The sequence below is a fragment of the Pseudoduganella plicata genome, from assembly GCF_004421005.1.
GTDB classification, from domain to species: Bacteria; Pseudomonadota; Gammaproteobacteria; order Burkholderiales; family Burkholderiaceae_D; genus Rugamonas; species Rugamonas plicata.
Map to the genome: position 1 here is coordinate 5,688,892 of NZ_CP038026.1, position 113,457 is coordinate 5,802,348.

Annotated in this window: 98 protein-coding genes, 2 tRNA genes and 3 pseudogenes (2 of these 103 cut by a window edge); 60 read left to right on the plus strand and 43 right to left on the minus strand. The window is 66.6% G+C overall.

Features of this window, described 5'->3' with window-relative positions; genetic code table 11:
* Positions 1–927, plus strand: the 3' portion of a protein-coding gene (locus E1742_RS25075; protein ID WP_134387747.1) for a glycoside hydrolase family 19 protein. Its footprint begins 471 nt before the window's first position; the window shows 927 of its 1,398 coding nt (coding positions 472–1,398); its start codon lies beyond the left edge, outside the window; the stop codon is at positions 925–927.
* A gap of 34 nt (positions 928–961) precedes the next feature.
* Here E1742_RS25075 and E1742_RS25080 read toward each other — a convergent pair whose 3' ends face one another.
* From E1742_RS25080 to E1742_RS25095, 4 genes are all read right to left on the minus strand, one after another.
* Positions 962–1,681: a hypothetical protein gene (locus tag E1742_RS25080; protein WP_229466340.1), complete on the minus strand. Its 720-nt coding sequence runs from the start codon at positions 1,679–1,681 to the stop codon at positions 962–964.
* Between the two features lie 74 nt (positions 1,682–1,755).
* A complete protein-coding gene (locus E1742_RS25085) occupies positions 1,756–5,370 on the minus strand; it encodes a two-partner secretion domain-containing protein (protein WP_134387748.1) in 3,615 nt (1,204 codons plus the stop codon).
* 33 nt (positions 5,371–5,403) lie between these two features.
* Positions 5,404–7,074 (minus strand): ShlB/FhaC/HecB family hemolysin secretion/activation protein, encoded by a 1,671-nt coding sequence (locus E1742_RS25090; protein WP_134387749.1) that lies wholly within the window; start codon positions 7,072–7,074, stop codon positions 5,404–5,406.
* A 511-nt stretch (positions 7,075–7,585) separates the two neighbouring features.
* Positions 7,586–8,740: a GNAT family N-acetyltransferase gene (locus tag E1742_RS25095; protein ID WP_134387750.1), complete on the minus strand. Its 1,155-nt coding sequence runs from the start codon at positions 8,738–8,740 to the stop codon at positions 7,586–7,588.
* A gap of 97 nt (positions 8,741–8,837) precedes the next feature.
* Between E1742_RS25095 and E1742_RS25100 the strand changes: the two genes are divergently transcribed.
* Together E1742_RS25100 and E1742_RS25105 are read left to right on the plus strand one after the other, a co-directional pair.
* Positions 8,838–10,892: an NAD(+) synthase gene (locus E1742_RS25100; RefSeq protein WP_134387751.1), complete on the plus strand. Its 2,055-nt coding sequence runs from the start codon at positions 8,838–8,840 to the stop codon at positions 10,890–10,892.
* Between the two features lie 34 nt (positions 10,893–10,926).
* The gene (locus tag E1742_RS25105) at positions 10,927–11,265 is read left to right on the plus strand and encodes a P-II family nitrogen regulator (protein ID WP_134387752.1); all 339 of its coding nucleotides are present in this window, start codon (positions 10,927–10,929) and stop codon (positions 11,263–11,265) included.
* 64 nt (positions 11,266–11,329) lie between these two features.
* Here E1742_RS25105 and E1742_RS25110 read toward each other — a convergent pair whose 3' ends face one another.
* From E1742_RS25110 to trxB, 3 genes are all read right to left on the minus strand, one after another.
* A complete protein-coding gene (locus tag E1742_RS25110) occupies positions 11,330–11,962 on the minus strand; it encodes a trimeric intracellular cation channel family protein (RefSeq protein ID WP_134387753.1) in 633 nt (210 codons plus the stop codon).
* A gap of 236 nt (positions 11,963–12,198) precedes the next feature.
* On the minus strand, positions 12,199–12,882 hold the full coding sequence (locus E1742_RS25115; RefSeq protein ID WP_134387754.1) for a Smr/MutS family protein: 684 nt from the start codon (positions 12,880–12,882) through the stop codon (positions 12,199–12,201).
* A gap of 21 nt (positions 12,883–12,903) precedes the next feature.
* Entirely contained in the window at positions 12,904–13,854 is a 951-nt protein-coding gene (gene trxB / locus E1742_RS25120; RefSeq protein WP_134387755.1) for a thioredoxin-disulfide reductase, read from the minus strand.
* A gap of 355 nt (positions 13,855–14,209) precedes the next feature.
* Here trxB and E1742_RS25125 point away from each other — a divergent pair, with 355 nt between their 5' ends.
* The 3 genes from E1742_RS25125 to E1742_RS25135 are packed head-to-tail and all read left to right on the plus strand — an operon-like array spanning position 14,210 to position 18,650.
* Positions 14,210–16,690, plus strand: coding sequence for a DNA translocase FtsK (locus tag E1742_RS25125; protein WP_134387756.1), 2,481 nt, complete (start codon positions 14,210–14,212; stop codon positions 16,688–16,690).
* 10 nt (positions 16,691–16,700) lie between these two features.
* A complete protein-coding gene (gene lolA / locus E1742_RS25130) occupies positions 16,701–17,324 on the plus strand; it encodes an outer membrane lipoprotein chaperone LolA (protein ID WP_134387757.1) in 624 nt (207 codons plus the stop codon).
* Positions 17,325–17,342: 18 nt separating this feature from the next.
* A complete protein-coding gene (locus E1742_RS25135) occupies positions 17,343–18,650 on the plus strand; it encodes a replication-associated recombination protein A (protein WP_134387758.1) in 1,308 nt (435 codons plus the stop codon).
* Positions 18,651–18,660: 10 nt separating this feature from the next.
* Here E1742_RS25135 and E1742_RS25140 read toward each other — a convergent pair whose 3' ends face one another.
* Positions 18,661–19,557, minus strand: coding sequence for a DUF6216 family protein (locus tag E1742_RS25140; RefSeq protein WP_134387759.1), 897 nt, complete (start codon positions 19,555–19,557; stop codon positions 18,661–18,663).
* Between the two features lie 144 nt (positions 19,558–19,701).
* Here E1742_RS25140 and E1742_RS25145 point away from each other — a divergent pair, with 144 nt between their 5' ends.
* The 22 genes from E1742_RS25145 (at position 19,702) to E1742_RS25250 (ending at position 37,598) form a co-directional block, all read left to right on the plus strand.
* Complete coding sequence (locus tag E1742_RS25145) at positions 19,702–20,523, plus strand: alpha/beta fold hydrolase (RefSeq protein WP_229466342.1); 822 nt, start codon at positions 19,702–19,704, stop codon at positions 20,521–20,523.
* The gene (locus E1742_RS25150) at positions 20,501–20,797 is read left to right on the plus strand and encodes a YciI-like protein (protein ID WP_134387760.1); all 297 of its coding nucleotides are present in this window, start codon (positions 20,501–20,503) and stop codon (positions 20,795–20,797) included. The genes E1742_RS25145 and E1742_RS25150 overlap by 23 nt, the downstream gene beginning before the upstream one ends.
* A gap of 166 nt (positions 20,798–20,963) precedes the next feature.
* Entirely contained in the window at positions 20,964–21,164 is a 201-nt protein-coding gene (locus E1742_RS25155) for a hypothetical protein (RefSeq protein WP_134387761.1), read from the plus strand.
* A 60-nt stretch (positions 21,165–21,224) separates the two neighbouring features.
* Positions 21,225–22,514, plus strand: a complete 1,290-nt coding sequence (serS, locus tag E1742_RS25160; RefSeq protein WP_134387762.1) for a serine--tRNA ligase — start codon at positions 21,225–21,227, stop codon at positions 22,512–22,514.
* A 67-nt stretch (positions 22,515–22,581) separates the two neighbouring features.
* A tRNA-Ser gene (locus tag E1742_RS25165) sits at positions 22,582–22,671 on the plus strand.
* Between the two features lie 513 nt (positions 22,672–23,184).
* Positions 23,185–23,274 (plus strand) — tRNA-Ser (locus E1742_RS25170).
* Between the two features lie 613 nt (positions 23,275–23,887).
* A complete protein-coding gene (locus E1742_RS25175; protein ID WP_134387763.1) occupies positions 23,888–24,853 on the plus strand; it encodes an ABC transporter substrate-binding protein in 966 nt (321 codons plus the stop codon).
* Positions 24,854–25,215: 362 nt separating this feature from the next.
* Entirely contained in the window at positions 25,216–26,619 is a 1,404-nt protein-coding gene (locus E1742_RS25180) for a cytochrome ubiquinol oxidase subunit I (RefSeq protein WP_134387764.1), read from the plus strand.
* 2 nt (positions 26,620–26,621) lie between these two features.
* The gene (gene cydB / locus E1742_RS25185) at positions 26,622–27,629 is read left to right on the plus strand and encodes a cytochrome d ubiquinol oxidase subunit II (RefSeq protein ID WP_134388351.1); all 1,008 of its coding nucleotides are present in this window, start codon (positions 26,622–26,624) and stop codon (positions 27,627–27,629) included.
* Positions 27,629–27,757: a DUF2474 domain-containing protein gene (locus E1742_RS25190; RefSeq protein ID WP_134387765.1), complete on the plus strand. Its 129-nt coding sequence runs from the start codon at positions 27,629–27,631 to the stop codon at positions 27,755–27,757. The genes cydB and E1742_RS25190 overlap by 1 nt, the downstream gene beginning before the upstream one ends.
* 139 nt (positions 27,758–27,896) lie before the next feature.
* On the plus strand, positions 27,897–28,577 hold the full coding sequence (locus E1742_RS25195) for a TorD/DmsD family molecular chaperone (protein ID WP_229466344.1): 681 nt from the start codon (positions 27,897–27,899) through the stop codon (positions 28,575–28,577).
* Between the two features lie 8 nt (positions 28,578–28,585).
* Positions 28,586–28,828 carry a formate dehydrogenase gene (locus E1742_RS25200; RefSeq protein WP_229466345.1) on the plus strand — a complete coding sequence of 81 codons (243 nt, stop codon included), beginning with the start codon at positions 28,586–28,588 and terminating at the stop codon, positions 28,826–28,828.
* A gap of 66 nt (positions 28,829–28,894) precedes the next feature.
* Complete coding sequence (locus E1742_RS25205) at positions 28,895–31,717, plus strand: formate dehydrogenase subunit alpha (protein WP_134387766.1); 2,823 nt, start codon at positions 28,895–28,897, stop codon at positions 31,715–31,717.
* A 17-nt stretch (positions 31,718–31,734) separates the two neighbouring features.
* On the plus strand, positions 31,735–32,415 hold the full coding sequence (gene fdh3B / locus E1742_RS25210; RefSeq protein WP_206076710.1) for a formate dehydrogenase FDH3 subunit beta: 681 nt from the start codon (positions 31,735–31,737) through the stop codon (positions 32,413–32,415).
* Positions 32,412–32,627 (plus strand): YceK/YidQ family lipoprotein, encoded by a 216-nt coding sequence (locus E1742_RS25215; RefSeq protein WP_134387767.1) that lies wholly within the window; start codon positions 32,412–32,414, stop codon positions 32,625–32,627. Before fdh3B ends, E1742_RS25215 begins: the two co-directional genes overlap by 4 nt.
* A 19-nt stretch (positions 32,628–32,646) precedes the next feature.
* On the plus strand, positions 32,647–33,765 hold the full coding sequence (locus E1742_RS25220; protein ID WP_134387768.1) for a formate dehydrogenase subunit gamma: 1,119 nt from the start codon (positions 32,647–32,649) through the stop codon (positions 33,763–33,765).
* Positions 33,765–34,205 carry a hypothetical protein gene (locus E1742_RS25225; protein ID WP_189568771.1) on the plus strand — a complete coding sequence of 147 codons (441 nt, stop codon included), beginning with the start codon at positions 33,765–33,767 and terminating at the stop codon, positions 34,203–34,205. The genes E1742_RS25220 and E1742_RS25225 overlap by 1 nt, the downstream gene beginning before the upstream one ends.
* On the plus strand, positions 34,202–34,654 hold the full coding sequence (locus E1742_RS25230; RefSeq protein ID WP_229466346.1) for a hypothetical protein: 453 nt from the start codon (positions 34,202–34,204) through the stop codon (positions 34,652–34,654). The genes E1742_RS25225 and E1742_RS25230 overlap by 4 nt, the downstream gene beginning before the upstream one ends.
* Positions 34,651–35,091 (plus strand): DUF3305 domain-containing protein, encoded by a 441-nt coding sequence (locus tag E1742_RS25235; protein ID WP_166793554.1) that lies wholly within the window; start codon positions 34,651–34,653, stop codon positions 35,089–35,091. Before E1742_RS25230 ends, E1742_RS25235 begins: the two co-directional genes overlap by 4 nt.
* A 10-nt stretch (positions 35,092–35,101) precedes the next feature.
* Positions 35,102–35,623: a DUF3306 domain-containing protein gene (locus E1742_RS25240; protein WP_134387769.1), complete on the plus strand. Its 522-nt coding sequence runs from the start codon at positions 35,102–35,104 to the stop codon at positions 35,621–35,623.
* Positions 35,620–37,230 carry a 4Fe-4S binding protein gene (locus tag E1742_RS25245; protein WP_134387770.1) on the plus strand — a complete coding sequence of 537 codons (1,611 nt, stop codon included), beginning with the start codon at positions 35,620–35,622 and terminating at the stop codon, positions 37,228–37,230. Before E1742_RS25240 ends, E1742_RS25245 begins: the two co-directional genes overlap by 4 nt.
* A 185-nt stretch (positions 37,231–37,415) precedes the next feature.
* Positions 37,416–37,598, plus strand: coding sequence for a hypothetical protein (locus E1742_RS25250; protein WP_134387771.1), 183 nt, complete (start codon positions 37,416–37,418; stop codon positions 37,596–37,598).
* Positions 37,599–37,625: 27 nt separating this feature from the next.
* On the opposite strand, the gene E1742_RS25255 is transcribed toward E1742_RS25250, so the two are convergent.
* The gene (locus E1742_RS25255; protein ID WP_134387772.1) at positions 37,626–38,480 is read right to left on the minus strand and encodes a prolyl hydroxylase family protein; all 855 of its coding nucleotides are present in this window, start codon (positions 38,478–38,480) and stop codon (positions 37,626–37,628) included.
* Positions 38,481–38,809: 329 nt separating this feature from the next.
* Between E1742_RS25255 and E1742_RS25260 the strand changes: the two genes are divergently transcribed.
* Genes E1742_RS25260 through E1742_RS25270 form a run of 3 tightly spaced genes read left to right on the plus strand, consistent with a single transcriptional unit; the run spans position 38,810 to position 43,311 of the window.
* Positions 38,810–40,777, plus strand: coding sequence for a TOL_0244 family TonB-dependent receptor (locus E1742_RS25260; protein WP_134387773.1), 1,968 nt, complete (start codon positions 38,810–38,812; stop codon positions 40,775–40,777).
* Between the two features lie 2 nt (positions 40,778–40,779).
* Positions 40,780–41,400, plus strand: a complete 621-nt coding sequence (locus tag E1742_RS25265; protein ID WP_166793555.1) for a TOL_0243 family YfiR-like periplasmic protein — start codon at positions 40,780–40,782, stop codon at positions 41,398–41,400.
* A gap of 9 nt (positions 41,401–41,409) precedes the next feature.
* A complete protein-coding gene (locus tag E1742_RS25270; RefSeq protein ID WP_134387775.1) occupies positions 41,410–43,311 on the plus strand; it encodes a sensor histidine kinase, YfiR-like protein-associated in 1,902 nt (633 codons plus the stop codon).
* A gap of 45 nt (positions 43,312–43,356) precedes the next feature.
* Here E1742_RS25270 and E1742_RS25275 read toward each other — a convergent pair whose 3' ends face one another.
* Entirely contained in the window at positions 43,357–44,064 is a 708-nt protein-coding gene (locus E1742_RS25275; protein ID WP_206076711.1) for an FAD-binding oxidoreductase, read from the minus strand.
* 14 nt (positions 44,065–44,078) lie between these two features.
* Positions 44,079–44,687 carry a sulfite oxidase-like oxidoreductase gene (locus E1742_RS25280; protein WP_134387776.1) on the minus strand — a complete coding sequence of 203 codons (609 nt, stop codon included), beginning with the start codon at positions 44,685–44,687 and terminating at the stop codon, positions 44,079–44,081.
* A 292-nt stretch (positions 44,688–44,979) separates the two neighbouring features.
* On the opposite strand from E1742_RS25280, the gene E1742_RS25285 reads away from it, so the two are divergent.
* Entirely contained in the window at positions 44,980–46,359 is a 1,380-nt protein-coding gene (locus E1742_RS25285) for a glycoside hydrolase family 30 protein (protein ID WP_166793556.1), read from the plus strand.
* 325 nt (positions 46,360–46,684) lie between these two features.
* Here the strand turns inward: E1742_RS25285 and E1742_RS25290 are convergent, their stop codons facing one another.
* Positions 46,685–46,870: a hypothetical protein gene (locus tag E1742_RS25290; protein WP_134387778.1), complete on the minus strand. Its 186-nt coding sequence runs from the start codon at positions 46,868–46,870 to the stop codon at positions 46,685–46,687.
* A gap of 186 nt (positions 46,871–47,056) precedes the next feature.
* Here E1742_RS25290 and E1742_RS27110 point away from each other — a divergent pair, with 186 nt between their 5' ends.
* Positions 47,057–47,188, plus strand: a complete 132-nt coding sequence (locus E1742_RS27110) for a hypothetical protein (RefSeq protein WP_259772416.1) — start codon at positions 47,057–47,059, stop codon at positions 47,186–47,188.
* A gap of 93 nt (positions 47,189–47,281) precedes the next feature.
* On the plus strand, positions 47,282–47,641 hold the full coding sequence (locus E1742_RS25295) for a hypothetical protein (protein ID WP_134387779.1): 360 nt from the start codon (positions 47,282–47,284) through the stop codon (positions 47,639–47,641).
* 108 nt (positions 47,642–47,749) lie between these two features.
* On the opposite strand, the gene E1742_RS25300 is transcribed toward E1742_RS25295, so the two are convergent.
* Both E1742_RS25300 and E1742_RS25305 read right to left on the minus strand, forming a co-directional pair.
* Complete coding sequence (locus tag E1742_RS25300) at positions 47,750–49,144, minus strand: M16 family metallopeptidase (RefSeq protein WP_229466347.1); 1,395 nt, start codon at positions 49,142–49,144, stop codon at positions 47,750–47,752.
* Positions 49,141–50,469: a M16 family metallopeptidase gene (locus E1742_RS25305; protein WP_134387780.1), complete on the minus strand. Its 1,329-nt coding sequence runs from the start codon at positions 50,467–50,469 to the stop codon at positions 49,141–49,143. The genes E1742_RS25300 and E1742_RS25305 overlap by 4 nt, the downstream gene beginning before the upstream one ends.
* A gap of 116 nt (positions 50,470–50,585) precedes the next feature.
* Between E1742_RS25305 and E1742_RS25310 the strand changes: the two genes are divergently transcribed.
* Positions 50,586–51,065: an acyl-CoA thioesterase gene (locus E1742_RS25310; protein WP_134388359.1), complete on the plus strand. Its 480-nt coding sequence runs from the start codon at positions 50,586–50,588 to the stop codon at positions 51,063–51,065.
* A 160-nt stretch (positions 51,066–51,225) separates the two neighbouring features.
* On the opposite strand, the gene E1742_RS25315 is transcribed toward E1742_RS25310, so the two are convergent.
* Together E1742_RS25315 and E1742_RS25320 are read right to left on the minus strand one after the other, a co-directional pair.
* Positions 51,226–54,066, minus strand: a complete 2,841-nt coding sequence (locus E1742_RS25315) for a bifunctional diguanylate cyclase/phosphodiesterase (RefSeq protein ID WP_134387781.1) — start codon at positions 54,064–54,066, stop codon at positions 51,226–51,228.
* Positions 54,067–54,183: 117 nt separating this feature from the next.
* Entirely contained in the window at positions 54,184–54,939 is a 756-nt protein-coding gene (locus E1742_RS25320) for a spermine/spermidine synthase domain-containing protein (protein WP_134387782.1), read from the minus strand.
* A gap of 157 nt (positions 54,940–55,096) precedes the next feature.
* On the opposite strand from E1742_RS25320, the gene E1742_RS25325 reads away from it, so the two are divergent.
* From E1742_RS25325 to E1742_RS25360, 8 genes are all read left to right on the plus strand, one after another.
* Positions 55,097–55,372 carry a hypothetical protein gene (locus E1742_RS25325; RefSeq protein ID WP_134387783.1) on the plus strand — a complete coding sequence of 92 codons (276 nt, stop codon included), beginning with the start codon at positions 55,097–55,099 and terminating at the stop codon, positions 55,370–55,372.
* 7 nt (positions 55,373–55,379) lie between these two features.
* A complete protein-coding gene (locus tag E1742_RS25330) occupies positions 55,380–56,597 on the plus strand; it encodes a GGDEF domain-containing protein (protein WP_134387784.1) in 1,218 nt (405 codons plus the stop codon).
* A gap of 73 nt (positions 56,598–56,670) precedes the next feature.
* The gene (locus tag E1742_RS25335) at positions 56,671–58,137 is read left to right on the plus strand and encodes a Ppx/GppA phosphatase family protein (protein ID WP_134388360.1); all 1,467 of its coding nucleotides are present in this window, start codon (positions 56,671–56,673) and stop codon (positions 58,135–58,137) included.
* Between the two features lie 204 nt (positions 58,138–58,341).
* Positions 58,342–59,112: a substrate-binding periplasmic protein gene (locus tag E1742_RS25340; RefSeq protein WP_229466348.1), complete on the plus strand. Its 771-nt coding sequence runs from the start codon at positions 58,342–58,344 to the stop codon at positions 59,110–59,112.
* Complete coding sequence (locus E1742_RS25345) at positions 59,112–62,576, plus strand: response regulator (RefSeq protein ID WP_134387786.1); 3,465 nt, start codon at positions 59,112–59,114, stop codon at positions 62,574–62,576. The genes E1742_RS25340 and E1742_RS25345 overlap by 1 nt, the downstream gene beginning before the upstream one ends.
* Positions 62,573–62,941, plus strand: a complete 369-nt coding sequence (locus E1742_RS25350) for a response regulator (RefSeq protein WP_134387787.1) — start codon at positions 62,573–62,575, stop codon at positions 62,939–62,941. The genes E1742_RS25345 and E1742_RS25350 overlap by 4 nt, the downstream gene beginning before the upstream one ends.
* Before the next feature lie 162 nt (positions 62,942–63,103).
* Positions 63,104–63,934 (plus strand): hypothetical protein, encoded by an 831-nt coding sequence (locus E1742_RS25355; protein ID WP_229466349.1) that lies wholly within the window; start codon positions 63,104–63,106, stop codon positions 63,932–63,934.
* An 84-nt stretch (positions 63,935–64,018) separates the two neighbouring features.
* Positions 64,019–64,807, plus strand: coding sequence for a GNAT family N-acetyltransferase (locus E1742_RS25360; protein ID WP_134387788.1), 789 nt, complete (start codon positions 64,019–64,021; stop codon positions 64,805–64,807).
* A 71-nt stretch (positions 64,808–64,878) separates the two neighbouring features.
* On the opposite strand, the pseudogene E1742_RS25365 reads toward E1742_RS25360, so the two are convergent.
* The 8 genes and pseudogenes from E1742_RS25365 to E1742_RS25400 form a co-directional block, all read right to left on the minus strand.
* Positions 64,879–68,072, minus strand: a pseudogene (locus E1742_RS25365) (efflux RND transporter permease subunit).
* Positions 68,073–68,084: 12 nt separating this feature from the next.
* The gene (locus E1742_RS25370; protein ID WP_134387789.1) at positions 68,085–69,275 is read right to left on the minus strand and encodes an efflux RND transporter periplasmic adaptor subunit; all 1,191 of its coding nucleotides are present in this window, start codon (positions 69,273–69,275) and stop codon (positions 68,085–68,087) included.
* Between the two features lie 266 nt (positions 69,276–69,541).
* Positions 69,542–69,829 carry a hypothetical protein gene (locus E1742_RS25375; protein WP_107141649.1) on the minus strand — a complete coding sequence of 96 codons (288 nt, stop codon included), beginning with the start codon at positions 69,827–69,829 and terminating at the stop codon, positions 69,542–69,544.
* Positions 69,830–70,087: 258 nt separating this feature from the next.
* Positions 70,088–70,768 (minus strand): ABC transporter ATP-binding protein, encoded by a 681-nt coding sequence (locus tag E1742_RS25380; protein WP_134387790.1) that lies wholly within the window; start codon positions 70,766–70,768, stop codon positions 70,088–70,090.
* Positions 70,769–70,839: 71 nt separating this feature from the next.
* The gene (gene phnE, locus E1742_RS25385) at positions 70,840–71,625 is read right to left on the minus strand and encodes a phosphonate ABC transporter, permease protein PhnE (RefSeq protein WP_134387791.1); all 786 of its coding nucleotides are present in this window, start codon (positions 71,623–71,625) and stop codon (positions 70,840–70,842) included.
* A complete protein-coding gene (locus tag E1742_RS25390; protein ID WP_134388362.1) occupies positions 71,622–72,467 on the minus strand; it encodes a PhnE/PtxC family ABC transporter permease in 846 nt (281 codons plus the stop codon). Before E1742_RS25390 ends, phnE begins: the two co-directional genes overlap by 4 nt.
* Positions 72,468–72,824: 357 nt before the next feature.
* Positions 72,825–73,334, minus strand: a pseudogene (locus E1742_RS25395) (ATP-binding cassette domain-containing protein); the annotation flags it as partial.
* Positions 73,334–74,181, minus strand: a pseudogene (locus E1742_RS25400) (putative selenate ABC transporter substrate-binding protein). The pseudogenes E1742_RS25395 and E1742_RS25400, both read right to left, overlap by 1 nt.
* 193 nt (positions 74,182–74,374) lie before the next feature.
* Here E1742_RS25400 and egtD point away from each other — a divergent pair.
* Together egtD and egtB are read left to right on the plus strand one after the other, a co-directional pair.
* The gene (gene egtD, locus E1742_RS25405; protein ID WP_134387792.1) at positions 74,375–75,370 is read left to right on the plus strand and encodes an L-histidine N(alpha)-methyltransferase; all 996 of its coding nucleotides are present in this window, start codon (positions 74,375–74,377) and stop codon (positions 75,368–75,370) included.
* A gap of 9 nt (positions 75,371–75,379) precedes the next feature.
* Positions 75,380–76,636: an ergothioneine biosynthesis protein EgtB gene (egtB, locus tag E1742_RS25410; protein WP_134387793.1), complete on the plus strand. Its 1,257-nt coding sequence runs from the start codon at positions 75,380–75,382 to the stop codon at positions 76,634–76,636.
* 9 nt (positions 76,637–76,645) lie between these two features.
* Here the strand turns inward: egtB and leuA are convergent, their stop codons facing one another.
* The 3 genes from leuA to senB form a co-directional block, all read right to left on the minus strand.
* Positions 76,646–78,340 carry a 2-isopropylmalate synthase gene (gene leuA / locus E1742_RS25415; protein ID WP_134387794.1) on the minus strand — a complete coding sequence of 565 codons (1,695 nt, stop codon included), beginning with the start codon at positions 78,338–78,340 and terminating at the stop codon, positions 76,646–76,648.
* A gap of 487 nt (positions 78,341–78,827) precedes the next feature.
* On the minus strand, positions 78,828–79,874 hold the full coding sequence (gene selD / locus E1742_RS25420) for a selenide, water dikinase SelD (protein ID WP_134387795.1): 1,047 nt from the start codon (positions 79,872–79,874) through the stop codon (positions 78,828–78,830).
* Between the two features lie 4 nt (positions 79,875–79,878).
* Positions 79,879–80,862, minus strand: coding sequence for a selenoneine biosynthesis selenosugar synthase SenB (gene senB / locus E1742_RS25425; RefSeq protein WP_134387796.1), 984 nt, complete (start codon positions 80,860–80,862; stop codon positions 79,879–79,881).
* A 48-nt stretch (positions 80,863–80,910) separates the two neighbouring features.
* Here senB and senA point away from each other — a divergent pair, with 48 nt between their 5' ends.
* Together senA and fdx are read left to right on the plus strand one after the other, a co-directional pair.
* The gene (gene senA, locus E1742_RS25430) at positions 80,911–82,113 is read left to right on the plus strand and encodes a selenoneine synthase SenA (protein WP_134387797.1); all 1,203 of its coding nucleotides are present in this window, start codon (positions 80,911–80,913) and stop codon (positions 82,111–82,113) included.
* Between the two features lie 436 nt (positions 82,114–82,549).
* Positions 82,550–82,888 (plus strand): ISC system 2Fe-2S type ferredoxin, encoded by a 339-nt coding sequence (gene fdx, locus E1742_RS25435; RefSeq protein WP_134387798.1) that lies wholly within the window; start codon positions 82,550–82,552, stop codon positions 82,886–82,888.
* 186 nt (positions 82,889–83,074) lie between these two features.
* On the opposite strand, the gene E1742_RS25440 is transcribed toward fdx, so the two are convergent.
* The 6 genes from E1742_RS25440 to E1742_RS25465 form a co-directional block, all read right to left on the minus strand.
* Complete coding sequence (locus tag E1742_RS25440; RefSeq protein ID WP_134387799.1) at positions 83,075–85,144, minus strand: S9 family peptidase; 2,070 nt, start codon at positions 85,142–85,144, stop codon at positions 83,075–83,077.
* A 95-nt stretch (positions 85,145–85,239) separates the two neighbouring features.
* Complete coding sequence (locus tag E1742_RS25445) at positions 85,240–86,337, minus strand: catalase family protein (protein WP_134387800.1); 1,098 nt, start codon at positions 86,335–86,337, stop codon at positions 85,240–85,242.
* A gap of 208 nt (positions 86,338–86,545) precedes the next feature.
* Positions 86,546–87,829, minus strand: a complete 1,284-nt coding sequence (locus E1742_RS25450; RefSeq protein ID WP_134387801.1) for a Glu/Leu/Phe/Val family dehydrogenase — start codon at positions 87,827–87,829, stop codon at positions 86,546–86,548.
* Between the two features lie 185 nt (positions 87,830–88,014).
* The gene (locus E1742_RS25455) at positions 88,015–88,974 is read right to left on the minus strand and encodes a LysR substrate-binding domain-containing protein (protein ID WP_134387802.1); all 960 of its coding nucleotides are present in this window, start codon (positions 88,972–88,974) and stop codon (positions 88,015–88,017) included.
* Between the two features lie 272 nt (positions 88,975–89,246).
* The gene (locus E1742_RS25460) at positions 89,247–90,527 is read right to left on the minus strand and encodes an MFS transporter (RefSeq protein WP_134387803.1); all 1,281 of its coding nucleotides are present in this window, start codon (positions 90,525–90,527) and stop codon (positions 89,247–89,249) included.
* Positions 90,524–90,982, minus strand: a complete 459-nt coding sequence (locus E1742_RS25465) for a MarR family winged helix-turn-helix transcriptional regulator (RefSeq protein WP_134387804.1) — start codon at positions 90,980–90,982, stop codon at positions 90,524–90,526. Before E1742_RS25465 ends, E1742_RS25460 begins: the two co-directional genes overlap by 4 nt.
* A 99-nt stretch (positions 90,983–91,081) precedes the next feature.
* Here E1742_RS25465 and mepK point away from each other — a divergent pair, with 99 nt between their 5' ends.
* A complete protein-coding gene (gene mepK / locus E1742_RS25470; protein ID WP_134387805.1) occupies positions 91,082–91,618 on the plus strand; it encodes a peptidoglycan L,D-endopeptidase MepK in 537 nt (178 codons plus the stop codon).
* A gap of 319 nt (positions 91,619–91,937) precedes the next feature.
* On the opposite strand, the gene E1742_RS25475 is transcribed toward mepK, so the two are convergent.
* The 5 genes from E1742_RS25475 to E1742_RS25495 form a co-directional block, all read right to left on the minus strand.
* Positions 91,938–92,651 (minus strand): M23 family metallopeptidase, encoded by a 714-nt coding sequence (locus E1742_RS25475; RefSeq protein WP_134387806.1) that lies wholly within the window; start codon positions 92,649–92,651, stop codon positions 91,938–91,940.
* Positions 92,652–92,673: 22 nt separating this feature from the next.
* Complete coding sequence (locus tag E1742_RS25480) at positions 92,674–93,645, minus strand: L,D-transpeptidase family protein (protein ID WP_134387807.1); 972 nt, start codon at positions 93,643–93,645, stop codon at positions 92,674–92,676.
* A 217-nt stretch (positions 93,646–93,862) separates the two neighbouring features.
* The gene (locus E1742_RS25485; protein ID WP_134387808.1) at positions 93,863–95,332 is read right to left on the minus strand and encodes a DEAD/DEAH box helicase; all 1,470 of its coding nucleotides are present in this window, start codon (positions 95,330–95,332) and stop codon (positions 93,863–93,865) included.
* Between the two features lie 368 nt (positions 95,333–95,700).
* Positions 95,701–96,492, minus strand: a complete 792-nt coding sequence (fabI, locus tag E1742_RS25490; RefSeq protein ID WP_134387809.1) for an enoyl-ACP reductase FabI — start codon at positions 96,490–96,492, stop codon at positions 95,701–95,703.
* A gap of 246 nt (positions 96,493–96,738) precedes the next feature.
* Entirely contained in the window at positions 96,739–98,118 is a 1,380-nt protein-coding gene (locus tag E1742_RS25495) for a transglycosylase SLT domain-containing protein (protein ID WP_134387810.1), read from the minus strand.
* Positions 98,119–98,419: 301 nt separating this feature from the next.
* On the opposite strand from E1742_RS25495, the gene E1742_RS25500 reads away from it, so the two are divergent.
* Both E1742_RS25500 and E1742_RS25505 read left to right on the plus strand, forming a co-directional pair.
* On the plus strand, positions 98,420–98,992 hold the full coding sequence (locus E1742_RS25500) for a DUF1415 domain-containing protein (protein WP_134387811.1): 573 nt from the start codon (positions 98,420–98,422) through the stop codon (positions 98,990–98,992).
* Positions 98,992–99,186 (plus strand): DUF1289 domain-containing protein, encoded by a 195-nt coding sequence (locus tag E1742_RS25505; RefSeq protein ID WP_134387812.1) that lies wholly within the window; start codon positions 98,992–98,994, stop codon positions 99,184–99,186. The genes E1742_RS25500 and E1742_RS25505 overlap by 1 nt, the downstream gene beginning before the upstream one ends.
* A gap of 85 nt (positions 99,187–99,271) precedes the next feature.
* On the opposite strand, the gene E1742_RS25510 is transcribed toward E1742_RS25505, so the two are convergent.
* Positions 99,272–99,562 carry a hypothetical protein gene (locus E1742_RS25510; protein ID WP_134387813.1) on the minus strand — a complete coding sequence of 97 codons (291 nt, stop codon included), beginning with the start codon at positions 99,560–99,562 and terminating at the stop codon, positions 99,272–99,274.
* A 24-nt stretch (positions 99,563–99,586) separates the two neighbouring features.
* A complete protein-coding gene (locus tag E1742_RS25515) occupies positions 99,587–100,105 on the minus strand; it encodes a DUF1993 domain-containing protein (protein ID WP_134387814.1) in 519 nt (172 codons plus the stop codon).
* Positions 100,106–100,320: 215 nt separating this feature from the next.
* Between E1742_RS25515 and E1742_RS25520 the strand changes: the two genes are divergently transcribed.
* Positions 100,321–103,071, plus strand: coding sequence for an EAL domain-containing protein (locus tag E1742_RS25520; protein ID WP_134387815.1), 2,751 nt, complete (start codon positions 100,321–100,323; stop codon positions 103,069–103,071).
* Entirely contained in the window at positions 103,064–105,373 is a 2,310-nt protein-coding gene (locus E1742_RS25525) for a xanthine dehydrogenase family protein molybdopterin-binding subunit (RefSeq protein WP_134387816.1), read from the plus strand. The genes E1742_RS25520 and E1742_RS25525 overlap by 8 nt, the downstream gene beginning before the upstream one ends.
* A 149-nt stretch (positions 105,374–105,522) precedes the next feature.
* On the opposite strand, the gene E1742_RS25530 is transcribed toward E1742_RS25525, so the two are convergent.
* On the minus strand, positions 105,523–105,957 hold the full coding sequence (locus E1742_RS25530) for a DUF4019 domain-containing protein (RefSeq protein WP_134387817.1): 435 nt from the start codon (positions 105,955–105,957) through the stop codon (positions 105,523–105,525).
* Between the two features lie 254 nt (positions 105,958–106,211).
* Between E1742_RS25530 and E1742_RS25535 the strand changes: the two genes are divergently transcribed.
* The 3 genes from E1742_RS25535 to E1742_RS25545 are packed head-to-tail and all read left to right on the plus strand — an operon-like array spanning position 106,212 to position 107,607.
* On the plus strand, positions 106,212–106,778 hold the full coding sequence (locus E1742_RS25535) for an MAPEG family protein (protein WP_206076712.1): 567 nt from the start codon (positions 106,212–106,214) through the stop codon (positions 106,776–106,778).
* Positions 106,779–106,837: 59 nt separating this feature from the next.
* Positions 106,838–107,233: a hypothetical protein gene (locus E1742_RS25540; RefSeq protein WP_166793557.1), complete on the plus strand. Its 396-nt coding sequence runs from the start codon at positions 106,838–106,840 to the stop codon at positions 107,231–107,233.
* Positions 107,234–107,262: 29 nt separating this feature from the next.
* Positions 107,263–107,607, plus strand: a complete 345-nt coding sequence (locus E1742_RS25545; RefSeq protein ID WP_134387818.1) for a hypothetical protein — start codon at positions 107,263–107,265, stop codon at positions 107,605–107,607.
* Here E1742_RS25545 and E1742_RS25550 read toward each other — a convergent pair.
* Positions 107,604–108,023, minus strand: coding sequence for a thioredoxin family protein (locus E1742_RS25550; protein WP_134387819.1), 420 nt, complete (start codon positions 108,021–108,023; stop codon positions 107,604–107,606). The two genes, E1742_RS25545 and E1742_RS25550, sit on opposite strands and share 4 nt — an antisense overlap.
* A 91-nt stretch (positions 108,024–108,114) precedes the next feature.
* Here E1742_RS25550 and tsaB point away from each other — a divergent pair, with 91 nt between their 5' ends.
* The 4 genes from tsaB to E1742_RS25570 are packed head-to-tail and all read left to right on the plus strand — an operon-like array spanning position 108,115 to position 111,287.
* The gene (gene tsaB / locus E1742_RS25555) at positions 108,115–108,861 is read left to right on the plus strand and encodes a tRNA (adenosine(37)-N6)-threonylcarbamoyltransferase complex dimerization subunit type 1 TsaB (RefSeq protein ID WP_134387820.1); all 747 of its coding nucleotides are present in this window, start codon (positions 108,115–108,117) and stop codon (positions 108,859–108,861) included.
* Entirely contained in the window at positions 108,858–109,346 is a 489-nt protein-coding gene (rimI, locus tag E1742_RS25560) for a ribosomal protein S18-alanine N-acetyltransferase (protein ID WP_229466351.1), read from the plus strand. The genes tsaB and rimI overlap by 4 nt, the downstream gene beginning before the upstream one ends.
* Complete coding sequence (locus tag E1742_RS25565) at positions 109,343–110,314, plus strand: uracil-DNA glycosylase (RefSeq protein WP_134387821.1); 972 nt, start codon at positions 109,343–109,345, stop codon at positions 110,312–110,314. Before rimI ends, E1742_RS25565 begins: the two co-directional genes overlap by 4 nt.
* Positions 110,298–111,287, plus strand: a complete 990-nt coding sequence (locus tag E1742_RS25570; protein WP_134387822.1) for a DUF1853 family protein — start codon at positions 110,298–110,300, stop codon at positions 111,285–111,287. Before E1742_RS25565 ends, E1742_RS25570 begins: the two co-directional genes overlap by 17 nt.
* 3 nt (positions 111,288–111,290) lie before the next feature.
* On the opposite strand, the gene lplT is transcribed toward E1742_RS25570, so the two are convergent.
* Complete coding sequence (lplT, locus tag E1742_RS25575; RefSeq protein WP_134387823.1) at positions 111,291–112,553, minus strand: lysophospholipid transporter LplT; 1,263 nt, start codon at positions 112,551–112,553, stop codon at positions 111,291–111,293.
* 151 nt (positions 112,554–112,704) lie between these two features.
* Here lplT and alr point away from each other — a divergent pair, with 151 nt between their 5' ends.
* Positions 112,705–113,457, plus strand: the 5' portion of a protein-coding gene (gene alr, locus E1742_RS25580) for an alanine racemase (RefSeq protein ID WP_134387824.1). The gene runs 354 nt beyond the window's last position; the window shows 753 of its 1,107 coding nt (coding positions 1–753); the start codon lies at positions 112,705–112,707; its stop codon lies beyond the right edge, outside the window.

Sequence of the window (113,457 nt, forward strand, 5' to 3'; positions counted from 1 at the left end):
CTGCCCGCGGCGAAGTGGGACTACTACTTCCCCGCGCGCGAATCGAGCTACACGTACACGCGTTTCTTGCAGGCGGTGGCGAAATTCCCGGCCGTGTGCGACGACTACGCGGACGGCCGCAACGCCGATGCCATTTGCCGCCATGCGCTGGCGACGATGTTCGCGCACTTCGCGCAGGAGACCGGCGACCATAACGCCAGCATCCCGCTGCCGCAGTGGCGCCAGGGCCTGAAGTACCTGCGCGAGTTGGGCTGCGACGAGACAGGCACGAGCTGCGGCTACAACGCCGAATGCGCCGACCCCGTCTTCAACACCGTCTGGGCCTGCGGCACGAATGCGGACGGCACGTATAAAAAATACTTCGGGCGCGGCGCCAAGCAGCTGTCGTACAACTATAACTACGGCCCGTTCTCGCAGGCGATGCACAACGGCGACCAGTCGGTGCTGCTGAAAAATCCCGACCTCGTCGCGTCGACGTGGCTCAACCTGGCCTCGGCCACGTTCTTCTTCGTCTATCCGCAGCCGCCCAAGCCTTCCATGCTGCACGTGATCGACGGCACGTGGGTGCCGAATGCGGCCGACACGGCGGCCGGCGCGGGCAACAACTTCGCCACGACGATCATGATCATCAACGCCGAATGCGGCACCGGCACGGAAAAGGCGGCTGCGCAGAACCGCATCGACTACTACAAGGAGTTCGCGCGGGACATGGGCTGGAACGTGGCCGGCGAACAGCTGTCGTGCGCGACGATGGGACGTTTCGGTCCATCCAGTTCGGCCGCCTATCCGATCTATTGGGAGAAGAACTGGAACGGCGGCGGCGACCACCAGTGCCAGCTGGTCAGCTACCAGACGCCGTACAGCGCGTTGATGCCGGGGAACTACGTCCGGTGCGTCGAGAAGAACTGGGGGGTGGTATTGCGATGATCAGGGCCTGGACGGCCGGCGCGGGCCCGGCATCTCAGTGCTGCCGGTCCACGTCGTATGAACCGAACACTTCCTGCGCCGAGCGGTTTTCCGGCAGTACGTAGACGATGCCGTTGGTGCCCTTGAATGCCGGGCCGACGACGCGGTCGAAGAAGTCCCTGGGCACATTGATGCAGCCGTAGGAGACCCGGTTGTCGAGCGGCGTCGGGCTGGCCAGGCGCTCGGCCCGGCGCTCTTTCGGCGCCGTCGTGACGACGCGATGCAGCGAGATCGCGGCATCGTAGTCGACCCACAGGATTTCTGTACCGTGCAGGTTGCGATCGAGCGCGGCGACGAAGCGGCCGGCAGGCGTCGTGCGTTCCTCGGGCCGGATCGCCGACAGCTTGCGCTCGCCGATGCCCGGGACGGAGTCGTCGCCAATGGCCAGTCCCAGCAGGACGGGCGCCGCGCCACGCAGCACGCCGTCGGCATGGAACGCATACGCCGTGGCGTACTGCTTGTCGACGATGATGAAGGGAAGGCGGCGATGGTTGTCGGAGTCGACGATCCAGTCCGCCAACTGCCGTGCTTCGGCCGATGGCGTGACGTTGCCGAAATCGGCCCGCGCCGGTGGCCCGACGTACGCGGGGATTGCCGGCGTGTCAGTCGCGATGGCCGGGGCGGCGGCGACTGCGCACGCCAGGGCGGCGGTACCGAGGGCAAAGCAACAGCGGCGGACGAGCTTCTCGAGGGAGGTCGTGGTCGTTTTTTTCATTTTTCCATATGCGTGGTCGGATGGTAACGCGATGTTCGCACCCGGCCGGAGCGTGCCGGCCGGGCATTCGCACGTCAGTTGCGGTCCTGCTTCCTGATGCGGTGCGCAGGCACGGTGGTTGCGGGTTCGGACGGCGGTTTCCCGGCTGGTGCGTCAGGTGACGCCGTAGGAACCTGCACGGGCACTGGCACGTCAGTTGACGCCGTGGGAACCTGCACGGGCACTGGCACGTCAGTTGACGCCGTGGGAACCTGCACGGGCACTGGCGCTGCAGGCACGTCCGGTCGCGGCTCGTCGAAGCGGGGAGGCAGCGAGAGTGTCTGCAGCCCGACTTCCGAAGGCGCCAGCACGATGACGGGCGCTGCGGTGTCCCGCGTCGCGACCGGCACGTTCGATATGGGCGTCTGCACCGGTGGATACGGCTGTGCGGCACCCGAAGAAGGCGTCGGCGGCGTTGCCGGCGCGGTTGGTGCCGGCGGCGCTGGCGGCAAGGCGGGCGTCGACGGCGGCGGCGTGACCGGTGCCGGTGGCGTCACCGGCGGAACCACTGCCGGCGGGACCACCACCGGCGGCACAATCACCGGCGGCTCTACAACCGGCGGCACTACAACCGGCGGCGCAACGGGCGGAGGCGCAACGGGCGGCGCAACGGCCGCTGCCTGCACGGTCAGCGTGCCGCGCGTGTAGGTAATCGCGTAGTTCCCGGGTGTAAAGGTGCCGCCGGTGGCGTCGCTGGGCGTGATCATGTAGGTACCCGGCGTGGCCGACGAAGCGACGGTGCCGGGACTGGTCTGGGTGACACTGCCGACGGTTTCGCCGTTGGCCAGGCCGCTGGTGGTGAAGCCGGTCAGGGCCACGCTCTCGTCATAGGCCCTGGTCACGCTGTCGGCCGTCACTGTCAAAGGAGCCTGCTGAATCACCAGCGTGCCGTTCAGATAGGTGATGGCATAATTGGACGGCGTGAACGTACCGCCGTCGGCGGCACCCGGAACGATGGCATACGGGCTGCCGGCCACGCTGGCGCTCGCCACCGTGCCGGCGCTGGCCGGATTCACGCTGCCGATGGTCTCGCCGTTGACCAGCCCGGTCTGGGTAAAGGCCGATGGCGACAGCACCAGGGTCTGGCCGTACGTCTTGGTCGCATCGTTTGCGCGCACGGTCAGCGGTGCCGGCGTGATGTTGGCGGTGGTAGCCGCGGTCGCGTTGGCAGTGTAGTTGGCCGCATCGGCGCCGCTGATGCCGATGCCGGTCACAGAGACCGCCTTGCCGTCGCCGACGTTGGGATCGACGAAGTTCGCCGCGGTGGCGGTGAGGTCGAGCAGGTCGCCGGCCACGCGGTTGTCCGCCAGTGCGACCACGTCGTTCCTGTTGCCGTCATAGGTCTTGTTGGTGCCCGTCGCGGTCACCATAAGGGGCCGAGGCGTGATGTCGGCCGCTGTCGTGCCGGAACCTGCCGTCGTGCCGAACGGCGCAAACAGCGCGAACTTCGCGGCGTCCGCGCCGCCCAGCGTATAGCCGGTAAAAGCGACCGGCTTGGCGGTGCCCACGTTCTTGTTGTCGAACGTCGCATTGCCTGCCACCAGCGCGACGCTGTTGCCGGTATGCGGATCGCCGCGCAACGACAGGGTGGCCGCGTTATTGCCATCGTAGACCTTGTTGTCGGCCTGCCCGAATACCCATGCCCTGGCATCGATGGTGCCGGAGGCAACCTTGTCCGTGTAAGCCGCGATCTCGGTGGTCGTGCCGGTGTAGGTGGCCGGATTGAAGCGGATCGTCGTCGCCATGGCGCTGACGGAGGCCGGCTCGATGAAGCGCACGGTGCCGCCGGCGATGCCCGGGCCGGTACCGTCGTTGTCGGCAATCAACGTCACGACGCCGTTGTCGGCGCTGATCTGGCCGTTTGCCACCACGTCGCCCCGGGCGACCAGGTCGGCCGAACCGCCGCCGTCGGCCGTGACGGCGGCCACGCTGAGGTTGCGGCCGGCACTCATCGCGATCTTCGCATTGGCGGCGCTGGCCGTCACGGCTGCCGTGCTGGTGACATCGCGCCCGCCCGTCAGCTCGATGCGCGAACCCATGGCGCTGGCCGTCAGTGCGGCGTTCACCAGCACATCGTTGCCGGCAATAAGGACCATGGCGGAGCCGGCGGTGCTGGCCGTCATGGCCGCGTTGATCCGCACGTCGTGACCTGCGTCCAGTTGCAGCTTCTGGCCCGTGGTCCAGACAACGGCGTCCGCTACGGTGATGTCGTTGGTCGCGGTGATCAGGCGATCCGAACTGGCCAGGCTGGCCGTCACGTCGTCCGGCGTCTCGTCGCCGCCGGCGGCGGCGATGGTCCAGTTGACCGGATCGAGCAGCCAGGCGCCGGTGCGGCCATGCGGTGCCAGCGTGTTGACGTGAGTGCCGCTACCGAGTACCACGTTCTTGCCTGACGTCTCGATAAAGCCGCCGTCGCCGCCCCGGGCGCCGCCGCGTGCTGTCAGCGTGGCGTTGACCGCCGTGTCGCCGGCGGACCAGACGGCGATCCGTCCGCCGTTGCCGCTGCCGATGGCGTCGGCGTGAACCGCGCCGCCGTCCACGACGGTGTCATGCGCTTGCGCGATGGCAGTGTCGCCGTGAAAGCCGCCGCCAATGTGCACCAGGCCGCCCCCGGCGTCGCCGGACGCGTCGACGATGGCGCCGGCCAGGTTGACGCTGTTGCCGAGCACCTGCACCGTGCCGCCGGTCTCGCCCGCGGCCAGGCCGGAGGCGTCGAGCGTGCCGCCGACCTGCACGGTGCCCGTCGCGGCATCGCCCGTCAGGCGGATCGTGCCGTTGCGCTGTTCCAGGCTGCGCGCCTCGATCGCGCCGCTGTTGTTGACGGCGCCCTGCAGCAGGCCGCCGGCGGCGCGTGCGCTCAGCAGCACCTGGCCGCCGTCCGCCTGGATCAGGCCGCCGTTTCGCACGAGGGCGTCCACTGCGCCCTGGCTGATGCCGACATTCAATAAGCCGTCGCCGGCAACGTCGAGCGTGATCGCACTCCCGGCGGCCAGCGCAACGCTGCCGAGCCTGGCGGCGATGATGCCGTCGTTACCGACCTGGGCGCCCAGCAGCGCGACATAGCCGCCCGGCGCGTTGATCGTCCCGAGATTGGTCACCGCGCCCGTACCGGTGCCGGCAAAATTGTAGCGGCCCGCCATGAAATCGGCGTCGCCAAGGGCCAGGCTGGAGGCGACCAGGCCGCCGACGTTGACGGTGGCGCCCTTGCCGAACAGGATGCCGTTGGGATTGATCAGGAACACCTTCCCGTTGGCCGACAGGGTGCCGAGGATGCTCGACGGGTCCGATCCCAGCACCCGGTTCAGCGCCACGGCATTGCTGCCAGGCTGGACGAAGCGCACGGATTCGCCGGCCGCCACGTTGAAGTTCTGCCAGTTGATCGCCGCGTTCGGCGTCGTCTGGGTGATCACCATGCTGCCCGGCGTGCCGCCGATGGTGGCGGTCCCTGCCATCACGACGCCGCCGGTCGGCGCCGCATGCGCGCCCGTGCCGATCATCATCAGCGACAGTGCGAGCGCCGTCATGGTCAGTGCCGTCATGGCAAGCCCGGTAGCGCCGGAGGATGGCTTGCCCGCGCCTTTGGCATGCTCGGAGACGGCAACAAAGGTGCCGGCGGCGTCGTTCCAGATCGATCGATAGATATTGTTCATTGGGTTACCTGTGATTGAGATTGCTCGACGAGATCAGAAATACTTGATGGCCTGGAGCCAGAAGCGGCCTGCCGAGTCCGGCGCGGACAGGGCCTTTCCGCCACCCAGCTTGTGGGCGTAGTAGCCTTTGACGACGAAATTGTTGGTGTCGCCCCAGATCAGCCCGACACCGGCGCCGGACAGCGACCGGTGGTTCGACCCGGTCGTCCACGGGTCCTTGCTGGTGCTGACGTCGCCGTGATCGACAAAGCCGACAAGCTGCATTCGCCCCGGCAGGCTGGCCGAGAACCGGGGCAGGGCCAGGCGTGCTTCCAGGTTCAGCACGTAGCCCTGGTCCGCGTAGGCCTCGCCTTCCGGATAGGCGCGCACGCCATACATGCCGCCCAGTTCCATTTTTTCCGACACATCCAGGTTCTTCGAGGCCAGCTGGCCATTGATGGCGGCATACAGCGATACCGACTCCGTCACGCTTTGCAGCCGCGCGGCGTTGAAAGCCAGCTTGTTGAAGCGCCCGTCGCTGCCGGCGGACGCGGCATCGACCGCGCGCAGCGCCGGCGTACGCAGGTCGATCTCGCCGGCCGACAGGGCCAGCCCGTAAGTGTTGAGACCGCCGCTGCCGAGCCGGTCGCGATGGTCGCCAAACAGGCTCGCGGTCAGCACGCGCGAGCGCTTGTTGGCGACGCTCGACGTGGCGCCGACCCGGTCCTCGAAGCGCTTCGTGTCAAAGCTCACCAGCGCGGTCAGGTTGGTGTCGCGCGAGCGCAGCAGCGGATAGGCGCCGTAGAGGCTGGCAATTTGCGCCGTGCCGCTGGCGTCCAGCGGTGCAAATTCGCGCTTCAAGCGGTAGCGCAGATGGCTGTAGGCGACGCCGGCGGTGGCTCGACCGATCTGCGCCTGATAGGAGAGGCGGGCGTAGTTCAGCCCGGAACCCGAGCTCAGCACGCGCAACGTGGCCACGTCGCCCTGTCCGGCCGGCTCGTTCAGGTTGAGGGTCGCGCCGACCCGCCAGGCGCCGGTGTAGCGGTTGCCGGCGTTGTCGGCGTCGACGCTGCCGGACACGCGCGGGCCCGGGATCAGATCCACGATCAGGTCGGAGGCACCGACCGATGCGCCGGGTACGAGCGTCGACTTGACGCCCACCCCGGGCAGGTCCGACAGCAGCAGCAGCCGTTCTTCCAGGGGTTCGATGGCGACGATGCCGCCCTCGTCCAGCCCGCCAAGCAGGCGGTTCGCCACGTTGTCGGCAACCCGGCTGCCGTTGCGCAGTGCGACCTTGCCGTAACGGCCTTCGATGACCGTGATCGTGACGGCGCCGTCGCGGATGTCCTGCTGCGGCACGAATGCCTGCGCCAGGAAGTAGCCGTTGCGGTGATAAAAGGCGGCGATTCTCGCGGCCATGGCGCGCAGGTCGGCGAGCGACAACCGGCTGCCGGCGTCAAAGCCGGTCAACGCCAGCAGTTCGGCTTCGGAATAGACCTGCGACCCGGTCACGCCCAGGCGCTTGACAACGATGCTGATGCCGGCCGGCTCGGACGCCGTGGCGGCGGGGCTGGTGGCGGGGGCGGGGAGGGCGGGCGAACGTTTTTCCGGTACCGGCGCTGGGGGGATCTGCTGCATCTGGCTGCCGGCGCTCGGGAGCTGCTGGGCGAACACGCCGTGGCTTATGGCCAGCAGCGCGCATGGGATCAATTTGGTTTTCATCATTCTTGGCTTTACGGGTTAGCTAACGGCGCACCCAACGGCTCGCGGTACTGCAGGCGAGCGGACGATTACGCCGACGCACCTGGCAGGTGCGTGCGGACGTCGTCGCGGATGAGGCGCAAGGAATATCTGGCAGACGGTGCGGGCGCGGATGACTGGTGGCGCCGGCGAGGGAGGCCGGATTCGTGCGCCGGAAGATTCGGCGGCAAGCCCGGGAGTGGCCACTCTTTTGCGAGTGACGCAACCGGCGCGTGCATGTCGCCGGAAAGAAGGCAGTACGTTAAATGTCGGCCGGCAGGGGTATCCGGATCAAGGCATGGCTTTATTGCGCAAGACCGGAGAGTAGCAGGATGGCGCGGGATTTACGCCGGTTCCCTGTATTAATGGAGCGATGTGCGGATATACGACAGAAGTGCCCCGCAAACGTGGTCGATAACTACACGTGTTGTCACAACGCTCCCTGCGGTCGGTGAGCACGGCGGCTGCGAGGTGCCGGCAGACGACGGCTCGGCGGTCACGCCCTGAATGGATTGCGTTCGTTCAGTTCATCCATGTAGGCCTCGATGCCGCCGCTTTCGCGCGCCAGGAAGCGCTCGACGGCGTCGGCAAAGGCGGGGTGGGCGAGCCAGTGGGCCGACCACGTCTTGGTGGGCAGGAAGCCTCGCGCCATCTTGTGTTCGCCCTGCGCGCCGCCTTCGAACGTGGCGATGCCTTGTTCGATGCAGAACTCCAGCGGCTGGTAATACGCCGTCTCGAAGTGCAGGCAGGGGACGTGTTCGATGGCGCCCCAGTAACGGCCGTACAGCGTGTCGGCCGTGTGGATGACGAGCGACGCCGCGATGGGCCGGCCATCACGTTCGGCGATGACGAGCAGGATATTTCCCGGCATCGCCCTGCCGATGCGCCGGAAGAAGTCCAGGTTCAGGTAGGGCGAGGAGTGGTGCTCGGCATACGTGTTCTTGTAGCAGCGGTGGAAGAAGCGCCAGTCGGCGTCCGTTGCATCGGCACCGCGCACGCGCCGCATCGTCACGCCGGCTTCGCGCACCTTGCGCCGCTCGGCGCGGATGTTCTTGCGCTTCTTGTGTTCCAGCGTGGCCAGGAACGCCTCGAAGTCCCCGTAACCCTGGTTCAGCCAGTGGAACTGAACGTTCGAGCGCAGCATGAAGCCCGCCTCGTGCAGTTGCGCGGCCTGTGCTTCCGGCGGATACAGCACGTGCGTGGACGACATGCCGGCCGCTCTCTGCTGCGCGATCAGATAGTCGATCAGCAGGGCGCGTGCGGCATCGTCCTTCGCCAGGAGGCGCGGCCCCGTCACGGGCGTGAACGGAATGGCCGACAGCAGCTTCGGGTAATACTCCACGCCGTTGCGGTGGTACGCATCGGCCCAGGCCCAGTCGAATACGTATTCGCCATAGGAGTGCGACTTGACGTACAGCGGCATGGCGGCCACCAGTTCGCTGCCCCCATCCGTATCATCCCAGATCGCCAGATACTGCGGCTGCCAGCCGGTATCGGCGCACGCGCTGCCCGATTCGTGCAGCGCGTGCAGGAAGGCATGCGACAGGAAGGGATTGGGATCGAGGCCGGACGCCTGGCGCGCCAGCAGCGCGGTCCATGCGGCTTCGCCGGCTTCGTCGAGGGAGGAAAGGACGCCAGTGCGATAGGTCATCGCCGGATTGTACGCAAATTCCGGGGCGGACGCCGGATGCACTGTATCGTTAGGTCAATGTTAAAATCTTCGCCATTCACGTCCCTTCACTGGTCCCATGCCGCAACCATTCCACAATCTGTATTCGCACGATTTCGTCCGCGTCGCCGTGGGCGTGCCGCGCTGCCGCGTCGCCGATCCGCTGTATAACGCCGAGCAGACCATCCTGCTGGCCGAGCAAGGCGCCGCCAAGGGCGCGCTGCTGGTGGCGTTCCCCGAGCTGGGCCTGTCGTCCTACACGTGCGACGACCTGTTCCATCAACGGGCGTTGCAGGAAGCGGTGCTGGAAGCGCTGGCGAAAGTGGTCGAGGCATCGATCCGGATTCCCGCCGCGCTGGTGGTCGGGCTGCCGCTGCGCGTCGATCACCGGCTCTTCAATTGCGCCGTCGTCGTTGCCGGCGGACGGGTGCAGGGCGTCGTGCCGAAGATCTACCTGCCCAACTATAACGAGTTCTACGAGGTGCGCCAGTTCAGCAGCGCGGACGACGCCATCTCGACGGAGATCGAACTGCTGGGCCAGCGCGTGCCGTTCGGCGCGCAGCAGCTGTTCCAGGTGGCGAACCTGCCACTGATGAAGTTCCATATCGAGACGTGCGAGGACCTGTGGGTGCCGATTCCGCCGTCGTCGTATGCGACGCTGGCCGGCGCCACGGTGCTGGTGAACCTGTCGGCATCGAACATCGTCGTCGGCAAATCCGATTACCGCCACCAGCTCGTCGGGCAGCAGTCGGGCCGCTGCATGGCCGCCTACCTGTATTCGTCGGCGGGGCGGGGCGAGTCGACCACGGACCTGGCGTGGGACGGCCAGGCCCTCATTTACGAAAACGGGGAGCTGCTGGCCGAGGCGGAGCGCTTCCAGGACGATTCGCACCTGATCTTCGCGGACGTCGACCTGGAGCGGCTGTCGCGCGACCGCATGCGCACCAACACGTTTGGCCAGTCGATGGCGCGCCACGCGGAGCAGATCGCCGCCTTCCGCACCGTCAGCTTCGCGCTGGAAGTGCCGGCGCGCGACGTGCTGCCGCTGCAGCGCAAGGTTGCGCGCTACCCATACGTGCCGGCCAACCCGCAGCTGCGCGACAAGCGCTGCATGGAGGTCTACAACATCCAGGTGGGCGCGCTGGTGCAGCGCATGTCCGCCAGTGGCGTGAAGAAGGCCGTCATCGGCATCTCCGGCGGCCTCGATTCGACGCATGCGCTGCTGGTCTGCGCCAAGGCGATGGATCACCTGAAGCTGCCACGCACGAACATCATGGCGTACACGATGCCCGGGTTCGCCACCAGTTCGCGCACGCTGGAGCAGGCGCGCCGGCTGATGGCCTTTGTCGGCTGCACGGCCGCCGAAATCGACATCCGCCCCAGCTGCATCCAGATGCTCAAGGATATCGGCCACCCGTATGCGCAAGGGCGCGAGGAGTACGACGTCACGTTCGAGAACGTGCAGGCGGGCGAACGCACCAGCCACCTGTTCCGGCTGGCGAACCACCACAACGGCATCGTCATCGGCACGGGCGACCTGTCCGAGCTGGCGCTGGGCTGGTGCACCTATGGCGTGGGCGACCATATGTCGCACTACAACGTCAACGCCAGCGTGCCCAAGACGCTGATCTCGCACCTGGTGCGCTGGGTGGCGGAAAGCCGCCAGTTTGGCGATGACGACTCACAGGTGCTGTTGGATGTGGTCAATACCGAGATCAGCCCCGAGCTGGTGCCGGGCAAGGCCAACGACGACAAGGCGCCGGCGCAAAGCACGCAAAGCGTCATCGGCCCTTACGAACTGCAGGACTTCAACCTGTACTACACGCTGCGCTTCGGCTTCACGCCGGCCAAGATCGCCTTCCTCGCGCACCATGCGTGGAAGGACCGCACGGCAGGCACGTGGCCGGACGAGGCGCACGTGGCGCGCAACGAATACGCGCTCAAGGACATCAAGCACAACTTGGGCATCTTCATGCGCCGCTTCTTCCAGAGCCAGTTCAAGCGCACTTGCGTGCCAAACGCGCCGAAGGTGGGTTCGGGCGGTTCGCTGTCGCCGCGCGGCGACTGGCGCGCGCCGAGCGATGCCGAATCGGTGGTCTGGCTGGAGAACCTGAAGACCGTGCCGGACGCTTGACCCTATCGCACCATTCATCAATAAGGAGAATGCAATGAAACAGATTACCGCCGTTATCAAGCCGTTCAAGCTGGACGAAGTGCGCGAGGCGCTGGCCGAGGTCAACGTCACCGGCCTGACCGTCACGGAAGTGAAGGGCTTCGGGCGCCAGAAGGGCCACACCGAGCTGTACCGCGGCGCGGAATATGTCGTCGATTTCCTGCCGAAGGTGAAGGTGGAAGTGGTGGTGGACGATGGCGTGGCCGAGCAGGTCGTCGACGCCATCATCAAGGCCGCCCGCACGGGCAAGATCGGCGACGGCAAGATCTTCGTGCAGAACGTCGAGCAGGTGGTGCGGATCCGTACCGGCGAGACGGGCGCGGAAGCCGTCTGATGGACCAGCCCGTGTCCCAATCGCGATGCCGGGCACCGCGATGGGACATGGGCTCAGCAGCTGATCACGAGGGCCGGCCGATGCGCATGTCGAACTTCCACGTCAGCAGGCGCAGCATGGAGATGGTGGCCGCGCTGAGCCACAGGGCGAAGTCGTTCGGTACGTTGTCGACCTGCTGCAACAGGATGTACAGCCAGCAGCCGACAAAGGCGCAGATGGCGTAGGGTTTGCCGTCGCGGAAGACCATCGGCACTTCGTTACAGACGATATCGCGCAGCACGCCGCCGAAGATCCCGGTGATGACGCCCATCATCGCCGCGATGAACACGGGCATGCCGGCTGTCTGCGCCTGCGATACGCCGGCCACGGCAAACAGCCCCAGGCCGACGGCATCGGCCACGACGATCAGGCGCTCGGAAACGATATGGCGCAGGTGTTTCATGAATGGCGCCACCGTCAGCGCCATCACGAACAGCAGAATCGTGTATTCCTGGTGCTCAACCCAGAACAGGGGCCGCTTGTCCAGCAGGATGTCGCGCAGCGTGCCGCCGCCAAACGCGGCGATAAAGGCAACGATGATGACGCCGACGATATCCATCCGCTTGCGTCGCGCCTCGACAAACCCCGAGAAAGCCCCGACCATGATGGCCACCACTTCGATGACGGTGATGAGCGAAACGTGGGGAACGAGTTGCATGCGGCGCGCTGTGAGTGGTTAGTTCCCACAGGTTAACATGCGTGGCGACAGCAGCAAAGAGCGAAAACCGGTGACAGGCTCCGATTTCGCGGGAAATATTGCCCGGTAATCGGAGCCTGTCACCGGTTTTCTGGTTTTCCGCGTTCGGTGGCGTAAAAAACCGGTGACAGGCTCCGATTTCCCAATCGTCTTGCCCGGAAACCGGAGCCCGTCACCGGTTTCCGGCTCTGCGATTTTTAGCGTTCGGGGCGCAGTGCCGCGCGCAGCAACACGATGAGAGCGCCTTCGCCGCCCTCGGAAGCACGCGCCTGGCTGAAGGCGATGACGCCGTCCGTCTGCACCAGCCAGCTGTGTACCATCGATTTGAGCACGGGCTCCTGGCCTTTCGAGCCGAAGCCGCGGCCGTGGATGACGCAGACGCAGCGGTGGCCGCGCCGGTTGGCGCGCATCAGGAACGTGCCGATCGCGTTGCGCGCATCGTCACGGCGCATGCCGTGCAGGTCGAGTTCGTCCTGCACGGGCCAGTAGCCCTTGCGCAGCCGCTTCATGACGTCGTTGCCGACACCGGGCGCCAGGTAGTTCAGCGCCGGGTCTTCTTCCATGTAGTGATCGACCTCGAACAGGTCGGACAGCATGGCTTCGCGCATCACGGCCGCGTCGTCTTCCTTCTGATCAAGCGCGTTCAGCTTGCGTTTCGGCGCCGACGCGACGGCAATCGGTTTCGGCGCCCGCGGCACGTAACGGTTCGATTCGGGCAGCTTCTTCACGCCGCCCAGGCTGCCCCGAAAGACGTTCGCCTCGGCCAGCCGCTGCTTTTCAAGCGCGATGCGCTCCGCTTCCGCGGCCGCTTTCGCCTCGCCGTCTTCCTTCAGCTGTTTGCTCAGGCCCTTCAGGTCGGCAAAGCTTTTCAGTCCTGCCATCGTGCCGGCTCCTTTGACGATTTACTCTTGCGCTTCGAGGTAGCGCTGGGCGTCCAGCGCGGCCATGCAGCCCGTGCCGGCGCTCGTGATGGCCTGGCGGTAGACGTGGTCCTGCACGTCACCGGCGGCGAACACGCCGGGGATCGATGTCGACGTCGCCATGCCTTCCGTGCCGGCACGCGTTTTCAGGTAGCCGTTGTGCATGTCCAGCTGGCCTTCGAAGATGCCCGTGTTCGGCTTGTGGCCGATTGCCACGAACAAGCCGTGCACGGAAATATTCGACAGTTCGCCGTCGTTCGACTTCAGCGTCAGGCCCGTCACGCCGCTCGTATCGCCCGTCACTTCATGCAGGCTGTTGTTCAGTTTCAGCTCGATCTTGCCCTCGGCAACCTTGGCCATCAGGCGGTCGACGAGGATCGGCTCGGCGCGGAACTTGTCGCGGCGGTGGATCAGCGTGACCTTGTTGGCGATGTTCGACAGGTACAGCGCTTCCTCGACCGCCGTGTTGCCGCCGCCGATGACGGCCACTTCCTGGCCGCGGTAGAAGAAGCCGTCGCAGGTGGCGCAGGCGGAAACGCCGCGACCCATGAATTCCTCTTCCGACGGCAGGCCCAGGTACTGTGCCGACGCGCCGGTGGCGATGATCAGCGCGTCGCAGGTGTATTCACCGGCGTCGCCGATCAGGCGGAATGGCTTCTCCGACAACCTGGCCGTGTGGATATGGTCGAACACGATCTCGGTATTGAAACGCTCGGCGTGCTGCAGCAGGCGCTGCATCAGCTCCGGCCCCTGCACGCCCAGCGGGTCGCCGGGCCAGTTCTCGACGTCCGTCGTGGTCATCAGCTGGCCGCCCTGTTCGACGCCGGTCACGAGCATCGGCTTCAGGTTGGCGCGCGCGGCGTAGACGGCGGCGCTGTAGCCGGCTGGGCCGGAGCCAAGAATCAGGACGCGGGCGTGTTTGGTAGTGGTCATGGAGCTTCTTCTCGCGAGATTGGGATACAACGAAAGTTGGGGCATTGCCGTGAAGAACAAGAGCGGAGTCTTGCACAAGAGCTGCGTCTTGCGCACCCGACGATTCACGGCAGCAAACAGCGATTATAAAGGGAATGACGCCAAACCGTTCCGGCCGCCCCCGCCGTTCCGGGAAAGAACGGCACCGAAGGCGCACATATATATGCAACCGGCTGCAACAGAAAGGCCGGCTGGCCCGTGGATGCCTTAAAATACGGGCATTAGAAGCAACTTTACCCTGCGACAAATTCCGTGCGCAACAAAACCGGGGTCAACAGAGCCCAGAGCCGCACCCCAGAGCCCCTAAGCAACAAACATGAGCAAAACGAGTCAACCGACCAGTAACAGCAGCAGTGGCAGCTACCGGCGTACGGCCATCGAACGTCAGCCGCTGCCGAACCGGCTGGTGCGGCTGCTGTCCGAAGCGCGCTGGTTCGCCCTGGCCGCGGTCTGCCTGTATTTCATCCTCATCATGGCCAGCTACCACAAGGTCGATCCCGGCTGGTCGCATGCGAGCCTCGTGCCGAAGGTGTCGAACCTGGGCGGCCGGGCCGGCGCGTGGGTGTCCGACCTGATGCTGTTCATCTTCGGTTTTTCCGCCTGGTGGTGGTGCCTGTATCTGGTGCGATACGTCTGGCGCGGCTACCGCCGCCTGACGCGCACCTTCCTGCTCGAGCAGCCGCCCGAGGAAGATCCGGAGCACAGCCACGAAGGCTTCATCCGCCTGATCGGTTTTGTCCTGCTGCTGATCGGCAGCATGGGCCTCGAGTACCTGCGCCTGCGCACCCTGCACGTGGAGCTGCCGCGCGCGGCCGGCGGCGTGCTGGGGCAGCTGATCGGTAACGCCGCCCACGTCGGGCTGGGCTCGACCGGCGGCACGCTGATGCTGCTGCTGCTGTTCGCCATCGGCTTCTCGCTGTTCTTCCACGTCTCGTGGATGGCCGTGGCCGAGCGCATCGGCGAAACGATCGAGCTGTCGATCGAATGGGTGATCATGCGCTACCAGGACCGCGAGGACCGGCGCCAGGGCATGGCCGCCACTGTCAAGCGCGAGGAGGTCGTCGTCAAGGAGCGCGAGAAGCAGGTCGAGCGTCATCCCGAGCTGCTGCAGAAGCTGGCCGCCAGGGCAGTCAAGGCAGTCAAGGGCGAAGACAAGGCGGAGCCGGCAGCCGCGCCGGCCGCTGCGGCGCCGGCCGCCGCAGCGCCAGCGGTCCCAACGATCATCCGCGTCGAACCGCAGATGGTGTCGATACCGAAATCGGAACGGGCCGAGAAAGAAAAGCAGGCGCCGCTGTTCAGCGACATCGAGAACACGGACATGCCGCCGCTGGCGCTGCTGGACGAGGCGCCGCCGGCGCAGGAGACGGTGGCCGTCGAGACGCTGGAATTCACCAGCCGCCTGATCGAGAAGAAGCTGTCGGACTTCGGCGTCGAAGCGAAAGTCGTCGCGGCGTACCCGGGGCCTGTCGTCACGCGCTACGAGATCGAGCCGGCGACGGGCGTCAAGGGCAGCCAGATCGTCAACCTGGCGCGCGACCTGGCGCGCTCGCTGTCGCTGACGTCGATCCGCGTCGTCGAGACGATCCCGGGCAAGAACTACATGGCGCTGGAGCTGCCGAACGCAAAGCGGCAGATCGTGCGCCTGTCCGAGATCGTCGGCTCGAAGGTGTATGCGGACAACGCCTCGTCGCTGACCGTCGCGCTGGGCAAGGACATCGCCGGCAAGCCCGTCGTGGCCGACCTGGCCAAGATGCCCCACCTGCTGGTGGCCGGTACCACGGGTTCCGGTAAGTCCGTCGGCATCAACGCGACGATCCTGTCGCTGCTGTACAAGTCCGACCCGCACGACGTCCGGATGATCCTGATCGATCCGAAGATGCTGGAGATGTCGGTGTACGAAGGCATTCCGCACCTGCTGGCGCCCGTCGTCACGGACATGCGCCAAGCCGGCCATGCGCTGAACTGGGCCGTCAACGAGATGGAGCGGCGCTACAAGCTGATGTCGAAACTGGGGGTGCGTAACCTGGCCGGCTACAACGCCAAGATCGCCGAAGCGAAGAAGCGCGAGGAGCACATCCCGAACCCGTTTTCCATCACGCCCGATTCGCCGGAGCCGCTGGAGAAGCTGCCGACGATCGTCATCATCATCGACGAACTGGCCGACCTGATGATGGTGGTCGGGAAGAAGGTCGAGGAACTGATCGCCCGTATCGCGCAAAAGGCGCGTGCGGCGGGCCTGCACTTGATTCTGGCCACGCAGCGCCCATCTGTGGACGTGATCACGGGCCTGATCAAGGCGAACATCCCGACGCGTATCGCGTTCCAGGTGTCGTCGAAGATCGACTCGCGCACGATTCTGGACCAGATGGGCGCCGAGACGCTGCTGGGCATGGGCGACATGCTGTACATGCCGCCCGGGACCGGCCTGCCGATCCGCGTGCACGGCGCGTTCGTGTCGGACGAGGAAGTGCACCGCGTCGTCGCCCACCTGAAGCTGCAGGGCGAACCGAACTACATCGACGGCATCCTCGAAGGCGGCACGCTGGAGGATGGCAGCGGTGGCGAAGGCGCCGCGGCGGGCGAGGGCGGCGGCGAGGCCGACCCGATGTACGACCAGGCCGTGCAGGTGGTACTGAAGAACCGCCGCGCCTCGATCTCGCTGGTGCAGCGTCACCTGCGCATCGGCTACAACCGCGCGGCGCGCCTGCTGGAACAAATGGAACAGAGCGGCGTCGTCTCCGCCATGCAATCGAACGGCAACCGGGACATTCTCGTCCCCGCCGCTTCCGCAGAATAAGGAAAACATTATGCATCGTTTTGGTTTCACCCTGGCCGCAGCCCTGCTGTGCGCATCCACCGTCCATGCGGCCGCGCTGGACCAGTTCAAGACATTCGTCGGCTCGACCAAGGCCGCGCGCGGCGAATTCACGCAGACGCTGACGAAAAACGTCGACGGCGCGAAAAAGACGTCGGCGCCGTCGACGGGCACGTTCCTGTTCGCCCGTCCCGGCAAATTCATCTGGCAGTACCAGAAGCCTTACGAGCAGCTGCTGCAGGCGGACGGCGAGCAGCTCTACATCTACGACAAGGACCTGAACCAGGTCACCGTGAAGAAGCTGGGCGACGCACTGGGTTCGTCGCCGGCCGCCATCCTGTTCGGCAGTAACGACCTGGAGAAGAACTTCACGCTGTCCGAAGCGGGCACGCGCGACGGGCTGGAATGGCTGAAGGCCGTACCGAAGGCGAAGGACACGAGCTTCGAGCAGATCGCCATCGGCCTGAAGAACGGCCAGCCGGAAGCGATGGAATTGCGCGACAACTTCGGCCAGACGTCGCTGCTGTCGTTCAGGAAGTTCGAGAAGAATCCCGCCCTGTCCGCGACGTCGTTCAAGTTTGCGATGCCGAAGGGCGCGGACGTCGTCAACCAGTAAGGGTTGGTAGATAAGCCCATGGCCGATCTGTTCTCCACCGAGCCGCGCCAGCCACTGGCCGAGGCGCTGCGCCCGAAAACGCTGGACGAGGTGATCGGCCAGGGCCACCTGCTGGCCGAAGGCAAGCCGCTGCGCCTCGCTTTCCAGTCCGGCACGCCGCATTCGATGATCCTTTGGGGCCCGCCCGGCGTCGGCAAGACGACCCTGGCGCGGCTGACCGCCAACGCGTTCGACGCCGCGTTCATCGCGCTGTCCGCCGTGTTCGCGGGCGTGAAGGACATCCGCGCCGCGATGGAACAGGCGCAGCAGAATCTCGACCAGTACGGCCGCCATACGATCCTGTTTGTCGATGAGATCCACCGCTTCAACAAGGCGCAGCAGGATGCGCTGCTGCCGTTTGTCGAATCGGGCCTCGTCACGTTCATCGGCGCGACGACGGAAAACCCCAGCTTCGAAGTCAATTCCGCGCTGCTGTCGCGCGCGCAGGTCTACGTGCTGAAGTCCCTGACGGACGCCGAGATGCGCCAGCTGCTAGCCAAGGCGCAGAAGACGACATTGCCGCATCTGTCCTTCGATGAAGTCGCCATCGACACGCTGGTCGGCTTCGCCGACGGCGATGCGCGCCGCTTCCTGAACCTGCTGGAGCAGGCCGATACGGCCGCGCGATCGTCCGGCGTGACGAAGATCGACGCCAGGTTCGTCGAGAACGCGATGACCTTGAACGCGCGCCGCTTCGACAAGGGCGGCGACAACTTCTACGACCAGATATCGGCGCTGCACAAGTCCGTGCGCGGCTCCCACCCGGACGCCGCGCTGTACTGGTTCTGCCGCATGATCGACGGCGGCGCCGACCCGCGTTATCTTGCCCGCCGCATCATCCGCATGGCGTGGGAAGACATCGGCCTGGCCGACCCCCGCGCGCTGACGATGGTCAACGATGCCGCGGAAACCTACGAGCGCCTCGGCTCGCCCGAGGGCGAGCTGGCGCTGGGGCAAGCCGTTATCTACCTGGCCATCGCCCCGAAGAGCAATGCCGGCTACAACGCCTTCAACGCCGCCATGGCGCACGTCAAGAAGGACAAGTCGCGCGAAGTTCCTGTCCACCTGCGCAACGCTCCCACCAAGCTGATGAAGGAGCTGGGGTATGGGCACGAGTACCGCTATGCGCATGACGAGCCGAATGCGTATGCGGCTGGCGAGCGCTATCTGCCCGACGATATGGCCGAGCCGCGGTGGTACCAGCCGGTGCCGCGGGGCATGGAGGCCAAGATTGCCGATAAGTTGGCGTGGCTTAGGGAGCTCGATCGGGCTGCCGGGGAGGATTAGGTTGGTGCGATTAGGGCGCCTCTGTCGTGGCGTCCCGCGTAGCAGCCTCGACAGTTCTTGGTCTGTCCGCAGAGGTATCAATACACACGCGCGCCTCTTCCATTGCATGATCGGCGAGCCTTTTGCGTATTGCGATTGCCGCAGTTGCCCTGCGCCGGAATCGCCAGAGGTCGAAGGAAATGTAAGCAGCGAACGGGAGTAACAGGCCGAAATAGCCACGCTGCACAAAGAGCGCTGCATTGACGGCTGACTGGCGTTCAAAACCATCGGCATTACATAAGCCCGCAATCTCTGCATCGCTGAACCCCGATATACGTGCCAATTTTTTGCGGTCTTCCGTGCAGTGTGACAGAGCGAAGCCTTCACCTACTGCCACTGGGCTAGCGCGCCTATCATCCAACGTGAACCACCGCCCCGTGCTCTTAAAAACGAAAATTCCCTTATCGTATACGGTCAGAGCAGTGCAACCCACAGCCACTGGTGCGGCAAGCCATAGCGCTAGCTTTGACAGTTTTACCACCCATGGATCGGGGATATTTTTTCGCGAGTTCAGACCAGGTAAATCAAGATCGAAATATTCTTTTGCCGCCCCGATCCATTGAAGAGGGACATCGTAGAGTAATCCCCATTTAGAGATTTTCTCAACATGCGCAACCGTTCGCGCCCTAATATTGGTGTGAACTTGGAATTGACAGACTGCGGTTTCTGCGTCGAGGATCTTGCGAATAGACGCTTCGGGGCAATCGGCTTTACCAAAGGTGATGCGCCACAGTCTGGACATGAGCATATGGGTTGAACCGGTCCGTGACCAGATCAGCATTGCCACTGCAACGGCGAGAAGCAGCACGAATACTACTCCCCATTCCTTCAGCTCCAATGCGTACGCTATCGGTTCAAAGGTCAGCATATCAAGTTCCTCCGCTAATCAATTTTCCTGGTCAGTGTGCATCCGCCATTGTTACCAAAATTAGACGCGTTGTCGCGTCTATAGTTTCCGATCCGGCTGCATGCTATAGTCGTTTTGACATAAATCAAACAAAGCGGAGGACGCGTGCAGGTCAAAACCATCCAAGGCACAGAAGTCCTAATAGAAGGCACAGGCGAGGAAACCATCCTGATGCTGCACGGCTGGCCCGACACCCGCGCGCTGTGGGAGCCGCAGGTAGCGGCGTTCAAGGCCAACTACCGCTGCGTGCGCTTCACGTGGCCCGGCTTCGAGCCCGGCGCGCCAAAGCAGGAGCATCCGCTGGATGCGCTGATCGCGCTGTGCGAAGCGGTCGTGCGCGAAGTCAGCCCGGGCAAGCCCGTGATCCTGATGGTGCACGACTGGGGCTGCCTGTTCGGCTACCAGTTCGCAACGCGGCATCCGGAACTGGTCTCCCGGGTGGTCGGTGTCGATATCGGCGACGCCAGCTCACGCGACTTCCGCAAGGCCACGACGGTGCCGGCGCTGCTGGGCATCGTGTCGTATCAGCTCTGGCTGGCCGGCGCGTGGCGCGTCGGCGGGGGCGTGGGCGAGAACATGTCGCGCTGGCTGGCGCGGCTGATGGGCGTGCCCACTCCCGTGGACTCGATCACCGTGGCGAAGAATTATCCGTACTTCTCCATGTGGACGGGCAAATACAAGGCCGCGAAAACGTTCCGTCCCACGTGCCCCATGCTGTTCATCTATGGCAAGCGCAAGCCGTTCATGTTCCACTCGCCCCAGTGGGAGGCGATGCTGAACGCGCGTCCCGGCAGCCAGGCCATCGGCATGGATGCGGACCATTGGCCGATGCTGCGCCGTCCCGACGAATTCAACGCCATCGTGCTGCGCTGGCTCGCTTCCCAACCATCGAATGAGGCGCCGAATGCATCATCTGCTGTGCTATGACTATTCCGATGATTACCTGGAGCGCCGCGAGCAGTTCCGCGCGGAACACCTGAAGCTGGCCTGGGCGGCCGTCGAGCGTGGCGAATTGCTGCTGGCCGGCGCCGTCGGTGAGCCGGTCGACAGCGCTATCCTCGTCTTTACCATCGAGACCCCGGCCGCTGCCGAAGCGTTTGCAAAAGCCGATCCTTACGTCCTCAATGGCCTCGTCAAGCACTGGGCCGTGCGCAAATGGCACACCGTTGTCGGCGAGCTGGCCAGCAATCCGATCCGGTAAGAACGGCACAGTAAACATCCCCCGGGCGCCGGCTCCGGCGCCGCTTTTTCGCAGTTCATCCCCCGTTTTGCGCGCTCCGTCGGAACCCGATGGAGACGCAGAACGCCTCTAGGTACAGTACAACCATCGCAGCACACGTTGTCACCAACACCTCAGGGAGAACATCATGAACGCACTCAAACACATGGAAGCCATCTTCGTTGTCGCCGCCGCCGTCGCGCTCTCCGTGACGTTCGTCACGACCGAGCCGCAGCCGCTGGCGGTGTCCGCCGACCGCACCGTGGTCACGCAGAGCGAAGCGCCGATGCCGGTCGTGACGATTGCGGCCAAGCGCCTGACCGCCGCCGAAAAAGCCGCGCTGATCTGAGGCGGGGCGGGTGGGCGTCGTCTTGGTACAATTGCGGTTTCGACATTCGCGGCAATTCCCATGATAGACATCCAACTTCTCCGTAAAGACATCGACACCGTCGCCGCCCGGCTGGCGACGCGCAAGTTCCAGCTGGACGTGGCGGCCTTCAATGCGCTGGAAGCGGAACGCAAGGCGATCCAGACGCGCACCGAGGAACTGCAGGGCAAGCGTAATTCGCTGTCCAAGCAGATCGGCATGCTCAAGGGTAAAGGGGAAGACACGTCGGCCGTCATGGCGGAGGTGGCGGGCCTGGGCGACGAGCTGAAGTCGAACGAAGCGGCGCTGGCCGCCGTGCAGGAAAAGATGAGCGCCTTCATGCAGGCGGTGCCGAACCTGCCGCACGACTCCGTGCCTGCCGGGACGGACGAATCGGGCAACGTCGAAGTGCGCAAGGTGGGCACGCCGCGCGCGTTCGAGTTCGAGGTGCGGGATCACGTCGACGTGGGCGCGGCGCTGGGCCTGGACTTCGACACGGCCACGAAGCTGACAGGCTCGCGCTTCTCCGTGATGAAAGGCGGCATCGCCCGCCTGCACCGCGCCCTGGCGCAGTTCATGCTGGACACGCACACGGACAAGCACGGCTACACGGAGTGCTACACGCCGTACATGGTCAACGCCGACTCGCTGCTGGGGACGGGCCAGCTGCCGAAGTTCGAAGCCGACCTGTTCTCGGTGAAGAAGGGCGGCGCCGAAGGCGAGGGCGAGACGTTCTACCTGATTCCGACGTCGGAAGTGACGCTGACGAATACCGTGCGCGACGAGATCGTCGCACTCGATGCGCTGCCGCTGAAGATGACGGCGCACACGCCATGCTTCCGCTCCGAAGCGGGCAGCTACGGCCGCGACACACGCGGCATGATCCGCCAGCACCAGTTCGACAAGGTCGAGCTGGTCCAGGTCGTTCATCCGGAAAAATCGTACGAAGCGCTGGAAGAGATGGTCGGCCACGCCGAAACCATCCTGCAGCAACTGGGCCTGCCGTACCGCGTGATGTCGCTGTGCACGGGAGACATGGGCTTCGGCGCCGCCAAGACATACGACCTGGAAGTCTGGCTGCCGGCGCAGAACACCTACCGCGAGATCTCGTCGCTGTCGAACTGCGAAGCCTTCCAGGCCCGCCGCATGCAGGCGCGCTTCCGCAACGCGCAGGGCAAGCCGGAACTGGTGCACACGCTGAACGGCTCCGGCCTGGCAGTAGGCCGCACGCTGGTTGCCGTGCTGGAGAACTACCAGCAGGCCGACGGCAGCGTCGAGATCCCGGCCGTGCTGCAGCCGTACATGGGCGGGCTGACGCAGTTGAAGGCGTGACGAAAAAAGCCCTTCACATTTGCTGAAGGGCTGCTATAATCTTGCCTTCTCGCAGCAATGTGAGAAAGGAGAGGTGGCAGAGTGGTCGAATGTACTTGACTCGAAATCAAGCGATGGGGCAACCCATCCGTGGGTTCGAATCCCACCCTCTCCGCCAGAACAAAAGAAAATGGCATCCCCTGCGGGATGCCATTTTTTTTGTCTGGACGGAAGAGGGTGGATTCGAAGACCACGCGCTTACCAGCGCGGGGGCTCTCCGAATCGCCCATCTGCCGCCGCTTCGCAGCGGCTCAGCGCGCCGAGGGCGCGCTTCTCAACCCACTTCAGAACGAGAGACGAGCGCGCAGCGCAAGGCTCTCGCTAATGCAGCGCGAAGCGCGCGCTGCGCGAACGCGCCAACCTGCGATCTGCTTAGCAGCGCCGGGAGGCGCTGCTAAGCAGATCGCTTCGCCAACGATTCCGACGATCCGGCAAACGGTGCGAGACCTCGGCATGATTTTGTGCACCGGCCATTCAACGCCAAGACTCCACAGTAAGAGTGAAAGAGCACCAGAATCCCACAGCCGAGATTTGACGCCATCAATATGGTGCTATAGAATAGTGCCTCTTGAGTTGAAAGCAACATTGTCAACGAAAGAAAGGCGCTTATCGAGTGCGCCCTGTAACACCAGGAGAGGTGGCAGAGTGGTCGAATGTACTTGACTCGAAATCAAGCGATGGGGCAACCCATCCGTGGGTTCGAATCCCACCCTCTCCGCCAGAACAAAAGAAAATGGCATCCCCTGCGGGATGCCATTTTTTTTGTCTGGACGGAAGAGGGGGATTCGAAGACGAGCGCTTGCCAGCGCGAGGCTATCCGAATCGCCCATCTGCTGGCCCCCCGCGCCAGCGTCGCGCGCCGAGGCGCGCGTCTCAAATCATTTCAGAAACTTCCCGCGCCGCTAAGAAGGAAGAGGGTGGAATTCGTAGACGAGCGCTTGCCAGCGCGAGGCTCTCCGAATCGCCCATCGGTTGGCGCCAGCGCCTTGTGCCAGGGGCGAGCGTCCCCACTCCATCCAACAAGAACCGTCCCGCCCGAACAAACGAGGCATCCCGTGGCGCAAGCCCCAGGGACCGATCGCAAAGCGCAAGCCACCGCCGAACGCGGCGCAACGCTGCCTGCACGCCTGATCCACTCCCGCGCCCCCCTTACAACGGCAACGCCAAAAAACCAAGCATCCCGGCGGAGATGTGAGCTAAAGTTAATCTCGCCGATAACCCTGCCGTGGCACCCGGAAAAGGGGAAGCCGGCAATAACGCCGTCCGGGCAATAATGCCGTCCGGGCGAAAACTCCAAGCACGTCCGAACCAAACCAACAAAAACGGAGACAAGCATGAACCTGAACCGCAGATCCCTCCTGCTGGCCGCCATCGCGGCGGGCTTCGGCAGCCTCCCGCTGGCAGCCATGGCCGCGCCATTGACCATCGGCTTCTCCCAGGTCGGCGCCGAAAGCGAATGGCGTACCGCCAATACCATGTCGATCAAGGACGCGGCGAAAAAAGCGCGCGTCAACCTGAAATTCGCCGACGCCCAGCAGCGGCAGGAAAACCAGATCAAGGCGATCCGCTCGTTCATCGCGCAGAAGGTGGACGTGATCGCCTTCTCGCCGGTCGTGGAAACCGGCTGGGATACCGTGCTGCGCGAAGCGAAGGCGGCGAAGATTCCCGTGATCCTGACCGACCGCACCGTCAACGTATCGGACGAGTCGCTGTACGTGACGTTCATCGGTTCCGACTTCGTCGAAGAAGGGCGGCGCGCGGGCCGCTGGCTGCTGGAGCATGTAAAGAAGAACTCGCCCGACAGCGCCGTCAATATCGTCGAGCTGCAAGGCACGGTCGGCTCGGGGCCTGCGATCGACCGCAAGAAGGGGTTCGAGGAAGTCATCGCGGCGAACAAGAAGCTGAAGATCATCCGCTCGCAGACCGCGGAATTCACGCGCAGCAAGGGCAAGGAGGTGATGGAAGCCTTCCTGAAGGCGGAAGGCAAGAAGATCAATGTGCTGTACGCACACAACGACGACATGGCCATCGGCGCCATACAGGCCATCGAGGAGGCGGGCCTGAAACCGGGCAAGGACATCGTCATCGTCTCGATCGACGGCGTCAAGGGCGCGTTCGAGGCGATGATCGCCGGGAAGCTCAACGTCACCGTCGAATGCAGCCCGCTGCTGGGACCCCAGCTGATGAAGGTGGCGGCCGACGTGGCGGCGGGCCGGCCGGTGCCGCGGCGCATCGTCACGCAGGAGGGCGTCTTCCCGGCGGAGGTGGCGGCAAAGGAACTGCCGAACCGTAAATATTAGGCGTCAGCCACCCAGCGGCATCGTCACGAACCACCACGGTGCCGCGCCGCCGATCCGGTATTCGCGCCCGTCGTAGCGCAGCATCACGTGTTCGACTTTGGCGGCGCCGGCGCCGTTGCGCCGGATCCTGATACTGACATCTAGGTCGGCGCAGCCGGCGTCGCTGTGGCAGCGCAGGCGAAGGCGCGTACGCCTGGGACCAGCCGCCAGGGCGTGGTGTCGAGCGGCACGCCGTCCGCGCCGCCGCACGGACCCGACCGGCAGGCGTTCAGGCTCAAGTCGGGCAGGTGGCCGTGTCGCGCTATCGTGCGCGCATGCAAGCCATGCTACATTCGGCCTCGTTCGCAACGACGAGGGCACCGATGCCGGACATTTCCGCTCTAGACCTGGCACGCATCCAGTTCGCATTCACGATGGCGTTCCACATCGTTTTCCCGGCACTGACGATCGGCATGTCCAGCTACCTGGCCGTGCTGGAAGCGTGCTGGCTACGCACGGGCCAGGCCGTGTATGTCGACCTGTATCACTTCTGGCTGCGCATCTTTGCCGTCACCTTCGGCATGGGCGTCGTGTCGGGCATCGTCATGGCCTACCAGTTCGGCACCAACTGGAGCTTCTTTTCCGAGTTCGCCGGCGGCATCACGGGGCCGCTGCTGGCCTATGAAGTGCTGACGGCATTCTTCCTCGAAGCGGGCTTTCTGGGCGTCATGCTGTTCGGCTGGACGCGCGTGGGACCGGGCCTGCATTTTCTCGCCACCTGCATGGTGGCCGTCGGCACGCTGATTTCGGCAACGTGGATCCTGGCGTCGAACAGCTGGATGCAGACGCCTCAGGGCCACGCGATCGTCAACGGCCGGGCGGTGCCGGTGGACTGGCTGGCCGTCATCTTCAATCCGTCGTTTCCGTACCGGCTGGCCCATATGGGCACGGCTGCCTACCTGGCGACGGCACTGTTTGTCGGTGCCGCCGGCGCATGGCACCTGCTCAAGGGGCACGACAATCCGGCGGTGCGCAAGATGCTGTCGATGGCAATGTGGATGGCGTTGCTGGTCGCGCCCATCCAGGCCGTCATCGGCGACTTGCACGGGCTGAACACGGCGAAGCACCAGCCGGCCAAGGTGGCGGCGATGGAAGGGCACTGGCAGAACGAGGGCGACGCGGCGCTGCCGCTGCTGCTGTTCGGCATACCGGACATGGCGGCGGAGCGCACCCGCTACGCCGTCGGCATCCCGCACCTGGGCAGCGTGATCCTGACGCACAGCTGGACCGGGCAGATTCCCGGCCTGAAGGAGTTCCCGGCGGACGAGCGGCCCAATGCGCTGATCGTGTTCTGGAGTTTCCGCATCATGGTCGGGCTCGGGCTGGCGATGATCGCCCTCGGGCTGTGGAGCCTGTGGCTGCGGCGCGGGGCGGCGCTGTACCGCCAGCGGCTGTTCCTGCGCTTTGCCGTCGTCATGGGCCCAAGCGGGCTGCTGGCCATCCTGGCTGGCTGGGTCACCACCGAGGTAGGCCGCCAGCCGTGGGTTGTCTACGGCCTGCTGCGCACGGCGGACGCGGTTTCGCCTCACAGTGCCGGCTCGCTGGCGCTAACTCTTGCGCTGTTCGTCGTCAGCTACCTGTTCGTGTTCGGCCTAGGCATCGCCTACGTGCTGCGCCTGGTGCGCAAGGGGCCGCAGGCGTTCGACCTGCAGGCGTCGCCGTCGGGCGGGCCGGGCGCGGCGCGCACGCCGGCGCGGCCGCTGTCCGCCGCGGAGGAAGGGCAATGAGCATGGACGTCGACGTTTCCGTGATCTGGGCCGGGATCGTTTTCTTCGGCGTCTTCATGTACGTCGTCATGGACGGCTTCGATCTCGGTATCGGCATGCTGTATCCGTTCGTGCCCGCGCGCGAGGACCGCGACACCATGATGAACACGGTGGCGCCGGTCTGGGACGGCAACGAGACGTGGCTGGTGCTGGGCGGCGCGGGCCTGCTGGCGGCGTTCCCCGTGGCCTACTCGATCATCCTGTCCGGCCTCTATCTGCCGCTGATTTTCATGCTGCTCGGGCTGCTGTTTCGCGGCGTCGCGTTCGAGTTCCGCTTCAGGGCACACGAGGGCGAGCGCCATATCTGGGACAAGGCGTTCATCGGCGGCTCGCTGGTCGCGGCGTTCTTCCAGGGCGTATCGCTGGGCGCCTTCCTGAGCGGCATCCGCGTCTCCGGCCGCAGCTATGCCGGCACCGTCGTCGACTGGCTGGCGCCGTTCCCGCTGGCGGCCGGCGTCGGCGTCATGATCGCCTATACGCTGCTGGGCTGTACCTGGCTGATCATGAAGACGGAAGGGCCGCTGCAGCAACGCATGATCGCCGTGGCGCGACCGTTCGCGTGGCTGATGCTGGCGGCCATCGCCGCTGTCAGCGTCTGGACGCCGCTGCGTCATGCACAGGTCGCCGAGCGCTGGTTCAGCTTCCCCAATCTCGCCTTCCTGTCGCCGGTGCCGCTGCTCGTGCTGGCTGCGGTGTTCTTCCTGTTGCGCTCACTGAGGCGTGACCCGCACCGGCTGCCGTTCCTGATGGCGCTGGCGGTGATTTTCCTTGCCTATGCCGGCATGGCGATCAGCATCTGGCCGCATATCGTGCCCCCCTACATCACGATCTGGGAAGCGGCGGCGCCGCCGTCGAGCCAGAAATTCACGCTGGTCGGCACCTTGCTGATCCTGCCGTTCATCCTGCTGTACACGGGCTGGTCGTACTACGTCTTCCGCGGCAAGGTGCGCGCGGGGCAGGGGTATCACTGATGGGTGGCGGACGCCTGTGGCTGCGCCGGCTGGGCTGGCTGGTCGTGCTGTGGGCGGTCGGCGTGGCCGCGCTGGGCGTTGTTGCGCTGGCATTGCGGCTGGCGATGCAGGCGGCGGGGCTGCGCTAGCCGCGGAGCAGCGCCTGACGGTGCAGTTTCGAGCGTATCCGGCCCCGCGCTGCCGGCGGCGACGTCAACCGTGCGACATGGGAGTGCTGCCAAGGCATAAACTTTCGCTGTGATTTTGTTAACCAGCGGAGAACTGCCAGTGCAGGGCCAGTCAGTACCTACGATTCAACCCGCGCCCACGGCGCCCGACACCGGGCGCAATGTCCCGCTGCCGCTGGCTTCCGAAGACCAGGCCAGGGCCGACCTGTACGCGTTGGCCGCGCGCCTGTTGCTGGCGCCGCCCGACGCGGCCCTGCTGGCCGACCTGGCCGCGGCCGATCCGATCCTGGGCAGCCAGGAAGAGCGTCCCCTGGAGGATGCCTGGGAAAAGCTCGTGCTGGCGGCCGGCATCACGGATGCCGACGCCGTCGCCGACGAGTTCAACGCGCTGTTCATCAGCCTGGGTACGCCGCCGCTCAATCCCTACGGTTCGCTGTACCTGTCCGGTTTCATGAACGATACGCCGCTGGCGCAGCTGCGCACCGACCTGGCCGCCCTGGGGCTGGCGCGCGTGGCCGGGGTGGCCGAGTTCGAGGATCACCTGGGCGCACTGTGCGAGACGATGCGCGTGCTGGTCATGCGCCGCACGCCTCTGGCGCGCCAGCAGCAGTTCTTTGAAGCGCATATCGGGCCGTGGCACGGCAAGTGCCTGGCCGATATGGAACAGGCGCCGGGCGCCGGCTTCTATCGCGTCGTGGCGGCGTTCGTCGCGGCATTCCTGACCATCGAAGCGCAGGCGTTCGCCGTCGACACCCCGTTCGACGAGGCCGCGCTGCCATAAGGACCATCATGAGCGACATTCCCTGTAACGACGACCAGCTGCGCGACGACCAACCGCGCGACGAACACCTGCGCACCCGCCGCGCCTTCCTGAAGGCGGCCCCGCTGGGCGCGCTGGCCCTGGTTGCCGGCGGGGCACCGGCCGCCGAGGTGGCGGCAGCCGCTCCCGTGCCCGCCGCGCCAACCACGTCGAAGGGCTATCACGAGACGGAACATATCCGCCGGTATTACCAGACCGCCGCCTACTGGTAAACACGCAACCGCACCACCGCCAGCCAGCCGCTCCGGCAAGCCAAGGATCAAAAGGTCACCACGAACATGTCCCTGCAAAAAATCACTCGCGACGACGGACGCCGTCGCCGCCGCTTCCTGATCGGTGCCGGCATCACGGCCGGTGCCGGCGCGCTGGCGCGCCACCTGCCGCTGAACGTCATGCAGCCGGCCGCCGCCGCGGACGCCGTGCCCGATGCACCCGTCAAAACGGAGATCAAGCACACGGTCTGCAGCCACTGCTCGGTCGGCTGCTCCGTCGAGGCGGTCGTCAGCAACGGGGTCTGGGTGCGGCAGGAACCGGCCTTCGATTCGCCGCTGAACATGGGGGCGCACTGTGCCAAGGGCGCATCCGTGCGCGAGCACGGCTTCGGCGAACACCGCCTGCGCTATCCGATGAAGCTGGTGAACGGCAAGTACACGCGCATCTCGTGGGACCAGGCCATCAACGAGATCGGCGACAAGCTGCTCACGCTGCGCCAGAAGTCGGGGCCGGACGCGCTGATGGTGATCGGCAGCTCGAAGCACAACAACGAACAGGCCTACCTGCTGCGCAAGTGGGTGTCGTTCTGGGGCTCCAACAACGTCGACCACCAGGCCCGCATCTGCCATTCGACCACCGTCGCAGGCGTCGCGCAGACGTTCGGCTACGGCGCGATGACGAACTCCTTCAACGACCTTCACTACAGCAAGGCCGTGCTGTTCATCGGCTCCAATCCCGCCGAGGCGCACCCGATCTCGATGCTGCACTTCCTGCACGCCAAGGAGCTGGGCGCGAAGATGATCGTCATCGACCCGCGCTTCACGCGCACGGCGCGCTTCGCCCACCACTATGTGCGCGTGCGGCCCGGCACGGATATCGCGCTGGTGTGGGGCATCGTCTGGCACATCTTCGCCAACGGCTGGGAGGACAAGAAATTCATCGAGGACCGCACCTACGGCATGGAAGAGGTGCGCAAGGAAGTGGCCAAGTGGACGCCCGAGAAGGTGTCGGACGTGACGGGGGTGCCGGAGGCGGCGGTGCGCACGGCGGCCGAGATGCTGGCGCTGAACCGCCCGTCGTCGGTGGTCTGGTGCATGGGCATCACGCAGCACCACGTGGGCACGGCCAATGTGCGGGCGCTGTCGATCCTGCAGCTCGTGCTGGGCAATATCGGCGTGCCGGGCGGCGGCGCCAACATCTACCGAGGCCACGACAACGTGCAGGGCGCCACCGACGTCGGCCCGAACGCCGATTCGCTGCCGGGCTACTACGGCCTGGCCGAAGGGGCGTGGAAGCACTTCGCCAACGCCTGGGGTGTCGACTACGAGTGGATCAAGAGCCGCTACGGCTCCAAGGAGCTGATGGAGAAGCCTGGGATTACCGTGTCGCGCTGGTACGACGCCGTCAACGAGGAAGTCCAGTACATGGACCAGCCCAGCACCCTGAAGGCGGTGTTCTACTGGGGGCACGCGCCCAACAGCCAGACCCGCCTGCCGGACATGAAGGCGGCCATGCAGAAGCTGGACATGCTGGTCGTGATCGATCCGTATCCAAGCCTGACGGCGGCGATGCACGGACGCCAGGACGGCGTCTACCTGCTGCCGGCAGCGTCGCAGTTCGAGACGCAGGGCTCGGTGACGGCATCGAACCGCAGCATCCAGTGGCGCGAACGCGTGATCCAGCCGCTGTTCGAGTGCAAGACCGACCACGAGATCATGTACCTGTTCGCCAGGAAGCTGGGCTTTGCCAATGAGCTGTGCAAGAACATCAAGGTGGTGCACAACGAGCCCGTGGTGGAGGACATCCTGCGCGAGATCAACCGTTCGTGCTGGACCATCGGCTACACCGGCTGCTCGCCCGAGCGCCTGAAGCTCCATATGGAGAACAAGCACACGTTCAACCCCACCACCTTGCGCGCCGATTACGGTCCGTGCAAGGGCGACTACTACGGGCTGCCGTGGCCATGCTGGGGCACGCCGGAAATGAAGCACCCGGGCACGCCGATCCTGTACGACCTGTCCAAGACCGTAGCCGAAGGCGGCTTGCCGTTCCGCGCCAACTGGGGCGTGGAACACGACGGCAAGTCGCTGCTGGCGGCGGACGGCTCCTTCAACAAGGGCAGCGAGCTCGATACGGGCTACCCGGAATTCGACCACGTGTTCCTGAAGAAGCTGGGCTGGTGGTCCGAACTGACCCCGCAGGAGCAGGCCCTGGCCGAAGGCAAGAACTGGAAGACGGACAATTCCGGCGGCATCATCCGCGTGGCGATCAAGCATGGCTGCGCACCATATGGCAATGCCCGCGCCCGCGCCCACGTGTGGAACTTCCCCGACCCCGTGCCGGTGCACCGCGAGCCGCTGCTGTCGTCGCGGCGCGACCTGGTGGCGAAGTACCCGACCTACGACGACAAGGCCAACTTCTGGCGCCTGCCCACGTTGTTCAAGTCCGTCCAGGCGGTCGACTTCTCGAAGGACTACCCGCTGATCATGACGTCCGGCCGCCTCGTCGAGTACGAAGGCGGCGGCGAGGAAACCCGCTCCAACCCATGGCTGGCCGAACTGCAGCAGAACATGTTCTGCGAAGTCAATCCGCAGGACGCGGCGCAGATCGGCGCCAGGGTAGGCGAATACATCTGGATCGAAACGCCGACGGGCGCGCGCCTGAAGATGATGGCGATGGTGACGCCGCGCGTCCCGCCGGGCATCGTCTGGATGCCGTTCCACTTCGGCGGCTGGTGGATGGGCGAGGACCTGGAAAAGCACTACCCGGAAGGCGGGGCGCCGGAAGTGCGCGGCGAGTCCGTCAACACGGGCTGGACGTACGGCTACGACGCCGTGACGATGATGCAGGAAACGAAGGTCTCGCTGTGCCGTCTGGCGCGCGCATAGGAATACTTGGAGAAATCATGGCAGCACGAATGAAATTCATCTGCGACACGGAGCGCTGCATCGACTGCAACGGCTGCGTCACGGCCTGCAAGAACGAGCACGAACTGCCGTGGGGGATCAACCGCCGCCGGGTCGTGACGATCAACGACGGCGTGCCCGGCGAGCGTTCCGTTTCCGTCGCCTGCATGCACTGCACGGACGCGCCGTGCCTCGCGGTCTGCCCCGTCAACTGCATCTACCACACGGAAGACGGCATCGTCCTGCACAGCAAGGACCAGTGCATCGGCTGCGGCTACTGTTATTACGCATGCCCGTTCGGCGCCCCGCAGTTCCCGGAAACGGGACTGTTCAACCATCGCGGCAAGATGGACAAGTGCACATTCTGCGCAGGCGGGCCCGAGGTGGATACCTCCGAAGCGGAGTTCAGGAAGTACGGCCGCAACCGCATCGCCGAAGGCAAGCTGCCGGCCTGCGCGGAAATGTGCGGCACCAAGGCCCTGCTGGGCGGCGATGCCGACACGGTCGCCAATATCTACCGCCAACGTGTGGAGACGCGGGGCTATGGCCCGGAGCTGTGGGGCTGGAAGATCGCCTACGGCCGGCCAAAGCGTGGCGGCGACATCAAGGCGCGGGGCGACCTGCCGCGCGAGAACCAGCAGGTCAGCGATGCCCAGAACGACCCGTGGAGGATCCCATGACGCGCCGCATCCTGACGGCGGTCCTGCTGCCGCTGGCGCTGTCCGGCTGCCTGGAAGTGAACCAGCATCCCGCCTGGAAGAAGGGCGAATATGCCGGCAAGACGGACAACCGCCATTTCCAGACGCGCTTTCACAATGACCGCCTGGCCTGGATGGCGACCATCATGAACCGCAACGCGAAACAGAACGAGTACAACCGCGCCAACCCGTAAGCGCAGCAGAGGAACCGTCATGGACCACATCACATCAGCGCTGCGGCGAAGCATCTCCTTCCTTGCGGTTGCCGGCCTGCTGCTGGCCGCCTTGCTGGCCGCGCCGGCGCACGCCGGGGTACCGAACAAGGACGCCGTGCCGGCCTATGCGGAAGAGCAGACGATGCTGCAGATCGAAGCCGATTCGCGCACGCCCGAACCCGGGCTGATGGCGCCCGCGTCGGGCCGCGTGCATATCGACCGCCATTATCTGGGGCAGTACGGTGCGACCGAGGGCAACGTCATCGTCCAGCGTGGCGGCAATACGTGGCGCGAGTGGCGCAACGGGCCCATCGCCACCGTGTCCGGCATGATCCTGGTGCTGGCGCTGCTGGCCATCTTCCTGCTGTACAGCGCGGTCGGGCCGGCCCGGCTGGACGCGCCCGAGTCGGGCCGCCGCATCCAGCGCTTCAGCCGGTGGGACCGGTGGGTGCACTGGGCCACGGCCATCGCCTTCCTGCTGCTGGCGGTGACGGGGCTGATTATCCTGTTCGGCAAGGTGGTGCTGCTGCCGCTGCTGGGGCACGACATCTTCGCCGCCGTCGCCTATGTATCGAAATACCTGCACAACTTCGCCGGTCCCCTGTTCGTTGTCTGCTCCGTCGTGATGTTCGTCACCTTCCTGCGCCGAAATTTCGTGCGCCGGACGGACTGGGAATGGGTCAAGCAGGGCGGCGGCGTGATCACGCACAAGCACGTGCCGGCCGGTTTCTTCAACGCGGGCGAGAAAGCCTGGTTCTGGCTGGGCGTCACGTTGCTGGGGCTTGTCATGTCCATCAGCGGGCTGATACTCGATTTCGCCGTGGGGCAGACCCGCTACGTGATGCAGATCGCGAACTACCTGCACCTGGCCGGCGCCACGTTCTATATGGCCGCGGCCATGGGCCACATCTACCTTGGTACGCTGGGCACGCCGGGCGCGTACCGGGCCATGCGCGAGGGGCACGTGGACGAGGAATGGGCCCGCGCCCACCATTCGCTGTGGTACGAGGAAGTCCAGGCGACCGGGCAGGGCGCCGCAGCGCCCGCGCCTGGAGGACATCGTCGTCCCGCCTCTGGCCCCGTCTCCGGTCCGGGCAACGCACCACGAGGACACTGATGAAAGCACTGACGTTATTCACCCTGGGGGCGCTGACGCTGGCCGGCTGCGATAGCGGCCACCAGGCCGCCTCGGGAGGCGTGATCCAGACAAAGTTCCCCGGCCAGGTCACGGCCGGAGGCGGCACCAGCGGCGCTGTCATCGCGCACACCAGCCGCCCCGTTACCGATGCCACCTATGCCGGCGGCACCCCGGGGATCGCCGGCGGTTCCGGCGGCACGACGTCCGGCGCCGCCACGGCCGGCACCGTGCAGGAGTCCGGCCAGGGACCGTCACAGGGCACCACGCAACCGGACAGCGCCGGTCGTCCCGGCACCACGCTGCCGCCCGGCGACATGGGCAAGGCTGCCGCCCCGGCCGCAAGTGACGCCGCGGCAGGTGGCGCCGCCGTGCACCGCGATCCGGGCGCCGGCGCGGCCGAACCGACGAGGAAGCCATGATGCCCGCACGCACACCTTCACGCGCACCGCTTCTCGCGCTCTCCCTGCTGCTGGCGGCGGGCCTGGCGCACGCCACATTGCCGCCGCCGAGCCCGCAGCAGGCCGCCGCCGCCGCGCAGAAGAAGGCGCAGGCCGATGCACAGGCGCAGCAGGACAAGGAAAAGCTGATCCAGTCGATGGACGGCATCGCGGCCCGCTATCGGGCACGCGCCGCCAGGGAAGGCTGGACCACGCACCCGCCAGTGGCCGTCGCCGCGCCGTCCGCGGCGCTCAGTGCGCCGGCCGTGGCAACGGGCATGGCACCATCGAAGCAGCCGGCTACGGGGCCCGTGCGCAGCGAGAAGCTGGGCACGGCGGCGCCCAGCGCGGACACCAAGGCCCGGCCCACGCAGGCCATGCCGCGCGGAGCGGACCCCACCGTCAACAAGTCCAGGCACGGGAAACAATGAAACTCGGAAGCATGCCGATCGCCGTCATCATGCAGCGGCGCACTCCCACGCACAGGTGGGCGGACGAATCCTGGGCCGCAGTCGGCATCGTGCGCGATGGCGGCGACCTGGCGCCTGTACAGACGCTGAGCGAAAGCCTTGATCGCGACCATTACCTGGTCTCCGGCCTGGAGCTGGAACTGTACCCGGACGAGAACGACGGCTACTTCGAGAATTTCATGGCGCCGGAGTCGAAGGTGTTCGTGCTGTGGCGCATGCAGGACGGGCGCGCGATGCCGGTGCGCGCGTCCGTCAGCTACGTCGAGGGCACGCGCATGTTCGACTCGGGCGAGAACGCCGACGGCGTCGCGATGCCGCCCGAAGTGCAGGCGTGGCTGCAGGCCTATCTGCAGGCCCATTACCAGCCGAAGCCGCGCCGCGGACGGCAGCACGGCTGAAGGGAGCGCGATGCCGGAAGGATTCCTGCGCCGCTGGTCGCGGCTGAAGGCGACGGGCGAGCCCGAGGCCGTTCCGGCGCGTCCGGCCGCACCTGCTTCCGCGCCGGTCGCCGTGGGCGAAGCGGCGCCCCTGCCGACCTTGGCGGACGTGGCGCAGCTGGGGGCGGATGCGGACTTCAGCCGCTTCGTCGCACCCGACGTCGACAGCGCGGTGCGCCGCCTGGCGCTGAAAAAAATGTTTGCCGATCCGCATTTCAACGCAATCGATGGGCTCGATATCTATATGGGCGACTTTACCAAGGCCGACCCCATCCCGGCTGCCATGATGGCCGCGCTGCAGCATGCGCGCAGCGTATTCGGTCCCGCAAGCGAGGATGAGGATGCCCGAGCGGTGCGCGATCCGGCCGAACCGCCCGCGTCCGACCCGGCCGAACCTTCCCAGGCCGATCCGGCGTCGCCCACCCATACCGATCCCGCCGAGCCGGCCGGGACGCCCGCCATTACACCTCACACAGACGAAACCACCGTATGAACGTACCGTTCGACCCCGCCGCAGTGGCCGCCCCGCGACCGCTGGCGGCCACGCTTGCCGCCATGGCTGCCCTCGACGCCTTGCCGCCTACCGAAGCGCAGGATGCCGTTACCTACCGCTCCGGCGGCAACACGCTGGTCATCGGCCCGGCCGCCGAGGCGCTGCCGCTGGCAGACTACCTGGCGCGCGGGCTGCGCGTCACCGTGCTGCTGCGCGGCGAAGTCCCCCCGACCGAGCCGCGCACCTATCCGGTCTTTCACGCCAACGCGGTCGCGCTGGTGGGCTGGCTGGGCGCGTTTGCCGTACGCTGGCAGGAGACTGGCGCCGCGGCGCAGCAGGCCAGCTTCGACCTCGTGCTGGACCTGGGCGACGTGCCGCTGATCGCCACCCACCAGCCGCCAAATGGTTATTACGCGCCGGGACCCGATCGGACAGCCCGCCAGGCGGCCGCCGATGCGTTGCTGGAGATGGTGGGCGACTTCGAGAAGCCCAGGTATTTCAGTTACCGCGAACGGCTGTGCGCCCACAGCCGCAACACGCTGGTGGGCTGCAACGCCTGCGTCGACATCTGCTCGGCAGGTGCCATCGCGGGCGCTGGCGACAACATCGCCGTCAATCCCTACCTGTGCGCGGGCTGCGGCGCGTGCACCACCGTCTGCCCGACCGGCGCGCTGACATACGCCTACCCAACCGCCACGCAGATGGGGCGCCGCCTGAAAACGGCGCTGCAGGCCTACCGCGCCGAAGGGGGCGTCGATGCCGTCGTCCTGTTCCATGCGGACGACCGGCCGGCGGACGTGCAGCCCGGAACGATTCCCGTGGCGCTGCATCACGTGGCAGCCACAGGCATCGACCTGTGGCTCGCTGCGCTGGCCTACGGCGCCGCCGGCGTGGCGGTGCGACTGACGGGTGCGGAGGCGCCGCAGTACGCGGCCGCGCTGGAGCAGCAGATGGCCATCGCGCAGGAGGTCATGGACGGCCTGGGTTATGCGGGGCCGCACTTCGCACTCGTGCGCGGCGACGGTGCGATGGACTGGCCCGGCGGGCAGGTCCCTGCGCCGGCGGCCACGTTCGACGTGGCCGCGACGAAACGCGACACGCTGGAGTACGCGCTGGACCACCTGCACCGGCATGCCCCGATGCAGCCGCAAACGGTATCATTGCCGGCGGGCGCGCCGTTCGGCGCGATCGCCCTCAATACCGCCGCGTGCACGCTGTGCATGTCCTGCGTGGGCGCCTGCCCCGCATCGGCCCTGCTGGGCGGCGACACGCTGCCGCAGCTGCGCTTCGTCGAGAAGAACTGCGTGCAGTGCGGCCTGTGCGCCACCACCTGCCCGGAAGACGCCATCCGGCTGGTGCCGCGCATGTCGTTCAAGCCGACCCGCAACCAGCCGTTCGTGCTGCACGGTTCGCAACCGTTCCACTGCATCCGCTGCGACAAGCCGTTCGGCACCCTGCAGATGATCGAGACCATGCTGGCGAAGCTGGGCCGGCACGGCGCCTTCGCGGGCAACCTCGACCGCATGAAGATGTGCGGCGACTGCCGCGTGATCGACATGATGGCGCCACAGGAGGAAATGAAGGTCATCCCGTTGCGCCGGATGTGATGCGGCGGCGCCCCGCCGCTGCTGTCCCGTTGTTGCCAGGGTCATATCGCGAATCCGGTGTCGCTCAGTGAAGCCGCGCACAGTTCACCGTTGTGGCGCGCGGCATACTCGGAACTGTAGGGCGCGACTATCAGACCGTCCGGGGCCCGCCCCGGCAAGGCAAAGACAACCAATGGGAGGCAATCGTGTGGGGAGCAGAACTGATGCAGAGCAGGGCGGTGGAATACAAGGGCTACGAAATCTGTCTTGGTTCCGTCTACAAGGACGGCGAGCCCTTGTTCCATTATTACGTGCCGCTGGGTGAGCGGGACGGCGGGGTGGAACAGGGCAAACGCATCATCGACCAGATGGGACGCGAGCGCGACTGAGCGCCTCGGCGGTTCGCGCCGTCCGCGTCAGCGGAACACGTCCTGCCGCACCCATTTCGTCAACACCCATTTTTCGCCTGCGCCCACCGGCGCGCCGCCGTGCAGCGTGGCTTCGTCCAGCTGGCCTTCTTCGTTCATGTATTCGAAATAGACCGCCGCGCCTTTCTTCGGCACGACGGACAGGCCAAGTTTCGGGAACACGGTGTCGCCCGCATCCTCGACGTCGTTCAGGTAGACGATCAAGGTGGCGATGCGCTGGCCGCCGCGCCGCAGCGTGGCCGCGAAACCGGGACTGTTCGGATCGAAGTAGTCCGGATGCGGCTTGTACTCGGCGCCCACGCCGTAGTGCAGCACGTGCAGCGCTTCGCCATGTTCGACCGGAGTGTTGGTGATCTGCGCGATGCGCCGGTTCAGTCGTCGCAGCAGCGCGTTGTCGCCCTCGGGCAGGAACGCGCCGCGGCTGGTGCGGGTGTCGCGCACCTGGTTCTCGCCCGTGGCGGGGCTGAGCGTGGCGGACGGAGCAAGGCGGTCGCGGGCCAGCGCAACGACGGCGTCGCACTCGTCATCGGACAGCACGTTGTCCAGCACCGCCACGACCGGCTGGTCCAGGCGCATCACGACGCGTACGTCGCGGTCGCCCGTACGGATCAGGTTGCCCTGGTGACGGATGCGCGGCGTGCCGTAGCGGTAAGGTGCCCGTTCGGCGGCCGGCAGGCCGGTGCGGCGGCGGGCAATGCGTTCGCCGATGACCTGCTCGGCATACGCCGGGTCGTAATTGGCCGCGACCATCGCCGCCAGGATGTCGGCCGGCCGGCAGTCCCTGTCGACGCTGGCGTCGAGCCACCGGTCCCATTCGTCCGGCATGTGCTTGTATTTTTCCATGGCCGCGCAGTATACCTGTGCTTTGCGGTCGCTGCAGGCGGGCTGTCCTGCGGAGCGGGCGCGGCGGGAACGATCGGTACCTTTGGGACCTGCCGCACCGTGACCTGCCGGCGCACGACCTGGGTGGTAAGGCCCGGCGCGGCGGTTCGGGACGTGGCGGCCTGGGAAACATGGAGCGGCTTTCGAATGAGGGCGAGTGTGGCGAAAATGCGGCTGACTGTCGTTTTTGCAAGGCTGTCAGCTCTACTATGTAGGGAAGGGGCGCGGAAGTGGCTATAATTCCCCGAGACAATCCGCAAAAGGACGGCCGGAGGCGTTCGCTGACCGCTATGCACATCACGAGACTACGTCCGCTGGCCCGTGCGGCTGCCATCGCAGCGGGTCTTGCCATGTCCGGCGCGTTCGCCGGCGAGCCGGCCGCGCCGTACCCGCAGGCGGACGGCCAGAGCTACGACATCGCCGATATGTCGCTGGAGCAGCTCAATAACGTCGTCATCACGTCCGTCTCGCGCCAGGAGGAGCGGCTGGCCAATGCCTCCGCCTCGATCTTCATCATCGGTGCCACCGACATCCGCCGCAGTGGGGCGCGCTCGCTGCCCGAAGCACTGCGTCTGGCGCCCAACCTGCAGGTGGCGCGCCAGAATGCGCGCGACTATGCCATCACGGCGCGCGGCTTCAACGGAACGTTTTCCAACAAGCTGCTGGTGCTGATCGACGGCCGCAGCGTCTATTCGCCGCTGTTCTCGGGCGTGTTCTGGGACACGCCCGACGTCGTCATGGAGGACATCGACCGGATCGAAGTCATCAGTGGCCCCGGCGCCACCATCTGGGGCGGCAACGCCGTCAATGGCGTCATCAATATCATCACGCGCTCGGCCAAGGATACACAGGGCGGACTGGCGACATTGGCCGCCGGCAGCCAGGACCGCGATGCCACGGTGCGCTACGGCGGCACGTTGCAGAGCGGTGGGCACTATCGCGCTTACGGCCGCGTGGTGGACGTGGACGACAGCGAACGGGCCGGCGGCATGGCCGACGGCAACGGCCTGCGCCGCCGCCAGGCGGGCTTTCGGGCCGACTGGGACCGGCCACTCGGCGGCCTGACGGTCTCCGGCGACTACTATGCGACGGACCTGGCGCAGCCGGGCCGCGCGGACGCCACGCTGTCGGGCGCCAACCTGATCGCGCGCGTGACGCGCAAGCTGTCGGACGACTCGGACCTGCGCGTGCAGCTGGTGCTCGATCACGTCGAGCGCAACCAGCCATTGGCGTTCATCGAGCGGCTCGACGTGGTGGACCTGGACGCGCAGCACAGCATGCGCGTCGGCGGGCGCCACAACGTCACCTGGGGTGGCGGCTACCGCTATGCGAACGACCGGATGACGCCCAGCCTCGTCTACGGCTTCGTGCCGGCGGACCGCTCGCTGCACTGGGCCAACCTGTTTGCCCAGGACGAGTGGGCGCTGCACGACGACCTGCGCCTGACGGTGGGCGCCAAGGTGGAGCACAACAACTACACGGGGGCGGAGTACCTGCCCAACGTGCGGCTGGCGTGGCAGCCGGCGCCCGGGCACCTGCTGTGGAGCAGCCTGTCGCGCACCGTGCGCGCGCCGTCGCGGATCGACCGGGACTATCACACGCCCGCCGTGCCCGTCATCGTCGCCAACGTGCCGCGCTACGGTATCGGTGGCGGTCCGGACTTCCAGTCCGAGACGGCACGGGTGGCGGAGCTGGGCTACCGCATCCAGCCGTCGGCCGACTGGTCGTATTCGGCCACGCTGTTCTATGCCGACTACGGCCGGCTGCGCACGCAGGAGCCGAACGTCAACGGTCCGGCCTACAGCGGCCTGCTGGAAGTGGCCAATGGGGCCGCGGGCACCAACCGCGGTATCGAGATGTGGGCACGCTGGCAGCCCATGCCGACTTGGCGCCTCAACGGCGGCCTGGTCCTGCAGCGGCTGCGCACGCACCTGAACGAGGGCAGCGGCGACAGCGGCGGCGCGCTGGGCGTGGCCACCAGCGACCCGAATCACCAGTGGCAGCTGCGGTCGTCGCACGACCTGCCGCGCGACATGCAGCTGGACTGGACCTTGCGCTACACGGGCGCGCTGGCACGGCCGGCGGTGCCGTCGTACTACGAGCTGGACACCCAATGGCTGTGGAAGGCGCGCCGCAATCTCGACGTGGCGTTGATCGGCCAGAACCTGCTGCACCGTTACCACGCCGAGTTCGGCGCGGCGCCGAACCGCAGCGTGGTCCAGCGCAGCGTCGTCCTCAAGCTGACGGTGCGATTCTGATCATGATCGCGGACCGCAAAGAATCCGTACCCAAGCGCCGGTCGCCATTGCGGGCGCCCTGGTTGCCGGCGTCGGTGCCGCTGCTTGCGGCGTTGCTGGTGGGGACCGCCTGCGGCCCCGCCACCGCCGCGCAGCAGGCGCCCGCCGCCGGATCGGCGCCGTCCGGACCGAATCTGGAGCGCAGCGTCAAGGCGGCCTATCTGTTCAAGTTCCTCGGGTACGTCGAGTTCCCCGCCGACCCGGGCGCCGCGCTCGTGGTAGGCGTGATGGCGGCGGACGACGTGGCCGCCGAAGTGACGCGGCTGACGGCCGGGCGCAACGTCAACGGCCGTCCCGTTGCCGTGCGTACGCTGCGCGATGGCGATCCCACGACAGGCCTGCAGATGCTGTTTGTCGGCGCCGGCACCGAGCGGCCCGTGCAGACGCTGCGCGCCGCGGCGCAGAACGGCGTGCTGACGGTGACGGACGACGAGAACGGCCTGCAGCAGGGCGCCATCATCAATTTCCGGCTGGTGGAAGACCGGCTCCGCTTCGAGGTGTCGCTGCCGGCGGCCGAGCGCAGCAACCTGAAGCTCAGTTCGCGCCTGTTGTCCGTCGCCTATCACGTCCAGAAGGGGAACTGAGTGTTCGGCATGCGCAAGCCCGATACGGTGCGAGCCAAGCTGATCGTCATGGCGCTGGCAACGACGTTCGCGGCGCTCGTGACGACGTCCGTCAGCATGCTCGTGTACGACCTGACGACGTTCCAGCAGAACTGGGTGGAGGACCTGACGACGCAGGCGGAATTCGTCGCCACCGTTTCGGCGCCTGCCGTCAGTTTCAACGACCCCGTCGTCGCCCGCCAGAACCTCGCGCTGCTGCGCGTGCGGCCGCAGATCCAGGCCGGCGCCATTTATGGCGTCAACGGCGTGATGTTCGCATCGTATGCGCTGTCGGCACGCAATTCAGCCGTCTTTCCGGCCCGGCCCGGCGCCATCGGCCATGCGGTCGAAGGCGGGCGCATGGTCGTGTTCCACCCCATTATCGAGAATGGCGAACGGGTAGGCACCGTCTACCTCAGCGCCAGCTACCGGCTGCTGGACCGCCTGGTCAGCTACGCCATCATCCTGGGCGCCGTGATGGTGGCCAGCCTGCTGCTGGCGGCGATGGTGGCCAGCCGTCTGCAGCTGGGCATCACGCGGCCGCTGGAAGCCGTGACCGACGTCGCGCGCGCCGTCATGCAGAAACGCGATTTCTCGCTGCGCGTGCGCGAGCGCGCCAGCGGCGAGATCGGCACGCTGGTCGATGCGTTCAACAATATGCTTGCCGAGGTGGAGCGCCGCGCCCACGCGCTGCAGGAAGCCAACCGCACGCTGGAGCACGAGATGACGGTGCGCCAGGGAGCGGAGCGCGCGCTGCTGCTGGCGGACCGGCGCAAGGACGAATTCCTCGCCACCCTGGCGCACGAGCTGCGCAACCCGCTGGCGCCGATCCGCACGGGGCTGGACATCATGCGCCTGAACCGCAACGATGCCGGCGCCACCGAGCGGGCCCGCGGCGTGATGGAACGCCAGCTCAAGCAGATGGTGCGCCTGGTCGACGATCTGCTGGACGTCTCGCGCATCAACACGGGCAAGCTGACGATCCGCCACGATCCCGTGGAGCTGCACTCGGTGGTGGCCAACGCGCTGGAAATCGCGCGGCCGTACATCGACGCGCTGGGCCACACGATCTCGGTAACCTTGCCGGACGAGCCGATGCACGTGTTCGGCGACGCCACCCGGCTGGCGCAGGTGCTGTCGAACCTGCTGAACAACGCGGCCAAATATACCGACCGCGGGGGACGGCTGACGCTGACGGCCGATGTAGGCGCGGACGGCCAGCTGCACATCCGCGTAGCCGACAACGGCATCGGCATCGCGCCGGCGATGCTGGGGCAGATCTTCGACATGTTCGTGCAGGCCGATTCGTCGCTGGAGCGCACGTCGGCCGGCCTTGGCGTTGGACTGTCGCTGGCGCGCCGGCTGGTCGAACTGCACGGCGGCGCCATCGAGGCGCACAGCCCGGGGCCGGGCATGGGCAGCGAATTCGTCGTGACAATGCCCGTCATGCAGGGGGTGCAGGGGACGGCACCGCGCGAGGCGGCCCAGCCGGCGCAAGGCACGCCGTACCGTATCCTGCTGGCCGACGACAACGTCGACTTCGTCAACGCCATCGGCGCGCTGCTGCGCACGATGGGCCACACGGTGCACATCTGCCACGACGGCACCCAGGCGCTGGCGGCCGCCGAGGCCTTCGCGCCGGATTTCGCATTCCTCGATATCGGCCTGCCGTACCTGAACGGTTACGACCTGGCGCGCGCGCTGCGTGCGCTGCCCGGTCTGGCGCGGACCGTGCTGGTCGCCGTCACGGGCTGGGGCCAGCAGAAGGACCGCGACATGGCGTTCGAGGCCGGCTTCGTCGAGCACCTCGTCAAGCCGGTCAGCGTCGAGCAGATCCTGGCGATACTGGCCGAGCGGCGGCCAGGGGCGCTGGTGGCAGCGACTTCGCACTGACTGGGCCTACCTCCGGCCGACGTGCTGTTCCCCCGCCTGCGCACCCTACCCGAACCGCTCCGTGCGGATGGCCCGGTGCGCCACGCCGCGCGCCACCAGCAGCTGGGCCACCGCTTCCACGAAGGCCGTCGGCCCGCACAGGTAGCACAGCGCCGGAAGATGGCCCCAGTGGCCCAGTGCTTTGTCGAGCATTGCGGCATCGATGCGCCGGCCTGTCCCGGCACGCGTGCTGACGGCGACATAGGTAAAACGCGGATCGGCAGCGGCGATGCCGGCCAGTTCGGGCTGGAATGCCAGCGCTTCCGGCGTGCGCGCCGAATGCAGCAGCAGCATCGGCGCGGCGGGAGCGGCCTGCCATGCGCGCGCGATGGAAACCAGCGGCACGATGCCGGAGCCGCCGGCCACCAGCAGCACCGGCGCCGCGTGTGGCGGCTCCCAGATGAAGTGCCCGCCCAGCGGGCCGCGCACGTCGATGGTGTCGCCCGGCTGTGCGACCTCGTGGAACCACGCCGACACTTCGCCGTCGTCCTGCAACGCGATCGCCAGCTCCAGTTCCGCGGCGCCGGGGCGCGAAGCGATGGAATAGCTGCGGCGGGCCTGGTAGCCGTCGGGGGCGGTCAGCCGCACGTCCAGATACTGGCCGGCGACGTGGCCCGCCAGCGGCGCATGCAGGAAGTAGCTGCGCATGCGCGGCGTAAGCGCTGCGATGCGTGCGATGACGGCCGTCCGCCAGTTGCCGTCGCGTTCAGACACCGTGCCGGCCCCGCTTAGTCATCGTCGCTGTAGCGCTGTTCGCGCCACGGGTCGCCGCGCATGTGATAGCCGCGCAGTTCCCAGAAGCCCGCTTCGTCTCTCTCCGTAAACTTCAGCCCCTTGATCCATTTTGCGCTCTTCCAGAAGTACAGGTGCGGCACCAGCAGGCGTGCGGGGCCGCCGTGTTCCGGCGTCAGCGGTTCGCCGCCGAAGTGCGTGGCGATCAGCGCGCGGCCTCCCGCCAGGTCGGCCAGCGGCACGTTGGTGTCGTAGTCGTCATAGGACTGCGCCAGCAGGAAGGACGTCGGCGCCTGCACGCCGGCGGCGGCCAGCAGGTCGTCCAGGGTCACGCCTTCCCAGTCGGTGCCGAACTTGCTCCACGTCGTCACGCAGTGGATATCGCCATGCCAGCGGGTGCGGGGCAGGGCGTTGAATTCGAACCAGTTCCAGCTCGCCAGCGGCCGCGAGCCGTGGCGCAGCGTGAAGCGCCATGCGTCCAGGTTGATCGCGGGAGCGGGCCCCAGCGACAGCACGGGAAAATCCTGCGTCTGCTGCTGCCCGGGCGGCAGGCGGCGTGCGGCGTCCGCGCCGGGGCGGCGGCCGGTAAAACCTCTGGTGCTCATGGTGGCTCCTGTCGTAAAAGCGCTGTCAGTGTAATCAATATTCGCGCAGTCCGCCCCCGCCCGTCTTCCCCCGCCGCGGCAAAGGCCGTACGCTGGTGGCATGAGCGGGCACAGGAGGTGGCATGAGTGCGACGGGAAAAGCGTACACGCATCCGGGCTTGGCCGTGCTGGTCGCTGCCGCGCTGGCGCTGGCGGGGTGCGCAGGCAAGGGACGCGCGGTGGCGCAGTCCGCACCGTCCGTTGCCGACACCCCGGCGGTACCGGCACCGCAGCGCAGCCGGACCGTACAGTCATGGCTGACAACGGCGATGGCACGGTACTGCTGGCGCGCCAGCCCGATCTGGTCCTGGCCGACGTGGCGACGCCCGACGTACCGACGCCCGGCGCCCCTGCGCAGTCGTTGGACGGGCCGGCGGCGCTGCACGGCACGGTGCCGGTTCCCATCGACGTCGATGCGGCCGGACGCCGGCAGCTCATCGCGGGATTCGGCGTGGGTCTCAGCGATGCATCCGCATGGCTGATCCGCAATCGGCTGGACGAAGACGCCCGCAAGTCGCTGCTGCGCGAGCTGTTCGATGCGCAGTCCGGGCTGGGCCTGCGTCTGCTGCGCCTGGCGGTCGGCAGTTCCGAATTCGCGCGCGACCGCTACAGCCTGGACGACGTCCCGCCGGGCCAGCAGGACCCGAACCTGGCGCAACTGTCGATCGAGCGGGACCGCGAGGCCGTGCTGCCGGTGGCGCGTTCGGCGCTGGCAGTCAATCCCGCCCTGCGCTTCGTCGCCGCGCCGCACAGTGCGCCGGGCTGGATGAAAAGTTCGGACAGCCTCGTCAGAGGCACGTTGCGGCCGGAAGCGACGGCGGCGTACGCCCGCTACCTGCGGCGCTTCGTCGACCTGTACCGGGAAGAGGGCGTGCCGGTCTTCGCGCTGACCTTGCAGCACCAGCCGCGCGCGGAACCGGCCGACGCGCCCGGCATGTTGCTGGATGCCGCCGCCCGCGTCGCGCTGGCCGGCCAGCTGGCACCGGGACCCGGCGGCACGCGCATCCTGGAACTGGACGACAGCTGGGACGCGGTGGACGATGCGTTGAAGGTGCTCGGCGATCCGGCCGCGCAGGCGCACCTGGCGGGCACCGCATGGCACTGCTACGGCGGCGACGTGTCGGCCCAGACGGCCGTGCACGACGCCTATCCGGGGAAGGAGATCTATCTGACGGAATGCTCGGGCGGTACCTGGGCGCCCGGTTTCGGCGACGGCCTGGTGCACTTCGGCGGCACGGCTGTCGTCGGCGCCGTGCGTAACTGGGCCACCGGCATCATGCTGGGCAACCTGGCGCTGGACGAGGCGGGCGGACCGCGCATCGGCGGCTGTGCCGGCTGTCGCGGCCTCGTGACGATCGGGGCGGACGGCGGGGTGGTGCGCCATCCCGAATACTACGCGCTGGCCCACGCCAGCCGCTTCGTCCGGCCTGACGCGGTTCACGTCACGTCGACGGGCCCGGTGGACGGGGTGTCGAATGCAGCGTTTGCCAATGCCGACGGTTCGCTGGTGCTGGTGGTGGTGAACGCCGCAACGGTGCCCCGGGACATTCGAGTGCGCACTGCTGAGCGGACGTTCGGCGCAAGGCTAAGCAGTGCCAGCATGGCGACCTACGTGTGGAATGTGCCCGAGTAACGGCCGTTCCACCCGTCTGGTATGAGCCAATTCCCCCGAGGCGGCAACCCTGCGCCGCTGTCCAAAAAAAAATGCTAAGGTTTTGTCAACATTTTCGAGGGAGCATCGTTATGTACTGCAGAGACGCTGAAAACGAGGTGCTGGCCAACCACGGAATACGAGCCCGGATACGAGCTCATATCACGCCGGATCCGGATACGCCGGCGCCGGAGCAGGATCCCCCGGCCATGCCGCCACCGGGCGACGTGCCGCCGACGGAGATCCCGCCGGTCAGCGAACCGACTGCGCCGCCGCCGCCCATCCGGGCGGACTGACGGTGCGGCGATCAGGACTTGTCCGGTTGACCCGGCCCGCCCTGGCGGGCCGGGGCGATCTGGCGGATCTGCTCTTCGGTTTCCTGTTCGCCGGGCGTTTTTTCGCCGCTGCCGATGTCGGGTTCATTCATCATGTGGCCGCCTTTTTCGGCATCGTCTGGCGGGGTGTGCGGGTTTTGCGGATTGGGTTGGCTCATGCTGTGCTCCGGTTGGTGGTGGATGCAACCATGCTAACAGGGCAATGGCGGGATCGGCGCAGCGTTGGTTTTGGGTAATATATGTTGCTTCAAAGATGCAAATTGTTGTTTTTGTGCCGGCTGTCACAAGCGCGTCACTGAACTGTTTTTATAATCGAACCATAGGATTTTTTTTCGGAGACCGCCATGGGCAATTCCTTACACAACAAGATTTATCTGGGTCGGCGCATGAACCACTTGCGGATGGCGTGGGCTGGCGTCGTTGCCGGCGTCGGCCTGTTGTGGCTCACTGTGCGGGCTTTGACGAAGTCGGCCTGACGCGGCCCGAGAGGGCGCGGGCCACGGCCTTGCCGCAGGCCCTTTGTAAGCGTACCATGATGGCCGCAATTGCCATCATGGACGTACGCTTTAATGAAAAACGAAAAATTCAGTACCGACGAATACAACGCGCTGGCCGAGGTCGCGCGCGGTATCACCGGCCGTCCCAGCGCCTGCGTGGGCCGCAATACGAAGCGCCTGTCCGGGCTGAAGCTGCTGTCCATCGCCCGCAATGGCCACATGTCGCTGACCGACAAGGGCAAGGAACTGCTGTTCCTGCGCCGCTGCATCCTCAGCCTGCGCGCCCTGGCCGCCGATCCCGCGGCGAAGCTTGACGGCGACGTGGCCGCCTTTCTCGGCAAGAAATCGCATATCGCGCCCGTTGACGACGGGTTCGTCGTGACCGAAAAGGGGCGCGAGACGCTGGCCGATATCGAGGCGCAGGAAAAGTAGGCCGCGCCGTCGGGACGCCGGCGGCTCTCCAGCCGGGAGCGTTCACGTGGCGGGGAATGGCTCCTCAGCCGTTCGGCCCGAGAGGCGCCAGTCCCCGGTGCTTCGCCGTTACTTCGCGCCGGGCTTGAAGCCGTCCGCGCTGATGTCGAGCTCCGTCACGTCGCCATACTTTGCCGCGATCTTGCGGATCTCCGCGGCTTTGCCGACCAACACCATCTGCAGGTTCTTGCGCGGGAAGTGCCGGTCCACCAGCGCCTTGGCCTTCTCGGGCGTCAGGCCGTCCACGTCGCGCATGAAGTTGTCGATCTGCGCGCGCTCGACGTTCAATGCGAACATGTCGCCCAGCAGGCTGGCCAGCTGGTCTCCCGTTTCGAAGCGCGGCGGAAACTGGCCTTTCACGTAGGCCTTGGCCGAATCCAGGGTCGCCTTGTCGATGCCCTTGTCCCACAGCCGGTTGTAAGTCTTCAGCGCCAGGTCCAGCGCCGCTTCCGTTTTCGGCAGCGCCGTGAAGCTCGAGATGGAGAACACGCCTGCCTGGGCATTCGGCGCGAACGCGCTGTTGGCGCCGTACGTCAGGCCGGAGTTCACACGCAGTTCGTCGTTCAGCCAGGACGTGAAGCGGCCTCCCAGCACCGTGTTCAATACCTGCAGCGGCACGTAGTCCGGGTCGTTGCGGGCAATGCCGGCGCCGCCGATCAGGAACGTCGTTTCGATCGCATCGGGTTTGTCGACGAGCCAGACGCGCGGCTTGCCCGTCACCGGCTTGCCGTAGTCGACGCGCTGGGGCGCCGGACCTTCGGCGCGCCACTGGCCGAACAGCGCCTCGATCTGCCGCTTCATCTCGGCCGGCTGGAAGTCGCCAACGACGACGATGGCCGCGTTATCGGGCCGGAAGTAGCGGCCGTGGAAGCTCTTGACGTCGGCCTGCTTCAGCGCCTGCAGACTGGCGACGGTGCCGCCCGGCGGGTTGGCGTACGGCGCATCGCCGAACAGCATGCTGCGATAGTAAATACCGGCAACCTGGCGTGGGCTTTCCTTGGCCTGTTTCAGGCCGCTGACCTTGCGCGCGCGCAGCTTGTCCAGTTCCGCGTTGTCGAAGCCGGGCTGCTGGACGATTTCAGCGAACAGCGGCAGCAGGGCGGGTGCGTCGGCCCTGGCAAAGTTGGCCTGCACCGTCGTCTGCTCGGTGGCGCCGCCGCCCGCCAGCGTGGCGCCGCGGAAGTCGAACGCCTCGTCGATGGCCTTCTTGTCGTGCTTTGTGCTGCCCAGCAGGATGGCGTCGCCCGTCAGGTTGGCCAGGCCCGCCTGCGGCCCGTCGTTGACGGCGCCCGCACGGACGACGGCGCGCACGGAGATCAGCGGGACTTCGTGGCGCTCCATCAGCATCACGGTCAGGCCGTTCGGCAGCTTCGTCGTCTCGAACTGCGGCAGCTTGAATTGAGCGCCATGCGCCGTGGCGAGGGCGCACAGCATTGCGCCGCCGGTCATCATGTATTTCATCATTCCTCCTTCGCCGCCAGCACGCCGATGGTGCGCTGCGCTTTTTTCAGGTATTTCGCGGCCACGGCCTGGATGTCGGCCGGCGTCAGTTTCTGGTACGCCGCAGGCGCGTCGAACAGTTTCGCGTAGCCGCCGTAGAACACTTCGTAATTGCCCAGCTGCTGGGCCTTGCCGTTGATGGTCTCCTGCAGGCGGTACAGGTTCACCAGCTTGATGTTCCTGACCTTGGCCAGCTCCTCCGGCGTGACGCCGTTCTTCACGACGTTGTCGAGTTCCGCCAGCAGCGCCTTCTCGACCTTCGCGGCGTCGACGCCGTTGGCGGCGACCGCGAACACGTAGAACAGGCCGGGGTCGAAGCCGTCGGTCGCGTCGGCGCCCACGGACGTGGCCAGTTGCTTTTCCACCAGCGCCTTGTACAGGCGCGACGTCTTGCCTTCCGTGAGCAGGCTTTGCAGCACGTCCAGGGCGTAGTGGTCGGCGCTGTCGGCCGCCGGCGCCTTGTACGCCACCATCAGGTTGGCCGAGGTGGCGGAAGGCTTGGCGACGAACAGCCGGCGCTCGCCTTTCTGTTCCGGCTCCACGGTCTTCACGGCCGGGGGCAGCGGGCGTTTCGGGATCGCGCCGAAGTAGCGCGTGGCCAGCGTCCTGACCTGCTCGGCCTTGACGTCGCCGACGATGACGGACACCGCGTTGTTGGGGGCGTAGTAGGTGCGGAAGTAGTTGACCAGATCCTGCTGCGTCCATGCCTTGATGTCCGACTCGAAGCCGATCACGGGCCAGGAATACGGGTGGGCGCTGAAGGCCACGCTGTTCAGGTCTTCCATCAGCATGCGGATGTTGGAATTCTCCAGCCCCGTGCTGCGCTCGGACAGCACGACACCGCGCTCGCTTTCGACCATCTTCGGGTCGATCGTCAGGTGCGCAATGCGGTCGCTTTCGAGCTTGAAGATCGTCTCGAGGGACGAGGCGGGGAACCAGTCCTGGTACACCGTCACGTCGCTGCTGGTGTAGGCGTTATTGCTGCCGCCGTTCGCTTCCATGGTGCGGTCGAACATCTTCGGGCCGTAGTTCTTCGAGCCGTTGAACATCATGTGTTCGAAGAAGTGCGACAGACCGGTCGTGCCGGGCGCCTCGTTGCGCGAGCCGACCTTCCAGAACGTGTACATGTTCGCGTTCGGAATCGCGCTGCTTTCCAGGACGATGAACTTCATCCCGTTCGGCAGCGTAAACGATTTGACCTGGTCGGCCGTGAACGCCGCCTGTGCCGATGCGGCCAGGCCGAAGGCCGCGCAGGCCGCCGCCAGCCTGGTCCGTAGTTTCCACCCCATGGTGTGCCCTTTCATTGTTATCAACGGAGGGAGGATACGTCATGGCGGCAGCGTTGTTAAGATAAAATACTTGCAAGCAGGTTACTTTTACCCGGGAAGAAACGATGGAAAGCGCAATGCACTGGTCGGCCCACGAGCTGACGATGACGGTCCTGATGACCCCCGACATGGCCAATTTCTCCGGCAATGTCCACGGCGGCACGATCCTGAAGTTCCTCGACAGCGTGGCCTATGCCTGCGCCAGCCGCTATTCGGGCAGCTACGTCGTCACGCTGTCCGTCGACCAGGTGATGTTCCTGCAGCCGATCCACGTGGGCGAACTGGTGACGTTCCTGGCATCCGTGAACTACACGGGGCGCACGTCGATGGAGGTGGGCATCCGCGTGGTGACGGAAAACATCCAGCAGCGCCTCGTGCGCCACGCGAACAGCTGCTACTTCACGATGGTGGCCGTGGACAAGGACCGCAAGCCCGTCGCCGTGCCGCCGCTGGTGCCGGAAACGCCCGAGCAGAAGGCACGCTTCGAACAGGCCGAAGCGCGCAAGGCCGCGCGGCTGGCGCTGCATGGAGCGAAGAACAAGGCGAAGGGCCAGTAACCTGGGGTCTGTCCCCGGCAGGTCGCGGGGCTTGTACTGGCCGTTGGCACCGCGAGGGGACCGGCCCCGGTTTTCAACGGGCGTCCGATGCCCGATGGGGAGGCAGCACGGCGGGGACAGGCACCGCGGTCCCCGGTCCATACGACCGCCCCCGGTCGTCTCAGGCGACAGTCTGCTCCGCCGGCCACAGCTCGCGAAACTCGGCCGCCGGCACGGGGCGGCTGAGATAATATCCCTGCGCCTGGTCGCAGTCGTGCGCGCGCAGGAAGGCCAGCTGGCCGGCCGTCTCGACGCCTTCGGCGATGACCTTCAGGTGCAGGTTATGCGCCAGCGCGATGATGGAGACCACGATCGCTGCCTGGTCGGCATCGTCGTCGATCCTGCCGACGAAGGAACGGTCGATCTTGAGCACGTCGATGGGGAAGGTGCGCAGGTACGACAGGCTCGAATAGCCCGTGCCGAAGTCGTCGATCGACAGCGCCACGCCCAGGGCCTTCAGCTCGTGCAGCAGCGCCACGGCCTGCGCCACGTCGTCCACGAACAGCCCCTCCGTCAGTTCCAGCTCCAGCGCCGCCGGCGGCAGGCCCGTCTCTTCCAGCACGGCGGCAATCGATGCGACCAGGTCCGGCTGCGCGAACTGGCGCGGCGAGAGGTTGACCGCCATGCGCAGCGGCGCCAGGCCCGCATCGTGCCACTTTCTCGCCTGCGCGCACGCGGTGCGCATGACCCACGCGCCGATCGGCACGATCAGGCCCGTTTCCTCGGCAAGCCCGATGAAGCGCTGCGGCGGCACGGTGCCCAGCTCCGGATGCTGCCAGCGCAGCAGTGCCTCCACGCCCACGATGCGCCCGCTCGCCAGGTCGAGCTGCGGCTGGTAATGCAGCACGAATTGCTCGCGCTCCAGCGCGTTGCGCAGCGCGCTCTCGATGCGCAGGCGCTCCTGCGCTTCCTCGTTCATCGAGCTTTCATAGAACTGGAAGCAGTTGCGGCCCAGCTTCTTGGCCGAGTACATGGCGATGTCGGCATGCTCGATCAGGTGCTGCGCCGGCGTGCCGATGCCTTCGTGGACCGCCACGCCAATGCTGCAGGTGACGAACAATTCCTTGCCGTCCAGGTCCACCGGCAACGCGAGCGCGCGCATGATCCGTCCGACCACGTCCGGCGACAGCGACTGCTCCGGGTACTCGCTGAGGATGGCCACGAACTCGTCGCCGGACAGCCGCGCCACCGTGTCGCTTTCGCGCACCGTCGCCTGCAGGCGCGCCGCGATGGTCTTGAGCAGCTCGTCGCCGGCCTTGTGGCCCAGCGTGTCGTTGACGAACTTGAAGCGGTCCAGGTCGATCAGCAGCACCCACAGCGGATGGCCGCTGCGGTTGGAGTAAGCCACTGCCTGCGTCAGGCGGTCCTGCAGCAGCACGCGGTTCGGCAGTCCGGTCAGCGCATCGTGATGGGCGATGTGCTGGATGCGCTGTTCGGCCAGTTTGCGTTCCGTGATTTCGCTGCCCGTGCCGCGGTAGCCGCGGAACTCGCCGTGCGCGTCGTACACCGGCTCGCCGTTTGTGGTGAACCAGCGCGACACGCCATCCTTGCCTTCGATCGGATATTCGAGGTTGGCGAACGGCAGCCGCGCTTCCAGCTGCGCCATGTGGGCTCGGCCCCATGACGTGTCCAGCATCGCCGGGTGACTGTGCCAGCGCGTGCGGCCGATATAGTCGTCGCGCTCGAGCCGGCCCTTTTCAAAGAAGCCGTTGGTGATATTGGTGAAGCAGAAGTTGACGTCCTGCTCCCAGTACCAGTCCGACGACAGCGCCAGCAGGCGCCGGAAACGGTGCTCGCTTTCCTGCAGCGCCCGTTCGGTGCGCTTGCGCGCGGCCACGTCCGCGTTCAGTTTCTCGTTGGCGCTGCGCAGGTCGGCCGTGCGGGCGTCGACCAGCCACTGGACCCGGCGCGAGCGCTGCGCCAGCGTCTGCATCAGCGCGGCGCCCAGGATGCTGAACAGGATGCCGCCCACCAGCGTCGACAGCGACCCCAGATGATCGGCCAGGAACGGGCGGGGCAGGGCGTCGGCCCGCACCTGCCACGTCATGCCCAGCACGTCGAACCCGCGGGTCTCACGGTCGCGCAGGCGCATATCCAGCCAGCGTGGCAGCCAGCTCTCCCGCGCCGCCGCTTCGCCGGTGCCGTTCGCGTACACGAGCGTGGGTGCGGCGCTGTCGCCGGCGTACACGCGCAGCGCCAGTCCGGCGTCTTCCAGCAGCCCGGCCGACTGGAAGATCTTCTGCACCAGTTGCGGCGCGTGGATCATGGCAGCGGTGTCGCCCACCCACGCCTCGTGCCGCTGCGCAGGCGTATCGACGGCGGCGCCGGGGCGGTACAGGGGCATGAGAATGATGAACGTGTCGCGCTGCACGGGATTCTCGGCAAGGCTGATCAGCGCCGTCGCCGCCGGTTTGCCCGTGCGCAGGATGCGCTCGATGGTCAGCGCCGTCTGCGGCAGCGGGCCCACGTCGAGGCCCAGCACGGCGCGATTCGGCTCGAACGGTTCGAAATAATCGGTAATGTTGTAAAACGGCCGCACCGGTGCCGGCACGAAGCGCCCTTGTGCGATGGCGCTGACGGCCGCGCCGGGGAAGGTGCGGCGCGCCTGCGCTTCCCACGCCGCCCGCCCGCTGTGCGGCAGCACCCGATGCCAGGTGAACGACTGGATGAACGGATAGCGCTGCAGCAACGGGTGAGTGAATGAACGGAACTGCTCGCGCGTGACCGCCGTCGGCGGCAGGGTGCGGAACAGCTGGTTAGTCACCGTCAGGACCTCGACCGCGTCGTCCAGCCCGCGCCGCAGCGCGGCCACGCGCACGTTGACGCGCTGCTGGAAGCTGAGCGTGGCCTTGCTGTATTCAAGGGCGCTGACGGCATAGAACAGACCCCCGGTGACGGTCAGGCCCGCCAGGAGCGTCAACACCGCCGCCGCGGAGATGCTGGAGGACAGACGGCGGAGCATGCAATTCCCGGGTAAATGACGATAGCACGTCAGTGTGGCATAAAACGGGGCGGCTGCCGATCAAAAACGTATCTTCAGAGAATTATCTGTTGTCTTCACGCACTTAGACGGCACGCATCATTGCGGGTAGCGCAGCCGCGCCACGACCTGATGCGCCAGGAGACGGTTACACCAGCCGAATCCCAGCAGGGGCCACGGGCTGCCCCATGCGACGAGCCGCCGCATCAGCATGCCGGCGGGGGTGACGCGGGCGGTATGCCGGTGCGCGAACAGGATGCGGTTATTGCCGGCGATGCCGCGCAACTGGCCCACGTGGCCGCCGAAGGCCGTGCGCAGCCGGCGCAGCATCGTGTGAAAGCGGGGATCGTAGCTGAACAGATTCGTCGCCATTACGCCGTCCGGGCGCAGCGCGCGACGGCAGTCCCGGAAAAAACGGACGCTGGCCAGCGCCTCCGGCAGGCCGTCGACGTCGAAGCCGTCCACCAGCAGCACGTCGGCACTGCCGGCCAGGCACGGCATGTGCGTCGCCGCGTCCACGTGCAGGATACGAAAACGTTCGCTGTCGGGCGGCACCGCGAAGCTGTCGCGCAGGGCGATGACGTCGGCCCGCAGTTCCAGCACGGTGATGCGGCTGGCAGGCAGGTAGCGGTGGCAGAACTTGGCCAGCGAGCCGCCGCCCAGGCCGACCATGACGATATGCGCGGGGGCCGGTTTGAACAGCACGAAGCACATCATTGCCCGGGCATACGCCAGCACGAGCCGGTCGGGATCGCGCAGGTCCATCTCGCTCTGCACCTCGCCCGGCGCGAATTCCAGCGTGAGGCGGCCCTTGTGGCGCCGGATCAGGGGACGGTGTTCGGAGGCGGTAGGCATGTATTCAGCTCGTACTCGGCTTGTTATCGGAGTGAAGGTTCTGCTAAGCTCTCGGGCTCGCCGGCGCCCGCGGGCGCCGGCAGCTCAATTTACACGATTCCGATTTATCGGTACATTGCCTCAACGGCAGGGCCGCGCGGCCCGATGGAGATCATTCATGTTTCTGGACCACCCGACCATTACCGCCACCAACAGCGCGACCGAACCGGACCGCGTCGAGCGGCTCAACCGCGTATATGGTTATGTGGCCGCGCTGGCCGATGCCGCGGGCAAGCAGCACTTCATCGAGAAAGTCAGCCAGTTGCACGATCACAAGGGCACGCTGATCGTGTTCTGGCACGACGCGCCCGGCGACGACGAAAAAGCCTTCTTCCTGCAGGCCTGGGCCAGCAAGGTGGGCGACGGCAGCAGCAACGTCGAACACGAAGTCTGACGGCGCCATGGACAGCCGGACGCTGATCGCCACGCTGGCACTGGGCAACCTGGCGCTGTACGGCGTGCTGTTGTGCCATGGCATCGGCCGGCGCCGGCCCACAGGGCATGTCGCCTTCGGCGTGGCCCGCTTGTGCCAGGGCGCCGGCTGGCTGATCCTCGCCCTGCGTGAAGTGCTGCCGACACCCGTCTCGGGGCCGCTCGGGCTGGCATTGCTGGTCGGCGGCACGGCAATGGATGCCGCCGCATTCTGGACGGTCACGGGCCGGCCCGGTGCGCGCCGGCTGCTGATGCGCGCATTGTGGCTCGCGGCCGGCGTGTACATCGCCGTCAATTTCCTGTTCGGACGCCAGAGCGCCGCTGCGGCGGCCGCGGGACCGTGGATCGCGCTGATGCTGGCGGCCATCACGGCCGGATTCGGCCTGTCCGGCGCCGCCGCGCTGGCACGCGACTGGATCGGTGCCAGCCTGCTGCGCCGCCTGCTCGCCGTGACGAACGTGCTGCTGGCCGTGCTGCCGCTCGCCGCCGCCGCGGCCGCGCTGCAACCCGGCTGGCTGCCCGTCGCGCCGGACCCGTTGTCCACCGTGTTGACGATCCTGCTGGCGGGCCTGTTCGTCAACGCCACCGGCTACCTGCTCCTGGGCCGCGACCGGCTGCAGGGAGAGCTCGACCGGCTGGAAACCGTCGACACGCTGACGGACGTGCCCAACCGCCGGGGCTTCTACCAGGGCCTGGCGCCATGGCTGGCGCTGGCGCGGCGCCCCGGCCTGCCGACGGCCATCGTGATTCTCAACCTCGACGGTTTCAAGCGGGTCAACGACCATTACGGCCACGGCGTCGGCGACGTCGTGCTGAAGGCGATTGTCGATGCCGTGCGGCGCCAGTTGCGCGAAGCCGACATGATCGGCCGCCTGGGTGGTGCCGAGTTCGCGCTGCTGCTGCCGCGCACGGGGCTGGCGGAGGCGTCGCTGGTGGCCGAACGGATCCGCGCGGCCGTCGCGGCGTTGCCCGTCAAGGCCGAGCGCGCCGTCATCAACCTGACCGCCAGCATGGGCGTGACGACGATCCGTGCCGAGGACAGCACCGTCAGCCTGTTCAAGCGCGCCGACGAGGCGCTGCAGGCTGCCAAGCTGCGCGGCCGCAATGCGGTCGTCGCCGCGGACGAGGCCACCCCCGCGGATCCCCACCCTGCCACGGATGACAGCCCGCGCAACCGCCAGGCGTGATGTCATCATCCCGTCATCAACGGGTTCTAATGTGGTAGGATTTTCAATATAAACGATATAAATGGATTCCTCCATGTATGCAGCGGTCGACCTCGGGTCGAACAGTTTCCGGTTCTCCATTGGCAGCCATGACGGCGACGCAATCCGTGTGCTGAAAAGCGTGCGCGAGCCGATCCGGCTGGCGGCCGGGCTGGACGCGGATGGCAACCTGACGCCGGACGCCATGGCGCGCGCGCTGGCGTGCCTGCACAGTTTCGCCGTCACGCTGGCCGGCTACGAGCTGGAGGCGGTGCGTGTCGTCGCCACGTCGACGATGCGGCAGGCGAACAATATCGCCACCTTCCTGCCGCAGGCGGAAGCGGCGATCGGCTATCCCATCGAAATCATTTCTGGCGAGGAAGAAGGGCGCCTGATCTATATGGGCGTGGCAAACGCGCTGGCGCAGCCGGCCGAGCGGCGCCTGGTGGTCGATATCGGCGGCGGCTCCACCGAGCTGATCCTGGGCCGCGGCGGCGATATCGAGCGGGTCGAATCGTTCAGCGTGGGCAGCGTGCGGCAAAGCCTGTCGTTCTTTATCGGCGGGCGCATCGACGGCCCGTCGTTCGAGGCGGCGATCCTGTCGGCGCGCAGCATCTTTGAAGATGGCGCGCCGCCGTATCATCCGCAGTTCTGGCGGCGCGCGTATGGCTCGTCCGGCACGATCCGGGCCATTGCCGATGTGATCGACAAGAATGGCCTCGACAAGGGCTGCCCCGCCAGGGGCGTCACGCCCGCCAGCCTGGAGGCGCTGAAGGCGCGATTCGTCGGCATCGGCCACGTGAGCAGGATCGACATCCCGGGCCTGCGGCCGGACCGCGCCGGCACCATCGTCGGCGGGCTGGCCATCCTGATCGGCGTGATGCACGAGCTGGGCATCGAGGCGATCGAGCCGATCGAGGCGGGGCTGCGCATGGGCGTGATGTGGGACCTGTACCAGCGCTCGATGCGGCGCGACCGGCGCGACGAGTCCGTGCGCGCGTTCGCGCAGAAGTTCGGTGTCGACACGGTGCGCGCCGCCCGCGTGGCCGACGACGCCGCAGCCTTGCTCGAGCAGCTCAGGCCGGGCGGCGACGCGGCGGGCCGGCTGCTGCGCTGGAGTGCGCTGCTGCACGAACTGGGCATGGCCGTTTCGCAGACGGGCTACCACAAGCACACGGCCTACATCATCGAGAACGCCGATCTGCCTGGCTTCACCACGCGCGAGCAGAAGACCATGAGCCGACTGGCGCTGGCGCAGAAGGGCAACCTGCGCAAGGTCGAGGAGTTCCTGGCGGACGGCGACTTCGCCCGTGCCGTCGTCGCGCTGCGCCTGGCGATCGTGTTCATGCACGCCCGCATCGACGTCGCCACGGCCGCGCCGCGCCTGCGCATGAAGAACCGCATCGAACTGGAACTGGCACGCGAGTGGGTGGCCGACCATCCCACGCTGTCGTACTGGATCGAGAAGGAACAGGAACACTGGGACGAAGTCGGCGTCGACCTGGCTGTGCGCATTGGCTGACAATGCCGTTCTGTGGGTAAAAGCTCACAAAATATATTGTCAGCAAGAACGTTCCGCTTCCTTGTAATTTTGCTTACACTATAGGTTTCACCACTCTTGCCGCGCTCCGGCACGGCTCGGCAGTGGAACGAAAGTGGAGGCATCATGGTGCACAACAGGGCGGAAACCGCGATAGGGGGCCGGGCCGGCAGGCTGCCGGCACTTTTGCTGGCCGCTCTTGTGCTGGCTTTCCCCATGCCGTCGCACGCGGCGCCGGCGCAGGAGGGGACACCCATCATCACGCTGTGCTACGAACGGGCGGACGTGCGGCCCTGGCGCACGCAGGCGGGCGAGGGCCTGAACTTCGACCTGTTGCGCCTCGTCGCCGAGCGCGCCGGCGTGGCGTTCAACTTCCAGAGCATGCCGTTCAAGCGCTGCCTCGCGCTGCTGAAGGCCAATGCCGTGGACGGCGTGTTTGCCGTCAGCTTCAAGCCGGACCGGCTCGAGCTGGGCCAGTATCCCGGCGGTGCCACGCCCGACCCATCGAAACGCATGCACATCGACCGCTACGTCCTGCTGCGCCGCAAGGGCTCGGCGCTGGACTGGGACGGCAAGGCGCTGCGCAATGTCGACGGCGCCATCGGTGCCCAGCTCGGGTATTCCATCACCGACCAGCTGCGCAGCCTGAACGTGACGGTGGACGAGGGCAGCCAGCGCTCCGATGAACTGATCCGCAAGCTGCTGGCCGGCCGCGTGGCCGGCGCCGCCCTCGGCGGCAGCGATGCCCGCACCTTGCTGGACGGGCCGTACGGGCCGCAGATCGAGGCCTGCCCCATCCCGCTGGTGGAGAAGCCGTACTTCCTGATGCTGTCGCACGCCCTGGTGGAGAAGCAGCCCGCGCTGGCGCAGAGGATCTGGGCCACCATCGAGCAGGTGCGTAACGGTCCCGCCTATCGACAGCTGGAGCGCGCCGACAGCAGGGGTGCGCGCCGCTGATGCAGACATTCCTGACCTGGCTGGCCGCCACCCGCATGGGGCGCCTGCGCGACAAGTGGCGGCGCGATATCCTGCTGCGTCTGGGCGTATCGATCTTCCTGGCCGTGGCGCTGTCCACTGCCGCCTACACCACGTACGCCCTGTACACCTTGCGCGCGCAGGCCGAGCTGCGGCTGGAGGAGCGGTCGGACCGCCTTGCCACGGTACTGGCGCAGGCACTGGCGCGCCCGCTGTTCGACATCAACAGCGCCGCCGTCAGCAGCGTCGTCGATGCGATGCGCGGCACGCCGGAAGTGCTGATGCTACGGGTACTGGCACCCAACGGCGGCGAAATGGCGGGCTTCTCGGCCCCGCGCATCGATCCGCGCAAGGCCATTGCCGTGCACCGCGACATCACGTTCCAGGACGGCACCCGCAATTACCTCGTGGGCGCACTCGATATCGCGTACTCGCGCCAGGAGGCGGAACGCGATCTGCGCCACCAGCTGATGCAGGCGCTGGTCGTCAACCTGCTGCTGGCGCTGACGATCGTCGGTTCGATCTTCCTGGTGGCGCGCAAGGCCGCGCGCCCATTCGCCGATATCCAGAAATCCCTGGAAAAACTCGCGCAGGGCAGGACCGACATCCAGCTGTCCGGCATCGGCCGGTCCGACCAGGTGGGCCGGCTGTCCGCCGCCGTGCGCAGCTTCCGCGACACGCTGACCCGCCTGCGCGATGCCGAAAGCGAACTGCGGGAACTGAACGGCGACCTGGAAACGAAGATCGACGCGCGCACGCACGACCTGAAGCTGACGATGCAGATGGCGCGCGACAGCGAGCGCAAGATCCAGGCCATCATCGACACGGCGCTGGATGCCGTCATCACGATGGACCGGCACGGCCGCGTCGCCGGCTGGAACCGGCAGGCGGAGCTGATCTTCGGCTGGCGCCGCGACGATGCGCTCGGCCAGCAGCTCGATGCGTTGATCATCCCGCCGCGCTACCGCGAGGACCACCGCCGCGGCATGCGCTATTACCTGGCCGGCGAAGGGCGCGGCGAAGTGCTGGACCGCCGCATCGAGGTGGAGGCGCTGCGCAGCGACGGCAGCGAATTCCCCGTCGAGCTGTCGATCACGCGCATCGCGCTGGACGGCATGGACAACTTCGAGTTCTGCGGCTTCGTGCGCGACATCAGCGACCGGCGCGAGCGCGAACAGAAACTGGTGGCGGCCAACGTCAAGGCGGAGGCGGCCAACCTGGCCAAGTCCGAATTCCTCGCCAATATGAGCCATGAGATCCGTACGCCGATGAGCGCCATCATCGGCATGGCCTACCTGGCACTGCGCACGGACCTGTCGCCCAAGCAGCACGACTACGTCAACAAGATCCACCGCGCCGCCATGGGCCTCCTGGGCATCATCAACGATATCCTGGACTTTTCCAAGATCGAGGCCGGCCGCCTGGAAGTGGAGGAGGTGCCGTTCTTCCTGGACGAGGTGCTGGCCAACGTGGCCAGCGTGACGAGCCAGAAGGCGGCCGACAAGGGGCTCGAATTCCTGTTCGACGTGCCGCCCGCCGTGCCGCGCCACCTGTGCGGCGACCCGCTGCGCCTGGGCCAGGTGCTCATCAACCTGATCAACAACGGTGTCAAGTTCACGCAGTCCGGCGAGCTGGAACTGTCGTGCCGCCAGATAAGGCGCGACACCCCCGGCCGCGTGGTGCTGCGCTTTGCCGTGCGCGACACCGGCATCGGCATGTCCGCCGGGCAGAAGGCCAGGCTGTTCCGCGCGTTCGGCCAGGCGGGCGGTTCCACCACGCGCCAGTTCGGCGGCACGGGACTGGGTCTGTCGATCTCGCAGCAGCTGGTGCGGCTGATGGGAGGCACCATTGCCGTCGCCAGCGAGGAAGGCCGCGGCTCCGTCTTCGCCTTCGACCTGGAACTGCCGCTAGTCGAGGACCCGCCGCCACCGCCGCCGGTGCCGCAGGCGCTGACGGGCGCGCGCGTACTGCTCGTCGACGACAACACGCTGGCGCTCGACGTGCTGTGCGAGGCGATGCGCGCGCTGCCGGTACGGGCCGATACGGCCGGCGACGGCGCGGCGGCGCTGGAGGCATTGGTGGAAGCGCAGGAAGCCGGGGACCCGTACGCGCTGGTGCTGACCGACTGGTTGATGCCGGGCGTGGACGGCATCGCACTGGCCCGGCGCATCGCCGCGCTGGCGTTGCGCCGGCGTCCCGCGCTGGTGCTGGTGACGGCATTCGGCCGCGACGAAACGCAGCGCGAGGCGGAAGCGGCCGGCTTTGCCGGCTTCCTGTTCAAGCCAGTCACGCACACGGCACTGGTGCAGACGCTGGTCACGCTGTTCACGCCGGCCCCGGCGGCCGGGTCGCTGACGCCGCCGGCACCGCCGGCCGTGACGGCGCGCGTGCTGCTGGTGGAGGACAATCCTGTCAACCAGCAGGTGGCGGCGGAACTGATGGGCGTGCAGGGCATCGAGGTGGATATTGCCGGCAACGGCCGCGAAGCGCTGGACCGGCTGGCGCAGGCAGGGCCGGACCGCTACGACCTGGTGCTGGTGGACCTGGAAATGCCGATGCTGGACGGGCACGAAACCACGCTGGCGCTGCGCCGCGACAAGCGCTTCGACCGCACGCCCGTCATTGCCATGACGGCGCACGCGCTGGCGGACGTGCGCGAGCGCTGCCTGGCCGAAGGCATGCAGGATTACCTGACCAAGCCGATCGACCCGGACCGGCTGTATGCCACCTTGTCACGCTGGCTGGGGCGGCCGATGCTGCCGGCGCCGCCGGCGCTGCCGCGGCCTCGCAGCGGAGCGGGGCTGCCGGAACTGGCGGGCATTGACACGAGCCGCGGCCTGCGCCACGTGGCGGGCAATCAGGTGTTGTATCTGCAGCTGCTGGAGCGGTTCCGCCATTCGCAACGTGACGCGGCCGAGACGGTGATGGCGGCGCTGGATGCCGGCCGCCGCGAGGAGGCGCGTCAGCGCGTGCATACCTTGCGCGGCGTGGCCGGCAACGTGGGCGCCAATGCGGTCGAGGCGGCGGCGCGCGAAGTCGAGGTGGCGCTGGCCGAGGGCGCGGCGCCCGCGCCCGTGCTGCTGAACGAACTGAAAGTGGCGCTGGACGTGGCGGTCACGTCGCTGGATGCCCGCTTCGCGGCGGGCCGCTGGGACGAGGCGACAGCGGGGCCGGCCGAAGGGGGGCGCACGGCGGCGGTCCGGCCTGCCGAGGCGGTGGCCCACCTGGCGGGCCTGCTGGCCGCGTTCAATGCCGACAGTGTCGACTACTTCGACAGCGTGCGGCCCGCGCTGGCCGCCGTGCTGGCGCCGGCGCTGCTGGAGCGGCTCGCCGCGCAGATCGGCCGCTATGACTTCGAGGCGGCGCATCGCGTGCTGGAGACGGGCATCCTGGCCGACGAAATCGTCAACGAGGGCGCCGGCGACGAGCCGGGCGGGCTGCCATGACGGACGGCCGGCGCACGATCCTCGTGGTCGACGACGCGCCCGACAGCATCATGGCGCTGTGCGCACTGCTGAAAGGAGCGTACGACATGAAGGTGGCTGTCAGTGGCGAAGCGGCGCTGCGCGTGCTGCGGGGGACAACGGTCGATCTGGTGCTGCTCGATGTCGTGATGCCGGGACTGGACGGCTACGAGGTGTGCCGCCGCATCCGCGCCACACCGCGCCTGGCGCACCTGCCGGTCGTGTTCCTGTCGGCGCATGACGCCCCCGAAGACACTGCCCGCGCGCTTGCCGCCGGCGCCACGGCGGTCCTTGCCAAGCCGGTGGAGCCGGAGCGCCTGCACGCCACCCTGGAACGCTGGCTGTGAGCGACGCAGCCACGCAGGCTTTTTTGGGCAGGCATTGCAAGGAAAGGTGGCCCTCCCTGTGGTATTGGCCGGCCGTCCGGTAGCGTAAAAAATGTAAGCTTTAGTGCCGGAAATCCAGAAAATGGCTATACTGTTTATATCGTTATATTCTCCGGAGTACGCATGAACGCCCTGAAATCGACCAAAGCCGCCGCGGCGGCGCCTGATGCCACCAGCACCGACACCGTCACCTTGACCGGCGCCGCCGGCGCCGCAGCGCTGGAAACGCCGCGCAAACCTGCTGCACGCAAGCCATCCGCGCGCAAGAGCGCCCAGCCGGTTGGCACGGTGGCGGCGGAAGCATCGGAAGCGGCCGTCCCGGCCGATGCGCCTGCACTGGCGCCTATCGCCCGTGCCATGAAGGTCAAGGCAGCGGTGGCGCCAACCGAGCCGGCTGCAGCGCCGGTACCGAAGGCCCCCGCGAAGGCAGCGCCGAAGGTGAAAGCGCCCCAGGCCGGTGCGAAGGCACCGAAAGCCGGTGCGAAAGCGGCCAAGTCAGGCGAGGAGGCGGCGCAACCGGCAGCAAAGGCGAAGGCCGCGAAAGCGAAAGCGCCGGCCGCTGCGAAAGAGAAGGAAGAGAAGGAAACGACAAAGGCCGCGCCGAAAAAAGCCACGACCAAGGCGGACAAGGAAGCCGCACCAGGCAAGGCCAAGCCGGCCACCCCTGCGGCGGCGCCAAAGGCGACCAGGGCCGCCAAGCCGGAACGTGCCGTTGCTGCGGCAGCCAAGCCAGGCAAGGATCGCCTCGTGCGCGACAGCTTCACCATGCCGGAAGCGGAATACGCGGTGCTGGGCCAGGTCAAGAAAGCCTGCCTGAAGGCCGGCTTCGAAATTCGCAAGAGCGAACTGCTGCGCATCGGCGTCGCCCTGATCAGCCAGATCGACATGGCCACGCTGCAAAGCGTGCTGGCGTCGCTGCCGCAGCTGAAGACGGGCCGCCCGAAGAAGGATTGATGTCACCGAGCCGACATAGGGTTGTCATCGGCATGAAGTAAAGCGGCGTTACGCTGGGCTTCGTCTTAACTCGGGAGACGAAGCATGCAACTCACTGACGCCCTGGCGATCGCGGCACCGGCCGCGCGGGCCGCCGCAGCGCCCCGCCTGGTTCTCGGCATGGCCACCACGCAGCAGGACGTGCGCGCGGTGCAGCGCCTGCGCTATCGGCTGTTTGTCGAAGACATGGGACTATCGGCGCTGATGCGCGCCGATGGCCTGGACAGCGACGAATTCGACGACCATTGCGATCACCTGATCGTGCGCGATGCCGACACCATGGAGGTGGTGGGCACCTACCGCCTGCTCAGCCCCACGGGCGCGCGCCGCATCGGCCGCGTGTATTCGGAAGGCGAGTTCGACATGAGCCGCCTGAACGGCCTGCGTGGCCGCATGGTTGAAGCGGGCCGCGCCTGCATCGATCCGGACTATCGCGGCGGCAGCGTGCTGATGCTGCTGTGGGCAGGCCTGGTCGATTATGTGCAGCGGCAGAACTGCGATTACTTCGCTGGCTGCGCCAGCATCGGTCTGGCCGACGGCGGCCATAACGCCGTCGCGGTCTACGACAAGCTGCGTGCCACCCATCTGGCGCCGGCGGAGTTCCGGGTCACGCCCCATCTGCCTTTTCCATATCAGAAACTGACGCCGGCAGCGGTGCCGCAGATACCGCCGCTGCTCAAAGGCTATCTGCGCTCCGGCGCCTGGATTTGCGGCGACCCGGCCTGGGACCCGGACTTCGACAGCGCCGACCTGTTCGTGCTGCTCCCGCTGGCGAACCTGGACGCCCGCTATGCGCGCCATTACGGGGTTGGGGCGATGCCGATCGCGGCCTGACCTCAGCGAACGGCGGCGGCTGTACAGCTGTCGGGAACAGGCGCCTTTGCACGCGAGGAGCCAGCCCCCGATCAGCCGGGATCTTTCGCGCCGCCCAGTCCCGTATCGGCATGGTGCCGCTTGTGCGGCGCATTGTGCGACAGCCGCAGCGCCAACGTCCGCAGCAGAACGTAGAACAGGGGAGTGAGGAACAGCCCGAAGAACGTCACGCCCAGCATCCCCGCGAACACGGCCACGCCCATCGCGTGGCGCATCTCGGCGCCCGCGCCGCTCGAGAACACCAGTGGCAGCACGCCCATGATGAACGCGATGGACGTCATCAGGATGGGTCGCAGCCGCAGCCGGCATGCTTCCAGCGCGGCCTCGAGGACGGTGCGGCCGTGATCCTCCAGTTCGCGCGCGAATTCGACGATCAGGATGGCGTTTTTCGAGGCCAGCCCCACCAGCACGAACAGCGCAATCTGGGTAAATACATTGTTGTCGCCACCCGTCACCTTCACGCCGACAAGGGCGCACAGGATCGACATGGGCACGATCAGGATCACGGCCAGCGGCAAGGTCCAGCTTTCATATTGCGCGGCCAGCACGAGGAACACCAGCAGCACGCACAGGGGAACACGTAGACCATCGTGTTCCCGGCCAGGATTTCCTGGTACGTCAGGTCGGTCCACTCGAATGTGATCCCCTTCGGCAGCGTGTCCTGCGCCAGCTTCGTCATCGCCACCTGGGCCTGGCCGGACGAGACGCCCGGCGCGCCGCCGCCGCTGATGTCCGCCGCCAGGTAGGCGTTGTAGCGGTTGACCATGTCCGGGCCGTACGTGTCGGAGATGCGCATCAGCGACGCCAGCGGAATCATCTCGCCCTTGTCGTTGCGCACCTTCAGCTGCGAGATCTGCTCGCGCTGAGAGCGGAACGCCGCGTCGGCCTGCACGACGACCTGGTAGGTGCGGCCGAACTGGTTGAAGTCGTTGACGTACAGCGAACCGAGGTTGATCTGCAAGGTCTGGTAGACCGTCTGCAGCGGCACGCCGAGCTGCTTGGCGCGGGTGCGGTCGATGTCGGCGAACAGCTGCGGCACGTTGATCTGGTAGCTGGAAAAGACGCCCGCCAGTTGGGGCTCCTGCCACGCCTTCGTCTGCAGCGCCTGCGTGGCCTTGTACAGCGCATCGTAGCCCAGGTTGCCGCGGTCCTCGATCATCATCTTGAAGCCGCCGATGGTGCCCAGGCCGTTCACGGGCGGCGGCGGGAACACCATGATGAAGGCGTCCTGGATGGCGCCCAGGCGCTTGTTCACCTCCGCCGCGATGGCGCCGCCGGACAGGTCGTTTGATCGCCGCTCGTCGAACGGCTTCAGGCCGATGAACACGATGCCCGCATTGGGCGCATTGGTGAAACCGTTGATGGACAGGCCGGGAAAGGCGATGGAATCCATCACGCCCGGCACGCCCCTGGCGATGTCGGACATGCGCCGCACCACGGCATCGGTGCGGTCCAGCGATGCGGCATCCGGCAGCTGCGCGAAGCCGACCAGGTACTGCTTGTCCTGCCCCGGCACGAAGCCCGCGGGGACGGCGCGGAACACGAACACGGCGGCCACCGTCAGCACGAGGTAGACGCCGATGCCGACGCTTTTGCGCACCATCACGCGCTGCACGCCCGTGCCATAGGCGTGAGAAGCGCGCCCGAAGAAGCGGTTGAACCAGCGGAAGAACGGGCCGAATAGCCTGTCCATGCCGCGCGTCAGCGCATCCTTCGGCGCATCGTGGCTGCGCAGCAGCGCGGCCGACAGCGCCGGCGCCAGGGTCAGGGAGCACAGGGCGGAGATGACGGTGGAGATGGCGATCGTCAGCGCGAACTGGCGGTAGAACTGGCCCGTCAGGCCCGAGACGAACGCGATGGGTACGAACACGGCGCACAGCACCAGCGCGATGGCAATGATGGGGCCCGACACTTCCTTCATTGCCTGGATCGTCGCGTCGTGCGGCGACAGCCCGGAAGCGATATTGCGCTCGACGTTCTCGACGACGACGATGGCGTCGTCAACCACGATCCCGATGGCCAGCACGAGGCCGAACAGCGACAGCGTGTTGATCGAGAAGCCGAAGGCCAGCATGACGGCAAAGGTGCCGACGATGGACACCGGCACCGCCAGCAGCGGGATGATCGAGGCGCGCCAGGTCTGCAGGAACACGATGACGACGATGACGACCAGGGCGACCGCTTCGAGCAGCGTGTGAATGACGGCGCGGATCGACTCGCGCACGAACTGCGTGGGGTCGTAGACGATCGAAAACGTCACATCCTCGGGAAAATCCTTCGACAGCCGTGCCAGCGTATCGCGCACGTCGGTGGACAGCTGCAGCGCGTTGGCGCCGGGGGCTTCGAAGATGCCGATGGCGGCCGCCGACTTGTTGTTCAGGAGGGAGCGCAATGCGTACGAATTCGACCCCAGCTCCACCCGCGCCACGTCGCGCAGCAGCGTGACCGCCCCGTCCGGGTTGGTGCGGACGATGACGCCGCCGAAGTCGTCCACCGTCTTCAGCCGGCCCGTGGTGTTGAGCGTCAGCTGGAATTCGGCGCCCTTGGTCGGCGAGCCGCCGACGACACCCGCGGCCACCTGGACGTTCTGCTCGCGGATGGCATCGACAACATCGGTCGCCGTCATCGACCGCGCGGCCAGCTTCTGCGGATCGATCCAGACCCGCATGGCGTAGTCGCCGGCGCCGAACAGGATCACTTCGCCCATGCCGGGAATGCGCGACAGCTGGTCCTTCACGTTCAGCACCGCATAGTTGCGCAGGTAGACGTCGTCGTAGCGGCCCTTGGGCGACGACAGGTGGGCCACCATCGTCAGGTTGGGCGAGCTTTTCGCCGTCGTCACGCCGATCTGGCGCACCTCCTCGGGGAGCCGGGGCAGGGCGCGCTGCACGCGGTTCTGCACCTGCGTTTCGGCCTGCTCGGCATTGGTGCCGATCTTGAACGTCACCGTCAGCGCCAGTGCGCCGTCCGACGTGGCTTTCGAGTCCATGTACAGCATGTTCTCGACGCCGTTGATCTGCTCCTCCAATGGCGCGGCCACGGTTTCGGCGATCACTTTCGGATTGGCGCCCGGATACTGCGCCCGCACGACAACGGACGGCGGCACCACTTCCGGGTACTCGGAGATCGGCAGCCGGTAGATGGCGATCAGCCCGGCCACAAAAATCATGATCGACAGCACCGCCGCGAAAATGGGTTTGTCGACAAAGAAGCGCGGGAAGTTCATGGCGCGCTCCCGTCAGCCGTGCTGCGCGGGCGTGCCCTTGACGGCATCCGGATCGGCGTCCATCGCCACCACCGAAGGCGCCAGCGCCGCACCGGGCGTGACCCGCTGCAGCCCGCTGACGACGATCTTTTCGCCCGGCTTCAGCCCCGAGCGCACCACGCGCAGGCCATCCACGGCCGGGCCCAGCGCGACGGGGCGGTACTCAGCCTTGTTGTCCCGTCCCAGCACGAAGACGAATTTACGGTCCTGGTCCGTGCCGACGGCGCGGTCGTGGATCAGGAGGGTAGGCACGGCCGCCTGTTTCGTGCCGCCCGCGGCCAGCTGCACTCTTGCGAACAGGCCGGGCACCAGCATGCCGTCGCGGTTGTCCAGGGTGGCTCGCATGCGCACGCTGCCCGTCGCCGGGTCGAGCCGGTTGTCCACGAATTCGAGCTTGCCTTCATGCGGGAAGCCTTCTTCGTTGGCCAGGCCCACGCGCACGGCGACGTCCTTGCCCGTATGCTTCTGCTGGCGCACGCGCAGGTAGCTGTCCTCGTCGCCGTCGAAGCTGGCGTAGATGCGATCGGTGGAGACGACGGACGTCAGCACGGCGTTGCCATCCACCAGGTTGCCAAGCGTGATCTCGGCCTTGCTGACGCGGCCGGCGATGGGCGCCGTGATACTCGTATAGTTCACGTTCAGCCGCGCCGCATCCACCGTGGCACGGGTGGCGCGCGCAGCGGCGTCGAGGTCCTTGACGGCGGAGGAGCGCTCGTCGAACTCGCGGCGGGCGATGGCGCGGTCGGCCAGCAGCCGCTCGGCGCGCTCCAGCTCCACCTTCGCCAGCGCGGCGCGGGCGCTGGCGGAATTGGCGTCCGCTTCCGCCTTGGCCAGCTCCGCCTGATAGGGGCGCGGGTCGATGGAAAACAGTGGCTGGCCTTTTTTCACGAGGCTGCCCGGCGTGAAATGCACGGCCGTGATGTAGCCGGAGACGCGGGGCCGGATTTCCACGCGTTCGACCGCTTCCAGCCGGCCGGAGAATTCGCGGGTTTCGACGATGTCGCGCTGAACGACCACCGCGGCCGACACGGGCGCCGCCGCCGGCGCGCTGCCGGTGCCTTCCTTGCTGGCGGCCTTGTCGCAACCGGACAATGCGGCGCCGAGCGTCATGCTCAGCAGGGCGGACAGGAACACCGCCTGCTGGCGGTACGACGGCTTGGTCATGGTTTCCCCTGTGCGGTGGGTGGGCCGGATCAGTGTAAGCCTGGGGGCGGATGCGGGCCTCTCCCAATAGGTGGAGCGGGGGCCCTGTCCGCGGCAGGCGTTCACGCAAAACAGCGCGACGCACGCAGCTGTGACGGCGCATCAGGGCACATCAAAGGCGGGGATAAAGCGGGAGGCAAACAACAGGAAGGGGAGAAGGGGGAGGCACGGCAAAGAGGTAAAACAGGCGCCAGGCTGCGATGCCGGCGCCGGGCATTGCACTTCGATCAGTGCACGGACGCAGTCGACAGTTCTTTCAGCTCGCGGATACTCATGTCCGATTTCTCGTGCATGCGTAACAGGATCGTCGCCCCGACAGCCAGCTTGCGGTGACGGATCTTGCTGATGATGGGCGGCTGAACTTCCAGTACCCGGCACAGCTCTGCGTCATTTTTGAGATTCATCCGCTCGATCAGCGTATCGAGCAGCTTGTTGGGTACAAAGCTCGACGGCTCCATCGCTCGGGCACGATTCATCGCCTCGATTAATTCCAGCTTTTTTTGCCTCACGCTCATTTGCTCCTCCCTGATATGAAAAACGCGTGTTTACCGGAAGAACCCTGAAACCGTTTCCATATTGCCGTCGGGCTGCGTGCTGCAGCGTTACCACGTGGCGGCGCCCCTGTTAATTGCAGGCTCTGGCTGCGCTTTCAAGGCTCCCTCTCAGGCGCCTGCTCGCCGGTATAATTTAATGTTATTAATAACCATGCAAGTTCGTTAAATCATACTACGGCTGAAAAAAAGTGCGCGCGATACTGGAGAAATAACCGCAGCTTATTGACGAAGGGTCTTGACGGTGTCCGCTTCCTGTAATCCGGCGCGTGTAAGGATGAGTGTGCGGTCGGCCATTGCGGCCGCGGCCTGGGAATGGGTCACCATAATGGTGCACGCACCGCTGGCCCGGATTTCCGTGCGTAATAACTGTAACACTGCCGCGGCGGTATCGGGGTCGAGATTCCCGGTGGGTTCGTCCGCCAGGACGAGAGCGGGGCGGTGGACCAGTGCGCGCGCAATGGCCACGCGCTGCATTTCACCGCCGGAAAGTTGATGAGGATAAGCGTGATCGCGTCCCGCCAGCCCGACCGCGGCCAGCATGGTTGCCGCGCGGTCCTGCGGCAGGCCGTTCAACAGTAGCGGCAACGCCACATTCTGCAGCAGGGTCAGGTGCGGCAGCACGTGGAAGGCCTGGAAGATAAAACCCATCCGTTCGCGCCGCAGCCTGGTCGCGGCGGCGTCGTCCAGTGCCGCCATGGCAATGCCGTCCACCAGGATGGGGGCCTCGGCGGCAGGGTCGGGATGATCGAGCCCCGCGATCAGGTTCAGCAACGTGGACTTGCCGACGCCCGAATCGCCCATGATGGCGACGAATTCGCCGGCCCGGAAGGTGTAGGACAGTTCGCTCAGCACGGGCTGGCCGCTGGCATAGGATTTACTGAGGCGGCGCAGTTCGAGCATGGAGGCCTTTACGATTGGGACGGCAAGGGGAGAACGATGAGGTGAACGATCGGCAGGCCATCACCGGCTAATCAGCGGGTCAGCGCGCGGCGCAGGCCGAAGCTGGCCGCGTCCACCAGGGCCACGAGCAGCAGCATCGCCAGGATGACGGTGGCCGCCTTCGGCATCTGGAACAGCGACAGGTGGTACTTCAGCATCTGCCCAAGCCCGCCGGCCCCGACGACGCCCAGCACGGCGGCCGCGCGGATATTGTTCTCCCAGCGGTAGAGCGAGTATGACAGCATTTGCGGCAACGTTTGCGGCAGGGTGGCGTAGAAGAACGCGGCCAGCGGCCTGACACCGTTCGTGCGCAGGCTCTGTTCCGGCAATGCGGGAGCGTTTTCCAGCGCGTCCGCGAACAGGCGGCCCAGCACTCCCGCCGTGTGCGCGGCCAGTGCCAGTGTGCCGGGGAACGGTCCAAGGCCAGCCGCGATCAGCAGCACGGACGCCCAGACCAGTTCGGGAATCGAGCGCAGCACGTTGAGCAGCGCGCGCACGGTCGCGCGGGGCACGCGGCCGAAGCGTCCCGCGGCGGGAATGGCGAGAATGAGCCCCGCCAGTACCGCCAGCAGTGTGCCGAGCGCGGACATGGACAGCGTCTCGGCCGTCGCCAGCGCCGTCTTGACGAGGAAGCCGCTCTTCAGTTCCGGCGGCGCGAAACCGGCCAGGAATTCCTGCACGCTGGCGGCGGCATCCAGTGTAAACAGCGCGGCCAGGTGCAGCGGCAGGCTGGCGAAACTGGCGACGACAAGGGCCAGCAGCGCCAGCGCAAACAGGAGTCCGGACCAGCGGCGCCGTGGCGGCGCGGGCATTGTCATCCCAGCCTCCGGCGCAGCTGTTTCGAGACGACGTCCGCAGCTGCCACCAGCAGCACGAAGACCAGCAGCATCGACGCGACTTCGCCACCGGCCAGCATCTTCATCGACTCGTCCATGCGCTGACCGAGACCGCCGGCGCCGACAAAGCCCATCACGACCGAGCCGCGGATCGCGCATTCCCAACGGTAGACGGTATACGACACCAGTTCCGACGCCGATTCGGGCAGCGCGCCGTAAAGCAGCGCGGCCAGGCGCGAGCTGCCGTTGGCCAGCAGCGTGTCGCTCGCATGGCGCTCCGACGACTCCAGGATCTCGGCATACACCTTGCCCAGCATGCCGGCATACGTCAGCGCGATGGCCAGTACGCCCGCCGTCGGCCCCAGGCCGATGATCCGGACGAACAGCAGCGCCCACACCAGTTCGGGCACGCTGCGCAGCAACACCAGCAGCCAGCGCACCAGCTGGCGCACGCCCGCGCGCAGCGGCGTCATGCGCCCCACGCCCAGGCGCGAGATGGACAGCCGTTCGGTGACGATCAGCGTGGCAGGGATGGCGCCCAGCAGCGCCAGCGTCAGCCCGGCCGTGGCGATGGCAATCGTCTGCCACGTCTCGCGCAGCAGCATCGCCAGGAACTCGGCATCGTGCGCCGGCGGCACGAACGCGGCCAGGAACTGGCCTGTCGCGGCCAGGCTCTCGCGGTCGAACAGCGTGAAAGGCTTGAATTCGCTGAACACGGCCATGGGCCACAGCACGATGAAACCCAGGAGCGTCAGCGTTACCCGTGCGCGCCAGGCGGGGTCGGGGTGACGTTCGGCATACGGTACGGCGGGAATGCTTTGCATTATTCTGGTGCCGTTACAGGCAGCCGCCCACCGCCAGCGGCGTGCCCAGATCGTGTTCGGGGGCGTGTTGGCGGGCCGCTTTTCGTTCAGATACAGCTCGTCGATCATTGCCTGCGTGACCTGTTCGCGCGGCAGGTCGAAGGCCACGTTGCCGTCCCTGAGCGCGACGATGCGGGGAAAGTGCGCCAGTGCCAGCTCCACCTGGTGCAGGCTGCATACCAGCGCCGCCTTGCGGGCGGCCGCTTCCTGCTGCAGCGTCGTCAGCGTCAGTTGCGACAGGGCCGGGTCGAGAGCGGACAGCGGCTCGTCCACCAGCAGCGCCTGCGCGTTCGACAGCAGCAGCCGCGCCAGGCCGCAGCGCTGCCGCTCGCCGCCGGACAGGCGGTCGACGCGCACATACAGCTTCTCGCCCAGGTTGAATCGGGCCAGCGCGCGGTAGGCTGCTTCCGGCTCGCGCGGCTTGACCAGGGAAACCAGCGCCTGCCACAGGTTCATGCGGGGCAGGCGCGCTGCCAGCACGGCCGTGACGACGCGCTGGCGCGGCGGCAGCGGCGGCGTCTGCGGCGCCAGGAACAGGCGCGCGCGCAGCGTGTGGCGGTCCTTCTCGGACAGCCGCCAGGGGTTGGTGCCGAACGCCTCGAACGTGCCGCCGTCGGGCCGGTGCGCGCAGGCCAGCGTGGCCAGCAAGGTCGTCTTGCCGGCGCCCGATGGCCCGATCAGCGCGACCTGTTCGCCCGCGCCGATACGCAGCGTGATGTCGTGCAGCGCCAGCGTGCGCGTGCCGCCGGCATGGCGCGCGCTCAGGCGCTCCAGGCGGTAGACGGGCGACGAGGCGGTGGCCCCGGCGGCGGTGCGTTCAGGCGTCATTACTTCTTCAGCAGGCCCGCGTTCTTCGCGGCCGCTTCGATGGCGGTATAGTTCCCGGCCTTCGTCGGGATGAACTTGCTGGCGCGCTGCAGGTCCAGGATGGTCTTGCCTTCCGGCGTGGAAGAGTCCAGCGCCAGGAACGCATCCGCGATCTTCTTCTTCAGCGGGCCGGCATGTCGGCGCGCACGGTCCAGTTGTAGTCGTAGTAGGGCGGCGTCGTGTAGAACACTCGCACCTTGGCCGGATCCACCTTCTTCTCGCCGACCAGCTTTTCCCAGACGGAGATGTTCAGCGCGCCCGCATCGACCTTGCCGCCGGCGACGGCGGCCACGGTCGCGTCGTGCGCGCCCGAGAAGGCGATGCGTTTCAGGTCGCTGTCCGGATCGATCTGCGCGGCCAGCAGGAACGAGCGCGGCATCAGGTGGCCGGACGTGGACGACTCGGAACCGAACGACAGCGTCTTGCCCTTCAGGTCCGCCAGCTTCGTGATGGCGGGCGAGGTGGTGATGAAGACGGAGCGGAACTTCTCGTCCTCGACGCGCTGCACCAGCGGCACGACCTGGCCTTTGCTGCGCTCATTGGCCTGCACGAACGTGAAGCCGCCGAACCACACCATGTCCAGCTTGTGGTTGATCAGGCCTTCGACGGACGCCGCATAGTCGGTGACGGGCGTAAACTCGACCTTCATGCCCGTCTTCTTCTCCAGGTATTCGCCCAGCGGCTTGAATTTGCGCTGCAGTTCGGTGGGTGACTCGTCCGGGATGGCCGAGACGCGCAGCACCTGTTGGGCGAAGGAAGAGCTGGAGACCAGCAGGATGCCGGCGGCAAGCAGGGAAGTGAGTTTCATGGGAACCGTGGATGAGTGTGAACGAAAGGATGACCCGCCGTGCTGCCTGAGCGCCGCGCCGCCAATCCGTGATTCGGCTATGATAACAAAAATGTCCACTGGCAGATTGCCAGTCGGCTACTGCGCCGTGCTCCGGCCGGTGTTGCGCTGAGTAATCACAAGAAATCCCAGACCAACGAACGCCGAAAAAAACATGTCCACGACCCGCACCGCGGCGCTGCACGCGCTACGCTTCCCTTCTGCCACTGCGCGTATCGCGCACGGCGACGCGGCCACCGTCGCCGGGATCGCGGCCGGCCTGCTGGCACCCGCGGCTGCCACGTCGCCCAAGTACCTGTACGACAGCCTCGGCTCCCGGCTGTTTGAAGCCATCTGCGAGCTGCCCGAGTATTATCCGACGCGCACGGAAGCGGGCATCTTCGCCCGGCATGGGGCCGACATTGCGCGCCGGGTGGGCACGGGCAGCACGCTGATCGACCTGGGCGCGGGCAACTGCGCCAAGGCCGCCAGCCTGTTTCCGCTGCTGGAACCGATGCAGTACGTGCCGATCGATATCTCGCGCGAATTCCTGAACGAAGCCGTCAGCCGCCTGCAGCAGCGCTTTCCGCGGATCGCCATGACCGCGCTGGCGCTGGACCTGTCCGGTCCCTTCATGCTGCCCGATACCGTCGCACCACGGCGCCGCGTATTCTTCTACCCGGGGTCGTCGATCGGCAACTTCGCGCCGCACGAGGCGATCCGCTTCCTGCGCCGGGTGCGCGACAACGCATCCGCCGACGGCGGCCTGCTGATCGGCGTGGACCTGATCAAGGACGCCGCCGTGCTGGACGCGGCCTATGACGACGCCATTGGCGTCACCGCCGCGTTCAACCTGAACATGCTGCGCCACCTGAACCACCTGATCGGCGCCGATTTCGACGTGCGCCAGTGGCAGCACGTGGCCTTCTTCAACGAGGGCGAGAGCCGCGTCGAGATGCACCTGGAGGCCCGCACCGCGCTGACGGTACGCTGGGCCGGCGGCGAGCGCCGCTTCGCCCGCGGCGAACGGATTCACACGGAAGACAGCTATAAGTACACGCGTGAAGGTTTCGCCGACCTGCTGGCACAGGCCGGATTCGAAGCCGATGGCACCTGGACGGACGGGGCCGGCTGGTTCGCCGTCATGCACGCGCGCGCCGCTATCGGTTAAGGAGGCACCATGCTGATGAACGATCCGGGCCTGTGGGTGGCCCGTTACCAGGCCGTGCGTGACCGCACGCTGGCACTGGCCGCGCCCCTGTCCGCCGAGGACTGCGGCGCCCAGTCGATGCCGGACGCCAGTCCCGTCAAATGGCATCTGGCGCACACCACCTGGTTCTTCGAGACGTTCATCCTGGAGCCGATGGAGCCCGGTTTTGCTCCCTTTCACCCGGCATTCCGGGTGCTGTTCAATTCCTATTACAACGGCGTCGGCGACAAGCACCCGCGCCCGCAACGCGGCTTGCTGACACGGCCCTCGCTGGACGAGGTGCGCCTCTACCGCGCCAACGTCGATGCCCGCGTCGCCACGCTGATCGGCAGCGTGCGCGAGAACGCCGTGCGCGAGCGGCTGGCGGCCCTTCTCACGCTCGGCCTGCAGCACGAACAGCAGCACCAGGAACTGATCCTGACGGATGTGAAGCATCTGCTGGCGCAAAGCGCGCTGTGGCCGGCCTATCTGGCGCAGCCGCTGCCCGCCGCGGCGCCCGCGCCGGCGCTCGAGTGGATCGCCTGCGAAGGCGGCATCGTCATCATCGGCCACGAAGGCGACGGCTTCTGCTTCGACAACGAGCTGCCGCGGCACCGCCAGTTCGTGGAACCGTTCGCGCTGGCGTCGCGGCTCGTCACGAACGGCGAGTATCTGGCGTTCGTCGAGGCGGGTGGATATGAACAGGCGGCACTCTGGCTGGCCGAGGGCTGGGACTGGGTGTGTGCGCAGTCGCTGCGCCGGCCCGTGTACTGGCAGCAGGATGAAGACGGCAGCTGGTTTGAATTCACGCTGGGCGGCCTGCAGCCGCTGGACCTGCAGCGGCCCGTGACGCACGTCTCGCTGTTCGAGGCGGACGCGTATGCGCACTGGGCCGGCGGGCGCTTGCCAACGGAAGCGGAGTGGGAGCATGCGGCGCGCTTGCACGGGACTGCGCCGGGGACGCCGCCGCGCCTGCCGCATCCAGGCGAGGTTTCAGGTGAGGAGGGCACGCTGCGCCAACTGTTCGGCCACTGCTGGCAGTGGACCAGCAGCAGCTACGGGCCGTATCCCGGCTACCGCACGGCAACCGGCGCCATCGGCGAATACAACGGCAAGTTCATGGTCAACCAGTACGTGCTGCGCGGCTCGTCGTGCGCCACGCCGGGCGGCCACACGCGCGCCAGTTATCGCAATTTTTTCCCGGCGGGTGCGCGCTGGCAGTTCACGGGGATCCGCCTGGCGCGCTGACCCCTCACATCAACCTTCGGTGGCTGCGCTCGCGGCCGACGCCTCGCGGGCGATCAGCTGGCGGTTCACCGCCGACAGCACGGCCTTGAACGACGCGGTGACGATATTACTGTCGATGCCCGCGCCGAACAGCGTGGCGCCGTTGTCGAGCCGCAGTTCGACGTAGCAGGCCGCACGGGCATTGGCGCCGTGGCCGATCGCGTGTTCGTGGTAGTCCATCAGTTTCACGTCCAGGCCCAGCGCGTCGACAAACGCGTCGATCGGGCCGTTGCCGCCGCCCTGCAGTGCCAGTGGCGCCTGGCGGTGCATCAGCGCGATGTCGATCTGTACGGACTCGTCGGCGCTGGTGTCCTCGACCATCTTGTGCGACACGTAGGCGTAGGGCGACGTCTGCGCCAGGTATTCGCGTTCGAAGATGGCGTAGATGCCGTCGGCGGTGATCTCCAGGCCCGTCTCGTCGGCCACGGCCTGCACGGCGCGCGAGAATTCGATCTGCAGGCGGCGCGGCAGCACCAGGCCGTAGTCCTGCTCCAGCAGGTAGGACATGCCGCCCTTGCCGGACTGGCTGTTGACGCGGATGACGGCGTCGTAGCTGCGGCCCAGGTCCTGCGGGTCGATCGGGAGGTACGGGATTTCCCACAACGCGTCCGGCTGCTGCCTGGCGAAGCCTTTCTTGATCGCGTCCTGGTGCGAACCGGAGAACGCGGTGAAGACCAGGTCGCCCACGTACGGATGGCGCGGGTGCACGGGCAGCTGGTTGCAGTCCTCGACGATCTTGCGCACGGAGTCGATGTCCGAGAAGTCCAGGCCCGGGTGCACGCCCTGCGTGTACAGGTTCAGGGCGAGTGTGACGAGATCGACGTTGCCGGTGCGCTCGCCGTTACCGAACAGGCAGCCCTCGACGCGGTCGGCACCCGCCATCACGGCCAGCTCCGCCGACGCCACGGCCGTGCCGCGGTCGTTGTGCGGGTGGACGCTGATGATCAGCGAGTCGCGCCGGTCGAGCTTGCGCGACATCCATTCGATCTGGTCGGCGTAGACGTTCGGCGTGCTGCATTCCACGGTCGACGGCAGGTTGATGATCATCTTCTTCTGCGGTGTCGGCTGCCAGATGGCCGTGACGGCGTCGCAGATGTGCTTGGAAAAATCCAGCTCCGTCGTCGAGAACGACTCCGGCGTGTACTCGAAGCCCCAGTTGGTCTCGGGATGCTCGGCGATCAGGGCTTTGACCAGCTTCGTGCCGGTGGTGGCGATCGTCGTGATCTCCTCGCGCGACATGCCGAAGACGACCTTGCGGAACACCGGCGCCACGGAGTTGTACAGGTGGACGATGGCGTTCTTCGCGCCGGCCGCCGCCTGCACGGTGCGGCGGATCAGCTCTTCGCGCGACTGCGTCAGCACGATGATGGTGACGTCGTCGGGGATGCGGTCGTCTTCGATCAGCTTACGCACAAAGTCGAAGTCCGTCTGCGACGCCGAAGGGAAGCCCACTTCGATTTCCTTCAGGCCTGTCTTGATCAGGAGGTCGAAGAAGCGCAGCTTCTTTTCGATGCTCATCGGCTCGATCAGCGCCTGGTTACCGTCGCGCAGGTCTGTACTCATCCAGATCGGCGGCTTCGTGATCGTGTTGTTCGGCCACGTGCGGTCGGACAGCTGGACAGGCGGGAAGGCGCGGTATTTCGACGACGGGTTCTGCAACATCATGGTGTACTCCTGGGTTCTCGAATTTGGGAAGGCGCGGGCGCGGCCGGCATTTGCGGTGGCGCGAGGCTGCCTGATGGCCACGGGACGCTAGACCAGGCAGCCGGTCGGTAGCGATAGGGCGGCAGCGGGCCGGGAAAATGCGGCAGGTGCGACGGACGGATGATGGATGGCCGTGGTGAACATCGGTGCAAACTTTCCTGGTGTGAGGCGGTGCGGCTTGTGGCCGGCTAGGAGTACAGCGTGCGACGCGCGCTTGGGATGAAACGATCAGGCGCGTGCTGGTAGGCGCGTTGCCAGCGGTAGGCTGGCAAGCGATAGCAGGAAAGCTGGTAGTTGCGGATGCGTGAACATGCAGCCAATGTACGAGACGAGGTTGAAACTTGTCAAGAGAATTCGTTTGGCCGCTGGCGGACGATCGGGGAGAAGCAGCGGGGGACTGGCCCCTGCCTGCGGCAGGAGCCAGTCCCCGACATCTATTCCGGTGGCGTCAGCCGACCACCACCCGCGCGTCGCCGGCCGCCATCTCGCCAATCACCGCCGCAGCTTCGAAGCCGCCCTGCGCAAACACCGCCAGCACCTCGTCCACGACGGAAGGATCGCACGATACCAGCAGCCCGCCGGAAGTCTGCGGATCGGTCAGCAGCGTATGCTGCGCCGCCGTGATGCCGGCACCCAGCGTGACATCCTTGCCATACGCGTCCCAGTTGCGCCCGGAAGCGCCGGTGAAGTAGCCGTCGTGCGCCAGTTGCTCGACGCCCGGCAGCAGGGGAATGCGCGCCATGTCGAGCCTTGCCGTCAGCCCGGCGCCGCGCGCCAGTTCCAGCAGGTGGCCCAGCAGGCCAAAGCCGGTGACGTCCGTCATCGCGTGCACGCCTGCCAGTTCGGACAGCGCCTTGCCCGGCTTGTTCAGTTTCGTCGTGTTGGCGATCATCGCCGCATAGCCTTCTTCGCCCAGCACGTCCTTCTTCAGCGCGGCCGACAGCACGCCCACGCCCAGCGGCTTGCCCAGCACCAGCACGTCGCCGGCGCGCGCATCCGCGTTGCGCTTGATCTTCGACGGATGCACGAGGCCCATCACCACCAGGCCGTAGATCGGCTCGACCGAATCGATCGTGTGGCCGCCCGCAATGGGAATGCCGGCTTCCGCGCAGATCGATTCGCCGCCCTTGATGATCTGGCCGATCGTCTCGATGGGCAGCTTGTTGACAGGCATGCCGACGAGGGCCAGCGCCATGATCGGCGTGCCGCCCATCGCGTAGACGTCCGAGATCGCATTGGTGGCGGCGATGCGGCCGAAGTCGAACGGGTCGTCGACGATGGGCATGAAGAAGTCGGTCGTGGCGATCAGCGCCTGCTCGTCGTTGAGCAGGTAGACGGCCGCGTCATCGGCCGTTTCGATCCCGACCAGCAGTTCCTTCGGCACCGGAAAGCCGTGCGAGTTCTTCAGGATTTCGGACAGCACGCCCGGTGCGATCTTGCAGCCGCAGCCGCCGCCATGGGAGAAGGAAGTCAGTTTGATCGGTTCAGTTGCCATGATGTTATGTCGTATCCGGTGAGGTGAGCCCCAGATTATCCACCAAGTCCAGCAAGGCTGCCCGCTCCGTCGCTGGCGCGAACAGCACCGCGCGCGCGGCGCATTGCGCCCGCAACAGCGCGTGATAAGCCGGATCGGCGATGCTGCGGTCGATCAGCCGGGCCAGCGCCACCACGTCCCCGGGCGGGAAGTACCCGGCATAGTCCGCGCCCAGCATGCCGCGGTTGCCGGAGATGTCGCTGGCCAGCACGGGCACGCCGCTCGTCACGGCCTCGATGATGACGTTGGCGCCACCTTCCATGCGCGAGCACAGCGCCATCGCATGGCTGCGCCGCAGCCGCTGGCGCGTCTGCGCGCGGGGCAGGGCGCCCAGCCAGCGGTAGCGCGGCACCTGCTCCTGCGTGGCCTGCGCCTGCGCACCCAACGCCGGGTCGAGGGCGCCGCCGATGTGGAGCAGGCGGGCGCGGGGCGCCGTTACCAGCGCGGCGGCCTGCATGAACGTGACGGGATCCTTTTCGTCGCGCAGGTGGCCGATCATGGCGATGTCCGCATGGCGGCGCGGCGCCGTCCAGGGCTTCAGGCTGGGCGCGGACTGGTAGATGACGGTGGCCTTGCCGCGCAGCGGTGGCGGCAGCTCGTCGATGCCGGCATCCTGCAGCAGCACGAGGTGCGTGGCACAGGCCAGTGAGCCTTTAGCGGCGGTGTCGACGTGGATGTCCCGATACAGGTCGGTCCCCGTCAGCAGCAGGATGGTGGGGCGGTCGGGATGCGCGGCATGAAAGGCGGCCAGCGAATCGGCCGAGCGGCGCGCGTGCAGGGCAATCAGCAGGTCCGGTGCCGGCGCTGCCCCCGGCCGCCATTGCTGGATGACTTGCACCCGACAGCGCGAGCGCAGGAAACGCGCCCAGCGCGCGGCACTCTGCCAGTTGCCGTTATTGGCCGGGGCCAGCGCCGGGCTGACGATACAAACAAGGGGCGGTTTTGCCATGGACGCAGTCGGGTCGCTCGGTTACTCTCTATTCGTTACAATCGTGCCATGAATTCCATTACCGCTTCATTCCGCTACGCCCGCACCCAGCAGCTTGCCGACGCCCTGACGAACGCGCGGCATTATACGCTCGACCTGTTCGATTGCTTTGCGCAGGCGGGCCTGGACGTGGCACGCAACGTGCCGCAGCTGTCGATCGTCAACCCACCATTGTGGGAACTGGGCCATACCGCATGGTTCGCGGAGTGGTTCGTGCTGCGCGAAGCGCTGTCCAGCCATCCTGCCGACGCGCAATCGGGCTCGCTGCTGAGCAAGGGCGACGACTGGTTCGACTCGAACACGGTACCCCATCGCAGCCGCTGGAACCTGGACCTGCCCAGTACCGGCGGCGTGAAGACCTACTGCCACGAGGTGCTGGACCGGGTGCTGGACAAGCTGTCGCGCGAACCGAACACGGACGCGGCGCTGTATCCGTACCGGCTGGCGCTGGCGCATGAGGACATGCATGGCGAGGCGTACCTGTACACGCTGCAGACCCTGGGCCTGCAGGCGCCGCCGCACCTGATGCAGGGCGAGCCGACGCCGGTGGCGCCGGGCGAGATTGGCTTCCCGGGCGGAACGATCCAGCTGGGTTGCGGGCCTGAAGCGAACGGTTTCCTGTTCGATAACGAGAAGATGGCCCATGCGGTGCGGGTCGAGCCGTTCCGCATGGACGGGTCGCTGGTGACGAACGCGCAATACAGGGATTTCGTGGCCGACGGCGGTTACGACAACCGCCAGTTCTGGAGCGATGCCGGGGCGGCGTGGCTGATGCGGCAGGAGCGCTCGGCGCCCCGCTACTGGCAGCGCGAAGGGGGCGACTGGATCACGGTGCGCTTCGGCCGCCCCGCCACGCTGGCGCCGCACGAGCCGGTGCGCCACGTCTGCCTGTACGAGGCGCAGGCATATTGCGCGTGGGCCAATCGCCGTCTGCCAACGGAAGCCGAGTGGGAGTATGCGGCAATGTACGGCCATCCCGCGCTGCGCTGGGGCCAGCTGTGGGAATGGACGGCGTCGCCGTTCGAGCCTTACCCCGGCTTCGTGCCGGACCGCTACCGTGAGTACTCGCAGCCGTGGTTCGGCACCCACCAGGTGCTGCGCGGCGCGTCGTTCGCCACGCCGTCGCGCTTCGGCTCCGCCAGGTTCCGCAACTTCTTCAAGCCCGAACGCGACGACATCTTCTCGGGCTTTCGCACCTGCGCCTGGAAGTAAGAACGCCGGTCAGGCGGCCAGGTTGCGCACCTCGGCGGCGACAACGGCAAAGCCGCGTTCCTGCTTGCCGGAACGGGCGGCTTGCACGTCATCGCGTGCACCCGCTGCCGGGTACGGCATTGTGCAATAAAAGTCGCTTGACCTTGCCATCGCTGGAAAGTCTAGAGTGAGCTGTCCTGATTCGAAAGGCCATTCATGTACGACATTGAACTTGGTGAGATGTATACGCCGGGCCAGCCAGGCGCTGCCCTGACCGGCGCGACCCCCCGTGCTGTCAGCCCCGCTGCGTGCCTGAACGAGGCACAGCTCGGCTCCGCTGGCAGCGCCGCCATCACGGGTGCGGCACCCGCCGCTTCGATGCGCGCCGCGCAGCCTCCCACCGGATGCCTTTTTTGCCGGTACCGCAAACGGGGCATCGGCTCGCAGGGAGGAGCGAATGCCTAGGATCACCGTGCTCCCGCATTCGGACCATGCTCCCCTTGGGGCTTCGATGCGTGTCGATCCGGGAACCAGCATCTGCGATGCGCTGCTGGCCAATCAAGTCGGCATCGAGCATGCGTGCGGCAAGGTGGGTGCGTGCACAAGCTGCCATGTCATTGTTCGCGAAGGTGGCTCGTCGCTGGCGCCGGCAAGCGAGAAGGAGGAGGACATGCTTGACCGGGCCTGGGGCCTGGAGAAGCGCTCGAGGCTGTCCTGCCAGGCCATCGTTGCCGACGCCGATCTTGTCGTCGAGATCCCGCGATATTCACTGAATCACGCCAGGGAAGACGGGTAGGCACGCAGTGGCAACGCCGCGCCGGCAGGCCATCAGGCGCCGACGTGCGGTCGGCAAGATGCTCGCAGGGGCGGGCACAGCGTGGCAGGAGAGATCGTCCTGGTAAGGAGTAGTACCAGCGGGAGGCCGTTCGCTTCGGACGGTACTGCCCCCACGATCAGCCGGCGCGCTGCCGGCTGATCTCTCTTACTTCTTCTTCAGATGATCGTCCAGCCAGCCGATGACGGTATGGTGCCATTGGACCGAATTGGCAGGCTTGAGCACCCAGTGGTTCTCGTCCGGGAACACCAGCAACTTGCTCTCGATGCCGCGGCGCTGCAGTGCGCTGAAGGTGCCCAGCGCCTGCGCCGTCGGGATGCGGAAATCGAGGTCGCCCTGGATCACCAGCATCGGCGTCTTCCACTTGGCCACGTGATGGACCGGGTTGAACTTCTCGTAGCCTTCCGGATTGTCATACGGCGTGCCGCCGTTTTCCCATTCCGTGAACCACAGTTCCTCGGTGGAGTAGCCCATGCCGCGCTGGTCGAACACGCCGTCGTGGTTGACAATGCACTTGAAGCCGTCGCTCCAGTTCCCTTCGATCCAGTTCATCATGTAGCCGCCGTACGAGGCGCCCAGTGCGCAGGCGTTGGCCGTATCGAGCCACGGGAACTTCTGGCCGGCCGCCGCCAGGCCTTTTTTCAGGTCTTCCAGCGGCTTGCCGCCCCAGTCGCCGCTGATGGAGTCCGTGAACTTCTGGCCATAGCCGGTCGAGCCGTGGAAGTCGATGAATACCGTCGCATAGCCGGCGCCGGCGTAGACCTGCGGGTTCCAGCGGTAGCTCCACGAGTTGCCGAAGCTGCCCTGCGGGCCGCCATGCACGAGGAAAGCCACGGGGTACTTCTGGCCCGGCTGTGCGTTCCACGGCTTCATCACGTGGCCATAGACCGTTTCGCCGTTCGCGCCGGCGAACGAGAACTGCTCGTATTCGCCCATGCGTACGTCGGCCAGGCGCGCCGCGTTCACGTTGGTGAGCTGTGTTCCGGCCTGCTCGCCGCCGGCGCTGGCGCCGCGTTTGTACAGTTGCGCGCCGCCGGCCAGCGTTGCGTGCGACAGCACGACGGTGTCGCGGCGCGTGTCGAAGTCCGCCACGTAGCCCTTGCCCGTCAGTGCCGTCACCTTGCCGTTGCTGGCGTCGATGGCGAACAGGCGGTGCTGGCCGATGTCGTCGGCGTTGGCCAGCAGCGCCTTGCCATCGGCGCGCCAGCGGTAGTCGGCGATCGAACGGTCCCAGCTCTCGGCCAGCACGCGCTTCCTGCCGGACGCGACGTCCTGCAGCACCAGGTGGAAGCGGTCTGCCTCGAAACCCGGGCGCTTCATCGCCAGGTAGGCCAGCGTCTTGCCGTCCGGCGAGAACTGCGGCCTGGTGTCCCAGGCCGGATTGTCGGACGTCAGATTGCGCGGTGCCGCGCCGCCTGCCGCCGGAACGTCGTACAGGTCGAAGTTGGTCGACCATGCCTCGGACTTGCCCGCCACGCGCACGGCGAAGACGATGCGCTGGCCGTCCGGGCTGAACGTGTATTCGCTGCGATCGCCGAACGGCTTCGACGTCACGTCGCCATCGAGGGCGCCGGACAGGCTGACGACGGCGGACGATGCCTTGCCCGCGCCATCGAGCGGGACCGAGTACAGCACGTTGCGGCGGCCGTCGTTCCACGTGTCCCAGTGGCGCACGAACATGGCGTCATACAGCTTGCCCGTTGCCTTGCTTTTCTCCTGTTCGTCGCCGCGCTTCTTGCTGCAGGCGAGATCCGCGCAGTCGCGGAACACGGCCAGCGTGACGGCCAGGCGGTCGCCCTTGGGCGAGATGCGGAAGCTGTCCACCCCAACCGGCAGGTCGGTGACCTTGATCGCTTCGCCGCCGTTGGCGGGCAGCCGCCAGACCTGCGGCGAACCGGCACGGGCGGAGAGGAAGTAGATGGCGTCGCCGCTGGCGGACCATTCCGGATCGGTGGCGCTGGCGTCATGGGACGTCAGCTGCTGCGGTACCGGCCTGGCGGCGCGCAGGTCGATCATCCACAGCTGCGTATTGCCGCGGTTCTTTTCCATGTTTGTGCTGCGCACGGTGTAGACGACACGCGACGCGTCCGGCGACAGCACGGGGCTGCCGACGCGCTCCATGTTCACCAGGTCTTCGACGGTCAGGCCGCGCGGCGCGGCGGTGGCAGCGGCGCTGGCCGCAAGGGCGGCGCCGGTTACCAGCAGGCGAAATCTCATTCGGTTTCTCCGATTGTTATGGGAAAGCCGGGACGCCGTTCGTGGCGGCGGCCCGGCCAGCGCGCATTGTAGCAAGCGGAGAGGGACCGGCCCGATCAGGGGCCGAAGGGAATCTCGTCGATCGAGCGCGGTTCCGTGATGGCGGCGCCCCGGCGCCTTCCGCGCAGCCGGGCCGACATCTCGTACGCGGCCTTGCGCACGCGGTTGACGGAGCCCAGCGGGCGGTGTGCCGCCAGGCCGTGCCATGGGCTGAAGCTCAGGCCTTCGTCGATCGCCGCGGACAGTGTGTCGCTCCAGCCGATCTGCGGCGGCGCGACGATGCGCGCGACCGTCACGTACGGGCTGACGCTTTCCGGCCATTCGGAGGCGGCGTCCTCGATCGGCATCTCTTCGATATTGGTGCACAGCTGCACGCGCAGCTCCCATTCGCCGCCCTGCTGGGCAAAGTAGTCGCAGACAGCATGGCGCAGCGCGTCCGGATCGGCCTTGACGTCGATGCCGGTGCCGTGCAGCTGCGTCAGGCCGACGGCGACGGGCACCAGCGCCACTTTGGCCATGTAGCGGCCATACAGGATTGCCGTCTGGCTGTGGTAGGTGTCGCCCAGCGGATGGGTAGCGGGATGGCCGCCCAGACTCTTCAGTCCCGCGCTGTCCGTGCCGCTGCGTTCGAGCAGTCCCTCGACCTTGCGCAGCGCGCCGGACAGGGCCTGCTTCAGCGCGGGCGCCTTGTCGGTAGTCGCGGCCAGGGCCGTCAGCCCGGCCAGGAACGACTTCGGACCGGCGTTCAGGAATGTCGTCGCGTTGACCAGCACGAAGTCCTGGGTCACGTCGTTCTCGCTGCCCGGCAGGCGTTCGCCGCGCACGCCGATGACCTTCAGCCCCATGCCGCGGGGCGTCGAGACATCGTCGGGCAGCAGGTCGCCCGGCGTGGTGGACAGGCGCATCACGACAGGGTAGGTGCCCGGTTCGCCGAACATGCCTTGCGCCAGCGTGCGCGGCAGCCCGGGCGGTACGTGCAGCGTGGCCCGCAGCAGGCCGTGGCTCTTCGCGTGGACGCTGCGCAGCGGCTGGCCTGTGTCGCGGAACGTCGTGTCGGCGATGCCGTGCAGGACGTCGAGCAATTCGGCCTGGGTGTCGCCTTCGTCGCCTTCCTGCACTTCAAAACGGGGATCGTATTCGATGGGCGCGTGCATGGTTCTTTCCTTCGCTGGCTGGAAACAACCGCATTGTCGAACGTGCAAGTCGCGTTGTCTGTGGGGTAGCCAACAAACATGAAAAAAGCGCGCCAGCGAGATGGCCTCGCTGCCGCGCTGTCTCCTCCGCCGCGGACCGCTCGGGGGCGGCCCGTCTTCTTCTACGAGGACTTTACGTGCGGGACGGGGGGCACGCCCCGGATGGTGCTTACGGGTACAGGCCGCGCACTTCGCGCGCCTGCAGCACGCGGGTGCACGCCAGGATGAAGGTGGCGGTACGCAGCGATACCTTCTTGTCCTGCGCCACGTCCCAGACGGCGCCGAACGCGTCCTGCATGATGCGGGTCAGGCGCGCATTGATCTCTTCCTCGGACCAGAAGAAGCTGGAGAAGTCCTGCACCCACTCGAAGTACGACACGGTCACGCCGCCGGCGTTGGCCAGCACGTCCGGCACGATCAGGATGTCCTTGTCGTTCAGGATGTCGTCCGCTTCCGGCGTGGTCGGGCCGTTGGCGCCTTCCAGCATGATCTTGGTGCGGATGCGCGGCGCGTTTTCCGCCGTGATCTGCTGTTCCAGCGCGGCCGGAATCAGGATGTCCGACTCGATGTCCCAGAAGGCGTCGCGGTCCATGAATGCTTCCGCGCCGGGGAAGCCCTTGACGCCGCCCGCTTCGGCCACGTGCTTGTGCAGCAGCGCGACGTCCAGGCCGGCCGGGTGCACGACGGTGCCGGTGTGGTCCTGCACGGCGACGATCTTCGCGCCTGCCTCGGCAAACATCGTGGCGGCGACACCGCCCACGTTGCCGAAGCCCTGCACGGCGACGCGGGCGCCGGCGATGGCCACGCCGCGCTTGGCGGCCGCTTCGCGACCGACGACGAACACGCCGCGGCCCGTGGCTTCACGCCGCCCCAGCGAGCCGCCCAGCGAGATCGGCTTGCCCGTGACGACGCCCGTCGACAGGTTCCCTTCGATCATGGCGTACGAGTCCATCATCCATGCCATCACCTGTTCGTTGGTGTTGACGTCCGGTGCCGGGATGTCCTTGGTCGGGCCGATGATCAGGCTGATTTCGCTGGTGTAGCGGCGCGTCAGGCGCTGCAGTTCGCCGCGCGACAGCGTCTTCGGATCGACGCGGATGCCGCCCTTGGCACCGCCGTAGGGCACGTTGACGGCCGCGTTCTTGACCGTCATCCAGGCCGACAGGGCCATCACCTCGGACAGCGTCACGTCCTGGTGGAAGCGCACGCCGCCTTTACCAGGGCCGCGCGACATATTGTGCTGCACGCGGTAGCCTTCGAAGTGGGCGATCGAGCCGTCATCGCGCTCGATCGGCACGTCGACGGTCAGGATGCGTTTCGGTCGCTTCAGGGTTTCGACCCAGCGCGACAGACTGCCCAGGTGTGGCGTGACGCGGTCGATCTGCTGCAGGTACTGGCCCCATGGGCCAAGGTCGTCGGGGTTCAGGTAGGAAGGCAGTGCGTGGCTCGTCATGTTTCGGCTCCTGGTTTGTGGGGCTGACCGCCGCGGCGCCTTCTGTGCGCCGCGTGGGGCAAGCCCGCGTTACGCCGCGTTATACGCGGGCGCTGGACGGAGCGAATCTTAGGATGCCTTGCCGAATCCAGGCCAATGCCGCTTGCGCATCCAGCTATGCAAAAAATGCATAACGTATTCCTGCGTCAGCGTTCCGATGCCGGCACGCGCCGTTTCGACGTCGGCGGCTGCAGGCGCTCGGTCAGGAAATCCCACAGGTGCGCGACAATCGGTTTGCCCGGCCGGGCCGCCGATGGCCGCTCGCGGTACAGGCGGATCTCCATCTCGATTTCCCAGTTGCCGCCTGCGTCGGCACGCGCCAGCAGCTTCTGTTTTACCTCGCGCGTGACGGCCGACTCGGGCAGGAACGCGATGCCGCGGCCTTCCAGTGCCATCATCTTGAGTCCCTCCGCCATGTCGGTCTCGTAGCGTTTGTCCAGATACAGCGCCGGCCTGGCGTCCGCCAGGATCAGGTCGACCATGCGGCCCAGGTAAGCGTTGGTCGTGTAGGACAGGAAGGGCAGCGGCGCCGCCTTGCGGCCTGGCAGCGTCAGTTCCGGCTGGCGCGCCTTGTCGCAGCGGGCATAGGCGCGCAGCGCTTCGCGGCCCATCACCAGCATGTCGTAGCGGCCCGGGTCCAGCTGCACGGGCTGGCGCGGATGGTGGTAGCACAGCAGCAGATCGCAGCCGCCGTCGACCAGCTGCAGGACGGCGTCGTGCACGTTCAGCGCCATCAGGCGGCTGTTGATGGCGCCGAATTCCGCTTCCAGACCCGTGATCCACTTCGGCACGAACGTCAGCGACAAGGTGTGCGGCACGGCCAGGTCGATCGTCGTGCGCGCCGCCGCGCGCTGGTGGCGCAGCAGCTCGCGCACATTGTTGATCTGGCCCAGCATCTCCAGCGCCTGTTCGTAGAAGACGACGCCGGCCGGCGTCAGGCGGGTAGGGAACGTCGTGCGGTCGATCAGGTCCGTCCCCAGCCAGTTTTCCAGCGACTGGATGCGCCGCGAGAAAGCCGGCTGCGTCACGTGGCGCAACTGCGCCGAGCGGCTGAAGTTGTTCGTCTCCACCAGCGAAATAAAGTCTTCCAGCCACTTCGTTTCCATGCTTTCCCCCTGAACGTCAGGCCGCCATTCTAACGGCAGAGCCCGTGACAACATCGGGGTCAGGCACGAAAACTGCCATCGAGCTCGTCGGTAGCGCGGCCGAGTTCGGACAACATCGGGGGTCAGGCACGAAAACTGCCACCGAGCTCGTCGGTAGTGCGGTCGAGTTCGTGTCTGTGCCGCGATGTCACCCCAGCCGGGACAGGAGCTCATCTACACGACGGTCGGGCCCGGGACAGTTTTTGTGCCTGACCCCGATGTTGTCAGCGGGGTCAGCTTTTGGCGGGTGCTTCCGGGGTCAGCGCAATGGTGCGCATTGGCGTCCACAGCCAGGCGAAGGCGGCGCAGACGATCAGCGCGCCACCGCTGCACGTGAACAGCTGGCCCAGGGTGATGTGCTGCAGCACCCAGCCGGTGGCGGCGGCCGACAGCGGTGCCAGGCCCATGAAGATGAACAGGAAGATGCTCATAGCCCGGCCCAGCATGTGCGGCGGTACGCGCCGCTGGATCCAGGTAAAGATTGCCACTTGCAGAAAGCCCGCCAGTGCGCCGAGCGCCAGCAGCAGCCCCGCGCCCTGCCACGTCGCGTCGATCCCGCCCAGCAGCATCAGCAGCAGGCCGGCCACGGCGTCCCCCGCCAGCAGCATTGCGCCAAACGTGACGACCTTCAGTCTCGGCGTCAACGTCGCGGCTGCCATCCCCAGCAGCATGCCGCCGCCGTGCGCGGCCATCAGGAAACCGTAGGCGGGCGCGCTGCCGAGCGTGTCGCTGGCCAGCAGCGGCAGCGCCACCTGCATGGCGCCGCCGACGAACAGCGCGACCAGGCTCCAGTACAGGAAGCACGTGCGCAGCGGGACGTCGCGCCATACCATCGCCAGACCCGTGCCGACGGCGCGCAGAACCGGTTCGCTGGCGCTGTCCCGCCTGGCGCCGGGCAGCGGACGCACCCGCGCCAGCGTCCATGCCGACAGCAGGAAGGTGACGCAGTCGATGGCAAACGCCAGTCCCAACGTGCGCATGTCGGTACCGCCCGCCGATCCGGCCGGGGCGACCGCCAGCAGCAAGGCCGCAAGCAAAGGGCCGGCCAGCATCGACAACTGGCGCAGCCCCATCATCAGGCCGTTGGCCGCCGGCAGCAGCGGACCCGGGACGGCACGCGGCAGCATCGCCGTCCCGGACGGCATGGCGAACGCCTGCGCCAGCCCGATGGCCAGTGCGAGCAGGTAGACGGCTGCCAGCGTGACGTGCCCGGTCCACGTGAGCGCGGCCAGCGTACCGAGCAGCACTGCGCTGGCATATTTCGTCAGCATCATGACGGCCCTGGGCGAGTGGCGGTCGACCAGCGCGCCGCCCGGCAGGATGAAGATGGCGCGTGGCACGCTCATCAGCGCGACGACAACGCCCAGCGCCAGCGGGTCGCCCGTCAGCCCCAGGACGAGCCAGGGCAGGGCGATCAGCGTAAACTGGTCGCCGGTCAGCGACAGCGCGCTGCCGGCCAGCAGCCAGCGCAGGTTGGCGTTGCGCCACGGGCCGTCGGTTTGCTGCGCGCTCATGCGCCCGGCCCGACGATATTGCCGAGGACGGCCCTCAACGCGTCGAGCTGGTCCTGCGGCGCATGCCTCAGCAGCTCTGCACAGGTTTCACGTGCGGTCAGCATGGCGTTGTCCAGCAGGTTGTGGCCGGCCGGCGTGATGGCGGCAAAGCCGACCCGGGCGTCGCGTTCGTCCGCCAGGCGCGCGACCAGCCCCGTCTTCTCCATCGGCAGCAGCGTGCGGGTAACGCCGGACGCCGTCAGTCCCTGGCGCTCGGCCAGGTCGACGCGGCGCAGCCTGCCGCCCGGCGCCTTCGACAGGTGGTGCAGCAGCATGAAGTCGCCGAACGACAGGCCGTGGTGTCCGCCCAGCACGGTGTCGAGACGGCGGATGATGGTCGCGTGCGCACGCGCCAGGCGCAGGCAGAAGTCCAGTGCGGCGTCGGCAGCGCCGTCCGCGGTTTGCAATTGAATCATGACTAGTCCTTGATAGATGCTTGAGCGATCAAGTATATATCAGCTGATTTCCGCGCGCCATAAAAACATCGCCTGCCGGACAGGGGTATGATGGAGCTCATGAACAATCGCAGATCATTTCTCACAAAATCCGTGGCCGTCGCCTCTGCCTTGAGCATGCCGGCCCTGGCGCGGGCCGCCGTGGCGGCGCCGCACGAGCGCAGCCTGCGTTTTTACAACACGCACACAGGCGAAACCCTGCGCACGCTGTTCTGGGCGGAAGGACAATTCATCCCGGAAGCGTTGCAGGACATCAACAAGCTGCTGCGGGATCACCGCAGCAACACGATCGCGACGATCGATCCGGCGCTGATGCTGCTGGTTAATAAGGTCAGCGCCCAGTTCGGGACGAATAACGTGATCCATATTATTTCCGGGTATCGCTCGCCGGAAACGAACGAAAAGCTCGCGGCCGCCAGTGGCGGTGTCGCCAGGCACAGCATGCACCTGGAAGGCAAGGCCATCGACTTGCGCATTCCCGGCGTCGACCTGCGCAACGTGCACAAGGCCGCGCTGGCATTGAAAGGCGGCGGCGTCGGGTATTACCACAACTCGCAGTTCGTCCATATGGACACGGGACGCGTGCGGCACTGGTAGCAACCTGCGCTTGTGTTACATGGCTGGGGCAGCGATCGCGGAAGTCGTCGTACCGTCCACGCATGGTGTTGGGAAGGTCCGGCCCGACAGCTGGCCAGCCATTGCCTTACGCCGTGGCCTGCGTGCGGTTCCAGCCATGAGGCGCACCTGGCGTGGCTCGGCAGGCGTGCAATGTTCGAGGCACAATTGGCGGGACCGGGGCAAAGCTGGGGCGACGCTGGAACGCGCCCACCGTTGACGGCGCGAGGTCGGCGGCCTGCCCGCTGGAGGCGCTGCCGTCTGGCGCCAAAGGCACAGGTGGGGCCGAGACGGGCTGACGTCAGCGTGGCGCGCCGGTCACATGCGGGTAGGGATTGACGGGCGTACCTTCCCACCATTTCTTGTCCGCACCCAGCTCGAAGATGGCGAAGTGCAGATGCGGCGCGTTCGGATCGGAGTTCCCCGTCACGCCCACGTATCCGAGCATCTGGCCGCGCCGCAGTTGCTGGCCTTCTTTCAGATCCGGCGCGTAGCTGTCCAGGTGGGCATAGTAGTACGCGTATTTTTCCGACGGGTCGAACTGGTACACCGTCAGGCCGCCTTGCTTGCTGTTGAACAGCTTGGCGACCTTGCCGTCCGCGGCCGCCAGCACGGGCGTCCCCTTGGCCGCCACGATGTCCAGTGCTTCATGGCGCCGCTCGCTGCCGCGCGCCTGGTTGAACGTATCGGTCAGTTCTTTCGCGCTGACGCCGGCCACAGGCACCAGCAGCGCACCCAGGGTGGGTTTGATATTCATCTCCACGCCGGCCGGGACCGGCGAGACGGGCGCCGGCGGCACGACTTCTGGCAGCTCGCCGGGCGGCAGTGGCACGGCGGCGGCGGCTTGCGGCGGGGCAGTGCCCTGGGACGCCGTTGGTGGTGCGGCGGCGCGCGCCGGCATCACGGCGGGGCCGGGAGCGGGCGTACCCGCACTCGCCACGTCACGGCCCAGGTACAGCACGGCGCCTACGACGCCGATCGCAATTCCCAGCAGCAAAGTCAGCAACCATTTCATCGCGCGCTCCTCGTGTTGACGTTCAGTCCTGCAGGATGACGGGGAATCCCGGCTTGACGACGTCGGCCAGTTTGGCGGCGTCCCAGTTCGTCAGGCGGATGCAGCCGTGCGACTCCGTCTTGCCGATCATTGACGGCTCAGGTGTGCCGTGGATGCCGTAATGCTCTTTCGACAGGTCGATCCAGACGACGCCGACCGGGTTGTTCGGGCCCGGCTTGATTTTCGCTTTGGTGTCGCCCGGCTTCGCGTCCCAGAACAGTTTCGGGTTGTAGTTGTAGTCGGGGTTGCGGCCGACGCCGTTCACCTTCCATTCGCCGATGGGCAACGGGTCGTGCTCGCTGCCGGTGCTGGCGGGGAACTGGGCAACGACCTTGCCACTGTCGTCGAGCAGGGACAATGTGCGGTCCGAATCATCGACCACGATGCGCGACGCGGCCGGCATCGGCGCGGCGGCATGCACGTTCGGCACGATGACCTGCTCGCCCGCACGGGCGAAGTTCTTGCCGGGATTTAGTTGCTGCAGCAGGGCCGGGCTGGCGTGGAACCGCTCGCCCAGCGCTTCCTCGATGCTGCCGTAGCCCAGTGCGGGCAGCTTGGCTTTTTCCATCATCGATTCCGGCACCTTGTGGTAAGGGCCCTGGGCATCGGCATCCGTGATCGTATGGGTGGCCAGCACGGGCTTGTGATCGTCCAGCGCGTCCAGTGTCGCCTGGTCCAGCTTGCCCGTGGCCTGCAGGCCGCGCGACTTCTGGAACCCCATCAGCGCCTGCTTCAGGTTGCTGCCGTACTTGCCGTCGATCTGGCCGGACGAGAAGTGCGCGCGGTCCAGCAGGATCTGGGCGCGCAGGTCTGGCGATTGCGGATCGGCCGACTGGGTTCCTTGCGGCTGGCTTTGTGCCACCGGCGCGGGGACAGGCGCAGGCTGTGGGGATTGCGATTGCGCGGCGTGTACGAGCGGCGCGGCGAGGAGCAGGGTGAGAAGTGACTTTTTCATGGCGCCAGTTTGTCAATACTCGGCAGCGCGGTCTGTTCGGCAGCGTACGCATGCTGGGCACGGGCGCGGACATGCCATAGCTGACAGTTCGCACTGGGCCAGCAACTGCCGGAAGCAATAGGGTCGGGGGCAAAAGAAAAGGCCGCCGGGTTGCCCCGGCGGCCTTTTCAGACTGTTGCTGCGAAACCCGGGTAAGTCCCGGGATTCTGCTCAGCGATTAACGCTCGCCCCATGGGCGGCGCGGCGCTTCCGAGCGGGGTGCCGCTGCCGTGCTGTCGCGACGGAAGCCGCCGCCTTCCTTGCGGAATGGCGTACCTTCCGAGCGGAAAGGCGTGCCTTCAGCACGGTAGTGGCCGCTATCGCGCGGTGCACCGTCACGCGGCGCACCCGGCTTGCTGAAGCTGCGCTGGCCTGGCTTGCCGCCACGGCCTTCGCCCGGCTTCCAGCCTGGACGGGCTGCCGAGCGCGGTGGCGCGCTGCGTTTCGGCTCGAAGCCTTCCACGGTGCCGACAGGAATCGTCTGCTTCGTGAAACGCTCGATGCGCTTGACGTTCATGCCTTCCGCATGGTTCACCAGCGAGATCGCCAGACCGTTGCGGCCGGCGCGGCCCGTGCGGCCGATGCGGTGCACGTAGTCTTCCGGGAACTTCGGCAGGTCGTAGTTGACGACGTGCGTGATCGTCGGCACGTCGATGCCGCGTGCGGCCACGTCCGTTGCAACCAGTACCTTGACGCTGCCGCGGCGCATGCCGTCCAGCGTACGGTTACGGGCGCCCTGGTGCATGTCGCCATGCAGTGCGGCTGCCGAGAAACCGGCGATGTTCAGGCGGTCGGCGATCGTGTCGGCGTCACGCTTGGTAGCCGTGAAGACGACGGCCTGGTCCATCGACTCGTCGCGCAGCAGGTGATCCAGCAGGCGGTTCTTGTGCGACAGGTCGTCGACGAAGTGAACGCGTTGCGTGATGTTCTCGTGCTTGTTAGCGGCCTGCATGATCTGGATGACCTGCGGGTTTTTCGTGATGCGGCGGGCCATATTGCCCACGACACCATCGAGCGTGGCCGAGAACAGCATCGTCTGGCGGTTTTCCGGCGTGGCGGCCACGATCTTCTCGATATCGTCGATGAAGCCCATGTCCAGCATGCGGTCCGCTTCGTCCAGTACCAGGATCTGCAGTTCCGAGAAATCGATCTTGCCCGACTCCATATGGTCGATCAGGCGGCCTGGCGTGGCGACGAGAATTTCAGGATTGCGCGACAGCAGCTGCATCTGCTTCGGGTAAGGCATGCCGCCCAGGATCGAAACAGCCTTGATGCGGCGCAGATTGCCACTGTATTTGTCGGTATTCGTGGTGACCTGCAAAGCCAGCTCGCGGGTCGGGGTCAGCACCAGCATCTTCGGCTGGGCTGCCTTGAAACGTGGACGCTCGCCGCGTGCGGCAGCAGCCTGCTTTTCCTGGTTCGGGGTGCGGCCCTGCGACGCCTCGGACTCGTTGCCGGCCAGGCGGTGCAGCGAAGGCAGCATGAATGCCGCGGTCTTGCCCGAACCCGTTTGCGAAGAGACCAGCAGATCCTTGCCAGCGATCGCGGCCGGAATGGCTTGTTCCTGGACAGGCGTCGGCGCGGTATAGCCGGAGTCCAGCAGGGCCTTCAGGATGGACGGGTTCAGACCAATTGTTTCAAAACTCATGTATATCTTTCGTAAAAATCAGCGTTCGTGCAAAACGCAGAACGCAACATAGCAACGCCAACCAAACGAAATGACTCTAAACAGCAAGATTAGAAATTTCGGCACAAAAGCTTTGCGCCGGGATGGTGTCAGGTTGCGACACGCTGGGGCGGGGGCTTTTTATAAGCGTCATCCGGGATTTTGAAAATCCACTGAGCGATGCGCGAAGGCTTGCGAAGCTGCTCTGTTATTGTTGTGTGGGTTGTGGCGATTTAGAACCTGCTGCAACGCACAAACAACATCATACCTGAATTTCGTTCGCCCTGCACGGTTATCTGAGGCGTGCAGGGCGGGCCGCCATGGGGGCGGCACCGAACGTCATTTGCAGTTTACTGATAATCGGTGGCGTTCAGGCCCATGACGTGCGAGAAGCCGCCATCGACATACATGATGTCGCCGGTAATGCCGGAGGCCAGATCCGACAGCAGGAATGCCGCCGAATTGCCCACCTCGTCGATCGTCACATTGCGGCGCAGCGGCGCGTGGCTGGCGGCAAAGCCCAGCAGCTTGCCGAAGTCCTTGATGCCGGACGCGGCCAGGGTCTTGATCGGGCCGGCGGAGATGCCGTTGGCGCGGATGCCTTTCTGCCCCAGGTTTTCCGCCAGATAGCGTACGGAGGCTTCCAGCGATGCCTTGGCCAGGCCCATCGTGTTGTAGTAAGGGATGGCGCGCACCGCACCCAGATACGACAGGGTCAGCAGCGACGAGCCTTCCTTCAGCAGCGGCAGCGCGGCCTTGGCCATGGCCGGGAAGCTGTAGGCGGAGATGTCGTGGGCGATGCGGAAGTTTTCCCGCGTCAGGCCGTCCAGGAACTCGCCGGCGATCGCTTCGCGCGGCGCGAAGCCGATCGCGTGGACGAGTCCGTCCAGATGCTGCCATTCCTTGCCCAGGTCGGCAAACAGCGCCTCGATCTGTTCATCGCTGCCGACGTCGCAATCGAACACGAGCTTGCTGCCGAACTCGGCCGCGAACTCCGTGATACGGTCCTTGAACCGTTCGCCCACGTACGTGAACGCCAGTTCCGCGCCTTCGCGCTGGCATGCCTTGGCGATGCCGTAGGCGATCGAGCGGTTCGACAGCAGGCCGGTGATGAGGATTTTTTTGCCTTGCAAGAAAGCCATGATTACTCCAGTTGCCTACAGCGCGCGCATGGCGCGGCCGTCAGTACAGGTTGTTGTTCTAATTGGTTAGAGGATGCTGCAGAAGTGCTGTTCCCGTCACCGCAAGTCCGAGATTGTATGATCTGATCGGCACGCCTGCAAGCTTGGCAATGCGGCGCGGTGCCGTGGAGCCGGGTAAACGCAAAGGGACGGGCACCTGTCGCGGGCGCGCGGCTCGCAGCAGGTGCCCGTCCCCGGTGCGACGCGTCAGTTGTGGGTGCGGCGGCGCGACTTGCCGGCATCGGCGCGCGAAACGCGCGCCTTGACGAGCTTGATCGGCGACTTGCTGCTGCCCGCGCTGGCCTTGGCCTGGCGGTAATTGCTGCGTTTCGTCACCGTTTCGTTCGTGTCGATGGCCACCGTGGCGTTCTCGGCGATCTCGACGGGAATATCGAGGTTGGCGCTGGTGGACAGCTTCGGCACGAGAATCGTCGAGCCGGCCTTCAGCACGCCGCGCGACGGGATGTTGTTGGCCTGGCGGATCACGTCCGGCGTGGTACGGAACTTCGACGCCAGCGAGGCGATGCTTTCACGCGCACCCGTGACCTTGTGCGTGGTCCAGGTGGACAGCGCGCGGCCCCACTGGGCCAGGTTCAGGTGGAACTTTTCCGCGTTTTCCTTTGGCAGCAGGATCTGTGTCTGCTCGCCGCCGGTGATGACGGGGCGCTTGAACTGCGGGTTCAATGCCTTGAATTCGTCGACCGACAGTTCGGCCAGCTGGGCGGCGATCGCCAGATCGATATCGCTGGTCTTGTCGACGGCGGTAAAGTACGGCTCATTCTGGATCAGCGGCAGCGTCTGGCCGTAGCGGGACGGGTTGGCGACGACGTTTTTCAGCGCCTGCAGCTTCGGCACGTAGTTGCGCGTCTCGGCCGGCATCAGGTTGGACAGGCCTTCGAAATCGGTGGGTTTGCCGGCCGCGCGGTTCTTCGCGATGGCCTTCTGTACGGAGCCTTCGCCCCAGTTGTAGGCGGCCAGTGCCAGCTGCCAGTCGCCGAACATGTCATACAGGCGCTGCAGGTACGTCAGCGCAGCGTCGGTCGAGGCCAGCACCGAGCGACGGTCGTCCTTGAACGCGTTCTGTTTCAGGTTGAAGTCGCGGCCCGTGCCAGGCATGAACTGCCACATGCCGCCCGCGTTGGCGCTGGAGACGGCGGTCGGGTTGAACGCGGATTCGACGAACGGCAGCAGTGCCAGTTCCGTCGGCATATTGCGCTTTTCCAGCTCGGAGACCACATGGAACAGGTACAGCGATGCGCGTGCGGAAGCGCGCGCCATGTAGTCGGGACGCTCGACGTACCAGTTGGTATTGCGGGCAACGAGGGAATTGTTCAGGTCGGGAATGGCATAGCCGGAACGGATGCGGTTCCAGACGTCCGTTTCACGGAATGCATCTTCCGAGGCGGCGGCCCGGGAAGCGTGTCTGGAAGGGGAGGCGAGTTCGGGTGCAGGAGCCTTGGCGGCCGGGGAGAGCGGGATCAGTGGCAGGGAAGAGCGGTCTCCCGTTGCGGCCGATTCGACCGCCTGGCTGATCGCCGGCGCCGCGACGATCAGCGCCGCCAGCAGAGGTGTGTACTTGAGTCGCATAGCGCTCCATTGTTGTCGTCAGATGTTGATCGGACAGGATTCAGGGCAGACTGCCTGAGGGCAGAACTGCGTTGCCGTGAAGCACTTCCGGACGGACTACCAATTTAAAGAGGGAGTGTAAGGACGTTGCCGGGTCGCCGTCAAGAAATATGTCGGCGCGGTTACAATAAATCTTATTCGGATAGTTGTCGGAATATATCGTAAAAATATGTGCGGGATAACTAAAGAAGCGTGCAAATAGCAGTTTTGCACGGGAATGCGTAAAATGCGGGTAACCGTTTCAATTTCAAGAAAGTTTCTCATGAGCACCCCCGCGCGCACGCCCGTCATCGACCACGACGCCGTCATCGACGCCACCCGGCAATGGCTGGAAAAGGCCGTGATCGGCCTGAACCTTTGTCCGTTTGCCAAGGCCGTGCACGTCAAGGGGCAGATCCGCTATGTCGTATCGGAGGCGACCACGCCGGAAGAGTTGCTGGAACTGCTGATGGACGAGTTGCAGCTGCTGGCCGATACGCCGGCCGAACAGATCGACACGACGCTGATCGTCCACCCCGCGGTATTGTCAGACTTCGAAGACTACAATGAGTTCCTCGACGTGGCCGATGCCGCGCTGGAAGACATGCAGCTGGACGGCGAACTGCAGGTCGCCAGCTTCCACCCCGACTACCAGTTCGCCGATACGGACAAGAACGATATCGGCAACTACACCAACCGCACGCCTTACCCGACCTTGCATCTGTTGCGGGAGGAAAGCGTCGAGCGGGCCGTTGAAGCGTTCCCGGAGGCGGCGCTGATTTTCGAGAAGAATATCGAAACAATGGAAAAGCTCGGGCACGACGGCTGGGACAAGTTGTTCCCGCAGGTGAAGTAATGGCCGACCAGGATATCCCGGAGCGCCCGGACACGCCATGCGTGGCTGTCTGCTCCACCACGTTCGACGAGATCTGCCGCGGTTGTGGCCGTACTTATATAGAGGTGGCCCATTGGGTGTCGATGACACCCGAGCAGAAGGAGATTGTCTGGCAGCGCATTACCGCGCAGGGGTATCCACGGCGCAATGGCTGACCCGAGGGGAATGTCGAATACGTGAGGGACCTGCACCTCTTCGGGCGCTCGCCCGAAGAGGTGCAGGTCCTGGCTGCGCCAACGATCAGCCTGGCGTGACTTCGGCCGGATCGCCGAACTCGAGCGAAAACTCGCCATCCGGGGTGGGCGTGGCGACGATTTCGCGCCGCACCCAGCGTCCGTCGACTCGCGTCAGCATGGCTGCCGGCGGCGCGATGTCGCTCTCGTCGTCCAGTGCCGTCTCCTCCGCCCACTCGTAGGCGATGCCGTAGTTGATCTCGCCGGTCTGGGCTACCAGCTCGTCGGCACGACGCGCCAGGGCGGCGAGATCGGTGAAGCGCTCGTCGGCGCCCTGTTCGGGAATGATGTAAAGCATAGCGCGCTCCTTCTCAGCGGGGAATCAATACGTGCCGATGAAATCCTTCTTGCCGATCTCGATGCCATTGTGGCGCAGGATGTCGTACGCCGTCGTCGCGTGGAAGTAGAAGTGCGGCAGCGCGTAATGCAGCAGGTAGGTCTGCCCGTCGAAATGCTTCGTCTTCTCGCCGCTGCCCGTCGTGATGGCGCGGCCGGCACTGTTCTCGATCTCACTTTGCGGCAGGCTGTCCAGGAAAGCCAGCGTCTTCGCGATGCGCTGCTGCAGGTCGGCAAACGTCTTTTCCGTGTCCTCGTAGGGCGGTACGTCCTGTCCCGCCAGACGGGCGCCGGCACCCTTGGCGAAATCGGCGGCGATCTGGATCTGGCGGGTGAACGGCAGCATGTCCGGATAGAGACGGTATTGCAGCAGCGCGGCGGGATCGATCTTTTTCGCCTCGACATGGGCTTCGGCCTTGGCCAGAATGGCCGACAGGCTGTTCAGGATCTGGCGGAAGACGGGGACGGACGCGGAATAGATGGAAAACTGCGGGGAAGACGACATGGCAAACTCCTTGAAAGAGTGGCGATCATAGCAAGTTCGCAGCCAGTCTGCCCAGGTTGCCGCCGCCGCAGCCGTCCCATCCCGGCTGGGCTACCCCGTCACCGTTGCGCAAGAGTGACTTCGACGTGGCTTTCCGTGCATAATTGCATAAGAAAAACTTCATCTCGCGCTGCAATGAACCAAGATGGCATGACCCCTTCCGGCCACCGACCTGCATGACGAATTCGCACCCCCGCGGCCTGCGTGCGCGCCTGTCCGCGCTGTACGGTTCGTCGATCTATGGCTCGCTGCTGGTGGTCGTGCTGGTCGGCCTCGTCATCCCCGCCATCGTTGGCAGCTATCTGCTGATCGGCGTACGCGAACACCAGGCCGCGCGCACGGCGCTGAACGAAGCACTGCAGCGCAATGCCGACATCCTGGCCCTCGGGATGCAGGAGTCGTTGTGGAACATGAACAGCGATTCGGCCCAGCTGCTGGCCGAATCCGTCATGCGCGACAGTGCCGTTGTGCAGGTGGCCGTGACGGGGCAGGGCAATACGCCATTCATTCACCTGACGTCGCCCGCCCGTCCGCTGGGCAGCGTCGTCCGGGCCGAGCGCGACGTCACGGTGCGGGGCGAACGCATCGGCCGCATCCTCGTCGAGATGGACGACGCGCGCAGCCGCCAGGAACTGCGCGGCAAGCAGCGCTCGTATATCTTCCTGCTGGCCACGCAGCTGGCCGTGTCGCTGGTGCTGATCATCCTGCTGCTGAACCGGCGCGTGATTCAGCCGCTGCGCAAGCTGATGCGCTTCTCCTACCGCCTGTCGCAGGGCGACTTCGACACGCGCCTGGACGTACGCGGCAGCGACGAGCTGGGGCGCCTGGCCAGCCAGCTGGAACAGACCCGCGCGGCCATCCGCCGGCTGTTCGAGGACGTGCGCCAGCGCGAGGAGCGCTTCCGCACCATCGTCACGCAGGTGCCCGGCGCGGTGTTCCGCTATCGCCCGGACGGCCCGATCGAATTCGTCAGCGACGCCATCGAGGACATCTCCGGCTACACGGCGGCGCAGCTGATGCGCGGCACGACGCACGCGTGGGTCAACCTGATCACGCCGGAAGACCGGCGAGCGCAGCGCCAGGCGGTCAAGGACGCCATCGCCGAGAACCGGCCCTACGAATCGGAATACCGCATTGTCGATACCACCGGCACGCAGCGCTGGGTACAGGAAGTGGGCCAGCCGCAGATCCCGGCCGATGGCGCGACGCCGTGGGTGGACGGCATCCTGTCCGATATCAGCGAGCGCAAGGACAACGAGATGCGCATCGAGGCGCTGCTGGCCGAGCAGAGCGCAATCCTGGATAACGTGATGTTCGGCGTCAGCTTCGTGCGCCAGCGCCGCATCATGTCCGTCAACCGCCGCTGCGAGGAGCTGTTCGGCTACGGTCCCGGCGAGATGGTGGGCCAGTCCACCGAAATCTTCTTTCCCACCGATGCCGCGTTCGAGACGGCCGGTGCGCGCCAATATTCCACGCTGGGCCAGGGCGGCTATTTCAGCGAGGAACGCCAGTACCGGCGCCGCGACGGCAGCCTGTTCTGGTGCCTCGTCAGCGGCTGCGCGCTGGACCGCAACCGGCCGAACGAAGGCAGCATCTGGGTCTATGCCGACATCACCGAGCGCAAGGAGGCGGCGCAAAAGCTCGACCACATGGCGCACCATGACCCGCTGACGCAGTTGCCGAACCGCGCGCTGTTCAACGACCGGCTGCAGCACGCCATCGACCGCGCGGCGCGGGCGGGCGACGCACTGGCATTGCTGTTCATCGACCTGGACCGCTTCAAGACCGTCAACGACACGCTCGGTCACCACATCGGCGACGAGCTGCTCACGCAGGTGGCGCGCGCGCTGGCGGGCAAGCTGCGCGAGGGCGACACGCTGGCCCGTCTCGGCGGCGACGAATTCGTCGTGCTGCTGGAGGATGTCGAGGGCCAGTACGGCGCCACGCTGGTGGCCGCCAAGCTGGTGGCCATGTTCGAGCAACCGTTTCTCGTGGCCGGCCACGAGCTCTTCGTCACGTGCAGCGTGGGCGTCAGCCTGTACCCGAACGACGCCGCCGACCTGAACATGCTGATCCGCAATGCCGACGTGGCGATGTACCAGGCCAAGGCGCGCGGGCGCAACGGCTACTGCTTCTATGCGCCGGAAATGAGCGGCGAAGGTGTCGCGCGGCTGCAGCTGGAAACCTACCTGCGCCGCTCGATCGAGAAGAACGAGATCTTCCTGCACTACCAGCCGCAGGTGGAGATCGACACGGGCCGCCTGATCGGCGTGGAAGCGCTGGTGCGCTGGAACCATCCGCAGCTGGGTCTCGTGCCGCCGGCGCGTTTCATTCCGCTGGCCGAGGACACGGGCTTCATCAACCAGCTGGGCCAGTGGGTGCTGTACGAGGCGTGCCGGCAGATGGTGCGCTGGCAGGAGGCCGGCCTGACGGTGCCGAAGATCGCCGTCAACCTGTCCGTGCGCCAGTTCGAGCGCGGCACGATCGGCGACATGGTGCGCGGGATCCTGCGCGAGACGGGGCTGGCGCCGCAGCGGCTGCAGCTGGAGGTGACGGAGTCCGTCATCATGAATACGGGCGACGCGCTGGCCTTCATCAACGACCTGCATGCGATCGGCGTCAGCCTGGCCATCGACGATTTCGGCACGGGCTACTCGTCGCTCGCGTACCTGAAGCAGATGCCCGTGCAGACGTTGAAGATCGACCGTTCGTTCATCAAGGATATCTCGACGGACGTCAACGACGAGGCCATCGCCATCGCCATCATCCAGCTGGGCAAGAGCATGAACCTGTCCGTCATCGCCGAAGGCGTGGAGACGGACCAGCAGGCCGCCTTCCTGCGGCGCCACGGCTGCAACCACGCGCAGGGCTATCTGTACAGCCGCCCCGTGGCGCCGGACGAGCTGCTGCTACGCTGGAATGACTGAGGGAGCGCCTGTGCCGGCAGCAAAGACACCGTCGCGGCGCCGCTTCCTGCTGAGCGGTGCCGGCCTGGCCGGCGCGCTGCTGGTGGGCTGGGGCGTGGCGCCGCCGCGCCAGCGCCTGGAGGGAAGCGCGCCGCTGGTGCTTGGCGACGGCACCGTTGCATTGAATGGCTGGGTCGCCATCGCGCCCGACAACACCGTCTCGATCGTCGTACCCCGGGCCGAGATGGGGCAGGGCGTGCACACCGCGCTGCCGCTGCTGGTGGCCGAGGAACTGGACGTGCCGCTGGCCGCCGTGCGCATCGTCCAGGCGCCGCTCGACAGGATCTACGCCAACGTCGCGGTGATGCGCGAGAACCTGCCGTTCCACCCGGACGATGCGGGCTACACGCGGGCGGCGGCGCAATGGGCGCTGGCGAAGGTGGGCCGCGAACTGGGGATCAACCTGACGGGCGGCTCGTCCAGCATCAAGGATGCGTGGCTGCCCATGCGCGAGGCCGGCGCCACCGCGCGCGGCCTGCTGATTGCGGCGGCGGCACGGTTATGGAAGGTGGCGCCGGCGTCGGTGCGCACGGCGGATGGTTACTGTTTCCACGACGGCAGCGGGCGCCGGGCCAGCTTCGGCAGCCTGGCGCCCGCCGCCGCACATGAGACGCCGTATGAAGTGCCCCTGAAGGACCGTCATCAGTTCCGCCTGATCGGGCGCAGCACGCCGCGACGCGACGCCCGCATCAAGGCCGACGGCACGGCCAGATTCGGCATCGACGCGCGCCCGGAAGGCATGGTCTATGCGGCACTGCGGATGGCGCCGATGATCGGCGGCAGCATCGGCGGGATCAACCCGGCCAGCGTGCTGGCGCTGCCCGGTGTCCTCAGCGTGATCGATTTCACGGGCGCACTGGAAGGGCAGACGGGCGCGCAGGCCGGGGTGGCGGTCGTCGCGCGCACGTACTGGCAGGCCACGCAGGCTGCGGCCGCGCTGCCGATCCGCTGGCTACCCGGGCCACACGAAACGCTGTCCACCGCGCGGCTGTTCGGCGAGTTGCAGGCGGCGCTGGACGGCGACGACGGCCACGTCTATCACGACCGTGGCGACGTGACGGCGATTGCCGCCGGCGCGCGCAGCGTCCGTGCCGAGTACCGGGCGCCGTTACTGGCCCACGCGGCCATGGAGCCCGTCAACTGCACGGCGCAGGTGGATGGCGGCAAGGTGCGCCTGTGGCTGTCCACGCAGGCGCCCAGCATTGCGGTCGACATCGCGGCCCGCGTGGGAGGAGTGGATGCGGCCGACGTCGAGCTGCATGAACACCTGCTGGGCGGCGGTTTCGGGCGCCGGCTGGAAGGCGACATGGTGGCGCAGGCCGTTGCCATCGCGCGCCAGTGCCAGGGCCGCCCCGTGCAGGTGATCTGGTCGCGCGAGGACGACATTCGTCACGATGTCTACCGGCCCGCCGCGCTGGCGCGCTTCGTTGCCACGCTGGATGGGGCGGGCACCATCCTGTCGTGGGACTGCCGGGCCGCCAGCGGCGCGCTCGGCCACCAGTTCGTGCGGCGCAACCTGGGCCTGCCCGTGGCAGGGCCGGACAAGACGACCGTCGAGGGCGTGTACGACATGCAGTACGAGATCCCGCACCAGCGCATCGCCCACGTGGCCGTGGACACCCCCGTCCCGCTGGGGAACTGGCGCTCGGTGGGCCACTCGCAGAACGCGTTCTTCAAGGAGAGCTTTGTCGACGAGATGGCGCATGCGGGCGGCCTGGACCCGGTGGCGCTGCGCCGCGCCATGCTGTTGAAGCATCCGCGCGAACTGGCTGTGCTGAATGCCGCGGTGGCGCGGGCGGGCCAGCCGCCGGCGGGACGGGCCCACGGCGTGGCACTGCACACCAGCTTCGGTTCGGTCGTGGCGCAGGTGGCGGAGGTGTCGGTGGAACAGGGCGAGATCCGCGTACATCGCGTCGTCTGCGCAATCGACTGCGGCCTTGTCGTCACGCCGAACCTGGTGGCGCAGCAGATGGAATCGGCGGTGCTGTTCGGCCTGTCGGCCGCGCTGGGCGGCGAGATCACGATCAAGGATGGCCAGGTCGAGCAGGGCAATTTCAACGACTACCCGGTGCTGCGCATGCACCAGGCGCCGATCGTGGAAACCGTCATCGGCATGTCCGCCGAGCCGCCCGAAGGCGCCGGCGAACCCGGCGTGCCGCCCATCGCGCCGGCGGTGGCTAACGCGGTCTTCAAGCTGACGGGCCAGCGGCTGCGCAGCCTGCCGCTGCGGCTGGGGCCGCAGGGGCCTGTCCCCGGTAAGTGACGTCCCAAGCGCTCGCCGGCGGCCTGGGGTCTGTCCCCGGTTTTTGCCGGCGTCGTCACGAAAACGTCAAAAACCGGGGCCGGTCCCCTGGCCAAGCCGCCGATTGTCAGCGCAGCCAACACCTACCGGGGACAGACGCCAGAAACGCATCACTGCACCACATACCCCGAAACCCGCCAGCTCCCATCCTGCTCCCGTGCCGGCGTCACCGTTTCGACAGCCTGCTCCTTGTTGGCAAAGCGTGTCGTGTACTGGATGACGACATACTGCCCATCGGGCGCGCCGGGCAGGGCGGTGTGGTAGGTGGCCGACTTCAACGCCCGGTCCGACGCGCTGCCGAGCGGTGTACGGGCCTGGCGCAATGCCGCTTCGAATTGCGCCTGCGGCACGGTGCTGCGCAGCGACGCGGCGGCGTCGCGCCACGTACCCGCGTAGTTGCCCGCATCGAGCTGCGCCAGCCAGCGTTCCGCCGCTTCCTGGGCATCCGTCACGGACTCGGGCTCCTGGGCCCAGGCAGGGCCGCCGATGGCGGCCGCCAGCATGGTTGCAACGATGAATCGGAACGGCAGCGCGACTGGTTTCATGATTGCCTCTGCGGGAAAGTTGTCGGGCCGACCAGTTTAACAGGGCGGCCTCGCGAAAATACGTTAATTGTCACGCAGGGCGGCGCAGCACTGATGCCGCTTCGTTTCGCAACGGTTCTCGAACGCCGTTCGACGCACAACGGACTTGCCGCTGCTGGCGTCCCCTTGCCGTGGAAGCGGCGTTGCCACTGAATCGACAGCGATGGCGTGCCTATGCGACCATGGCTGTCCGATCAACCGTGCGAAGGATCAGCATGAGTCCGACTATCGCCCAGCGCGGCGTACTGCGCGCCATGGCGGCCGGCTTCGTTATGTCGGTGGTGGCCCTTGTCCTGAGCGCCCTGGTCCGGCCCTCCAATGCCTTGCCCGGTATGCCGTACAGCCATCTGCAAGTCCTTGCCCTGGCCAGCCTGGCGCCAACGGTCACGCTGGCGGCCTGCATCGCACGCCTGGCGGCGCACAGGTTCCACACGCCCGAGGACCTCGACGGCAGTGGCCTGACCGCCGGCACGGCCACGGCAAAACTGCTGCAGGCGCAGTTGCAGAACACGCTAGAGCAGCTCGTTCTGGCGTTGCCGGTGTATGCGGCCTGCGTCGCGCTCGGGCCGGCGTATTGCCGCAATCCGGTGCTGGCTGCGTCCGTGCTGTTCTTTTGTGGCCGCTTGCTGTTCTTCGCGGGCTATCGCCGCGGCGCAGCGGGCCGCGCGTTCGGCTTTGCGCTGACGTTCTACCCGACCGTGGTGTTGTTGGCCGGCATGATCATTCATGCCGCGCTTGCGGCGGCGGGCATCATTGCCGGGCCGGCGGGAAATAGCCGATGAGTGAGCGGCGCTCAGCGGGTTGCGATTACAATGGCAGCAACGAAACTGACAGGTCGACGATGCCGAAAATCGCCTTCGCTACACTGATGCGCCTGGCCCAGGCGTCCGTTGCCGTCTCGGCGCCCTGCAGCTGCAACAAGGTATCGCTTGCGGCGTGGAGCGCGTTGCCGATGACCTTAAACCTCGACCGCTTCGAGGAGATCGGCGTGCTGTTCGACGATCCCTACGACGAGCCGACATTTGCCGAGTATCATCCGGACGGCACGCGCTACGAAAGCGACGACGCGCCGATCGCGCCCGGGTACTACCCCTACAACCGCTGCACCGTGGCACGCTGCCTGGACTGCGACCGGCATTACCTGCGCTACAACGAGGCGGGCGGCTATTTCACGGAACTGCGCATGCGCGCCTTGCAGCCGGGGCTGGTCGTCGATAGGGCCGCACCCCGAGAATAGCCGACGCGCCCGCCCGGCAGAGTGTGTGCATGGCCGCCCCCGACAAATACCCCAGCACGCCCGACGGCCGCTACTTTGTCGTGCGCGGACGTCTCTGGCGCACCAGCAATCCGGCGCTGCCGGAAGCGTTGCGGCAACAGCTGGTCGATGAACTGATGGGGGCGCGGCGCCAGGTCGGCGTTGCAAAGAAGGCGGGAGATGCGACGGCCGAGCGTACGGCCCGCGCCGCCGTGGACCGGGCCAAGCGCGCGCTGGGCGAACGGGGCGCCGTGTGGTGGACCGACGGCGCGCCCGATTTCAACCGGCGCATGGTGGCCAATACGCCGTATGCCGACTGGTATGCGGCGATCAAGGACGAAGAGACGGCAGACTAGGCGCCAACCAGCCGGCGCAGGTTGCACTCCTGCTGCCACTGGCGCCGCTCCGCCGTGCTGGCCGCCAGGCGTTGCAGCTCCGCTTCGTCGGTGCCGGCAATGGTTTCAATGAGGCGGTGCGCCACGTTCGGGTCGGGCACCATCGTGCCGAAGAACGCCACGGTCTCATGCTGCTGGATCAGCAGCGTGGGGAAGTTCTCCACGTCCAGGTCGCCCACCAGGTCCGCATGGTCTTCGATATCGACCCACAGGAAGTACTTTTCCGGATGGCGGCGCGCCAGTTCCTCGAATGCGTTGCGGTAGCTGGCGCACGTGCCGCACCACGCCGCGCACAGGCAGGCAACGATCAGGTGCTGTTGCGCCAGCGCGGCGGCCACTTCGGCGCGGTTATCGGCTTGTAGGGTAATGCTGTGCATGCCGATATTGTACAGGGAACAGGGGCGTGCATCGGCCCGCGCCGGCCGCACCACGCTGGGCCGCGGCGCCCGGGCGAGGTAAAATACGGGGATGTCTGCCGATCTCCACACCCACCCCACTATTATTGCCATCGAAACATCGTCCGAACTGGCCTCCTGTGCGCTGCTGCGGCAGGGGCGCGTCACGTCGCGGGTGTCGTCCGGCGTGCGCACCCATTCGCAGGCCGTGCTGCCGATGATCCAGGAACTGCTGGCCGAGGCGGGCATCGCGCTGGCCGACTGCGACGCGGTGGCCTACGGCGCCGGTCCGGGCTCGTTTACGGGCGTGCGTACGGCCTGCGGCATTGCGCAGGGACTGGGTTTTGGCGCCAGCAAGCCGCTGGTGCCGGTCGTGACGCTGGCGGCGATGGCGCTGGCGGCGCATGAAGCGAGCGGCGCGGACGACGTGCTGGCGGTGCTGGATGCGCGCATGAACGAAGTGTACTGGGCGCAGTACCGCTTCGACGGCGATCAGCCGGTCGAGACGCTGGCGCCGGCGCTGTCGGCACCGCAGGACGTGCAGCCGCAAGGCGCGCCGGCAGCCTGCGGCAACGGCTTCGCTGCCTATCTCGACGGTTTCGCTGCGGCCCCGTTCGCGGCCAACGCCGATGCCGCCGTGATGCCGCACGCGGCACAGATTGTCCGTCTGGCCGCCGCCGCGCTGGCGGCGGGGCAGGGCGTGCCGGCCGCCCAGGCGCAACCGCTGTACCTGCGCAACAAGGTGGCGTACACGAAGGCCGAGCGGGCCGAAATCAGGCAGGCCGAAATCGATGCGGCGCAGACGGGAACGGCGGCATGAACAACGGCATGAACAACGCGCCCGTATGGGACCTGGCCCGGCTGGTGTATGAGCCGATGGCGCCCGGCGACCTGGAAGAAGTGGTCGCCATCGAGCAAAGTGTCTACCCGCACCCGTGGACGCGTACCAATTTTGCCGACTCGCTGAAGCACGGCTATCAGGCCTGGGTGCTGCGCAATGCGGCGCGCGAACTGATGGGCTATTTCCTCGTCATGGCTGTCGTCGACGAAGCGCACCTGCTCAATGTGGCGGTGGCATCGGCGTGGCAGGGCCAGGGCCTGGGCCGCTTCCTGCTGAATCAGTCCGTTGCCTGTGCGCGCGGCCTGGGCATGGCGTCGATGCTGCTGGAAGTGCGTCCGTCCAACGAGCGCGCGCTGCGCATCTACCGCCGCTACGGTTTCGCGGAAATCGGCCGGCGCAAGGGCTATTACCCGGCCGCCAACGGCGCCCGCGAGGATGCCATCGTCATGCGGATCGCGCTATGAGCGACCTGTCGCCGCGCAGTGCCGTGTTCCTGGAAGCGATGGGGGTCGGTCCACAGTGGCTGTTGCGCGACCGGCCTGTCGTCGAAGTCGTCGACATCGCCGCAGTCGAAGCCGAAGCCGAGCCGGTAGCAGCAGTGGCAGTGGCAGCGGTCGAGGCGATCGAGCCGCCGACCGTGAGCGCGTCGCCGCCTGCCGTGCCACCAGGCCTTGATACCACGTGGTTCGACAACGCGCCGCCGGCGCCATCGACGGCGCCCGCGCTGAAGCAGCCCGCCAGGCCGGTCGTGCCGGCGCAACGGGCGCCGGCCGCGCCGGCCGAGGACACGGCCTGGTTCGACACCGTACCGGCCGCCCCGGCACGTCCCGCTGCGCCGGCGCAGGCACGGCCGGCCGCGACGGACGAGGAAATCGCCGCCATGGACTGGACGGAGTTGCAGGCGGCCGTGCGCCGCTGCACCCGCTGCGACCTGGCGCGCACGCGCCGCGCAGCGGTGCCCGGACGTGGCGACGAAGCGGCCCGCTGGCTGGTGCTTGGCCCGGCGCCGACGGCGGCCGATGAGGAAAGCGGCGACAGCATCGGCGCGGAACCCGGCCAGCTGCTGGACAACATGCTGCGTGCGGTCGACCTGTCGACGCAGGCGGGCGCATACGTGACGTCGCTCGTCAAGTGCCGCGCCGTCGGCGACGACGGCAACGACCGCGCTCCGGCGGCTGCCGAACTGGCTGCGTGCCGGCCATATCTGCAGCGCGAGCTGGAGCTGACGGAGGCGAAGCTGGCGCTGACCCTGGGTGGCGTCACGGCCAAGGGCCTGCTGGGCGCGGCCGCGCGCGGCCGGGTGCTGCAATATGGCGAGCTGCCCGTGGTGGCCACGTTCCATCCGGCCGACCTGCTGCGCCGGCCCGAAGACAAAGGTCGTGCCTGGGCCGACCTGTGCCTGGCCCGTTCCGCCGATGCCGGCCGGCGCTGACAGCACCGGCTTTGGCGCTTACCAGGCGCAGTTCGCGCGCCGCTGGGGTCATCTCACGCGTCCCCACGTGCGCGCGCTGGCGTGGCTGCTCGATTCTCCCGACCTGCTCGATCCGACAGCGCCCGATTGGGCTGGCCGCGTCGCGGCGACCGGCCCGGCCGATCCCGCCACCGCCGCCTGGCTTGCCGCGCTGGAGGAGGAACCGTCGGCACTCGATGCGGCACTGGGCGACCGGCATTACTCGCGTCTCGGGCTGTACGCGGAAAAGCTGATGGCGTTTTACTTCGCGCAGCGGGGCGAACTGGTCGCGCACGGCCTGCAGGTGCGGGCCGCGCGCAACGACACGGTGGGCGAGTTCGACTTCCTGCTGGACGCGGGCGCCGGGCTGCGCCACATCGAATTCGCCACCAAGTTCTATCTGCAGGGCAGCGTGGACGAGACGTCCGACTTCGACCTGCTCGTGGGCCCGAACCTGGCCGACACGCTGGGCCGCAAGCTGAGGAAGATCTTCGGGCAACAGCTGGAGCTGTCGCGCCATCCGGCCGCGCAGGGACTGCTGGACCGGCCCGTCGTGGCGGCGCAGGCCCTCGTCAAGGGCTGGCTGTTCTACCCGGACGGCCGGGCGCCGCGGCTGCCCGGTATCGGCCCGGGTCATTGCCGCGGGCGTTGGCATACACTGTCCGGCTTTGCCGCCGCGGCGGGCGAACGTTTCATCGTCATGCCGCGGCTGCAGTGGCTGGCGCCATTGCAGGTGCCGGCACAGCCGACGAGCGACGGTGCCGTGCCGCCCACGCCGCCGGCGCTGCACCGCGCCGACCTGATGCCGCTGCTGGAACGGAAATTCGCCGTGGACCGCTCGCCCGTGATGGTGGCGGCCGTGCGGCAGGAGGAGGGCTGGCTGGTGGAAGAGGCGCGCGCGTTTGTCGTGCCGGACGACTGGCCGGAACGGGCGGCGCAGCGCCGCCCGTTCTGACCGTCAGTGTTTGTGCTCGCCGATCAGCGCGAGCGAATCGTGCTCGCGCTGGTTGGCCGCGTGCAGGCGCATGATGAAGATCATCGTCCCGGCCAGGAACAGGCCGAACAGCACGATGATGACGTTCAGTTCCAGGCGCATGCGCAGCATCAGCGAGTACACGGCCAGCATCGTCAGGATCGACAGGTTCTCGTTGAAGTTCTGCACGGCGATCGAGTGGCCCGCACTCATCAGGACGTGGCCGCGATGCTGCAGCAGCGCGTTCATCGGCACGACAAAGAAGCCGGACAGCACGCCGATGCCGATCAGCATCGGGTAAGCGATCGCCGTGGAGTGCACGAACGCCATCCCCACCACCATGACCCCCATCGCCACGCCCAGCGGGATGACGGTCAGCGACTTGCGCAGCGTGATCATGCGCGCCGACATCACGGCGCCAATGGTGACGCCGATGCCGACCAGCCCCACCATCGTGGTGGCCTTTTCGTACGTCATGTGCAGGTGCTGCTTGGCCCATTCCAGCACGATGAACTGCAACGTGGCGCCCATGCCCCAGAACAGCGTGGTGACGGCCAGCGAAATCTGGCCCAGCTTGTCCTTCCACAGCGTGACGCAGCAGTTGGAGAAGTCTTCGATCAGGCGCAGCGGGTTGCGCTCCTGGTGCGGGTAGATGGCACCGGTCAGCGGAATGCGCAGGTTGAACAGGGCGGCCAGAATGTACAGCGCACCGACCACGCACAGCGCCGCCTCGTCCGACGTGGAGATGCCCGTGTCGATGGCGGGGAAGTCGAAGCCGAGCATGACGGCGGCAATCTTGTCGCTGACCAGCGCGCCGCCCATCACGGTGCCGAGGATGATCGAGCTGATCGTCAGGCCTTCGATCCACGCGTTGGCCACCACCAGTTTTTCCGGCGGCAGCAGTTCGGTCAGGATGCCGTATTTGGCAGGCGAATAGACGGCCGCGCCGATGCCGACGATGGCGTACGACGCCAGCGGATGCAGCTCCCAGAACAGCAGGGCACAGCCGAAAATCTTGATCAGGTTGGCGATGAACATGACGCGGCCCTTGGGCAGGGAATCCGCGAACGCGCCGACAAATGCAGCCAACAGCACGTAAAACAGCACGAACAGGAATTTGAGCAGCGGCGTTATCCAGGCCGGCGAGTGCATCTTGGTCAGCAGATCGATCGCGACGTACAACAGCGCCGTGTCGGCCAGCGACGAAAAGAACTGCGCTGCCATGCATGTATAAAAGCCACGATTCATTCTGGATGCCTGAAAACTGATATCGGCTTGCTTTATACCATGAATAGATGCCTTTCCAAAGAAAACGGGCGCCCTTTAGGGCGGGCCTTCGGTAACGTCCGCACGCCCCGCTGCGGTACAATGTCGGCTTCGTAATTTTGCCGGAAATGTCATGCCGAGGCCCATTACCGCTACCGTTCATCTCGCCGCGATGCGGCACAACCTGGCCCGGGCACGCGCCTGCGCGCCGGATGCGAAAGCGTGGGCCGTCGTCAAGGCAAACGCGTATGGGCATGGCCTGGAGCGCGCATTGCGGGGCTTTGCCGACGCCGACGGTCTGGCGCTGGTCGAATTCGACGGTGCCGTGCGCCTGCGCGAGATGGGCTGGAGCAAGCCCGTGCTGCTGCTGGAAGGCTGGTTCGACGCGGCCGACCTGGAGACGATGAGCCGCTACGATCTGAACGGCGCGGTGCACTGCATGGAGCAGATCGCGCTGCTGGAGCGGCACCGTCCCGCGCAGCCGCTGAATGTGCACCTGAAAATGAACACGGGGATGAACCGGCTCGGCTTCCGGCCGGAGCGGTTCGCCGAAGCGTACCGCCGCCTGCGCGCGATCCCGCACGTGGGCGAGATCACGCTGATGACGCACTTTGCCAATGCCGACGAATCGCAACACCCCTGCCTGCCGGTCCATGACCAGCTGCGCCGCTTTAAGGAGGGTGCCGCCGGCCTGCCCGGCCCGCGCAGCCTGGCCAATTCCGCCGGCGTGTTCCAGATGCCGCATTTGCAGGGGGCGCTGGCGGGCGACTGGATCCGGCCCGGCATCATGCTGTACGGCGGCACGCCGGGCGGGCGCACTGCTGTGCAATACGGGCTGCTGCCGGCGATGACGCTGGCGTCCGAAGTGATCGGCGTGCAGGACGTG

What these genes read in the sequence shown, in the direction of transcription:
- E1742_RS25080 (WP_229466340.1), bottom strand. Translation starts at nt 1,681, where the DNA reads ATGAAAAAAACGACCACGACCTCCCTCGAGAAGCTCGTCCGCCGCTGT.
- E1742_RS25085 (WP_134387748.1), bottom strand. Translation starts at nt 5,370, where the DNA reads ATGAACAATATCTATCGATCGATCTGGAACGACGCCGCCGGCACCTTT.
- E1742_RS25090 (WP_134387749.1), bottom strand. Translation starts at nt 7,074, where the DNA reads ATGATGAAAACCAAATTGATCCCATGCGCGCTGCTGGCCATAAGCCAC.
- E1742_RS25095 (WP_134387750.1), bottom strand. Translation starts at nt 8,740, where the DNA reads ATGACCTATCGCACTGGCGTCCTTTCCTCCCTCGACGAAGCCGGCGAA.
- E1742_RS25100 (WP_134387751.1), top strand. Translation starts at nt 8,838, where the DNA reads ATGCCGCAACCATTCCACAATCTGTATTCGCACGATTTCGTCCGCGTC.
- E1742_RS25105 (WP_134387752.1), top strand. Translation starts at nt 10,927, where the DNA reads ATGAAACAGATTACCGCCGTTATCAAGCCGTTCAAGCTGGACGAAGTG.
- E1742_RS25110 (WP_134387753.1), bottom strand. Translation starts at nt 11,962, where the DNA reads ATGCAACTCGTTCCCCACGTTTCGCTCATCACCGTCATCGAAGTGGTG.
- E1742_RS25115 (WP_134387754.1), bottom strand. Translation starts at nt 12,882, where the DNA reads ATGGCAGGACTGAAAAGCTTTGCCGACCTGAAGGGCCTGAGCAAACAG.
- trxB (WP_134387755.1), bottom strand. Translation starts at nt 13,854, where the DNA reads ATGACCACTACCAAACACGCCCGCGTCCTGATTCTTGGCTCCGGCCCA.
- E1742_RS25125 (WP_134387756.1), top strand. Translation starts at nt 14,210, where the DNA reads ATGAGCAAAACGAGTCAACCGACCAGTAACAGCAGCAGTGGCAGCTAC.
- lolA (WP_134387757.1), top strand. Translation starts at nt 16,701, where the DNA reads ATGCATCGTTTTGGTTTCACCCTGGCCGCAGCCCTGCTGTGCGCATCC.
- E1742_RS25135 (WP_134387758.1), top strand. Translation starts at nt 17,343, where the DNA reads ATGGCCGATCTGTTCTCCACCGAGCCGCGCCAGCCACTGGCCGAGGCG.
- E1742_RS25140 (WP_134387759.1), bottom strand. Translation starts at nt 19,557, where the DNA reads ATGCTGACCTTTGAACCGATAGCGTACGCATTGGAGCTGAAGGAATGG.
- E1742_RS25150 (WP_134387760.1), top strand. Translation starts at nt 20,501, where the DNA reads ATGCATCATCTGCTGTGCTATGACTATTCCGATGATTACCTGGAGCGC.
- E1742_RS25155 (WP_134387761.1), top strand. Translation starts at nt 20,964, where the DNA reads ATGAACGCACTCAAACACATGGAAGCCATCTTCGTTGTCGCCGCCGCC.
- serS (WP_134387762.1), top strand. Translation starts at nt 21,225, where the DNA reads ATGATAGACATCCAACTTCTCCGTAAAGACATCGACACCGTCGCCGCC.
- E1742_RS25175 (WP_134387763.1), top strand. Translation starts at nt 23,888, where the DNA reads ATGAACCTGAACCGCAGATCCCTCCTGCTGGCCGCCATCGCGGCGGGC.
- E1742_RS25180 (WP_134387764.1), top strand. Translation starts at nt 25,216, where the DNA reads ATGCCGGACATTTCCGCTCTAGACCTGGCACGCATCCAGTTCGCATTC.
- cydB (WP_134388351.1), top strand. Translation starts at nt 26,622, where the DNA reads ATGGACGTCGACGTTTCCGTGATCTGGGCCGGGATCGTTTTCTTCGGC.
- E1742_RS25190 (WP_134387765.1), top strand. Translation starts at nt 27,629, where the DNA reads ATGGGTGGCGGACGCCTGTGGCTGCGCCGGCTGGGCTGGCTGGTCGTG.
- E1742_RS25200 (WP_229466345.1), top strand. Translation starts at nt 28,586, where the DNA reads ATGAGCGACATTCCCTGTAACGACGACCAGCTGCGCGACGACCAACCG.
- E1742_RS25205 (WP_134387766.1), top strand. Translation starts at nt 28,895, where the DNA reads ATGTCCCTGCAAAAAATCACTCGCGACGACGGACGCCGTCGCCGCCGC.
- fdh3B (WP_206076710.1), top strand. Translation starts at nt 31,735, where the DNA reads ATGGCAGCACGAATGAAATTCATCTGCGACACGGAGCGCTGCATCGAC.
- E1742_RS25215 (WP_134387767.1), top strand. Translation starts at nt 32,412, where the DNA reads ATGACGCGCCGCATCCTGACGGCGGTCCTGCTGCCGCTGGCGCTGTCC.
- E1742_RS25220 (WP_134387768.1), top strand. Translation starts at nt 32,647, where the DNA reads ATGGACCACATCACATCAGCGCTGCGGCGAAGCATCTCCTTCCTTGCG.
- E1742_RS25225 (WP_189568771.1), top strand. Translation starts at nt 33,765, where the DNA reads ATGAAAGCACTGACGTTATTCACCCTGGGGGCGCTGACGCTGGCCGGC.
- E1742_RS25230 (WP_229466346.1), top strand. Translation starts at nt 34,202, where the DNA reads ATGATGCCCGCACGCACACCTTCACGCGCACCGCTTCTCGCGCTCTCC.
- E1742_RS25235 (WP_166793554.1), top strand. Translation starts at nt 34,651, where the DNA reads ATGAAACTCGGAAGCATGCCGATCGCCGTCATCATGCAGCGGCGCACT.
- E1742_RS25240 (WP_134387769.1), top strand. Translation starts at nt 35,102, where the DNA reads ATGCCGGAAGGATTCCTGCGCCGCTGGTCGCGGCTGAAGGCGACGGGC.
- E1742_RS25245 (WP_134387770.1), top strand. Translation starts at nt 35,620, where the DNA reads ATGAACGTACCGTTCGACCCCGCCGCAGTGGCCGCCCCGCGACCGCTG.
- E1742_RS25255 (WP_134387772.1), bottom strand. Translation starts at nt 38,480, where the DNA reads ATGGAAAAATACAAGCACATGCCGGACGAATGGGACCGGTGGCTCGAC.
- E1742_RS25260 (WP_134387773.1), top strand. Translation starts at nt 38,810, where the DNA reads ATGCACATCACGAGACTACGTCCGCTGGCCCGTGCGGCTGCCATCGCA.
- E1742_RS25265 (WP_166793555.1), top strand. Translation starts at nt 40,780, where the DNA reads ATGATCGCGGACCGCAAAGAATCCGTACCCAAGCGCCGGTCGCCATTG.
- E1742_RS25270 (WP_134387775.1), top strand. Translation starts at nt 41,410, where the DNA reads ATGCGCAAGCCCGATACGGTGCGAGCCAAGCTGATCGTCATGGCGCTG.
- E1742_RS25280 (WP_134387776.1), bottom strand. Translation starts at nt 44,687, where the DNA reads ATGAGCACCAGAGGTTTTACCGGCCGCCGCCCCGGCGCGGACGCCGCA.
- E1742_RS25285 (WP_166793556.1), top strand. Translation starts at nt 44,980, where the DNA reads ATGGCTGACAACGGCGATGGCACGGTACTGCTGGCGCGCCAGCCCGAT.
- E1742_RS25290 (WP_134387778.1), bottom strand. Translation starts at nt 46,870, where the DNA reads ATGAGCCAACCCAATCCGCAAAACCCGCACACCCCGCCAGACGATGCC.
- E1742_RS27110 (WP_259772416.1), top strand. Translation starts at nt 47,057, where the DNA reads ATGGGCAATTCCTTACACAACAAGATTTATCTGGGTCGGCGCATGAAC.
- E1742_RS25295 (WP_134387779.1), top strand. Translation starts at nt 47,282, where the DNA reads ATGAAAAACGAAAAATTCAGTACCGACGAATACAACGCGCTGGCCGAG.
- E1742_RS25300 (WP_229466347.1), bottom strand. Translation starts at nt 49,144, where the DNA reads ATGATGAAATACATGATGACCGGCGGCGCAATGCTGTGCGCCCTCGCC.
- E1742_RS25305 (WP_134387780.1), bottom strand. Translation starts at nt 50,469, where the DNA reads ATGGGGTGGAAACTACGGACCAGGCTGGCGGCGGCCTGCGCGGCCTTC.
- E1742_RS25310 (WP_134388359.1), top strand. Translation starts at nt 50,586, where the DNA reads ATGCACTGGTCGGCCCACGAGCTGACGATGACGGTCCTGATGACCCCC.
- E1742_RS25315 (WP_134387781.1), bottom strand. Translation starts at nt 54,066, where the DNA reads ATGCTCCGCCGTCTGTCCTCCAGCATCTCCGCGGCGGCGGTGTTGACG.
- E1742_RS25320 (WP_134387782.1), bottom strand. Translation starts at nt 54,939, where the DNA reads ATGCCTACCGCCTCCGAACACCGTCCCCTGATCCGGCGCCACAAGGGC.
- E1742_RS25325 (WP_134387783.1), top strand. Translation starts at nt 55,097, where the DNA reads ATGTTTCTGGACCACCCGACCATTACCGCCACCAACAGCGCGACCGAA.
- E1742_RS25330 (WP_134387784.1), top strand. Translation starts at nt 55,380, where the DNA reads ATGGACAGCCGGACGCTGATCGCCACGCTGGCACTGGGCAACCTGGCG.
- E1742_RS25335 (WP_134388360.1), top strand. Translation starts at nt 56,671, where the DNA reads ATGTATGCAGCGGTCGACCTCGGGTCGAACAGTTTCCGGTTCTCCATT.
- E1742_RS25345 (WP_134387786.1), top strand. Translation starts at nt 59,112, where the DNA reads ATGCAGACATTCCTGACCTGGCTGGCCGCCACCCGCATGGGGCGCCTG.
- E1742_RS25350 (WP_134387787.1), top strand. Translation starts at nt 62,573, where the DNA reads ATGACGGACGGCCGGCGCACGATCCTCGTGGTCGACGACGCGCCCGAC.
- E1742_RS25355 (WP_229466349.1), top strand. Translation starts at nt 63,104, where the DNA reads ATGAACGCCCTGAAATCGACCAAAGCCGCCGCGGCGGCGCCTGATGCC.
- E1742_RS25360 (WP_134387788.1), top strand. Translation starts at nt 64,019, where the DNA reads ATGCAACTCACTGACGCCCTGGCGATCGCGGCACCGGCCGCGCGGGCC.
- E1742_RS25370 (WP_134387789.1), bottom strand. Translation starts at nt 69,275, where the DNA reads ATGACCAAGCCGTCGTACCGCCAGCAGGCGGTGTTCCTGTCCGCCCTG.
- E1742_RS25375 (WP_107141649.1), bottom strand. Translation starts at nt 69,829, where the DNA reads ATGAGCGTGAGGCAAAAAAAGCTGGAATTAATCGAGGCGATGAATCGT.
- E1742_RS25380 (WP_134387790.1), bottom strand. Translation starts at nt 70,768, where the DNA reads ATGCTCGAACTGCGCCGCCTCAGTAAATCCTATGCCAGCGGCCAGCCC.
- phnE (WP_134387791.1), bottom strand. Translation starts at nt 71,625, where the DNA reads ATGACAATGCCCGCGCCGCCACGGCGCCGCTGGTCCGGACTCCTGTTT.
- E1742_RS25390 (WP_134388362.1), bottom strand. Translation starts at nt 72,467, where the DNA reads ATGCAAAGCATTCCCGCCGTACCGTATGCCGAACGTCACCCCGACCCC.
- egtD (WP_134387792.1), top strand. Translation starts at nt 74,375, where the DNA reads ATGTCCACGACCCGCACCGCGGCGCTGCACGCGCTACGCTTCCCTTCT.
- egtB (WP_134387793.1), top strand. Translation starts at nt 75,380, where the DNA reads ATGCTGATGAACGATCCGGGCCTGTGGGTGGCCCGTTACCAGGCCGTG.
- leuA (WP_134387794.1), bottom strand. Translation starts at nt 78,340, where the DNA reads ATGATGTTGCAGAACCCGTCGTCGAAATACCGCGCCTTCCCGCCTGTC.
- selD (WP_134387795.1), bottom strand. Translation starts at nt 79,874, where the DNA reads ATGGCAACTGAACCGATCAAACTGACTTCCTTCTCCCATGGCGGCGGC.
- senB (WP_134387796.1), bottom strand. Translation starts at nt 80,862, where the DNA reads ATGGCAAAACCGCCCCTTGTTTGTATCGTCAGCCCGGCGCTGGCCCCG.
- senA (WP_134387797.1), top strand. Translation starts at nt 80,911, where the DNA reads ATGAATTCCATTACCGCTTCATTCCGCTACGCCCGCACCCAGCAGCTT.
- fdx (WP_134387798.1), top strand. Translation starts at nt 82,550, where the DNA reads ATGCCTAGGATCACCGTGCTCCCGCATTCGGACCATGCTCCCCTTGGG.
- E1742_RS25440 (WP_134387799.1), bottom strand. Translation starts at nt 85,144, where the DNA reads ATGAGATTTCGCCTGCTGGTAACCGGCGCCGCCCTTGCGGCCAGCGCC.
- E1742_RS25445 (WP_134387800.1), bottom strand. Translation starts at nt 86,337, where the DNA reads ATGCACGCGCCCATCGAATACGATCCCCGTTTTGAAGTGCAGGAAGGC.
- E1742_RS25450 (WP_134387801.1), bottom strand. Translation starts at nt 87,829, where the DNA reads ATGACGAGCCACGCACTGCCTTCCTACCTGAACCCCGACGACCTTGGC.
- E1742_RS25455 (WP_134387802.1), bottom strand. Translation starts at nt 88,974, where the DNA reads ATGGAAACGAAGTGGCTGGAAGACTTTATTTCGCTGGTGGAGACGAAC.
- E1742_RS25460 (WP_134387803.1), bottom strand. Translation starts at nt 90,527, where the DNA reads ATGAGCGCGCAGCAAACCGACGGCCCGTGGCGCAACGCCAACCTGCGC.
- E1742_RS25465 (WP_134387804.1), bottom strand. Translation starts at nt 90,982, where the DNA reads ATGATTCAATTGCAAACCGCGGACGGCGCTGCCGACGCCGCACTGGAC.
- mepK (WP_134387805.1), top strand. Translation starts at nt 91,082, where the DNA reads ATGAACAATCGCAGATCATTTCTCACAAAATCCGTGGCCGTCGCCTCT.
- E1742_RS25475 (WP_134387806.1), bottom strand. Translation starts at nt 92,651, where the DNA reads ATGAAATGGTTGCTGACTTTGCTGCTGGGAATTGCGATCGGCGTCGTA.
- E1742_RS25480 (WP_134387807.1), bottom strand. Translation starts at nt 93,645, where the DNA reads ATGAAAAAGTCACTTCTCACCCTGCTCCTCGCCGCGCCGCTCGTACAC.
- E1742_RS25485 (WP_134387808.1), bottom strand. Translation starts at nt 95,332, where the DNA reads ATGAGTTTTGAAACAATTGGTCTGAACCCGTCCATCCTGAAGGCCCTG.
- fabI (WP_134387809.1), bottom strand. Translation starts at nt 96,492, where the DNA reads ATGGCTTTCTTGCAAGGCAAAAAAATCCTCATCACCGGCCTGCTGTCG.
- E1742_RS25495 (WP_134387810.1), bottom strand. Translation starts at nt 98,118, where the DNA reads ATGCGACTCAAGTACACACCTCTGCTGGCGGCGCTGATCGTCGCGGCG.
- E1742_RS25500 (WP_134387811.1), top strand. Translation starts at nt 98,420, where the DNA reads ATGAGCACCCCCGCGCGCACGCCCGTCATCGACCACGACGCCGTCATC.
- E1742_RS25505 (WP_134387812.1), top strand. Translation starts at nt 98,992, where the DNA reads ATGGCCGACCAGGATATCCCGGAGCGCCCGGACACGCCATGCGTGGCT.
- E1742_RS25510 (WP_134387813.1), bottom strand. Translation starts at nt 99,562, where the DNA reads ATGCTTTACATCATTCCCGAACAGGGCGCCGACGAGCGCTTCACCGAT.
- E1742_RS25515 (WP_134387814.1), bottom strand. Translation starts at nt 100,105, where the DNA reads ATGTCGTCTTCCCCGCAGTTTTCCATCTATTCCGCGTCCGTCCCCGTC.
- E1742_RS25520 (WP_134387815.1), top strand. Translation starts at nt 100,321, where the DNA reads ATGACGAATTCGCACCCCCGCGGCCTGCGTGCGCGCCTGTCCGCGCTG.
- E1742_RS25525 (WP_134387816.1), top strand. Translation starts at nt 103,064, where the DNA reads ATGACTGAGGGAGCGCCTGTGCCGGCAGCAAAGACACCGTCGCGGCGC.
- E1742_RS25530 (WP_134387817.1), bottom strand. Translation starts at nt 105,957, where the DNA reads ATGAAACCAGTCGCGCTGCCGTTCCGATTCATCGTTGCAACCATGCTG.
- E1742_RS25535 (WP_206076712.1), top strand. Translation starts at nt 106,212, where the DNA reads ATGAGTCCGACTATCGCCCAGCGCGGCGTACTGCGCGCCATGGCGGCC.
- E1742_RS25540 (WP_166793557.1), top strand. Translation starts at nt 106,838, where the DNA reads ATGCCGAAAATCGCCTTCGCTACACTGATGCGCCTGGCCCAGGCGTCC.
- E1742_RS25545 (WP_134387818.1), top strand. Translation starts at nt 107,263, where the DNA reads ATGGCCGCCCCCGACAAATACCCCAGCACGCCCGACGGCCGCTACTTT.
- E1742_RS25550 (WP_134387819.1), bottom strand. Translation starts at nt 108,023, where the DNA reads ATGCACAGCATTACCCTACAAGCCGATAACCGCGCCGAAGTGGCCGCC.
- tsaB (WP_134387820.1), top strand. Translation starts at nt 108,115, where the DNA reads ATGTCTGCCGATCTCCACACCCACCCCACTATTATTGCCATCGAAACA.
- rimI (WP_229466351.1), top strand. Translation starts at nt 108,858, where the DNA reads ATGAACAACGGCATGAACAACGCGCCCGTATGGGACCTGGCCCGGCTG.
- E1742_RS25565 (WP_134387821.1), top strand. Translation starts at nt 109,343, where the DNA reads ATGAGCGACCTGTCGCCGCGCAGTGCCGTGTTCCTGGAAGCGATGGGG.
- E1742_RS25570 (WP_134387822.1), top strand. Translation starts at nt 110,298, where the DNA reads ATGCCGGCCGGCGCTGACAGCACCGGCTTTGGCGCTTACCAGGCGCAG.
- lplT (WP_134387823.1), bottom strand. Translation starts at nt 112,553, where the DNA reads ATGAATCGTGGCTTTTATACATGCATGGCAGCGCAGTTCTTTTCGTCG.